Here is a 115,343-nt window from a genome sequence, read left to right on the forward strand (position 1 = left end):
CCCAGATTCCGACGGGATTTCTCGTGTCCCGCCGTACTCAGGATACTGCTAGGTACAGAGTCTATTTAAAATACGAGGCTCTTACTCTCTTTGGCTGACTTTCCCAAGTCATTCTTCTATAAACTCTGAGTCCATATTGCAGTCCTACAACCCCGAAGAGTAAACTCTTCGGTTTGCCCTCCTGCCTCTTCGCTCGCCGCTACTAAGGCAATCGCTTTTGCTTTCTCTTCCTGCAGCTACTTAGATGTTTCAGTTCACTGCGTCTTCCTCCTCATATCCTTAACAGATATGGGTAACAGGCATCAACCTGTTGGGTTCCCCCATTCGGACATCCACGGATCGTCGCTTACTTACAGCTCCCCGAGGCATTTCGTCGTTTGTCACGTCCTTCTTCGGCTCCTAGTGCCAAGGCATCCACCGTGCGCCCTTACTAACTTAACCTTATTCTTGACCTTTCAGTCTTAAACTCATTAATATTCACAGCGTTTCGGTTTATTTCTTGTTACTATTTGATATAGTTATTCAATTTTCAATGGACTAGTCTTGGAACTTCCGTTCCAATGGAGCCTAGCGGGATCGAACCGCTGACCTCCTGCGTGCAAAGCAGGCGCTCTCCCAGCTGAGCTAAGGCCCCACAAGATCTCTCAAAACTAAACAAGACTCAATGTGCATTCCGTTTTTCCTTAGAAAGGAGGTGATCCAGCCGCACCTTCCGATACGGCTACCTTGTTACGACTTCACCCCAATCATCTATCCCTTAGGCGGCTGGCTCCTAAAAGGTTACCTCACCGACTTCGGGTGTTACAAACTCTCGTGGTGTGACGGGCGGTGTGTACAAGGCCCGGGAACGTATTCACCGCGGCGTGCTGATCCGCGATTACTAGCGATTCCGACTTCATGTAGGCGAGTTGCAGCCTACAATCCGAACTGAGACTGGCTTTAAGAGATTAGCTTGTCGTCACCGACTTGCGACTCGTTGTACCAGCCATTGTAGCACGTGTGTAGCCCAGGTCATAAGGGGCATGATGATTTGACGTCATCCCCACCTTCCTCCGGTTTATTACCGGCAGTCTCGCTAGAGTGCCCAACTTAATGATGGCAACTAACAATAGGGGTTGCGCTCGTTGCGGGACTTAACCCAACATCTCACGACACGAGCTGACGACAACCATGCACCACCTGTCACCGATGTACCGAAGTAAAACTCTATCTCTAGAGCGGGCATCGGGATGTCAAGACCTGGTAAGGTTCTTCGCGTTGCTTCGAATTAAACCACATGCTCCACCGCTTGTGCGGGCCCCCGTCAATTCCTTTGAGTTTCAACCTTGCGGTCGTACTCCCCAGGCGGAGTGCTTAATGCGTTAGCTCCGGCACTAAGCCCCGGAAAGGGCCTAACACCTAGCACTCATCGTTTACGGCGTGGACTACCAGGGTATCTAATCCTGTTCGCTCCCCACGCTTTCGAGCCTCAGCGTCAGTTACAGACCAGAGAGCCGCTTTCGCCACCGGTGTTCCTCCATATATCTACGCATTTCACCGCTACACATGGAATTCCACTCTCCCCTTCTGCACTCAAGTTAAACAGTTTCCAAAGCGTACTATGGTTAAGCCACAGCCTTTAACTTCAGACTTATCTAACCGCCTGCGCTCGCTTTACGCCCAATAAATCCGGACAACGCTCGGGACCTACGTATTACCGCGGCTGCTGGCACGTAGTTAGCCGTCCCTTTCTGGTAAGATACCGTCACAGTGTGAACTTTCCACTCTCACACTCGTTCTTCTCTTACAACAGAGCTTTACGATCCGAAAACCTTCTTCACTCACGCGGCGTTGCTCGGTCAGGGTTGCCCCCATTGCCGAAGATTCCCTACTGCTGCCTCCCGTAGGAGTCTGGGCCGTGTCTCAGTCCCAGTGTGGCCGATCACCCTCTCAGGTCGGCTATGTATCGTCGCCTAGGTGAGCCGTTACCTCACCTACTAGCTAATACAACGCAGGTCCATCTGGTAGTGATGCAATTGCATCTTTTAATCAATTATCATGCGATTTTCAATCTTATGCGGTATTAGCTATCGTTTCCAATAGTTATCCCCCGCTACCAGGCAGGTTACCTACGCGTTACTCACCCGTTCGCAACTCTTCCAGAAGAGCAAGCTCCTCCTTCAGCGTTCTACTTGCATGTATTAGGCACGCCGCCAGCGTTCGTCCTGAGCCAGGATCAAACTCTCATTTAATGTTCGTTTGTCTTCTTGCTCATTCTGTCACTGACAGATTTATTGCTTTTTTATGTTTGACGGACTGTCTCTCTTGACAGTCGCCTGCACATTGGTTCGTCTTGTTCAGTTTTCAAAGGTCTTTACTGCCTCTGGCGAGACAACTATCTTAGTATATCATCTACTAACTAAACTGTCAACTACTTTTCTTATCTTTTATTTTTTATTTGATATAAAAAAATCCAAAATGATGTCAATCTTCTTGAAGTAGAACTTCATTTTAATATAATTTTTTGCAACATCAGAAAAATTAGAAGGATTTTAAAATAGAAATATTTAGTACAAGTTAAATCTTTGTATTAAGAACGTACTTTTAAAAAACATCTCAAAAGTGAAATCACTTGAAAGTTTGCGAACTCTTCTTAAATAATAGGCTTAAAGATATCAGTAAAGTTTGTAAAAAATTAGTCCAAATCATGTGGCGTATTTTTCTTTGTAAATAGGATTTACATGATAATCACAAACACTCAATTAAACATTTCTTTCTATTTATTACCTAGCATTAAAGTAAATGTTTTTGCACTGCTAATTTAGTTATAATGATCAAAAGCAGAGGTAAGTAAAAATATTCTAAGAAAGTATTAAGCAGTAAATCTATTGGATAACTTTTATAGATTATGTAGTTTGAATTTTAAGTTTAGGATTTTTTTGATATTTAAAATAATTTTAAAAGAGATTGATTTTTCTTTCAATCTCTTTCTTATCACTATTTAACTTCTAACAAGCCAATATCTCCGTCTTCACGGCGATAAATAACATTTGTTGTGCCATCTTCAACATCTGTATAAATGAAGAAGTCGTGACCCAATAAATCCATCTGAAGCAATGCTTCTTCTAAATCCATTGGTTTCAAATCAATATGTTTTGAGCGAACCACTTTGGCAGACACTTCATCATTTTCTTCTACAAGTACCTCTGTAAAGATCTGACTAGCTGAAACTTTACTACGATTTTTTCTTTCAATCTTCGTTTTATTTTTACGAATTTGACGTTCAATTTTATCTACAACTAAGTCAATGGAACCATACATGTCTTGTGAAATATCTTCCGCACGAAGCATAATGGATCCAAGAGGGATTGTTACTTCAACTTTAGCTGTTTTTTCACGATAAACTTTAAGATTAATACGCGCATCCAATTCTTGATCTGCTTGGAAGTACTTTTCAATCTTTTCTAGTTTAGAAACTACGTAATCACGGAGTGCTTCTGTTACTTCAAGGTTTTCACCACGGATACTATATTTAATCATATAAGTACCTTCTTTCTAAACATAAAGTTTTCTTTTTATATATTATAACGCTTTCATTTCTTTTTTGCAAATTTTTTTCTTACCTTGCGAGCGAAAATGTCATGATTTCTTTCACTCCATTTTCAATTAAGGTTTGTTTAGCATCTTGTAAAGTGCTACCTGTTGTATAAATATCATCTATCAATAATATTTTTTCAGGGATATTTTTTTCTTTTTGTATAGAAAAATTCCCTCTACTTTTCAGGCGTTCTTCTCTATTTTTACTTGATTGTGCTTCAGTTTCTTTTTTATTCAATAGAGTTCTGTATGAAATCCCAGCAGCTTCTAGCAATCCTTCTACTTGATTAAATCCTCTTTTTTGGATCTTTTTTTCACTTACTGGAATGGGAACAATTGCATAGTCTTTATATTTTTTAATTCTTTTCTTATAACCTTAGAAAATACTTTACGTAATAAATAATCCCCTTGAAATTTATAACGACTAAAGTATTCCTTCATAGCTTGATTGTAAATGAATAAACTTTTATGCTCTACTTCTTTTCCCTGATTTTGCCAATAGCGACAATCTAAACAATCTTTTGTTGCTTCTTTGTAGCACATTGGACAATGATTGTCCGATATTTTTTCAAACTTTTGGAAGCAGTCTTCGCAAACTTGGCTGTGAGTATTTTTCAATAGTAGAATGTCAATAAATCGATTACTTCCTTGAAATGTAGCAGAACACATCAAACATTGAATCATATACTTGCCTCTTTATTCATTTTTTTAATTTCTTTAATGGCTTTCTCCATTTGTAGGTTACTACCGTCATGAAAGAAAAATAAATCTCCTGTCGGACGTTCTAAACTTCGCCCAACTCGCCCACCAATCTGAACTAAAGCACTTCGTGTAAATAGTCTATGATTAGCTTCTATGACAAATACATCCACACATGGAAATGTCACCCCTCTTTCCAAAATAGTTGTTGTTACCAACATAGTAATTTTTTGCTCACGAAAATCTTGAACAACCTCCAAGCGATTTTCTGTTGTTGAAGCAACAAATCCTACTGTTTCTTCTGGAAAATACTGTTGTAGTATTTGACTAATTTTCTCTCCTTTCTTTATTTCTGATGCAAAAAGCAAAAGTGGAAAAGCTGTCTTTCTCTGATTTTGAATATATTTCACCAACTTGGCGGGGAGTTGTCCAACTTCTATTTTTTTATCCAAATCAGAAAGCCATACTTTTTGTGGGACGATTAAGGGATTTCCGTGAAAACGCCTTGGCAAACTTAAACGCTTTATAAGCCCTTTTTGAACTTTTTTATCTAGTTCATCTGTAGAGGTCGCTGTCAAAAATACAGTGGTTCCTTCAATTTTTACTGCTTGATTGACCGCATGATATAGGACGGGATTGTCTACATAAGGAAAAGCATCTACTTCATCTACAATTAATAAATCAAAAGCGTGATAAAATTTTAATAATTGATGAGTTGTCGCAATGACCAATGGGCTACGAAAATATGGATCCGATTCGCCGTGTAACAAGGAGATTGGACATAAGAAATCACTTTTTAATCGCCTATAGAGTTCCAAGCAAACGTCAATTCGGGGACTGGCAATACAAACTGCCCCACCTTTGTCTAGTATAGAAGCAACTACTTGATAGATCATCTCTGTTTTTCCGGCTCCTGTTACTGCATGGACAAGTGTATTTTGTCTCTTTTCTACTGCTTCTAGCAAGCCTTGAGATACTTTTTCCTGAAATGTTGTCAGTTTTCCTTCCCATCTCATACTTGAGCTAACGGGGAATGCTTCTTGAGGGAAATAATACAATTCCTCATCACTACGTACTCGTCCTAATAAAATACATTCACGGCAATAGTACGCACCTACAGGCAAAACTGAATGTTCCTTATCAATCAGATTATTACACCGAGAACATAGCAATTTCCCTTTTTCTTCTTTCATCCCGGGCAATGTGTGGGCGATCTGTCGCAATTCAACAGATAACTGTTCTTTTGTAAACATGCGGCCGAGGCAATCTTGTAATTCTAACATAACTTTTAATTCGCATTTTTTTGGAAAAATCCGTAGTTTTTTTGTAAAATAAATTTATGGAATTTAGAACAATTAAACAAGATGGCATAGTGGAAGATGAAATCAAGAAATCTCGTTTTATTTGTCATATAAAACGCGTCACAACCGAAGAGGAAGCCAGAGATTTTATTACTTCCATAAAAAAAGAACATCATAAAGCAACCCATAATTGCTCCGCTTTTATTATTGGTGAAAAAGGAGAAATCAAACGTACAAGTGATGATGGCGAACCCAGCGGTACTGCAGGTGTTCCGATGTTGGGTGTTTTAGAAAATCATCAACTCACTAATTTGTGTGCTGTTGTCACGCGTTACTTCGGCGGAATCAAATTAGGGGCAGGCGGATTAATTCGAGCTTATGCTGGTAGCGTTGCACTTGCTATCAAAGAAATTGGTGTTGTAGAAATAAAGGAACAAGTAGGCTTAAGATTACAATTATCTTATAGCCAATATCAAGAATATGGAAATTTTTTAAAAGCTGAAAATCTTACTGAGCTTGATAGTGAATTTACAGATACGGTATCTACCTCTATTTTTGTTGATAAAAATGATCAATCTAGGATTGAGAATGCATTGATTGAATTCTTTAATGGTAAAATCACGCTTACCAATCAAGGTGTTCGAAAAATAGAAGTGCCTATCTCGTAATGTTATAAAGAAAAGCTATGACTCTCATAGCTTTTTTATATTTTACAAATTCTAATTTTCATTTTATACTTTCTTTAATAAAATTTCGTGAGGTGACATTATGTCTAAATTATATAACAATATTACTGAATTAATCGGCAATACTCCCATTGTCAAATTAAATCATTTGGTTCCTGAAGATGCGGCTGATGTTTATGTAAAATTAGAGGCATTTAATCCCGGTTCTTCAGTTAAAGACAGGATTGCTTTAAGCATGATTGAAGCAGCCGAGCAAGATGGCACTTTAAAACCTGGAGGAACCATTGTAGAAGCGACAAGTGGAAACACTGGAATTGGTCTTTCATGGGTCGGCGCTGCTAAAGGATACAAGGTAGTTATCGTGATGCCTGAGACCATGAGTGTTGAGCGCCGCAAAATCATCCAGGCTTATGGAGCTGAACTGGTACTAACTCCTGGAAGTGAAGGGATGAAAGGAGCTATTGCCAAAGCACAAGAAATCGCACAAGAACGTAATGGTTGGTTGCCACTACAATTTAACAATCCAGCTAATCCAGAGGTTCATGAATGGTCAACAGGTGCCGAAATCATCGCTTCTTTTGGAGAAACTGGGTTAGACGCTTTTGTTGGGGGAGTTGGTACAGGTGGCACTATATCAGGTGTCTCACATGCACTCAAAAAAGCAAACTCTTCTATTAAAGTTTACGCTGTAGAGGCAGATGAGTCAGCCGTTCTTTCTGGAGAAAAACCTGGGCCTCATAAAATCCAAGGGTTGTCTGCTGGTTTTATTCCTGATACATTGGATACTTCGGCTTATGATGGTATCATTCGCGTATCATCAGAGCAAGCATTAAATCTCGGTCAAAAAATAGGTGGCTATGAAGGATTTCTTGTAGGAATTTCATCTGCAGCAGCTATTTTTGCGGCAATCGAAGTGGCTAAAAAACTAGGAAAAGGAAAGAAGGTGTTAGCCTTAGCTCCAGATAACGGTGAGCGATACTTGTCAACAGCATTGTATGAATTTGATGAATAACTTGTCAATATATAAAGAAAAATCATCCTATTTTTCAGGATGATTTTTTCATCTTTTTGTTGGGATAAAAACTGCAAGGCCTCTTCCGTCCAAATAGGGATGCTTTTAGCCAATGGGGCAAAACCAAATTTATGACGATCATTTGAAAAACGATGGCGTTTTGGGAAACGGTGTTTTTCTTCTTCCAATGTGCGCATTGAAAGACTAGCTTTTTTAGTAAACTCATCAAAATCTAAAACTTGTACTTCTACCGTATCTCCGACAGAAAGAAGATCATGAATATCATCTATGTAACCTGTCCTTATCTCAGAAATATGAATCAAGCCTGTAACACCAGATTCCAACTCCACAAAAGCACCATAAGGCTGAATTCCTGTAATTATTCCACTTAATTTATCACCAATTTTCATTCGTTCTCAACCTCAATCGTCTCGATAACAACATCTTCGACAGGTTTATCCATTGCTCCGGTTTCTACTTGAGCAATTTCATCTAAGACCTGATAGGACTGTTCATCTAGGAGTTGACCAAACACTGTATGGCGTCGGTCTAAATGTGGTGTTCCTCCTGTACGAGCATAAATTTCTGCGATTTCTTTCGGCCACCCTCCGCGACTAAGCTCTTTAGCGGAATATGGAAGTTTAGAATTTTGAACAATAAAAAATTGACTACCATTTGTATTAGGGCCTGCATTGGCCATAGATAAAGCCCCCCGAATATTATATAATTCTGGTGAAAATTCATCTTCAAAACTTTCACCATAGATGGATTCACCCCCCATTCCGGTTCCTGTCGGATCTCCACCTTGAATCATAAAATCTGGAATAATGCGATGGAAAATGACACCATCATAATAGCCATCTTTTGCAAGTGCGATAAAATTAGCAACTGTTTTAGGCGCTTGTTCTGGAAATAATACTAATTTCATATCACCATGATTCGTCTTAATTGTAGCAATAGGTCCCTTATTTTTTTCAACTTCTATTTGTGGGAAATGCAATTCTTTTTCTACCATTCCTAGCTTCTCCAAGGCATCAAAGATACCATCTTCTTCTACTGATTTTGTTATGTAATCTGCTTTTTCAAGTATTTGCGGATGTGATTTCTTCATCGCAATCCTCATCCCTGCATAATCAAACAATTCTAAATCATTCAATTCGTCTCCAAAAACCAAAAGGTTTTCTGGCTTCATGCCTAGTTTTTCTATGACTTTTTGAACACCGCTAGCTTTAGAACCCTTAGCTGACACGACATCTGAGGAATGAGGATGCCAGCGAACCATCCGTAAATCTTTTGATAAATCATCCGGCAACTGCAAATTGTCCCCTTGATCCTCAAAAGTCCACATTTGATAAACATTTTCTGATTGATAAAAATCAGGATTGACCGGCAAATGATCATAAACGATATCAATGGCATTATTAATCAAAGAACTACGCTTGGACAGAGCTGCACTGTGACTGCCAACAAGTCCATAATCAATTCCTACTTCTTTGGTCCAAGCAATATATTTTTCGACTAGTTCTTTTGCAATTGGTTGTTGATAAACAACGTTTCCTTTTTTATCTTCGACATATGCTCCATTGAGAGTTACGAAGAAATCCGGTTCTAGCTCACGAATCTCAGGCACGACACCAAAAATTCCACGTCCACTAGCAATCCCTGTTAAAATACCTTTTTCTTTTAGAGATCGAAAAACTTCACGAACACTGGCTGGCATATAGCCAGTGTCTTTTACTCTCAACGTATCATCAATATCAAAAAAGACAATTTTAATCTTTTTTGCTTTGTATCTTAATTTTGCGTCCATACATTCCTCTTCTTATGCGATGTTCTTATTATACCACAAAACTTTGAGGATGAATTCCCTATCCTATCAAAGTAAATTACTCGTATTGCGTAGCTTAAAAGTCTTCTTGGGGAACCAGATGGTGTTGAAAGGCGTATACAACTGCTTGTGTTCGATCTCCTACTTCTAATTTAGATAAAATGTTAGAAACATGTGTTTTTACAGTTTTTAGGGAAATAAAAAGTTCATCAGCAATGCGTTGATTTTCATAGCCTTTAGCTAATAATCCTAAAATATCCCGTTCACGCGCGGTTAAATCTTCATGTAATTCTATATGATTGCGATGGTACTGTACTTTTTTACTAACCTCTGTTTCAATCGCAATTTCTCCTTTTGCCACTTTTCGAATGGCTTGTAAGATTTCGTCTGCACTTGAAGTTTTTAGCATATATCCCTTTGCACCTGCATCTAGAACAGGATAGATCTTTTCATTATCTAAATAAGAGGTTAAAATTAAAATTTGAGCTTCTGGCCACTCTTTGAGGATAGCCAATGTTGCTTCTATACCATTCATTTCGGGCATGACGATATCCATCACGATAACATCAGGGCGAAGCTCTAAGGCCTTCTCTACCCCCGCACGTCCATCTGCACTTTCCGCTACAACATCTACATCTGCCTGTAAATCTAGGTAGCTTTTTAGACCTAGACGAACCATTTCATGATCATCTACCAATAAAATTTTCATATTATTTTTCACTTCCTTCTAGCAATGGCACTCGAATATCAATTGCGACACCTTGTTTTGGCGCTGTTAAAATTTGGATCTCACCAGCCATATCATATACTCGCTCTTCTATATTTTTCAATCCATAACTGACTTCATCTAGCTTCTCGCGATGAAAGCCAATGCCATTGTCAGACATTTTTAGTTGAACTTCATTCTTATTTTGATAAAGGTATACATCTAAACGACTGGCTTTTGCGTGACGTAAGGTATTACTGATAATCTCTTGGGCAATACGGAAAATATGCTCTTCGATTTTTTGGGGAATACGATCAACTTGATGTTCGAAATGCACTTCAATATCGCTCTTATCCGTCAATTCTTTTACAATAACTTCCAAACCTGCAACCAAACTTCTACCTTCTAACTCTATCGGTCGCAGATGAAGGAGTAATACTCGCAAATCTTTTTGAGCGGTATCCAAGATAGCTGTCACACTTTGTAATTGCTGTGCTACTTTATGTTTTTCTAACGAATCCAATCGACCAGCAATTCCAGATAGAATCATATTAGCAGCAAATAATTCCTGACTAACTGTATCATGTAAATCCCGAGCAATCCGTCGTCGTTCTTTTTCTATAATAACTTCTTCTTTTTGTAATACTTGATTCTCAGATTTTTGTAAATTTTCAGTTAAGAGAGTTAACTTAGTAGCAATTTTATGAAATCCACGATCAATATCCACCTGATGACTAGGCCGAATAGGTTGTCCGTCCAAAATATGGCGGATATTTTTTTTGATAGAAGATAATGTTGCCATTTGTACAAATTTCATAACTAATAACAATAAAATGGTTAAAGACATCGTTAAGAAAAAGAGTACAAAAATAAATTTTTGTAAAGTCTGGATATTTCCAAAAGCACTCTGCCATTGAAAGTTAAATAAACTGAATACATAATGAACAATAATGGCTGAGATAAGTAATGAGTAGAAGAGCAGTACAAAATAGTATGATTTTCTCATTTACGAACAACCTCTATATTTCCAACTAAATTAGCAATGACTACTTTTACACTCTTATTTGACCGCTTAAAATCTGAGGTGACAAGGGAAATGCTTTCATTTCTTAAATCACGAATAGGCTGTTCGAAAAAGATAAGCTGTCCATACATGCTATTTACTTTTAAGCTCACTGCAACGTCCACAGGAACAATAATTTTTGTATCTCCGAATCCTTTTCGTAGCACAATGACGTTATCATGATTCGTTAAGATAACTTCTTCTAAATGAATCGTATCTTTTCCTACCATTCGAAAAAGGTTAATATCATCGAACCGACAATCATCATGAGAAGCAAAATGGTGTAAATCACCTAACCATCGATTTTTTTCCCTCCTAACAACCGTATCCTCTTCAAATTCAAGATGCGTCGAACCATTATCTTTATACATATAAGGAAATGCGACGATTAATCCATAAACAACAGCAAATAAAACAGCTCCTATGACAAATGGATTTGCCATCATCATAAAGAATAAGAGGATGGAGGCTGTTACTAAGAAAAAGTTTCCTCTCTGCTTGCCAAGATAATAATACAATAACAGCAAAAACAAGACAGAGAAAAAATAAATCGGAAGAAATCATCTGCCACAATCGTGATAAAAGCCATTGTCAGCAAAACGGCTTCTATGAAGACAAAAAATTGGATTTTTTTCATATCGTCTGTCCTTTCTGTAATTCTATTGTAGCAAAATTTTGAATTTTTTTATCAGGCTAGAGTAGGAAATTCTATTTTCTTTTGTCAGTCAAAAGACACACTATAAACATAGAAAAGTAGCCCTTTCGGACTACTCTAGATTAATCATGATGTGATGAGCTCGAGCTAGATGCTGTATCATCTGAAGAACTAGATGATGAAGTTCGTCCATTTGATGACGAGCTAGAACTTGAGCTTTGCGTTGTCGCTTCAGTCACATACAAGGTCACCTTAACTTTCTTAGGATTAACCGGTCCAGTTGCGGGAGATTGTGAAGTCACCAGATCTGACTGGCTAGATACAACTGATCGATCCACTACCCGTTCAATATTACTGGAAGGAATCCCCAAAGAAATCAAATAGTTACGTGCATTCGCATATGTGTATTGAAGGCTACCGAAATTTGGCATATCAACCGTGGAAACGGATTTTGCTACTTTCAGGGTAATCTTTTTGCTAGATGTTACATCATAAGTTGCACCTGCAGCCGGACTTTGTTCAAAGATTGTCCCTTCTTCTACATCATTGGTCTCCACTTCTTCAACCTTGATATTGCTTTTTGAAACTTTATAGACATCTGTCAAACTCTCAATAGCTTGAGCTGACGTTTGTCCAATATAGTTCTCCATGATCAACGTCTTGGCTCCTTTAGAGACAATTAAATTAACTGCACTTCCTTCTTTGCGTTGCGTTCCTGCAGCAGGATCTGTTCGGATAACAGACCCAGATGGAACTTCATCGCTATTTTCTTCGATTTCTTTATCAACTTTTAAATTGACTTTTTCAATCGCCGCACGGGCCTCAGCAACTGTCTTGCCTGAGACATCTGGAATTTTTTTATTGGAAGGTGTCAGATAGAGTAACGTGAAGAAAGAAGCGATGACTAACAAAATAGCTGCAAACAAAACTTTATATCTAGTTCGCAAATGGCGTTTCTTCTTTGGTTTGATAGAGATTTCGTCTAATGTATTTTTTGGTGTTGCTTCTACTGCAGGTTCATTTTTTATCCTAGAAGCTACTGGAGGTACAACTTGTGGAATCTTTGGCAAAGTCTTAGTATCTGCTTTGCTTGTGTCATCAAAAACACGTTTTCTCTCATTGCGACGTTCAGGAGACAAGCAACTGGATAGATCGACATACATATCCGACACACTTTGATAGCGGTCTGTTAATTTTTTGGCTGTTGCTTTAATAACAACATTCTCGAGTGACTGAGGAACATTTGCATTCTCAGAAATGATTGATGGGAGTGGTTTTTGAAAATGCTGAAGAGCTATCGTTACAGCACTATCTCCATCATAAGGAATATGTCCTGTTAGCATTTCATAGAAAATAATTCCCATAGCATAGATGTCGCTCTGGAAAGTCGCTTTTGAACCACGCGCCTGCTCTGGTGACAAATAATGTACACTTCCAAGCATTGAATTTGTCTGTGTAAGACTAGTCTCTGCAAAAGCTACTGCGATACCAAAATCTGTTACTTTGGCATTGCCGTCTGGGGTTAAGAGGACATTTTGCGGTTTTAAATCACGATGGACAATTCCACGTGTATGAGCCAACCGCATCGCAAGAAGGATCTGCCCCATTATGCGAACTGCCTCTTCGTTTGACAGAGGAGCGTGCTCTTTAATATATCGTTTGAGGTCAAGTCCAGCAACATATTCCATGGTAAGATATTGCTGCCCATCTTCCTCACCGATATCAGTGATACGAACGATATGTGGATGATCTAAATCAGCCATAGCGCGTGCTTCTCTCTGAAAACGCGCAACAGCGATAGGATCAGTCTGGTAATTGGTTCTAAGTACCTTTACCGCCACTTCCTCACCATCCAAAATCAAATCTTTAGCGAGGTATACATCTGCCATTCCTCCGCGACCGATTTGTTTGATGATTTTATATCGTCCGGCAAAGATTTTGCCGATTTGAATCATGCTTCGTCCTCCTTGTCAAAATACACAAGAGCTACTGTAATATTATCTAGTCCTCCTGCATTATTGGCAAAGCGAATTAAAGTTTGAGCTTTTTCAGTCAGAGATAAATCACTCATTAAAATATCGTAAATTTCGCTACCAGATACCATATTGGACAAACCATCACTGTTCATCACAATATAGTCTCCTTCTTCCAGACTAATGATTCCAAAGTCTGGTTGAATTTCATCTTTTTGTCCAATGGATTGAGTTATGATATTTCTTTGAGGATGACGCTCAGCTTCTTCGGCTGTAATTTGACCAGCTTTTAAAAGAGCATTTACTAAAGAATGGTCGCTTGTTAGCTGTTTATAGTTTTCCCCACGCACGAGACCAATCCGTGAATCCCCTACATGAGCATAAATCGCTTGATTTCCAATAAGAGCAAGCGCTTCAAGCGTCGTTCCCATTCCTTTATATTCATCCGACTGACCTATTTCGTGAATCTTTCTGTTCTCAGCTTCTAAATATTCTGCGAACCATTCTCTCACACCATTAATAGAATCAATCTGGGTATCCACCCAAGCAGCTCCTAAATCAGTCACCGTCATCTCACTGGCAATATTACCAGCACGGTGTCCTCCCATACCATCTGCCAAAACGATCAAAGGCATTCCAGCACGATTGACAAAATGATTGGCGAAGTCTTGATTATTTGTCCGTTTTTGACCAACATCTGTTAATAATGCTATTTCCATTCTGTCAGTGTCCTCCTCAATTAAGATATTCTCCTAAATTGGCTGATAAAAAATCCATCACTTCCATACAACTCAGGCGTAATTAAGATACATCCATCTTTTAGAATATCTTTTCTGTCATGTTCTAATATCACTTGCTCAAAATTTGGATGATTTTCTAAAAACATAGAAACCACCTGACTATTTTCTTGTGAAAATATCGTGCAAGTACTATAGGTTATTATACCACCTTTTCTCAAACTTTGACAAACGCTATCCAATATCTCTAGCTGAATTTTTTGCAAAGAGAGAAAATCTGCATTTTCTTTGTTATATTTGATGTCGGGTTTTCGTCGTAAGAGCCCCATACCTGAGCAGGGAGCATCTACCAAAATTTTATCGAAAGCATCTTTCCCAAATTCTTCATAGACCTTTCTGGCATCTAGTTTTTTGTTTCTATTTTATCTGCCAATCCCAAGCGTTTTGCAGCATCTTCTATTAACTGTAGCTTGTGGTCATATAAATCTAAAGCCATCACGTGTCCACTCGACAAATATGAAGCTATATGTAAGGTCTTTCCACCAGGTGCGCTACAGGCATCTAAAACTTCTTCGTCTCCCTGAATGTCCAGAGTCGGCGCTACCAACTGACTAGACTCATCTTGAATTGTAATGCTACCATCTGCAAAAAGCTCATGACTAGCAAAGTGCCCCTGCTTTTTGACTAGTGCCGAAGGAGCCAACAATGAGTCCTCTGCTTCTAAAATCTCTTTTAATTCTTTTTTTTGCGCTAAATCTGTCACACGAATGCTAGCTTTATTGCGATCAAATAAACTATTTAAAATTAATAAGGAGCGTTCTTCTCCATACTCTTCTATCAGAGCCTTCACTAACCAGACAGGTGTTGAATATTGGATAGAATAGCGTTTGTTTTTTCGCTTAATGAGGTCAATATCAGCCACACCCTCACGCTCAATTCTGCGTAAAATAGCATTCGTAAATTTTTCTGCACCTTTCTTACGTTTCTTAGCAATTTCTACCGCCTCATGAATCACAGCATGAACAGGGATTTTATCTAAGTAAATCATCTGATAAAGGCTTAATAACAAAAGTACATAAAGCCAAGAATCCAGCTTATCTCTATCCTCGATAACGTGAGATAGGTACCATTCTAACGTCAGTTTGCGCGCCACAGTTCCATAAACAATCTCTGTCACTAAGGCTTTGTCCTTATGGGAGAGTTGATTGCTATTTAGTGCCTTGTTCAGGGCAATATTTGAAAAAGCTCCTCTATCAAAAACATCTTCTAAGACCATTAAAGCAGTTTGACGCGCACTTTTTGTTTTAGATTCCAAATTTATCTCCTACTGCTAAGTTTCGGCCTGCTCCATTTAAAAAATCAGCAATACTCATTTTGGGCTTACCCGCTGGCTGAACCGTCTGAAGCGAAATTGCCCCCTCACCAGCCGCAACAACTAAGTGTTTCTTTCCGACTTCTAAAATCTCACCTGGTTTACCTGTGCCATCAGCAAGAGTAGCTTCATAGATTTTAAATCGTTCTCCTTGCCACAAAGTGTGAGCAACTGGCCATGGATACATACCTCGAATATGATTGAATATCTGACGATTCGTTTTCTGCCAATCAATTCGCTCTTCTTCTGGTGTGATATTTGGTGAAAAAGTAACTTGACGAACATCCTGTGCAATAGGCTTGAGTTCGCCTGCAATATATGCTGGCAAGCACTCTAATAAAAGGTCTCTGCCGATAACAGCGAGCTTTTCAAAAAGAGTCCCCACATTGTCACTATCTTCAATCGTAGTGGATCGACTAGCCACCATATCACCAGCATCCATTTCCTTAACCATTTCCATAATGGTGACGCCAGCTTCTTTCTCACCATTGATAATAGCATAATGGATCGGCGCTCCACCACGATATTTGGGCAACAGTGAGGCATGGACATTGACAGCAAAAGCCACACTATCTAATAGTCGACTTGGTAAAAATTGCCCAAATGCAGCGGTTATAATTCCGTCTGCTCCGAGTGTCATCAATTCATCTAACTCAGGACTATTCGACAATTTCTCTGGTTGGTAAATTGGCAAATCGTAGGACAGCACAAGCTCTTTCACTGGTGTCATGCGAATTTCCTTTTTTCGACCAACTGCACGATCAGGCTGCGTCACAACCGCCACAATTTCATACTGCTTGCTTTCCAACAATCCTTTTAAAACAGTTGCTGAAAAATCTGGTGTTCCCATAAAAATGATTTTTGTCATATGTTTTTCCTTTTACATAAAATTTTGAGGCTCATTATCAATACTAACACGCAAGTCTTTATTCTCCCTATCTTGAGTCCACTCTAACATACGGTCCAAGGTTTCTTGTAAATGATCCTCGAAACGATATTTCAGTAAAATTTGATAATGGTAGAGATTATGCGTGCGAGCGATAGGTTTTGGCGTAGGCCCGAGAATTTTAACCTGATCAGACAAACCTGACCGTAAAATATCCAGTGCTTGGTACGATTTTTTGACTAAAAATTCCTCGTCTTTGTGAGACAGGGTCAATCCAACAGTAAAATAATAAGGTGGATAACCTAATTGCCTACGAAGGTTCATTTCATGGTTGAAAAAACCTTCGTAATCTTGCCTTCTTGCAAATTCGATCGCATAGTGATGAGGATTATAAGACTGAATCAACACCTGACCTTCTTTGTCGGCTCGGCCTGCTCGACCAGCCACCTGAGTCAGCAGTTGAAAAGTCCGCTCAGAAGAGCGAAAATCTGGCAAATTCAGGGCAGTGTCTGCATTTAACACCCCTACTAATGTGACATCAGGAAAATCCAGTCCCTTAGCGATCATCTGAGTCCCCAGTAAAATATCAGCTTCCTTTCGACCAAATGCTTCTAATATTTGCTCATGACTACCTTTTTTGCGAGTAGTATCTACATCCATTCTCAAAATTTGGGCATGAGGAAAAGCCTTTTCCAATTCATCATAAGCCTTTTGAGTCCCCGTTCCATAATAACGCATACTTCTACTAGAGCAGTTTGGACAGGCATGCGGTATGTCCTTTGTAAAGCCACAATAGTGGCAGTTCATTGTCTTAGTATCCATATGCAAAGTCAGGGAAATATCACAGTTTGGACAAGTATCCACTGCCCCACACTCTCTACACATCACAAAGCTAGAGTAACCACGCCGATTGAGCATAAGAACAACTTGTTCGCATCGTTCCAAACGTTCTTTGATAGCCTCCAAAAGAAGAGGTGTAAAGTTGCTTGCTTCATTTTGACCGATATAATCACGAAAATCAATCACTTGAACTTGAGGCATCTTAGCTAATGGATTCGCCCTTCGTGTCAATCGTAAAAATTGATAGCGTCCCTTGCCTGCTCTCGCTCTTGTTTCTAAGCTTGGAGTCGCAGAGCCTAAAACGAGAGCTGCTTGATTATACTGCGCTCTTAATACTGCAACCTCACGAGCATGGTAGCGGGGATTTGCATCCTGCTTATAGGAAGACTCATGCTCCTCATCCATGATAATGACGCCGATATTTTTCAATGGAGCAAAAATAGCTGACCGCGCTCCTACAACAACCTTGGCATCTCCTCTTTCGACTTTTCGCCACTCATCATACTTCTCCCCATTAGATAGGCCAGAGTGCAAAATTGCCACTTGATCTCCAAAGCGAGCAATGAAACGATCTGTCACTTGCGGTGTCAGAGAAATTTCTGGCACCAGCATAATAGCCGTTTTATTTTTTGCAAAGCTTGTTCAATGACTGTCAGATATACCTCAGTCTTGCCACTCCCCGTGATCCCTTCTAGTAAAATCGGACGTGATTTTTTCCCTATATTTTTTGTGATTTCTGTAACAGCAAATTGCTGTTCCTCATTTAACACAAGCTTTTTATCCTGGCGTTCTCTATCAAAATATTCAGCTGTACGACTCACTTCTTTTTCTTCAATCTCAATCAAGTCTTGGTCAATAAAATATTGCACCAACTCCCTAGAAAAGTCTTTTCTTAGGTCTGATAATATGCTTTCCTGCTCTTGTGCTAGCAAATAATCTTTCAACTCAAGTTTTCTTTTCGCACGCCCCGAAATAACAGCCGATGTCAATGCCTCTTTATTTGCACGATACCATTTTTCGGTCTTTACTTGCTTGTTATCTGTAGCTTGGTATTCTAAACGAAGCTTTCCTAACTGACAAAGACGCATGAATCTTGCCTGGCGTTTCTTATCTAAATCAGAAAAATGGAGGCAAGATTGGTCACCAAATACATCAAGCTTTTCCTCATATGATAATTTTTCTGTTGGATAAAGAATCTTATCATAGGACGAATTTAAAAAATTAGGCAGCATGGCTTTTAAAAGTGATATTTTATAAGAAAAGACAGTCTTACGTAATTGATCAGCCAGCCAAAGTTGCTCATCATTCAAAACAGGACTAAAATCCAAGACTTCTACAAGCTCTTTTAGCTCTGTTTCTTCTTCCTCCTGAATATCAAGCACTATCCCTTGAATCAATCGGTTAGCCTTTCCAAATGGAACATGAACTCGCATCCCTATTTGCAAAGCCTGAGAGAATTCCAGAGGAACTGCATAACTATACGGCTTATCTGTCTGCATTAACGGGACATCTACAATAACTTTCGCAACTAACATTTCCTCTCCTCTCCTTCACATTTTTAAATACGTAGAAACTATTTTCTAAGAAATATACTTCTTTTATTATACCGAAAAAGTAATCGTAATAGAAAAAATAAGATTGAGTTCCCCCAATCTTAGATTTTTTCACCTTCTTCTTTTTCTTTGGCGATTTGCTCTTTAATTTTGCGCTCTTCTTCTTCTCTTCGTAAACGCTCTTCTTCCGCACGGCGACGAACAGCTTCACGTTTTCCTTCTGGATCCGGATGAATCGTTACATTACCTGATTCAATTTCTTCTAATGCACGAAGCGTTGACTTTACAGATTTAAATTCTTGCGTTGCTGCTGCGCCTGCTTCTAATTCATGCGCACGTTTCGCTTCAAGAATAACCAATGAATACTTAGATGGTACCTTATCCAACAAGGTATCAATAGACGGTTTTAACATCATAATTTTTTACCTAATTTCTAATCTTTATCTTACGACTGCCGAATGCTTGATCATATCTTGGTAGTGTCCAATGACGCGATCAACTCGGAAGTGCTCTGCTTCGATCACACGCTTTACACGTTCAGCAGCTAAACTAACCTCATCATTAACAATGGCATAATCATACTCACGCATTAAAGCAATCTCTTCTTTCGCTTTTTCGATTCGTTTAGCAATCACGTCGACGCTATCTGTCCCACGACCAACCAAACGATCCTGTAACTCCTCTAAGTCAGGTGGCGTCAAGAAAATGAAGACCGCATCTGGAACTTTTTTCTTGACTTGGAGTGCTCCTTGCACTTCTATTTCAAGAAAGACATCAATTCCTTTGTCTAATGTTTCATTTACATAGGTCAATGGCGTACCGTAATAATTTCCAACGTATTCAGCATATTCCAACATCTGCCCTTGGCGAATTAACTCTTCAAATTCTTCTCGAGTTCTAAAAAAGTAATCCACACCATCCACTTCGCCTGGTCGTTGTGGGCGTGTTGTCATGGATACAGAGTATTGAAATTGATTTTCTGAACTTTCAAAAATCTCACGTCTAACCGTCCCTTTTCCGACACCTGATGGACCAGAAAAGACGATTAACAAGCCACGTTCCGTCATTTGTTCTCCTTCACAGTCTTTTACTTAGTGTACCAAAAAATAGTATATTTTTCAACTGCTTTTTATGACTAATCTATCGCATAAGAAAAACAGCCCGTAAGCTGTTTTCTCTATTTAGCATAATCAACGGCACGCAATTCACGGATAACAGTAACCTTGATATTTCCTGGATATTCTAGATTGTTTTCAATCTTCTCACGAACATCGTGGGCTAAGATCGTCACCTTATCATCCTTAATCTGCTCAGGATGAACCATAATCCGAATTTCACGCCCAGCTTGTAAAGCAAAGCTAGTTTTAACACCATCAAAGCCATTTGCGATTTCTTCTAAATCATGCAATCGCTTAATGTAGCTTTCTAAGGACTCGCTACGAGCACCTGGACGAGCCGCACTCAAAGCATCCGCTGCAGCAACAATCACTGCAATAACGCTCTCAGGCTCCACATCTCCATGGTGACTGGCAATGGTATTGACAACAACTGGATGTTCTTTGTACTTACGAGCGAGCTCAGTACCAATTTCAACGTGGCTTCCTTCCACTTCTCGGTCAATCGCCTTACCAATGTCATGCAGGAAACCTGCTCGGCGAGCCAATGTTGCATTTTCACCGAGTTCACCAGCAATAACTCCTGCTAGCTTCGCAACTTCAATCGAATGGCGCAACACATTTTGACCATAAGAAGTTCGGAATTGCAAACGTCCCATAATCTTCATCAAATCAGGATGGAGATTTGGAGCACCGATCTCATATGCCGCAGCTTCACCGTATTCTCGAATTCGATTATCAATTTCTAAGCGGTTCTTTTCCACCAACTCCTCGATACGAGCTGGATGGATTCGACCATCCTTTAGAAGAGCCTCCATTGTCATACGGGCAATTTCGCGGCGAACAGGATCAAAGCCAGACAAGGTCACAACATCTGGAGTATCATCGATAATCACATCAATTCCCGTCAGGCTTTCAAAGGTCCGGATATTTCGACCTTCTCGACCGATAATTCGACCTTTCATAGCATCGTCAGGCAAGTGAACTGTCGAGTTCGTTTGCTCAGCCACATAATCGCCAGCAATACGTTGCATAGCTTGTACTAGGATGTCCTTTGCCATCTTATCTGAGCGTTCTTTGACCTCTTGTTCCGCTTCACGGATACGCACTGCAATTTCTTTGGTTAGCTTTTCTTCTGTTTGAGAAAGAATCAAGTCACGCGCTTCGTTTTGCGAAAGGGAAGCAACCCTTTCTAGTTCGGCTTCTTTTTGTTTTTCAAGCTCCGCTAGTTGCTCTTCCCGCTCATCAATGTATTTAGTTTTATCTGAAAGACTTTGTTCTTTCTGCTCGAGTAATTGTTCTTTGTTGGTCAGATTATCATCTTTGCGATCAAGACTAGCTGAACGCTCCGTCAAGCGGCTTTCCATTTGTTTCAGCTCTTGGCGTTCAGATTTAAACTCTGCTTCAACTTCTTCTCGATATTTTCTGGCTTCTTCTTTTGCCTCCAAAAGTGCTTCTTTTTTAAGCGAATTCGTCTCACGTTCTGCATCCTTTCGGATCATATCTGCTTCTCGTTCGGCTTGTCCGCGTAAATTCGTTGCTTCTTGTTCAGCATTCAAAAGAGTAAGTTCTGCAGCTTCTTTTGATGATTTCATTCGAGCCGAGATACTTACATATCCAATGACTAAACCAATGATGACGGCAAAAACAAGAACTAGAATATTTACCATGTTTTTACCTCATTAATTTATTTTAAGTTGAATTAGTAAATTCCTATTTATTTTATCATAAATTTAGCAAATAAACAAACTGATTTTATCAAAAAAGAGAGCGATTTCTTATATTATTTTATTTAATTTCAAACAAATCCTTATTCTATATGGTATTTAGAAAAAATTATTTTTTCGTAAAAATATTTGCTATAATCAAACTATAAAAATAGATTACAAAGGAGATTTTTTATGCCTAAAAAAGTCATTGTTGAAAGTTTTGAGTTAGACCACACCATCGTTAAAGCACCGTATGTGCGTCTTATTGGAGAAGAGAGTGGACCTAAAGGTGATGTCATTTCAAACTTTGATATCCGACTCGTCCAACCAAATGAAGACTCTATCCCAACAGCTGGTCTACATACAATCGAACATCTACTAGCCATGCTTATCCGTCAGCGTATCGACGGTCTAATTGACTGCTCACCTTTTGGATGCCGAACAGGATTTCATATGATTATGTGGGGGCAACACACTACAACAGAAATTGCTATAGTTATCAAATCCTGCCTCGAAGAAATCGCTGAAGCAACTACTTGGGAAGATGTCCCTGGCACTACTATTGAATCCTGCGGAAACTATAAAGATCATAGTCTTTTTTCAGCTAAGGAGTGGGCTAAATTAATTCTAAAACAAGGAATATCAGATGATCCTTTTAAACGCCATATTGTCTGATAGAAACAGAAAAGAGAGTGGGACAGAAATCGGTAATCCGTTAGAATTCGATTTCGCCGTCCCACCTCCGCACAGTTGAGTAGGGCTGTAAAAGCTGATGAAATCAGCGTAATAGAGCCCACTCAACCACTGCGTCTTGCTCGACAATCCAAAGACAATTGAGAGGCTAGGACTTTTGTCCCAGCCTCTTTTATTAATAGTCTAAAGCATCTGCATAACCTGAACCATTTCCAACGAAATATCCCGTTTTACAATTGATACTAAATAGATAGGTACCATCTGGTTTAAAGAGATTATAATAGCCATTTCCATTTATAATATTTACTTTCTCAATAATGTACTGATTTCCAGTGATATACCCACGTTCACGTGAGACCTGTAAAATATTTTCTAAAATTCCAGGATTAAAGCTCCACGCAGCATTAGCAGCATCATTAATAAGAGCTTGATTATAAGGAACACGACTTAAATTTCGTTGAAGGGCAACACCCGTACTTGTCTGTCCAATGCCAGCATTCGTATTTGCTGATTGATCCGCACTAGCTACAGGAGCTTCCTGAGAAGCACTAGAAGGTGAATCAGCTGAAGACGCACCTTGACTACCTTGCGACGCCAATGTCTGCTGACCTTTTCCCTGACTAATAGCAGAGCTAAGAAGTTTGTCTAGATTGTCATTTCCTGTCTTTGTTACTGTAAAAGTAGCACCACTCTTGACTTTAGCATTTGTATCTAACACACCGTCTTTGATAACTGGTGTTTCAAATTGAGCATTGACTGCTTGGATAGCAGAGACTTGTTTGACCAAGTTTTCATACTTCGCTTTTGCTACTGTATACTCCTTACTATTTTTCAACGATTCTAACTTGGTTTTTAATTGCTCTAAATTCGCAAAACTACTATTTTTAATTGCCAGTTTATTCTTATCTGTGAAGAAAGAATCATACAAGCTATTAAAGACTTTCAAAGCTTTGTTTTCAGAGCTCGAACTATTAGAACTTGTTTTTTGACTTGTCTGACTACTAGAATCACTTGCCATTCTACTCGCTTGATTCCTATTGATTGTAAAATAAGCAGTTGCAGCAATCCCTGCCACAGCAAATATACTTACAAGTCCAATAAGGACTTTTTTATTAGACTTTGGCTTTTCTTCCGATTCAGAAGCGTTTTCCTCAGTGACTTCAGCAACTTCAGTTAGTTCATCTTCTAACCTTGAATCAGATACTACTTCGTCCGAAAATGCTTGACTGACTTCTGCATCTAAGTCTTGAATTTCAGAATCAGGAACGTCTGTTTCATCGCTTATTGGCATTTCTGTGTCAAGAACTTCTTCTAAATCTTCTTTTTCCTCAATCTCAATATTTTCTTCTGTCAACTGAGTTGTTGCAGCAAACTTGCCGGCTTCGATTTCTTGGCGATGTTGTTTGATATATTTATCTAAAACATTGTCATCTTCATGGACGCCCGCTTCTAATTCTTCGCTTTTTCTGACTGCTTGTCCAATCGTCATTTCCTTTGCTACTTCAAAATCTAGAATCGATTCTTGTTCTTGATTCATCGGCGCTTTCTTTTTCTTGCTCATATTCGTCCTTTCTACTCTCTCAATTGACGCTTGACTCTTTGACCAAAATATTGATACAAATCAACCTTCAATGTTCCATTGTAGAGCTTTCTTTTCTTATCAGCGGAACTACCATATTTGCTTTCAAATGCTTCGTCGCTAGTCAAAATAAATTTGCTCCAGGTTTGTAAAGGAGCAAAAGTTTCTCCCATCTCTTGATAAAGCTTTGTAACTGCTGAATCATCCAAAAGACGTTCCCCGTAAGGAGGATTTGAAATAATGACACCGTTTATCTTATCTGTATGTAAATCTTGCAAGCGCATTTGCTTAAATAAAATCGAATCCGCCACTCCAGCTTCTTCGGCGTTATTTCTAGCAATTTCAATCATCCGAGCATCCAAATCTGAACCAGAAATATCCAGTTGTACATCCTGCTTCATCTGAGCACGTGCTTCTGCCCTAGCTTTCTGAACCTGATCTTTCTCCACCCAAGTCCAGTCTTCAAAAGCAAATGAACGATAGAGTCCTGGTGCAATGTTTTTACCAATCAAAGCGGCTTCAATACAAAACGTTCCTGAGCCACAAGTCGGATCAATCAACGGTTTGTCAGGATACCAGTTCGACAACAATAAAATCGCCGCCGCCATATTTTCCTTAATCGGTGCTCCACCTTTATCTATCCTGTATCCTCTCTTAAATAAGCTAGAACCAGTCGTATCAATCATGATAGTCACCATATCTTTTAGAATAGAAACTTCAATCTTAAATTCAGGTCCATTTTCCATAAGCGGAACACCTTCTGGACGAGCATAATATCTTTGGAGTTTCTTCACAATGGCTTTTTTAGAAATAGCTTGAACGCTTGGTTCATTATGAAGCTTGGATTTGACGCATTTTGCTTTAGAAATTGGAAACTTAGCACCCAAGGGCAGATAATTTTCCCAATCCAGAGCAAAGACCCCTTGAAAGAGTTCTTCAAATGTTTTAGCTGGGAACATCCCGACGATGATTTTAATTCGATCCGCCGAGCGTAGCCAAAGATTCGTCTGAATAATACTTTCTATATCTCCCTCAAAACGAACTCTGCCGTTTTCGACTTGACATTCAATACCAAGTTCCCTAATTTCTCGACCAACTACCGCTTCAAGACCTGCAGCCGCAGTCGCTATTAACTGAAATGTTTTTTTCATATTTTCCTCAAAATAAATAGATATCCCTATTTAGTCCTATCAGCATTTTGTATCAATAAACATACTATTTTCCTAACATACTCTAAATATGGAAATCTTATTACAATTAGAGGCTAAGAACCACGCCCTAGCCTCTACCTATATGCAATTTTCTATAAGCCATGTTTTGTTCCAGAAATGACTAGGTACCATTTCCTTCGATAATCATCTGTCTACTGTTTCCAGTCAGAATGCTATGTTCGTTTCCACGCACTCCGTGCCCCGACCAAAGTTTGGGTTGCTAGCTTGAGGGGTTTACCGCGTTCCACTTTTTGCGTTTCCGCAAAAACTACGTCACTGTGGCACTTTCAGGCATACTCCAGCATATCAAAAGACTTAGCTGTTTTAGCCGCCGTAACGGAAAAATCCGTCCCTAGGCTTATTGTTTCGCCTAGCACAAACACTACCGGCATCACAGCCAGTGCTAGCATGGACTTTCCTCATGAAGAAATCTCCCCATGCGATTATCCAAAAATTGCACGTCCTATTTTTTACAACTGATTCAGTTCACTTTCTTGAATCTGTTTTCCAAATACTTCTTTTTCTAGGCGACTTAGACGTTTCAAAATATCAAAATTAGTGATTGTTGCTTGTCCTGTATCACCAAAAGATTGGTGTACTTGTGAAGCTGTAGAGGTTGGTGCTTCCTGCATACGCTTAGAAAGTTCTTGTTTCAAACGAGTGTTTTCCTCACGTAATTCTTTGACCATGGTAGCATATGTCTCATAGTCCTTGATTACTTCATCTAAGAACTCATCGACTTCTTGCTTACTATAGCCACGAACGCTTGTCTTAAAATCTTGATCAAAAATATTTTTCGGGGTAAAAATAATACGGGCCATTTCTCTCTCCATTCTAATTCATTACTATCATTATATACGAAACTAAAGAGAAAAATCAAGGTCTAAACTTTAAATTTCAGAAAAATTTTCTGCTATTTCATTTAAGTCATCAAATGTTAATTTTTTGATATCATATTGTTTTTGTTCTTTCATCTTTTGGTAAAGATATTTCAACTTCGTTTCGTTTTCTTCATCATAAAAAAGATAAGCGCCATCTGTATTTTCTAGTAAAAATTGGTTGTATTCTCGAAATTGACTAGGATTTTCATATTTTGGATAAGCATATTTGACAAAATCGACTTTTTTGAAGCTGTCTAGTTTTTCTTGATTTGCTTCGTTCCAATTTTCACCTTGATTTTCAAACAGAAAAATCGTCGCTAGCTGTAAATCGTATTCTTTTTGTAACTCTTTAGCTACATCTAACACCCAGTTTTCAAACCCTAAATTACCTGTAAAAACAAGCCATTTCATACCATTCTCTAATAGATAGATCAGGTCTCTACGAATGGCTGTTTTGATCATTTTCAGACGCAAATCTTTCTCATCAAATATTCCTAATTCAAAAGCTTTATAGCCCACAACTAGTACACTAACCATTTTTTATCCCTTTACAATTGATTTATGTTATAATAGAGTGATGTTATTGTACCAATAAGGAGTTTTATGGTCAACTATCCACATAAGGTTATCCCTAAAAATAATATAAAAAAAGTGAAAAAAGGAACAATTGATTTTGCTAATCGAGGGATGTCTTTTGAAAAAATGATCAATGATACTAATGACTACTATCTTAGTCGTGGTATGGCTGTCATTCACAAAAAACTACACCGATCCAGATTGTAAAAGTGGATTATCCAAGACGAAGCCGTGCAAAAATTGTAGAAGCATATTTTCGTCAGGCTTCTACCACTGACTATTCTGGAGTGTATCAAGGTCATTATATTGACTTTGAGGCTAAAGAAACACGGCAAAAACAGTCAATGCCTATGAAAAACTTTCATTCTCATCAAATTGAGCATATGGATCAAGTTATTCAACAAGGTGGTATTTGCTTTGTTCTTCTTCACTTTTCGAGCCTTAAGGAGACCTATCTCCTTCCAGCTCCTTACTTAATTGAGTTTTACAAGATCGACAAAGGAAGTAAGTCAATGCCTTTGACCTACATACAAGAGCATGGCTATCTCGTTAATCAGAGTATCCTTCCGAGTATTCCTTATCTTGATATTGTCTCAAAAAAATTATTAGGTGGTCAATCAAATGAATAAACAAACTATCATGACGGCTCTCAAATGGATTGCAAGCGGGCTTATCTCCCTCTTCATCCTTGGAGTATTGGCCGGAAGTGGTCTATTCCTCTACTATGTAAGTAATTCTCCAGAGCTTTCTGAAAATAAGCTCGTTGCCACTACTTCCAGCAAGATTTACGATAATAAAAATAACTTAATTGCAGATTTGGGCTCTGAGAAACGTGTCAATGTTACGACTGATCAAATTCCTACTGACTTGGTGAATGCGATTGTTGCTATCGAAGACCATCGATTCTTTAATCACCGCGGAATTGATTCCATTCGGATTGTCGGATCAACCATTAATAACCTCCTTCATCGTTCAAGTGGACTTCAAGGTGGATCCACTTTGACCCAACAGTTGATTAAACTCACTTACTTTTCTACCTCAAAAGCAGACCAAACAATTGCACGTAAAGCCCAAGAAGCCTGGCTTGCCTTCCAGTTAGAGAGAACAGCCACTAAACAACAAATTCTGACATACTATGTAAATAAAGTCTATATGTCAAACGGCAACTACGGAATGCAAACAGCCGCTCAAAGTTTTTATGGTAAAGATTTAAAAGATTTATCTTTACCGCAACTTGCTCTGTTAGCCGGTATGCCTCAAGCACCAAATCAATACGATCCCTACTCTCAGCCTGAAGCTGCCCAAAAACGCAGGAATATTGTTCTCTCAGAAATGTATAAACTAAAATATATTACTGCTGAACAATATGAACAAGCTATAAACACTCCTGTCACAGATGGCCTTCAAAGCCTAAAGAGCACTGCATCTTATCCAGCTTACATGGACAACTATCTCAAACAAGTTATTGAGCAAGTCGAAAAAGAAACTGGATATAACTTATTGACAACTGGTATGGATGTCTATACCAACGTCGATACTGAAGCACAAAAACGACTTTGGGAAATTTATAATTCTGATACCTACGTCAACTATCCAGATGATGAATTACAAGTAGCATCTACTGTTATGGATGTATCAAATGGGAAAGTCATCGCCCAACTAGGTGCACGCAATCAAGCTACTAATGTTTCGTTTGGTACCAACCAAGCTGTAGAAACTAACCGTGACTGGGGGTCAACGATGAAACCAATTACGGATTATGCTCCTGCCATTGAAGACGGGATCTACAGCGCAACATCTGCCACTATCACAGATAGTCCATACAACTACCCTGGCACCAATACCCCGGTCTATAACTGGGATATGCGCTACTATGGAACGATTACTATGCAGTATGCTATTCAAGAATCACGAAACGTTCCAGCCGTTAAAAGTTTAGAAGCTGTTGGGCTAAAGCAGGCTCTTAAATTCCTAAATAAAATTGGAATCAATTATCCTGAGCTCCACTATTCAAATGCTATTTCCAGCAATACCACAAAATCAGGAAATGACTATGGAGCAAGTAGCGAAAAAATGGCTGCCGCTTACGCAGCATTTGCTAATGGCGGGACTTACCATAAACCACAATATATCAATAAAATAGTCTTTAGCGATGGAACTGAAAAAAACTTCTCTAATGAAGGTACCAAAGCTATGAAAGAAACAACTGCCTACATGATGACAGACATGATGAAGACTGTATTGACTTCTGGGACAGGTGTAAATGCTGCTATTCCAGGAATCCATCAGGCTGGTAAAACAGGAACATCTAACTACACCGAAGATGACTTAAGCAAACTCACAAAAGAACATCAGGGTTCAAGCATTGTCACCCCAGATGAACTTTTTGTCGGCTATACTCCACAGTATTCGATGGCTGTTTGGACAGGATATAGCAATCGTCTTACTCCTGTTCTAGATGATGGCATCAAGGTCGCTACTGAAGTCTATCGCGCTATGATGACTTACTTAACCCCAGAAAGTAATGAAGACTGGGTACAACCAAACGGTGTCTATCGTGTCGGTTATTACCTTTATCTAAACGGAACGAATCCAAATCGTTACCTTCCTCAGTCTACTACTTCAGAGTCATCAACAAGTAGTAGTGAAAGTTCTTCCACATCTAGTTCCTCTACATCTTCCAGCTCAACAGAATCTAGTCTTTCGTCTGATTCCCAACAGAGCAATATACAAAACACTAATCCATAATAATAGAAAAAGAGGCTGGGACAAAAGTCCTAGCCTCTCAATTGTCTTTGGATTGTCGAGCAAGACGCAGTAGTTGAGTGGGCTCTACTACGCTGATTTCATCAGCTTTTACAGCCCTACTCAACTGTGCGGAGGTGGGACGACGAAATCGAATTCTAACGAATTACCGATTTCTGTCCCACTCTCTTTAATGTTTATTTCGCTAAAGCTCCCATCGGATCCCACGGTGCTAAGACAATTGGTTCAGCTTCATAAGCAACTAATTCTTCAGCTGATAGAAATTCTTTTCGGACAACTATTTGATAAGTATATTGATCCATCCAAGCATCACTTGCCACAAAATACCCTTTATTGCCTACCTTGTCTCCCCAAGAATTTTCTACTTTCCATTTTTTAGATCTTCCATCTTCATCTAGATCAACTCCTGTCAGAACCATTGCGTGAGTCATAAGGCTTTCACTATAGTCCAGTCGACCCGCCTTATCCTGCGTCAGATGAAGATCCATGCTGGAAGTGAAATCATAGATACCTTTGTCCATAATTCCAGCTTTACGATTACTAGACTGGCCAACATCTGAGCCAAACCATACAGTCTCTCCAGCTTGCATCTGTGCAATAGCTAACTCTTTCAGGCGGTCCATCTCGACATTCAGGTATCGAACCGGCTTACTACCAACCACATTGCCCAACATCTCAACTGTGTAAGATCGACCGTAAGGTTTATCAGCTGTTGGAGCATTGATAATAGAAACATAGTCATCCAGATGAAGATCAACATACTTACGATAAAATTCCTGTGGAGTCAAGTTGTTTTCGCTGTGGAAGTGATTCTCCTTATCCCGATAAGAAAAATCAAACCGGCGTGGTGGCAAACCAAGATTCATAGCTAAGAAGTTGAAAATTTCTTGTAGCAGCTCTTCTTTTTTTACTTGAAGAGTAGATGGATCAACACCATCCTTAACTAATTCTCGCAAGATCTGTGCATCTTGACGTAGAAGTTTATTTAACATTTGATTGAGCTCCCGGCTATTGCTGGAAGAGACAGACTCAGGATAGATCGCTTTAGGAACAACACCGTATTTTTCAAACAGAGAGACAACCATATCCCACTGGCCTCCATCCTGCTGAGGAGTATCTAAAAGAAACTTGACTTTGCGACTAGTCAACTCCAGATCGACAGTAGCCAATATTTGCTCCAAAAACCAATTAGATTTTTCATATTTATCCCAAAAGAAAGTATGAGCCTGAGATAACTCAAAGTCTTCCAACTGAAAGTCCGAAATCATTTTATGGCGAAATGTATTTAAGGCTGCAAACATCCAGCAACGACCAGACGCCTTTTGATTACTAACCTTATCTTTTGTAAGATCTATTGAAAAAACAGGTGTATTATCCACAGCACTACTGCGTTTTTCCAACGAAACTAAAAGTCCGTTATGACTAATAGCATTTTCCAGTGCTGCATACTTGGGATTTGCCTCATAAGCGGCATACAACTTATCTGTGAAATTTTGCTCTAGCGAATGCATAAAGTCCTCCTTATTTAATCTGTATTCAAAATGATTATTTTATCTGATTAAGCCTTATTCTAACATCACCAGATAAGGGTATATTTCAAAATCCTTTTGCACCAAACAATGAACAAATAAGCCTTAAAGTAATCAATTGTATCATACAGAAAAACTCTTATTTTACTTCTATTATAGAACTTTACAAAATCAGTGCAAGTAAAAAGAGAGTGGGACAGAAATCGGTAATTCGTTAGAATTCGATTTCGTCGTCCCACCTCCGCACAGTTGAGTAGGGCTGTAAAAGCTGATGGAATCAGCGTAGTAGAGTCCACTCAACCACTGCGTCTTGCTCGACAATCCAAAGACAATTGAGAGGCTAGGACTTTTGTCCCACTCTCTTCTTTATAAATCTGATTGTAGAATGCTATAGATCGAATAATCTTTGACTTGACCTTTATGGAATTTTGCTTGACGTAAGGTCCCCTCATAGCTCATACCAGCCTTTTCCATTACGCGACCAGAAGCTGGATTAACAGTGACAAACTCCGCTGACACTCGATTGAAACCTGCCTCTTGTAAAAGGAAAGCTAATACTGCCTTTAGTGCCTCTGTCATCAGACCTTGACCCCAATAATCTTCACCCAAAATATAACCAACTTCGCAGGAATTAATCTTCTCATCCTTATTTACCACACTAATATCGCCAATCGCATACTCAGGAGTTTCCTTGAGGCAGATTGCCCACTTATAAAAACCTAAATCTTGATAACAATCAACCCAACGAGCAATAGATTGCCTTGTCGTATCAGGATTTGGATGTGCATCCCACGTTACGTGAAGAAGGTTATTCGGACGTGAAGCCCAATTGTCGTACATAGCCTGATAATCTGATTTTATAAAAGGCCTGAGCAAGAGACGTTTCGTTTCAATAGACTGTGTACCTATCTTTTTCATAGCTTCCTCATTTCTTGGTTCAGACTAAAATGTTTCGATAGAGTTGTTTACTTCCAAAATTCGTCAAAAATCGTAATCGGCAAATGGCGTTTGTGCTGACCTTTAAGCCACCAAGATTCGATAGTTCCCTGGGCTTGGGCTGAAACGGACTTGCCTTCGAGGTAGTCGTCAATTTCATTATAGGTCACTCCCAGAGCAACTTCATCTGCAATCCCAGGCTTTTCTTCTTCCAAATCAGCCGTCGGCACCTTTTCATAGAGGGCCGGATCAGCTCCTAAGGCTATGAGCAACTGCTTACCTTGTCGTTTATTGAGGCGATAAAGTGGCAGAATATCCGCTCCACCATCTCCAAATTTAGTGAAGAAGGCTGTGACATTCTCAGCTGCATGGTCCGTTCCAATTACCGCACCGCTATGAGCACCGGCCAAAGCATACTGAGCTATCATGCGACAGCGGGCCTTGATATTGCCTTTGTTAAAATCAGAAACTTTGGCACCTGTTGCCTCTACAGCCCTTGTCATGGCATCGGCAGATTCTTTGATATTGACTGTCAGACTGACATCAGGCTGGATAAAAGCCAGGGCTTTCTGAGCATCAGCTTCATCCGCTTGAACTCCATAAGGAAGACGGACTGCGATAAAGCGATAACTATCATCTCCTGTTTCCTTCCGCATCTCTTCGACAGCTAACTGGGCTAGACGGCCAGCCAGTGTAGAGTCCTGACCACCAGAAATCCCCAAAACATAGCTTTTCAAAAAAGGATGCTTTCTCAGATAGGACTTGAGGAAATCCACCGATTTGCGAATTTCTTCCTCCGGGTCAATGATTGGTTCGACACCCAGCTGGGCGATGATTTCTTCTTGTAGGCTCATTCTGCTACTCCTGTCTGATTGGCCTTTTTTCGCATCTGATCAATCAAGTCCATCTTATCCTGCCAAATATCTCTAGCCAAATCAACCGGATAATCTTGCGGATTGAGAACTCGCTTGTACTCATCCCAAAGCTTCTCAAATTCCTTGCGCGCATAAGCTTGTATCCCAGTCAAGTTTGGTTGCTTATAAACCAACTTCCCTTCATTGAAAATATCCTTCAATAATGGCACGGCATCAAAATCTTTGACTATTTTATTAATATAGGTATAGGTCGGATGGAACATTTCTAGCTCCTGCAAAGCTTGAACATCTGTTCCATCATAGGTAATGTAGTCTCCTTCAGACTTCCCTTTTGCTCGACTGGTAATCCGCCAGACTTGCTTCTTACCTGGAGTAGAAACTTTTTCAGCATTATTAGAAAGTTTGATCGTATTGCGGAGTTGACCTTCCTCATCTTCGATGGCAACGATTTTGTATACCGCCCCTAAAGCTGGCTGATCATAGGCTGTAATGAGTTTGGTACCTACTCCCCAGACATCAATCTTGGCCTTCTGCATCTTTAGGTTGAGAATCGTATTTTCGTCCAAGTCATTGGAAGCGTAGATCTTAGCATCAGGGAAGCCAGCTTCATCCAATTGTTGCCGAACTTTCTTGGAAATATAAGCCAAATCTCCTGAATCAATACGCACACCCAAAAAATTAATCTTATCCCCCAGCTCACGAGCTACTCGAATCGCCGCTGGAACACCTAGGCGCAAAGTGTCATAAGTATCTACTAAGAAAACACAGTCATGATGAGTCTTGGCATAAGCCATGAAAGCATCATAGTCATTGCCATAAACCTGCACTAGAGAGTGAGCATGAGTACCTAATACTGGAATGTTGAACAACTTACCAGCTCGAACATTACTGGTACCATTTGCACCACCAATCACTGCTGCCCGCGTCCCCCAAATCGCCGCATCCACCTCCTGGGCACGACGAGTACCAAACTCCATCAATGGTTCATCTTCGATAACCGAGCGGATACGAGCTGCCTTAGTCGCAATTAAGGTCTGGAAATTTACAATATTAAGTAGTGCAGTCTCAACAAGCTGGCATTGAGCTAGAGGTCCTTCCACCTGTACTAGTGGTTCATTAGCAAAAACCAAATCACCTTCCTGAACAGAACGAACTGTCAGACTCATCTTAAAATTTCGTAAATAATCTAGAAACTCACCTTGGTACCCTAAAGTTTCCAAATACTCTAAATCACTCTGGCTAAAGGTCAAATGATTGAGATAAGAGATGATTCGCTCCAATCCTGCAAAAACTGCATAGCCATTGTTAAAGGGATTCTTGCGAAAATAAATTTCAAAGACTGCGCGTCTATTGTGCATATTTTGGTTAAAATAAACTTGCATCATGTTGATTTGGTACAAATCAGTGTGCAAGGTCAAACTATCATCTGGAAACATGTTTCCCCCTTTATAAAACTGCATAGATTGTTTTTATTATATCATAAATTAGGTAAGAAGCGCTTTTTGGAAAACGGAAAATAATCTAGCTGAAGCCATTTGCTTTTGTACAATTTATCAGTAAAAATCCTTAATTGCTTTTTATAAATGAGCTTACATTTTAAAACACAAACACACCTTTGTCAGGATAATCCCAACAAAAGTGTGTTTTACAACTTATGAATGTTCTGTCACATATTTATAGACTTCCTGACCGGCTATCGCTCCATCACCCACAGCTGTTGTAATTTGGCGTAGATCTTTCTGTCTAACATCTCCTACAGCGTAAATACCAGCTATAGCAGTCTTCATATGGTCGTCTGTCACAATCCAGCCTAATTCATCTGTAATCCCTAAACCTGCTGTAAAATCACTGACTGGATCTAGACCGACATAGATAAAGATTCCACCAAAATCAACCTGTCTTTCCTCTCCTGTCTTGATATTTTTAAGGGTCACCCCATTCACTTTGCGATCGTCACCGTGAATAGCCTCCACAACTGAATCCCAAATAAAATGAATCTTCTCATTTGCAAAGGCACGATCCTGTAAGACTTTCTGCGCTCTTAACTCATCACGACGGTGAACAATGGTCACACTTTTGGCAAACTGTGTCAAAAAAATGGCTTCCTCAACTGCTGAGTCGCCTCCTCCGACAACTAGCAAATCCTCATCACGGAAAAATGCTCCGTCACATACCGCACAGTAAGAAACACCACGGCTATTGTACTCAGATTCCCCTGGGACATCAAGATGACGGTGAAACGCACCGGTAGCGATAATAACTGTCTTCGTATCAAGTTCTTCATCTTCAATGATAACAGTTTTAAAATCACCCTTGTCTTCGATTTTTTCTACCCGACCAAAAAGGTGCTCTACGCCAAGATTTTCTAAGGGTTCAAACATTTTTTCAGCCAATTCTGGTCCACTGATCAAAGCATACCCAGGATAATTTTCTACATCAACTGTATTATTCATTTGTCCGCCAGGAATACCTGCTTCTAACAAAGCGACTTTGAGATTGCTTCGGGCAGCATATAATGCGGCTGTCATTCCGGCAGGACCTGCCCCAATAATAACTGTATCGTACATACTTCTACCTTCTTCTGTTGTAATAATCATTATTCTAACGCCCTTGAAATATTTTTGCAAATATTATGCTTTTAAAACTAGCAGAATCCCCATCACAGCAAATGATAATATGGGAATCGTCATGACATCAATCATCAGCACATCAAATAAATGAGCTTGGCGCTCTGCTACTGTTTTATCTTTTCGACTAGCTATTCTCAGTAAAATCCAAACTCCTGACAAACCACCGATAAAAGCAGTCGTCAAAAATAAACTCTGTAAATAAAGGGAAAAAATTCGCTGTAACATCCTAACTCCTACATTTCTGCCTTTGTTTTACTTCTCTAACGACCTCATTTAGCCGAAAACAAACTCAGCTGGCAAGACCAACCGAGTTCTCCTTTTTCTATTATATCAAATATATGTTCGTTTGTAACTAGCAAAAAATTCTTTCGTACGCTCTTCTTTTGGATGGTGGATAATTTCATCTGGGCTACCCACTTCAATAATATGTCCCTTGTCTAAAAAGAGCACCTTATCTGCCACTTGAGCTACAAAAGACATATCATGGCTCACTAAAATCATTGTTTGACCTGATTTAGCTGCATCTGCTATAGACTTCTCTACTTCACCGACTAATTCTGGATCCAAAGCAGAAGTCGGCTCGTCTAAAAGAAGGACATCTGGCTTCATTGCTAAAGCTCGCGCCAAGGCCACCCGTTGCTTTTGTCCACCGGATAAATGACGGGGATAATGATTTTCACGATCTGATAGGCCAACTTTAGCTAACTCTTCTTTAGCAAGTTTTGTCGCTTCCTCATCAGACATTCTTTTTACGACTACTAAGCCTTCTTTCACGTTTTCTAAAGCTGTACGTCTCTCAAACAAGTTGAATTGCTGAAAAACCATTGCTAATTTTCTACGTAATGTCAAAATCTCTTCTTGGCTAATCTGAGCAAAGTCCACCTTGAAACCATCAATAGAAATAGTACCGCTATCTGGTGTTTCTAAATAATTAAGACTACGCAAAAATGTTGATTTCCCAGCGCCTGATGATCCAATCAGAGCTATTACTTCACCCTTTTGAATATCGAGACTTAGATTGTCTAACACTGTTTGACCTGAAAAGGATTTACTGAGATTGGAAATGTGAATCATTAACGAATATCTCCTTTCACTTGGCTGGTTGAAGCAAGTGCTTCCGGAGCTTCAATGGCCATTCTTCTTTCGATAAAACGCCCAATTTGCTCAATGATAATATTGACAGCCCAATAAACGAGTGCAACCGATATAAAGCGCTCAAAATAACGATAATCTGCACCACCTAAAATCTGCGCTTGAGCAAACACTTCTACTACCCCTGCACTAAAAGCCAGAGAGGTTCCTTTTGTCAATCCAATCAAAGAATTAATCAAGGTCGGTGTCGCTACGACAGCTGCATTTGGAATAATGACACGACGATAGACCTGAGCATTTGTCATCCCTAAACTTCTAGCTGCTTCAATCTCACCGGCACTGACAGATAAGATCGCCGCTCGAATGGTTTCACTAGCATAGGCCGCTTCGTTAAAAGAAAAAGCTACAATTGCAAATGCAGATGCTGGGATAGCATTAATATTAAAACCTGTACCAAAGCGCATATTGACGGCTTTCAGTACTAAAGGAATTCCGTAATAGGTCAGCATAAGCTGAACTAAGACAGGAGTCCCCCTCAAAAAGCTGACAAAAAGTGCTTGAATAGGATAAAGAATTTTGACTCGGTTGATTTTAACAATAGCAAAAATCAAGGCTAGAACTAACCCAAAGAGTGCTCCACCTAGAGTGAGCAATAAGGTTGTCGGTAATTTTTCAATGATTTTTGGCAAAGCATCAAAAACAGACCGCCAGCTAAAAAGCTGGCCATCCGGAATCAAACCGACCAATTCTTGGTACCAATTCGAAGCTAAAACAACTAATGTTACATTCATATCTAATCCTTTCACATCGACTATCAGTGTTGAATTATTCTATCATAATTAGTTTGTCAAACCAAATATTTGCTACGCTTTACAAATAAAAATAGATAGACCAGTATATCTAGTCTACCATATAATTTTTATACAAAACAGTATAATTTTTTTATCATAGACATAGAATTTTCTTATGTCTAGAAAGTCTGTCGTTTAGCCTTACGTTCAGCTCGTCCTCTAGCACGATTTTCCGCACGTTTTGTTTTACGACGTTTTTCATTAACAGCCCATTGGATTTTCTTTTTGTAGCCCGGTTTGATCTTTTTCTTTTTCTTTTTAACCAAACCAATCATTTCAGTATCTAACTTTTCGTAAGATTTTTCACGATTTGCACGCCGATCTCGATCGTAAGTATCCTGGAACTCGCCATCTTTCATCATTTTAGGAATGAACTTGATTCCTAACTTCTCTAATTCGCGAATATCGGAATCATCACTCGGCTGATAAAGGGTGATGGCTGTCCCTGGCAAACCATTTCGACCTGTCCTCCCGACCCGGTGAACAAAGAAAGATAGATCTTGAGGAATGGCATCATTAATAACATGGCTAACCCCTTCAATATCAATTCCACGAGCAGCCAAATCCGTTGCTACAATATATTCAAAATCAAGATTTTTTACTTGATTCATGATTCTCTTTCGTTCACGTGGAGCAATATCGCCATGAATCTTGGCCACCTTCAACCCTTGAGCAACAAGATAACCATGCAACTCATCTGCTCTTGTCTTCGTGTTCACAAAAACCATAGCTAGATAAGGTTGTAAGATTTGACTAATTTCATAAATCTGCGCATTCTTATCACGACCTTTAGTTGATACTAGCCAATTTTCAATAGTATCTGAAATCACCGTTTTCGTCCTGATTTGCTCCATCACAGGATTTGACAAATACTTCTTCAAAAACGGCTGTAACTTTTGTGGAATCGTCGCAGAAAAGACCATAAATTGCAGATCCTTTGGCAGGCTTCCTGCAATCTTATCTACCGTCTCTAAAAATCCCATGTCCAAAGTCATGTCCGCTTCATCTACTACAAATGTCTTGGCTTTATGAATAGCCAAGTCACCTGATTTAACCAAATCATAAATCCGGCCAGGCGTCCCAATAACAATATGAGGTTGGCTGGTCTCTAATTTATCAATCTGACGTGCTTTATCAGTCCCACCGACATAATTTGCTACACGGATCTCTGTGTCTGAAAATGAAGCAATCTGACGTGTTGCCTGATAAATTTGAGTAGCTAACTCTCGACTAGGTGCTGTAATCACAACCTGCACATGATCAGCTTCTTCATTCAATTTTTGAAAAATTGGGAGTAAGAAAGTATGGGTCTTACCAGAACCAGTCTTTGACTCTCCTACTAAGTCACGACCTGACAATACTACAGGAATTAGCTTTTCCTGTACTTCAGTAGCTTCCACAAACTTCAAATCCTGTAAAGCTTTTTGAATATAGTCTTTAAACTCGAATTCTATAAATTTCATCTTTTCCTCTTATTCTTAGTAGTCTTATCTATTATACCAGAAAATATAGTTTTATACGAAAACAAGGAGAACAATGTTCTCCTTCGTTTACAAATATAATATTGCTAATGTAATCAAGCTTGCAAATAGCCCTACTCCCCAAAAAAGGAGATCTACTTTCCACTCACTCCACTCTTTTCCATGACCTGAAAACCCTCCAAGCTCAAAGTGATGGTGTAGAGGTGTCATTCGAAAAATTCTCTTACCGCCTGTCAGTTTAAAGTATGAAACTTGCAACATGACTGAAGCTGTCTCGCAAACATAGACAATTCCAATCAGAAGGAGTGTCCATTCTTGGTGCAACGCGATGGATAAGGCTGCAAGCATGCCTCCCAAAGCCAGACTTCCTACATCTCCCATAAAAATTTTAGCAGGTTTATGATTGAAACCGAAAAAGCCAAGTAGTCCGCCAATCATACTAAAAATGACGATTAGCAAATCAAATCGCTTCTGTTCCATAGCAATCACCGCATAAGCTACTAAGCTTATCACAACTGAGATACTCGCCAAGCCATCAATCCCATCTGTTAAATTGACCGCATTAGAAAAACCGACTAGCCAAAAAAGAACAAAGAAAATATAAAGAAAGCCTAATTGCAAAGGAAAACCAAAGAAGTTAAGCATATCTCCGCCACCGTGACGGTCAAATAAGAAATAGAAAACCACACCGCCAACTAGCTGTAGAAAAAGCTTTTGCTTCGGATTCAATCCTTCATTTATTCGGCGAAAAACCTTTAAAAAGTCATCTAAAAAGCCAACTAATCCATATAAAAACAAGATAAATAGCAAGCTCAAAGCACCACTAGTCAGCTGTCCTGTAACGAATCCAATGACAAAACTAGATAGGATTGAAGCCACTAAGAAGACCGTCCCACCCATGGTTGGTGTCCCTGCCTTCGCTTGGTGTTGTTTAACATCTTCGTGCATTTGTTGCCCAGAAATACGGGCTTTCTGATAAAAACGAATAAAGGCAGGAATTCCAAAAATAGTGAATAACAGAGTCATGATTCCTGCAATTATAGCTGTAAACATTTTAATCTCCTAATGTAATCGTGATTTCTTTGAGATCTTTCAAAGAGGTGTTAACCTTGACACTTTGGCCGACAACTTTCGAACCTTCACCTTTGAATGTTACTTCTAATTTAAGCCATTTGGCAAAAGTTGTTACATTGTTTTTAGTCCAACCATACATATCAGGCATTCGCTCTAATTCATCCGTTAACAATAGCACTTGCTGATTAGCTTTGACATTTTTACCTGGTTCGATTGACATTTTGCTAATGACGCTTCCTGTTCCCAAAACAATCGGTTGAACTAAGTTACGATGTAGCTCCTCAGAAAATGCTCCTGGTGATTTGTCTTTCCCTTTTTCTTTTGTTTCTGGCATCGTATACTTGGTTTCGGTGATAATATTATCCAAGACAGGAGTCGGTGTCGTTAAATGTAGCGTGTCTTTCATGGCAACAGCTTCTTCTAAGATCGGATTGACAACATTTTCCCACAAGCCTGGATAGAATTTCTCTTCTGGTTGCTGTACAGCTACATACATGATAAAATCAGGGTCTTCAGCTGGTGTCATAGCAACTACAGAATTGATATATTGCCCATCTAAATAGCCTCCACCGTCTTTTGCTTCTGCTGCAATTTGTGCCGTTCCTGATTTAACGGCTACATTTTGACCTGGCACCTTGATAATTGGTACCCCATCTACTTGGAGCGTACCAAAGTTAGGGTCTGTTCCAACTGTTACCATATATTTTCGAGTTTCTTGGGCTGCCGTCTTTGAAACAGGATTACCAACAACTTCATTAGTACTCTTACGAGCAGTATTGCCTGCCTGATCGTGTATAGCGCTGATAATTTTCGGTTCTAACATTACCCCGTCATTTGCAATGGCAGAAAAACCTCGTAACATTTGAACTTGTGTTACATTAATCCCTTGTCCAAAGGAGCTCATAGCTGTCGTGACAACATTATTGTCTGGTAGATTGCCAACATCTTCACCAATCATACCAAAGCGTGTACGAACTCCAAATTTGAATTTATTGAGGTAGTCACGCCATTTGGCATCACCCATCTTCTTTTCCAAACGGGCCATTCCAATATTACTAGAGAGAGCAAAACCTTGGGCATAGGTCAGCGTCTGACCGTTGGAGAGCCCCATATTGACAAGCCAGTCTTTGATAGTGGTGTCCTCAATGTGAAATTCATCATTTACATAAATCTCATTAGCCGGAAAAGTGTTATTATCAATGGCCGCTGCTAAGGTAAAGACCTTCATAGTCGAACCAGGCTCAAACGGGCTTTGGTAGAGGAGGGTTGACCAGTTGAAATCTTTTGTCATCCCTTCCTTGGTATCTGCATTGAAAGTCGGGCGCTGAGTAGTAGCCAGGATTTCACCTGTTTTGGCACTCATCAGCACAGCACTAACAAATTTTCCTTTCACTTTTTCTTGAAGCAAATCCATTTTAGTTTCTAAATAGCTTTGTAAATGACTGGAAATCGTAGTATATACGTCTTTCCCATTTTCTGTAGCAATAGAAACCTGATCTGATCCAGGAACGATATTTCCATTTTTATCCCGCTCATACGTTACAAGACCGTCTTGACCAGCCAGAATTTTATTAAAAGAATATTCTAATCCCGTCGAACCACGTAAACTCTGCGAACCATCTTTATTTTCTTCTAATTGGGCAATACCAACTAGCTGTGAAGAAAATGTTTCATTTGGATAGCTTCGGCTTGGACTAGTGTCAAAGTTAATCCCTTTAATATGAGCTTTTTCCATAGCTTCTTTAATCGCTGTCATAGTTGCATAAGGGATATTTTTACCCTTCGCACCAAAATACACCTGTTTGAGCTTATCTTTTGAAAGTTGACTCTTTGTATAGTCTGTCTCAATCTCCAGCTTTTCCTGCAAAATTTGAGCAACTGTTTCATACTGCGAAGGTTCGACATAAAGAATCTCCCCTGCAGCAGACTTATATTTCTTGTCAATAATGGCATAAAGATTATAGGTTGTAGAATCTTCAGCGATCACATTACCATTACGGTCATATATCGTGCCACGTTTTGCTTGAACTGTCTTTTGAATTTGATAAACTTTTTTTGCCTCGGCAACTAAGTCCACATCAAATTTACGACCTGTCCCAATCAAGATAGCAAAATTAATCAAAAAAACAAAAAAAGAAAAACTGTTAGAATACTTAAATTTTTCCCTACTTGCTTTCGATTTAGGGGTGCTGTTTTTCGATTTTTCAAAGCATATCGTAATATTCTATCTTTCATGCTTTATTCCGCCGTTTTTACAATTGCATTTTGCAAGGTCATATCCTGTGAACTAGCTAAGCCTGATAAGCGCTCCTTACGAGTCAGATCGTTGATTTCTTGCTTAGCATTATTTAGCTCAACTTGCTTTGTACTGACTTGCACATTGAGATCCGTCAAATCATGCTGAACTTGTAACAGCTTCGTTTGCATAAAAACTACGCTCACAGCGATAATAATAGCTGTTAAAATAATCGAAGCATAAAATGCTTTCTCAATACGCGTAAACTTTTTTATTCGTGATTGTAGCTGATTTCCTCTCGTTTCTCTATTATCTGGCATTCTTTTCCTCACTTATGTACTTTTCTTGCCACACGTAGCTTAGCTGAATGTGCTCTATTATTTTGTTTTAACTCTTCTACACTCGGCAAAATTGGTTTTCGATGAACCAGCTCAAGCTTGGGCTTCAAATCATCTGGAATAAAAGGAAGTCCTTTTGGTACCTCCACAGTTGAAGCTTCTTTAAACAATTGCTTGGTCAAACGATCCTCCAAAGAATGAAAGGTGATAACTGAAATCCGTCCATCAACAGCTAATAAATCAATAGCTTGTTGAATCGATTCATCAGCAGCACCAAGTTCATCATTGACCTCAATTCGGATAGCCTGAAAAATTTGCTTGGCTGGATGACCTTTTTTCTTTAACTCTTTTGCAGGTTTAGCTGACTTAATAATATCAGCCAACTCCGTCGTCGTCTCAATTGGCTTGACCTGTCTAGCTTGCTCAATTTTACGAGCGATTTGTTTTGAAAATTTGTCTTCTCCGTATTTGAAAAAAATACGGACTAAATCATGATAATCATAGTCATTCACCACTTGATAGGCGCTTAAACTCGCATGTCGATTCATCCGCATGTCTAAAGGAGCATCTTGCTTGTAGGAAAAACCACGTTCTCGCTCATCGAGCTGAGGACTTGAAACCCCCAAGTCATAACAAATACCATCGATTTCTTCTACCCCAAGCTCTTCTAATCTCAGTTTGAGATAACGAAAATTATCCTGTATAAAGGTCACCATTCCCTTCTCAACATAAGATGCCAAGCGCTTTTTAGCATGTTCAATAGCAGTTGCATCTTGATCAAAAGCATAGAGATGCCCCTTGGAACTTAACTTACTAAGCAAGTATTCACTATGGCCTGCACCACCTAAGGTTGCATCCACATAGATTCCATCTGGTTTTACGTCCAGATAATCAATCGTTTCATGAAGAAGAACTGTTACATGATGAAATTCATTTGTCATATCTTTTCTATTATACCATAATCAAAAACAAAAAGAAGTTTGAAAACGTTGAAACTTTTTTGTCAAATATAGTTGACATCTTTTACATAAAGGATTAGAATAATCTCATAGAAGTCAAATATATCTGACACAATAATGCTTGATGAATGAAATATGCTCTAAACACCATATAAAATATGTCAGCTATTATTTTGTTCGACAATGGTTACTCTTCTCTATAGCTAAGCATACCATTACGTCAATTGTCCTTGCAGAGGGCTTGGTTTTGCTAGGATGCCTTGTTGAAACTCAAGCTTTACCGTCTTTTTGACCTTATTTTTACGGACTTCGCATCTTGTGAAAGGAGAAAAAATGAATCGAGTTAGAGATTTTCGTATCAAAAAAGGGTTGTCGCAACTTGATTTGGCCAGAGCCATCGGTGTCGCACGACAAACGATTAATATGATTGAAAACGACAAATACAATCCTACTCTAGAGCTATGTATCAATCTTGCTAAGGCACTGGAAACAGACCTTAATAGCCTTTTTTGGGACAGCAGCCCTTAGATTATCTGCTAATATCAGCTTATTTATCTAAACTGGAGGTTTATTTATGAAAAAAGAATCTAAAACAGATAAACTTATTAAACGGTATTTTGGCATTTCAGGGCCACTTGATGAATTTCGTAGAAGTGAGATTGGAAAAGCTTGTACGTCTAGCCTTGTTTGGACACAGTTAATCTTATCACTTGCTTGCCTCGTAGCTTTTTTAGTAGCAGAATATTCCCCAGAAATAGTCGGACATTATTTCCCATTTGTAGTCTTATTTATCATGCTAATTGGCGGTCAAAATGCGTATCATAAGACAGTAGACAAAGGTGTGCAAAATAACGACCAAGAAGAAAGGGATCCTCTAAACGTTACCAAAAAACAGTTGCGAAACCGTGCTATTACATTAGCTATTTCACTCCCTTGCATACTCTTTGCATATACAATTTTCACAAAAAGTCTACGCCAACATCAGGCTTTTTGGACCACCTTCCTAAAAGCCTTAAGCAATCCTAAGGTCCTGGTTCTATTTTTTATCCTTTTCTTTTTTATTGGCGTGATTTTTGCTTGTATTTATTATTATTTACAAGTAGATGATGTACGAAAGGACTAAAACACATGATCAAAGAAACATTTACAGACACACTTGTCAAACACTTCTATGGTATAACAGCCCCTTTTGACGAACAAAAACGTCAAGAAGCGAATAAACTTGGCAATCTTGCTTTCATTTTGATAAGTTGGTTCTTACTTCTTGGCAATGCTCTTGCGCTTATTTTTGCTGACAAACATCCCAAAATCGTAGCTTGGGCATACCCTATCATTACACAGATCGTTTTACTAGCACTGTTTTTCTATATCACCTGGAAATCGCACCGCAACCATTTGACAGACATCGAAACTGATCTTCAAAGCCCAAAAGAACAAATAAAAATGCCGCGCATTGCATTGAAAATATTTAGCTATTCTGCAATTATTTTCTATGTGCTCATGTTTATTTTCAATTACTTCACAAATGGAGCAAGTACTATTTTTACCCCTCATCACCAATTACAGTTGTTCACAAGCAGTATCATCTACGCACTTTTAATCACTATCTCTAGTCTCTTGATCATCCAATCCCGTATTAAACATGCTACAAAGGAGGAAAAATGAATATACAAGCTTACAAAAATATTATTTTAATCATACTAGTATGCATTTTTCTAGTCTGCCTCTTCTTTCTGAGGACTACAACCGATCCAGTTCTCTTTTGGATTCTAACCTTCACTTGTGTAGCCATTCTCTACATCAGCACCAAACTCTTAAAAAAGAAGAAAAAATAAAATGAGGCTGGGACAAAAGTCCTAGCCTCTCAATTGTCTTTGGATTGTCGAGCATGACGCAGTGGTTGAGTGGGCTCTACTACGCTGATTTCATCAGCTTTTACAGCCCTACTCAACTGTGCGGAGGTGGGACGACGAAATCGAATTCTAATGAATTACCGACTTCTGTCCCACTCTCATTTTTTTATGAATTTGGATCATCTAGGCTACGACCATGAAGACCTTTCTCGCGCTGAACTTGACGCAACTTCTCAGGCGTCACATCATTGCCATCTTCATCGACAATCTTGATACCTTCGATGTGATGGCGAACAGAACGACGGTAGCCTTCGATGTACTCTTCACGAAGCTTGGCTTGTTCCACTTTTTCCTCAGCAGTTAGGCCTTCCGTTTTTTCTTTTTAGCTAGTTCATTGATACGTTCAATTTTTTTAGGATCCATGATTCTACCTCTCTCTTACCTTTTATTTGGTATTAATCTGATTAAACTGGGCAAGCTGTCCAGCCTTTGCTGTCAGAGATGCGAGGAGAGCTAGACGGTTGTTACGCACAACCTCGTCTTCCGCCATGACCATGGTATGGTCAAAGAAAGCATCGATAACTGGACTGAGGGCGAAGAGTTGGTCCAAATTGGCAGCTAAGTCTGATGTCAGCTCCACTGTTTCAATGGCCGCAGCCAAGTCTTTTTCCTCTTGATTTTCAAAGAGTGCTGGATTGACAACGGTCTGCCCTTGGGCTTTCTCAGCAAGATTAAAGACCCGAGACAGGCTTTCGACTGCCGACTTGAAGTTATCTTCCTGAGCTTTTTCTGCTAGAAGCGCTGCTGTTTCTACCAAATCACGTACGACAAAGTGAGTGCTTTGAAGAACAGCCGTCACGATGTCTTTTGGAATACTACGATCCATCATCTTCTCAACGCGGGCACGGAAGAAGTTCAGCACCGCCTCTTGATTGTCATAACTTAGACTATCAAACTTCAGTTCGTAAAGTCGACCAAGAAATTGAGCCAAGTCAATGTTCCAGCCAAACTTGTCCAAGATACGCACAACACCCTGAGTCGCACGACGCAGTGCATAAGGGTCGTTGGAACCGCTCGGAATCAAGCCAACTGAGAAGAAGGACAGAATGGTATCCAGCTTATCAGCCAGAGCCAAGACTGCTCCGACCTTGGTGTCAGGTAATTCGCCATCGGCTGATGTCGGCATATAGTGCTCCCGAATGGCAGCTGCAACTGCAGCATTCTCACCAGCCAGAAGAGCATACTTTTCACCCATAATACCTTGCAGCTCATCAAATTCCCCAACCATGCCAGTCAGCAGGTCAAACTTATAAATTGCTGCTGCACGAGCCAAGTCAGCTGTCTCATCAGCATCCAATCCTGCTTCTTGCGCCAAGAGAGCCGCAATCTTGCCAGTCCGCTCCATGTGCTCTGCTAGAGAGCCAATCTTTTCGTGGAAGGTCACATTGCTCAGCTTTTCAACCAAGTCGGAAATAGCCAACTTTTGGTCTTCCCGCCAGAAGAATTCCCCATCTTCCAGACGAGCCACCAAGACTTTCTCATTTCCCTTGATGACATTTTCTAGATGCTCTGCATTTCCGTTGCGAACAGAGATGAAGTGTGGTAAAAGCTTGCCTTCAGCATTGCGCACAACAAAGTAACGCTGGTGCTCTTTCATAGAAGTTACCAAGACTTCCTCAGGAACCTCTAAGTATTTGGCATCAAAATTACCCAAGAAAGCAGTTGGATATTCTATCAGATTCAACACTTCATTAAGCAAGTCTTCGTCAATCTCGATTGAAACACCGTGCTCCTCTTCCAGCGCCCGAATCTGCTCGACAATCATATTTCCCCGCTCAAGAGGATTGGCAATCACAAACTGAGCTCGCAGGTCATTTTCATAAGAATTTGCAGAAGCAATCTGCGTTTCTTGACCCAAGAAGCGATGTCCTCGGCTAGTACGGCCGCTCTTGATGTCCAAAAAATCCAAGTCAAAAGCCTGCTCATCTAGAAGCACAGTCAAAGTATGAACTGGACGGATGTATTCAAAGGTGTTGTTAGCCCAGTGCATGCTGACAGGGAAGGTCAGAGCTTGCAGCACTTCCATCACTGCTGGGATGATTTCCTCTACAGGGCGACCGATCTCTTCCTTTGTCACATAGACGTATTCTTCCCCCTTGATTTCACGGAAAGTAATGTCCTCAACCGTCAATCCTTTTCCACGGACAAATCCTTCTGCAGCTTTGGTAAAGTTGCCATCAGCATCCAGAGCAATTTTCTTAGAAGGGCCTTTGAAATCTTCGGTCAGATCAGACTGCTTATCCGCCAAGCCAACCACACGTACCGCCAAACGACGAGGTGTGGAGAACATTTCAATTTTCTCAAAGGTCAGACGATGGTCTGTCAGGAAGGCTCCCATCTTGTCACGCAACTGCTTCATGCTCGGTGTCACGACATAAGCTGGCATTTCCTCCAAACCTAACTCGACTAATAAATTTTTTACCATGATTATTCTCCCTCCTCTGCCAAGAGTTTCTCACGAGTCTCAGCATCCAAAAGCGGATAGCCCAGACGCTTGCGCTCAGCCACAAAGGTCTTGGCCACGACACGCGCCAGATTACGAATACGAGCGATATAACCAGCCCGCTCTGTCACAGATACGGCTCCACGCGCATCCAAGAGGTTAAAGGTATGTGAGCATTTGAGAACATAGTCATAGGCTGGGTGCACCAGATGCTCGTCCAGACACCTCTTAGCTTCCGCTTCAAACCTCTCAAAATTCCCCAAGAGCAAGTCTTGGTCGCTGACCTCAAAGCTGTACTTGGAATGTTCATACTCAGGATGAGTGAATATTTCGCCGTACTTAACGCCATCAGCCCACTCAATGTCGTAGACAGAGTCCACTTCTTGGATATAAGAAGCCAGGCGCTCCAGACCATAAGTCACCTCAGCAGTCACAGGCTGAGTTGGCAGACCTCCGACCTGCTGGAAGTAAGTGAACTGAGTGATTTCCATACCATCCAGCCAGACTTCCCAGCCCAGACCAGCCGAGCCAGTTGAAGGGTTTTCCCAGTTATCCTCGACAAAGCGGATGTCGTGCTCCAGCGGATTGATGCCCAAGAGCTCCAAAGACTGCAAGTAAAGTTCTTGGATATTGCTCGGAGATGGCTTCATGACCACCTGAAATTGGTGGTGCTGGTAAAGACGATTCGGATTTTCCCCATAGCGACCATCTGCTGGTCGGCGAGACGGCTCTACATAGGCCGCATTCCAAGGCTCTGGCCCAATAGCTCGCAGGAAGGTATAGGGACTCATGGTTCCCGCACCCTTCTCATTATCATAAGCCTGCATAAGCATACAGCCCTGATCATTCCAGAACTGCTGTAAAGTCAAAATAATTTCTTGAAACGTTAACTTCTTAGACATTTGCTACTCCTTTATTTTTTCCTTTTAGCTCTGGGACTATCTTTTGCTCTATTTGAACAAACAAAAGAACCACATTCGACAGTCCTAGGCTATTACGACCTAGGGGCGTCAAAAACGCGGTTCCACCCTAATTTATTACTTCATTCTGTTTACAAAATATAACCAAAAGCGCCATCTGCTCTGCTTCCTTATCTGGCTCACACTATCCCAGACTCGCTAAAAAGTAGACAAAGAGACTTCTTTCTAAAAAAGATTATAGCAGAAATCCTAACTATTGTAAAATACTTATACGTCCATAATAAAAGAACTACCTCAGTTTTTTATTGATTCTTTTACGGTATAGAGTTCTTAAGGTTTTATTGTGGAAAGATCTCACTATTTATGGTTTATTCCCTGTTTATGAAATAGCGAGCAATAAGCTCTTTTTCATCACTTTATAACTGAAAATACATCACAACACTAATACATCAGACCTAGGAAAGAAGAGTTTTGCATCACAAAGCATTCGGGTCATTACTATAGCTCTATCCCCTTCTCACGGAGATTATCTAAACATTCCTCACAGTAGCGGGCATCATGCTCGCTGTAGATGGGATTGCCTACCTTCTCCTCAGGTAAATCTTCATAAGCAGGACAGGTCTTACCACGGTAGTTCTTATCCAGCCACTCTGGGCTGACCCGATAGCCACGACTAGCCATCTCCTCCATGATCAAGCGATGATAGGCATAGAGACGATAGGGCGAGTAGGTAAAGACATAATCCACCGTCGCATGCCTTCTGCCCCAGCCATTACCACGTAGGGCGCAACATTCCCGATGTTGTCCCAAAAGCTGAGGTCGGGGAAGTTGTGAAATCAATGCCTCATGCCAAAGTCTCATAGTAGTCTCCTTTCAGTAAAGTTAATTTTTGCAAGCAAGCATTTAGATAAGGGGCAAGCAAATCTCGAGTATTAGCAGGCAAAAATTCTTTGCACACCTCCCCCTGTGTCCTGGGATTTGGTAGGCACGGTCAAAATAATCGGCCATGTGCTCTGAAATAAAGCGATAGAAAAGGATACCTAGGATATATTGTTTAAAATCCCAACCATCTACAGCTCCACGAACATCGTCCGCAATTGCCCAGATTTTACGATGAAGCTCCTTGCGTTCTGCATTTTCTTTACTTGCCATTTTTACTTCCCTTATTTAATGTATTATCTTTTCTATTTTATCATATTTCAAGAAAAACCACTCAAACTAGGAAAGGTGATCTGCATTCTAAAAGTTAGATATAAAAACTCCCCAGCTCATTTCAAACTGGGGATACCTTTATATTTTTAATTCATACACTTCCTGACAGCCGGCTAGTCCTAATATGCGCTGGGGCTGTTTGCTAAAACCGGTCTCTTGGTAGAGATAGGAAGCGACTTGATTTCGCTCATTGACACCTAGGATGATACTTTTATACATGGGCAAATGCTCTCTTATGAAATCAGGCAAGAGCTTAAGCGTCTGACGACCGTAGCCTCGCATCTGAAAGCTTTCATCCGTTGAAAAGCTACGAAGGAGCAGGCTATCTGGCTGACCGCCATAAGTATACTTCTTTTCTCCAGCATCCAAGATTAGAAAGGTTACGATTTGATGTTCTTCAAGACCCAAGATAGCATAGCGATTTTCTAAGTCTGCGACAGCCTCCTTAGGATGACTGGTAAATTTTAAATCCGTTAATTGGTAAGACTGCAAGGTCTCTCTATCCGAATGGCGTAGAATCAGATTTTCATCTAAAAATCCATTGCATCAGGATTTGGGGCTCCACCAGCTAGACCACTAATATTTTTGAGGACTTCTAAGTCTGCTGTATCTAGCTCAATGTCAAAGCACTCTAGATTGCTGGCAATCCGGCTCGGAGTGACCGACTTAGGCAGAGGCAGGAAGCCTTCCTGCAAGCTCCAAGCTAGCGCGACTTGGGCAATGGTCTTGCCATACTTGTCCGCCACGGCTTGTACGTCAGGATTTTGGAAGAGCTCACCTTGGCCAAATGGTCCCCAAGCTTCCAGTAAAATATCATGTTCCCGGCAAAAATCCACAGCCTCTGCCTGATAGACTCCTGGAGCCAGACGGATTTGATTGACAGCTGGAGTCATGCGTGCTGTCTCAAGTAAGGCTTCTAAGTGGTGAGGCAGAAAATTGCTGACGCCAATCGCTCGAATCTTACCAGCATTATAGAGGTCTTCCATAGCACGCCAGACTTCGGCATTGCGCTTTTTCCAAGCATCGTTTTCCCTCAGGGACTTGGGATTTGGCCAATGAATGAGGTAGAGGTCTAGATAGTCCAAACCCAAACGCTTCATTGAGGCAGCAAAGGCCTCTTGAGCCTCTTCATAAGTATGAATGTCGTTCCAAAGCTTGGTCGTGATGAAGAGTTCCTCCCGCGGAATACCACTGTCCTTGATTGCCCGTCCGACACTTTCTTCATTCTTATAGATAGCTGCCGTATCGATGTGCCGATAGCCTGCCTTGAGAGCGGCTAATGTTGCCTGATAGGCTTCTTCGCCATCCTTAGCCTTCCAAGTACCAAAGCCCAGCACCGGAATGCCAACACCATTGTTCAACAAGTATTCTTTCATTACAATTCTCCTAGCTATCATTTTTAGTTCGTTATAAATTCTCTAGCGTTTCACTTATTTCTTCTCTTTTTTCTTCCTCGTTAATGGCTCAGGCTTAAAAATGTTTTTCTTAGTTGGTGCCATACTTTTGCTGAAAAAACTATAGATAATAAACGCCGCACCTACAACAATCATCAAAACCCTACTCATGGCTAAGCCAAAAATAAGAAAAATGACACCCATCATAGTAAATTTATAGTCGATTTTTTTCATATCCTTCTCCTGAATCTTAATCTACCCTCATTATATCACGCCCAAAATAGCAATTCAAATCTTTTAAACACCTCTTACAATATCAATAAAAAGAGAGTGGGACAGAAATCGGTAATTCGTTAGAATTCGATTTCGTCGTCTCACCTCCGCACAGTTGAGTAGGGCTGTAAAAACTGATGAAATCAGCGTAGTAGAGCCCACTCAACCACTGCGTCTTACTCGACAATCCAAAGACAATTGAGAGGCTAGGACTTTTGTCCCAGCCTCTTTTGAAATATCAGGAGACAATCTCATCATTCAGCTTCAAATCTCTTTTCACCATCCAAGAAAGTAGCAACGAGATCCAAGTCTTTATTTAAAACAATAAAGTCTGCATCATAACCTTCTTTGATCTGACCACAAACACCATCAATATGTACAGACTTAGCTGGAATCAAGCTAGCCATCATGACAGCTTGATGTGGATTGGCAATGCCCCATTTAACGACATTTTTCAGGCCATCTTTTAGTTTGAGAATAGACCCTGCCAAGTTACCTGTTGATTTAAGTCGAGCTGTTCCATTTGCTACAACCACTGGAAACTCTCCTAGCATATAATCTCCATCCTCTAGACCACCAGCTGTCATACAGTCAGTAATGAGAGCGATATTTTCATGGCCCTTTTGCTTGATCAGAATATCGCAAGCCTTAGGATCCACATGATGTCCATCACAAATCAATTCTGCATAGGTATGGGGTAATTCGTACATAGCTCCAACCATTCCTAATTCTCTGTGTGTCAATCCACGCATACCGTTATAGGCATGTACCCACACACTAGCCCCTGCCTCTACTGCTGCTTTTGCTTGATCAAAAGTTGCATCAGAGTGGCCTAACGCTACTGTCACGCCTTCGTCTGTAATTGTGCGAACAAACTCTTCGACACCATTCCGTTCAGGTGCTAGAGCGATCTTATTCAATAAACCGTTTGATGCCTTTTGCCAAGCGCGAAATTCATCCATGCGAGGATCCTTCATGTAAGAAGGATTTTGGGCTCCCTTGTATTTCTCTGTGAAGTAAGGTCCTTCAAAATAAAGGCCACGAATCTTGGCACCAGTAGCCTCTTTGTAGCGGGCACCAATATTTTCTGTCACAGCTAGCAAAAGCTCATAAGATGAAGTCAATGTGGTCGGCAAAAAACTAGTAACTCCTGTCGTCAAAAGTCCTTCACTCATCGTGTGTAGAGTACCTTCGATGTTATTATCCATAACATCTACGCCACCAAAACCATGAATATGAGTATCTACTAGACCAGGTGCAATAGAATAGCCAGTGTAATCAATCACTTCTGCATCAGCTGGCACTTCGTTGACTAGTTTTCCAAATTTTCCGTCTTTAATCTCAAGATAGCCACCTTGACGGATTCCTTGTGGATAAAAGAATTGATCAGCTTTAATATATTTAGGCATAATATAACCTCCTCGTATTAGCCAAATTGGTTCTACTTAATTTGGCACTCATTGATTATGTCATCTTTATTATAAACCTTTCCCATTTATTTGTAAATGGTATAGACCTATTTTTGAAAAATTATTATATTAAAAAGACAGGAAATTTTCCTGCCTAAATTTGCCCAGCTTGAACCTTCTCTGCCAAATTCATGGCATGGTCAGCAACTCTTGTATAATGAGAAATAATATCGATAAAGTTAACACCCGCCTGGGGAGTACATTCTCCACGATTTAATCGGGAAATATGAGTCTTGCGGAGCTTACGCTCTAACAGATCGATATTTTTATGCTTTTCTTCCAAGCTATCAGCAAGTTGTATATCGTTTTCCTCTACTGACTGCAAAGCTTCTTTGATAAAATTTAAAGTCATTTGGTAAATCTCACGAAGCTCTTCCAAAGCAGACTCTGAAAATATGACCTTTTTCTTGATTAGGTAGTCTGTCAAGTGTAACAATGCCTCTCCGTGATCACCAATTCTTTCTAAATCACGCGATGAATCAAGAATATTAGTTAATACTTCACTTTCTTTTTGATTGAGTTGCTCGCCTGAGAGAGAAATCAAATAGCGTGTCAATTCTTCATCAATGGCATTGATGGCTTCCTCTGTCTTATGTCCCTTATCCGCCACTTTTTCCTCATGTGAAATAAGGTAATCATAAGACTGCCTGAACGATTTAACTGCATAGTCTCCCAAATGAAGCAACTCTTTTTTTGCATTCCCTAAAGCCAAAGAAGGGGCTTGTTTGATCAAAATCTTATCCAAATAAAGTGGTTCATACTTAACAATCTCATCCTCTCCAGGAATTAGCTTCGTAACCGCATAAGCAAGAAAGCCAATCAAAGGAAACTGTAGAATTGTATTCGTAATATTAAATGCTCCATGTGAGAAAGCAATCGTCATCTCCGGTGACAAATGAAGGCTTTCCTGGAACCATTGGACCATACTGGTAAATGGTCCTAATAAGAGCAAGCAAACAATGGTTCCTAATACATTAAAAAGAACATGAGAAGCTGCCACACGCTTGGCTGCAATATTAGCCCCCAAAGAGGCAATAATAGCCGTAATGGTTGTCCCAATATTGTCACCAAATAAAACAGGCAAAGCTCCTTGAAGACTAATCAAGTCACTAGCATATAAATTCTGCAAAATCCCGATAGTCGCTGAAGAAGCCTGAATCAATAAAGTTAGACCTGTTCCAACAAAAACACCTAGAATAGGATTGTGACTTAGCTGGATCATATAATCACGAAAAGCTTGCAAATCTTTAAGCGGCTCCATTGCCCCACTCATTAAGTTAAGGGCAAAGAAAATGCCACCCACACCAAAAAGTATCCGACCAATATTATTCACCGAACGCTTCTTAGTGAAAAAGATACAAACTGCTCCGATAAATAAAATAGGTAGAGCATATTCACCTAGCTTAAATCCGATAATAAAAGAGGTTACTGTCGTCCCAATATTGGCTCCCATGACGATTCCGATCGCCTGTCGCAATGTCAACAAACCTGCACTGACCATCCCAACCGTGATAACTGTCACACCTGAACTTGATTGGATCAGTGCTGTCATGACGATACCAACTAGGATACCTAAGATGGGATTGCTTGTATACTTATCAATAAAATAACGTAGTCTATCACCTGCAGCTTGTTGTAAGCCATCTCCCATCATTTTTATACTATAGAGAAAAAGTCCCAATCCACCTAAAAAGTGAAAAACAACTTCCTGCCAATTTATAGACATCTTTCTCCTCCTGGATCTTGTCTGAAATATTCCCTTCTATATTTTATAGGATATTTATAAAAGTAACAAGCCTTTTTTAAATTTTTTGAAAAAAGAGGCTGGGACAAAGGTCCTAGCCTCTCAATTGTCTTTGAATTATCGAGCAAGACGCAGTGGTTGAGTAGGGCTCTATTACGCTGATTTCATCAGCTTTTACAGCCCTACTCAACTGTGCAGAGGTGGGACGACGAAATCGAATTCTAACGAATTACCGATTTCTGTCCCACCCTCAAGTAATGACTTTTCATCAATTCACCATCGCCCACGAAAAGTTCTTGTCTATTCTTTATCTAAATTTCGCAACATTTGGTCAATTTTATTCCCATATTCGATCGATTCATCTTTGACAAAGGTCAAATCTGGGATTTTGTACATCTTTAAATGACGGCCTAATTCACGCTTTATCGTTCCAGTTACTTTTTCAAGGCCAAGCTGGGTCTTTTGATTATCCGAAGCAAGGTTACTCATGATAGTATAGTAAACCTTCGCCATCGATAAATCTCCTAGCATTTGAACATCTGTGATCGTTACACCTTGAACTCGAGGGTCACGGACCTTCTTTTGTAAAATCTCATTAACTTCACGTTTGATTTCCATTCCCACTCGATCTGTTCGAAAATGATTTGCCATAAGAATTCCTTTCTATTTTTTTCTGTAACATAAGCTAGGCTTTGCCTAGCTTATGTTTTTTATTTTCTATTGATCTGTATTTTTATTATAGACGCTCTTCAGTCTATCAAACCTCTGCGAAACTTCATACATAGTACAGATTCTAGCAAGTTTTATTTTTTGATTTCTTCCATGATGTAAGCTTCAATAGTGTCATCCACTTGAATATCATTGTAACCCTCAATCATGAGACCTCCTTCACGACCATTGGTTACTTCTTTAACATCATCTTTAAAATGCTTCAAGCTAGCTAGTTGGCCATCATAGATCACGACACCGTCACGGATGACACGAACTTTCGAATCGCGTGTAACTTTACCACTGACAACCATAAATCCTCCAATTGTTCCAACTTTTGAAACTTTGAAGGTTTCACGAATAAGCGCTTCACCAATAATTTTTTCTTGGTATTCAGGATCCAACATCCCTTTCATAGCATCTTCTACTTCTTCGATCACTTTATAGATAATACTGTGAAGGCGAATCTCTACACTATCAGACTCTGCTTGCTGACGAGCTTGCGGAGTAGGACGCACATTGAATCCAATAATAACAGCATTTGAGGCTTCTGCCAAGGTAATATCTGATTCATTAATAGCACCAACTGCTGAGTGGACAATCGTTACTTTTACGCCTTCAACCTCGATTTTTTGTAGGGATGCTGCCAAGGCTTCAACAGATCCTTGTACATCCGCTTTGATAATAACATTTACCGACTTAACCTCGCCAGCTTTAAGAGTATCAAAGAGGTTTTCAAGGCTTACACGATGAGTTGCTTGGCGTTGTTTAAGAAGGGCACGTTTAGCACGTTCCTCACCAGCCGCACGCGCAGCTTTTTCATCCTCATAAACAGCAAAGTGATCTCCTGCCATCGGAGTTTCATTCAGACCTGTGATAGAAACTGGAGTAGACGGACCAGCTACTTTGACACGACGTCCAAGATCATTCGTCATTGCTCGAACACGACCAAAGGTATTTCCGACAACGATAGGGTCTTGAACGTTCAAAGTACCTTGTTGAACAAGAAGCGTTGCAACCGCACCCTTTCCTTTATCCAAACGTGCCTCGATAACCGTACCTATCGCACGAACATTTGGATCTGCCTTTAACTCTTGGATTTCTGCCACAAGAAGAACTGTTTCAAGTAGTTCTTCAATATTTTGATTAAACTTGGCTGAAATCTCAACAAATTCGGAGTCTCCTCCCCAAGCAGTAGACATGACACCATGCTCAGCCAATTCACCAATAACTCGCTCTGGGTTTGCACCTGGCTTATCGATTTTATTAATCGCTACGATAATTGGTACATTTGCCGCTTTTGAGTGGTTAATCGCCTCAATCGTTTGTGGCATTACACCATCGTCAGCAGCAACGACTAAGATCGTAATATCCGTCACTGAAGCACCACGTGCACGCATAGAAGTAAAGGCCGCGTGACCTGGTGTATCTAGGAAGGTGATTTTCTTTCCATTTTCCTCGATTTGATAAGCACCAATATGCTGAGTAATTCCTCCAGCCTCTCCTGTTGCAACACGTGAATTACGCAGAGTATCTAGGAGCGTTGTTTTACCATGGTCAACGTGTCCCATGATTGTTACAACCGGCGGGCGCTCTTCTAGCGCATCCTCATTAATGTAACCTTCTTCGACAAAGAAACGCTCAATATCTGCAGTATCTACTTCTACTTTCTTCTTAGCTTCGATACCATAATCCACCATAAGAAGTTCAATGGTATCTCCGTCGAGTGATTGGTTTTGAGTCGCCATCACACCCATCATAAAGAGTTTTTTAACAATCTCAGCTGGCTCACGTTTAATCCGTTTAGCGATTTCCGCAACGGTCATACCATCTGTATATTCAAATTCTGTTGGCAATTCATGGAACTTACGTTCTGTGACAGGTTTTGGAGTCACATTATTCGTTCGATTATTCTTGCCTTTTTTATTTTTCTTATTGTTATTCCAATTACTATTTTTTTGATTTCTCACTTGATTCTGACTGTTTCGATTCTTTTGTTGTTTTCTTGGACCATCTTCTTCGTGATCAAAATCATCACGTTGCTTGTCTGGTCGAGCTTGTTTTTTACGACGTGTATCTACGACTGGCTCTTGCACAGGCGTTACTGGTTTTGCCGGAGCTACAGAAGTTTGAGTTTCTACCTCAACGAACAAATCTTCTAATTTTGCTTGTTCTTTGCGTTTGTTTTGTTCGCGCAAAGCTTCTTGATTGGCCTTAGCTTGTTTGAAGCGCTCCTCACTCGAACGAGCGTACTCAGCGTTTTGTTCTGCCTTTAAGGCTGCTGCTCTTGCTTTGAAGTCAACCTTAGGACCTTGATTGGAAACCGGACGTTGTTGGCCATATTGTTGTTGACCTTGATTGCGGCGTTCGTTGCGGTTTTTACCATTACGATCCTCTTGATCGTTACGGCGTTCCTTACGTTCTTTATTATCACGCACAGGACGTTGTTGCCCTTGTTGCTTACGACGCTCTGCCTGCTCTTTTGCTCTTGCTTCTCTTTCAGCTTTGAAGTTTCGACTTTGTGGACGTGCCACTTTAGTAGGAGCAGAAGCTTGTTGAATTTCTGGCTGATTAGCCAACTTAGAGTCTGGAGTTGTTACAGGATGGTTTCTTGTAGTTTCTCCTTCAACAGCGGTTTTAGACGGCTTTTTTTGGTCAGCTGATTCTTTTAAAACAGTTGTTGTAGCCTTTTTCACTGCAGAAAAACTCGCCACAATTTTTTCTGCTTCTGCTGTTTCTACGCTTGAAGAGTGACTTTTGACATCCAACCCTAATTCCTTTGCTCGCTCAACAACTTCTTTACTTTCTTTTCCCAGTTCTTTTGCGATTTCGTACAATCTTTTTTTAGACAAATCCTTGTCCTCCTGTTCTATTGCATAATAGACCTCATTTTCTTTGTAAAACCAGCATCTGTGATGGCTAAGACTTTTCTTGCTTTGCCAATCGCAGAGCTCAATTCCAGTGTTGAAAACACGGTTACTACTTCTACTTGGTAATAGTTACTTTTATCTTTTATTTTTTGTTCAAATTTGGGGCAGCATCACCTGCCAGAAAAACCATTTTAGCTTTTCCTTCCTGAATAGCCTTAACGACTAATTCTTCCCCAGAAATGATTCGTCCAGCCCTCTGAGCCAGTCCAAGTAGGTTTGCGACTTGTTGTTTATTCAAGACCTAATTCTCTTCTTTTCACTTTATGATCAACATAGGCAATCAATTCATCATAGAAAGCCTCATCTACTTCCATGTTAAAACTACGGTTAAATACGTGTTTTTTCTTTGCTTGGATAGCTTCATCATTATCTAGTTTGATATAAGCTCCACGGCCATTGGCTTTTCCTGTCGGATCAATAAAGACTTGACCTTCCTTATTTTTGACAATTCGTAACAAATCACGTTTATCAATCACTTCATTTGAAACAACTGATTTTCTCAAAGGGATTTTTCGTGTTTTTGCCATATTTGCCCCCTTAGTCTAGCTCTGTAACATCGCTTTCTTCAAGGTCTGCTGTTAGAGCCGCTTCTGCCATTCCTTCAATTGCTTGGTCGGTATATGTTTGATTTGTATCTTCATACACATTTTCTTCTACTTCAGCACCAAAGCCGCCTAACTCCCCAGCTGCTTCCATAGCTTCAAAATCACTCGCTGATTTGATATCGATGCGATAGCCAGTTAAATGAGCTGCTAAACGGACATTTTGTCCACGACGGCCGATAGCAAGAGATAACTTATTATCTGGCACGACAACCAATGCACGTTTATTGTCTTCTGAGTGGAAGATAACTTGATCTACCTCAGCTGGTGCAATCGCGTTGTAGATAAATTCAGCAGGATCTGCCACCCATTCGATCACATCAATGTTTTCTTCAACAGGAACCATGCGATCGCTCTTGGCATCGTATTTTGCTGGGTGGAATTTGCTAGTAATTTTCTTGATATTAGCTCCACCACGACCAACGATTGTACCAATTGCATCAACATTTGGATTATGACTACGCACAGCAACCTTAGTCCGGTCGCCCGCTTCACGAGCCACACTCATAATTTCCACAGTCCCATCATAAACTTCTGGGATTTCCTGTTCCATCAGACGCTTAATCATTTCAGGATGACTACGGCTTACAAAGACATTTACTCCACGTGGATTGTCTTCAACTTTGTATACAAAAACTTCGATGCGGTCATGAGAAGCAAAAATTTCTCCAGGAATCTGATCTTGTTTAGAAAGTTGCGCCTCAATGCTACCCAGATTTACATAGATAAAGCGATTGTCAAAGCGTTCTACTGTACCTGACATGATTTCATTTTCATGTTCCTTATAAGTGTTATAAGTAATGGTACGAGTTTGCTTGCGCATCTTTTCCATGATAGTTTGCTTAGCAGACTGAGCTGCAACACGACCAAACTCAGCAGGGGCTTCTTCAAATTTAATCTTGTCACCCAACTCGTAAGCAGAGCTAATCGCAAGTGCATCCTTCAAGCTGATTTCTAAACGGCTATCAAAGACTTCATCAACGACTTCACGAACTGTATAAACATGGAAGTCTCCTTTTTTCTCATCGAAATCAATCAAAGCACTATCTGCTTGACCATAACGGCGACGATAAGCAGATCGAAGTGATTCCTTTACTGCGTCAATAATGTCTTCTTTTTTGATACCTTTATCTTCTTCTAAGATGCGGAAAGCATCTAGCATTTCTTTACTCATTTTCTCTTAGCTTTTGCTAGGCAAAAGCAATCCTTTCTTTTATTTTTAAAACTTTACAGCAAGCCTTGCCTTGGAAACAAGGTTGTAAGGAATAGCAATTTCTTTCTTACGGGTTTTGTCCATATACTCTAGTGTCAAGACATCCTCTTTAAATTGGAGTAAGGTTCCTTCAAAAACCTTTTGCTTATCCAAAGTCTTGTACAATCCGACATGGATATACTGGCCAACTGCCGCTTCTACTTGTTCTTTAGTCTTAAGCGGCCTCTCCAAACCTGGACTGGTTACTTCAAGAAAGTACTGTTCAGGGAAAGGATCTGGCTTAATTGTATCCAGTAAAGGACTGATGATATCCGTCAAATCTGCCGTATCATTGACCGTAATCCCTCCTGGCTTATCAACAAAGACACTTAGAACAAAATCACTCCCTATCTTGCCATACTCCACATCAACAAGCTCAAAAGGGGCCATGATAGCAGGCTCGATAACTGCTGTCACTAACTCTACAATTGTTGCGATAAGACTACACCTCCTCACAGATAAGAGGCGAAGAATCTTCTCCGCCTCGTTTTTTCATATCACTAGTTGTAGTATAACACTTTTCACTCAACATTGCAAGAAATATGTATCCGACAAAGTCATTTAGCAAAATTCTGCTTCAACCCGATAAATAACCTGTCCCTTGCTAGAAAATTTTTGCTCGTACTCCGTCATGACATTTCCTTCAAAGTCACTAGCATGCAAGTCTAACCAAACACCATTAAGCTTCATACCATATTGCGAGAAACTCACCAGACTATACTCAAACAAGCCACGATTATCTGTCTTAAAGTGAATCTCTCCATTTTCTGGTAGTATTTGCTTAAAAGTGTCTAAAAAGGATTTATATGTCAAGCGTCGTTTTTCATGGCGTTTTTTAGGCCACGGATCTGAAAAATTTAAATAAAGGCGATCTATCTCACCATCAGAAAAATAATTAGTCAGATCAGAACCGTCCACCCAGAGTAATTTAATATTCGGCACATCAGCGACCAGTACTTTGTCCAAAGCATAGCTCAACACAGACTTTTGAATGTCAATCCCAATGTAATTTATATTTGGGTTTGCCTTGGCCATACCAGTGATAAAAGCCCCCTTTCCACTTCCAACTTCTATATGGATGGGATGGGTATTCCCAAAAATCTCTTGCCACTTTCCTTTAGCGTCAGCTGGGTTAAGTACGACATATTGGGGATTTGCTTCAAGAAGCTCCGTGGCTCCTTTACGATTTCTTACTCTCATGATTCCTTTCTATATCTCGACCGAAAATTACGCAAAGCATAAATTTCTCGGTTTACATTTTCTAAATCATTATTTTCATAATATCTTGCAATTTGGCAGAGATAAGTATACTGGCTATACCAATATAATTTTTCCAATACCTTTTCATTATACTTGTAACCATAGTATGTCAACCATTCTTCCCAATGCGCTTCTGGAATATAGTGACTAAGCAAATGGGCCACATCGAACATGCGATCCGTCAAACGAACAGAATCCCAATCGACGAGATAAATCAAACCACTCTGTGTCTCTACCCAGTTGCTATGGCGAACATCACCATGCACAATAGTTGCATAATCCTCTCGAAAAGCTGGTAAATTGCGGCGTAAGTCATCAATGATGGATTGTAGATATTGATTATTTTGTAAAGCGAAAGATGCTTTCTCAAGCCAATTATCTAGCAGATCATTAGGCGTTTCTAAGGCATAACCTAGCTTGGTCAACTGAGTCATGAGAGGGCGTGAACGATGCAAGCGAATCAAAATATCAAAAATCTGCTTTCGCTCTAGTCCATCTGGACCCAAAATATCACCAGACAGCCATTCTTGAGCAGTCAATACATTACCATCTGGCAGACGACGACTCCATAATAATTGCGGTGCGATCTGTTCTTTTGCAAGTCCTGCTAAAATTGGAGTCGTATTCATTTTGATAAAAACACGTTCTCCATCAGGATAACTACCCATGTAAGCCTTACCACTCTTACCATTTATCGGCGTCAGGGTTAGTTCATTATCAATCAAGTCCATTCGTACCCTCCATCAAAGTTTCCTATCTATTTTACTAGTTTTAGCACCTTTAGTCAACCAAGCGATTCAGCTTATAAGGCAGATAAAACGCATAAAGTAGAGCATATATCCCAACAATAACTAAGATCATTATTTTTTCGTTAAAAAATAGCAATGCTGCTACTAATTCCAACAAAAAGGTGATTGTACCAACCGCTGTGATAACCCTTCTTGCCCCACCTAGCTTATCAGCTTCCTCAAGAGGAAATAGGTTTGTTAGATACTGATAATCATATGCCTCATATATCCCCAAAAGTTGAAAGAGCAATAGATATTGAAATAAACTGACAAATACCGCCGCAATCATACTTTGGGGGAGAAAAACAATCACCAATACAGAAAGAAGCAATAAGCGCAATGTAAGTGCAAAAAAATCACCATTTCGTAAATAAGAACGTAAGAACAGATGATCCCAAGTCCTATTCTGTCGCTTAGGTAGATAGCGAACCAGCATATCTAAATAAGCACGACGCTTCACACTACTTGAGATTCCCTTGACATTTGCAAACAGGGCATAAAATTGCAAAATGCGTTGTTTTCGTCTTTCTTCATAAGCAATAATGGATCTCCAATCCAATCCTTCTTGACTAAAAAACTTCTGGCTTTTTTGTTGAAATACGACCCCTTTTACTCCAAGCAAAAGCAAAGCATATAAAATAAAACCCCAAATAGACCATCCTAAAGCCATAAAAATAGGCACCAGTAATGATAGCAAAAAAGTTTGAACAAATCCCCATAAAAGGAATGATTTTTTTATTTGATCTTTTATATAATCACGTAGCTCTTCTTCCTTAGCCAGTAGAAAAAGATTATCTGGCTTTTCAAAATAAGTCGCAATCCGTCCCATAAGTACAAGCACGATAGATAAAAGAAATAAAGCAATCCAAATCGGCAAATGCTCTTGAGGAAAATGTCGAAGCAGTTGACTATACTGAACAGCCACAAAGCCCAAGAAAACCATTAAAAACAAGATGAAATGATCGTTTAAAACATAACGTAAATATTTAATACACTGTGCTCGAAAATCCTGTTTACGCTTAAAAAACATTGCTCTCATAAGGCAGCCTCTTCCGTCAAAGCTAAATAAATTTCATTCAAACTAGCATCCGGCATTGAAAATTCATTTCGTAACTGCTCTAAATTGCCTTTTGCACGCACTTGCCCTTTATGTAAAATAACAAACGAATCACACATTCTCTCAGCTGAATCCAGTACATGAGTACTCATCAAGATTGACTTTCCCTTGGACTTTTCAATCGAAAGCAACTCAATCAAGTCCGCAATAGCAACTGGATCCAAACCTAGAAAAGGCTCATCCACAATAAACAAACTCGGATCAATCACAAAAGCACAGATGATCATCACTTTTTGTTTCATTCCTTTTGAAAAATGAACTGGAAACCAGTCCAGCTTATCTTTCAAGCGGAATGTATCTAGTAAATGCTCCACTCTATCTAAGGCTACTTGAGGCTCAATATCGTAAGCCATAGCTACCATCTCGATGTGTTCTTTCAATGTTAATTCTTCATAAAGACTTGGAGTTTCCGGGATAAAACCAATTTTCTTTCGGTAGGCTGTACGATTGGCTTGCAAACTCAGTCCATCAATCAAAATCTCTCCTTGATAAGGAGTCAACAATCCAATAATTTCATTGATAGTCGTGGACTTTCCAGCGCCATTCAAACCAATCAGACCAACCAACTGACCATCTCCAACTTCAAAACTGACATCCTTTAAAACAGGAATATTGACATAGCCTCCTGTAAGCCCTTTTATTTCTAACATTTTTTCTCCAAATTCTGGTATAATATGTTTAATTGTAAGTTGTTGCTCTGTATACCTGTTTACGGCAATACCGTTCAGCATTTACATTCTTCTATATTATATCAAAATCTAGCCAAAGAGGTATATTTTATGACAGATTGTATTTTTTGTAACATTATTGCAGGTGAAATCCCTGCCGCTAAAGTTTATGAAGATGAAGGCGTCCTTGCTTTTCTTGATATTTCACAAGTTACACCTGGCCACACCCTTGTTGTTCCTAAGAAACATTTTCGTAACTTGCTAGAGATGGATAGTGTTAACTCTAGCCTGCTCTTTGAACAAGTTCCACAAATTGCCCGTAAAATTATGAAAGCGACCGGTGCGACTGGTATGAATATCATTAATAACAACGAAGAAGTCGCTGGCCAAACAGTGTTTCATACCCACATACACTTAGCTCCGCGCTTCAGTGAAAAGGATGATCTAAAAGTAACATTCGTCGCTCACGAACCAAACTTTGAAGAATTGGGAAAACTGGCAGAGAAAATTGCTCAAACTAAGGAATAAGGAACATTTATGAAACTAACAAATCTACTTTTATTTGCAGGTGCTGCCGCAGCTAGCTACCACTTGGTGAAAAATCGAGAAGACATTACGGAAGAAGTTAGCGAAACCAGTCAACTCCTGAAAAAAGCACAACTTAGCTTAGTCAATATCCAAGCTAACTTGGACTATTTAAAAAACCAGAAAGAAACACTGGAGGATATTAGCAAGGACCTTCAATATAAGGTGAAAGTATTCAATCAAGAAGCCCATGCTCGTTTAACTGAAATCCAACAAATCTGGGAAAATCCTTCCAACAACAAATAAAAAGAGTCTAGTATCATTTGAATCGCGCCAAAAATTAGATTTTATATCTAACTTTTTGGGTCAGTGCATTTTGATACTAGACTTTTCTTGTAAACATTAATTAGTTGTCTGCGCATCGCTTGATGCTTCAGGGACTGTAGTAGTTGTTGCAGATGATGGTGTCTGTCCCACAGTAGTCGAAGGACTGATGTTGCTTGTTGAGTTATTTGGAGTCGGATTTGAATAGCTATTCGTAGAGTATGCTGTTCCAGTGTCTGCCATATCTGTTACTGTTGGCAAATAGTCACTAGATAAACCTGAGATATTTTGTCCTTCTCCATTCAAATCCTCATACAAGACAGCATTTGTCTCTAACTTTGTTAAGATTTCTAATCCTAGTGACTTGCGCAAAATATTTTGCATTTCAAGTAAATGGTTTTTTGTTACAATTTGATAGCTTCCGCCGTCTGCCAACGTAGCATCTTCACCACGTAGCTGCTGGCTTTCAATATTTTTAAAAGCATCACGATACCCCAAGAGTTGAGGAATACTACCTGATGTCAGCTCAATATTGGTCTGCATATTGCTACTAACCGCCTTCAAGATTGCTTGATAGTGGCTAATACTGTTCAAACTCAATACCTTCTCAACAACCTTTTTAATGACTTCTCGCTGACGTTTTTGGCGTCCGTAATCTCCCTCAGGATCTTGGTAGCGCATGCGAGCATAGACCAAAGCCTGATCACCATTAACAGATTGAACACCTGGCTCAACTTTAGCTGTGTATTCTGGCTCATTTTCTTCGATAGAAATAGGGAAGTCAAAAGTATTATTTACTGTAATACCGCCAACCGCATCTACTAAGTCTACAAGTCCCTTCATGTTGATGAGGATATAACGATCCACATGAATGTTCATCATATCTTGAATCGTTGAAATAGCTAGCTTCGCACCTCCGGTGGCATAAGCGGCATTTAACTTCGCCTCTACTGTTTCTCCATCGCCATTCTTAATCTTCGTTAAAATATCGCGTTCCAAGCTCATCATAACCGTTTTTTTCGTCGTCGGATTAACAGATAAAAGAATCATTGTATCGCTATTTCCTGCCCAAGCATCTGAACGTGAACCACTTCCCGTATCCACTCCCATTAAAAGAATAGTCATAGGCTTCGTCGCAGAAATAACATCTGTCTCGTCTCCAAAACTCTTATAAGTCTTTGATAACTCTCCTGTTGACTGATTATAGATAGTCCAAGCATAGGCTCCAACCCCTAGCACAGTAACTGCTAACAAACTTAAAAACATTAATACAATTTTTTTAAACATATTTTTTAGTCTATCAGTTTTCCCATTAGGTAAACGTCTAGAAATTTCCCTTCTTCTAAGTAAGCGCCTCGCTTCTGCAGGCCTTCAATTTCAAAACCCAAACTCTTATAAAGATGAATTGCCCGTTTGTTTCTCACCTGTACACTTAAAGCCAGTTTACGAATAATATCTGACTCAGTAGCCCAGTCAATGACTTCTTCCATCAAAATTCGACCAAGACCTTGATTCCAAAAAGCCTTTTTTACAGCAACAAAGACATCTCCAATATGCGCAACACGCTTATATCTATCCGCAGTAATACTAACCAATCCTGCTAGTTCTTCATTAAAAAAAGCTACAATCGAAATTCGATTAGGCAAAGAAGCCTGTTGCTCTAAGAATGCTGCCACTTGCTCTGGATTCATTAACATACCAGTCTCATCTAAAGTGGTATAATCAGACTCCTGACCAATTTGATTTAAAAAGTCTATCAAAATAAATGCATCACTAGCCTCTGCTTCTCTTAAAAGTAAGTCATATTCTACTGACACTAGAGCACCCCGTTTTCAATTTGTTGCAATAAGCTTTGAGAACGTTCCCCTGTCGATTCAAATACTAGTCGTCTTCCATTGTTTTCTTTTAAAATCTTGATTTTCAAATAATCCTGAGGTAAACTTGCTGACAACAATTCTCCCCATTCGATGACGGTTACCCCTTCACCAAACAGAAAATCATCCAAATCAATCGAATCTGGATCCTCACCAATCCGATAAACATCCAGATGATAAAGAGGCAAGCGTCCGTCGTATTCTCGAACAATTGTATACGTTGGACTTTTAATCATCTGTTTAATATCCAAACCTTGAGCAATGCCTTTTGTCAAAGTCGTCTTACCAGTTCCTAAATCACCTGATAAAACAACAATATCTTGCGCTACTAAGAGGTTTCCTAGCCTTCGTCCAAAAGACATTAATTCATCTTCATTTTGACTAAACATAAGTCTTATTATACCAGAAAAAATTTTTTCATGCTTAAAAATTAAGAATATATTCAAAAAAAGAGAGTGGGACAGAAATCAGTAATTCGTTAGTATTCGATTTCGTCGTCCCACCTCCGCACAGTTGAGTAGGGATGTAAAAGCTGATGAAATCAGCGTAGTAGAGCCCACTCAACCACTGCGTCTTGCTCGACAATCTAAAGACAATTGAGAGGCTAGGACTTTTGTCCCAGCCTCTTTTGTCAAATCGAAAGATTACAAGAATGCTAGAATGATAAAATTCAAAATGAATAGTGCAGTTGAGCCCCATAGAATCGGATGAATCTCTTTGCTTTTTCCAGTTGTCACTTTCACCAAACAATAAAAGATAAATGCTGCTGCAATCCCGTATGAAATGGAGTAACAAAGTGCCATGAAAAAGGCTGCAAAGAAAGCTGGCAAAGCATCATTAAAGTCACTCCAAACCACATCAAGGAAAGAAGAAACCATCATCACACCAACAATAATTAAAGCCGGAGCTGTAGCCGCTGCTGGAACGATCCCCACTACAGGCAAAATCAGAACTGACAATAGAAAGACAACGGCAGTTGAGACAGCTGTCAGACCCGTACGTCCTCCTTCAGCAATTCCTGCTGCAGATTCAACATAGGTTGTCGTGTTGGAAGTACCAAATAAAGAGCCGATGAAAGTACCAATCGCATCTGCAAATAGAGCTCTGTCCATTTTAGAAGAGAAGCCAGAAGAATTTTCAAGAGCTGCTTCATCCTCTGCTGAAAAAATACCAGTCTTCCGTCCTGTACCAATAAAGGTACCAATCGTATCAAATGTATCTGACAAACTAAATGCAAAAATGGTCATCAAAACAAGCGGAAGACGTCCTACATTGGAGAAGAGTGATCCAAGACCTCCAAATGCTGCAAGAAAGGTTGTTCCCAACTCATTTATCGCTGAGCCAATATGATTCTCTGCGAAGTTTACTGCTGATAGGTTCACCACACCCATTGGGATTCCGATGAGGGTCGTAGTAATAATTCCAATCAAAATTGCTCCACGAATATTTTTGATAACTAAAATAGCCGTAATAATCAAGCCAATAACAGCCAACAAAACACTTGGATCTGTAAAGGTTGAAATAGCTGGTACCACTCCACCATTTCCGACAACAGAAGTGACACCATTAGCAAAAGTTTCTGCTGTCGCCTTCGCTGGCGCCACACCATTTACTGTCATGATATTACTTGCTGATGTTGAAAAAGTAATTATATTTGCATTTTTAAAACCAAGATAAGCTACAAATACGCCAATTCCCCCTCCAATTGCATGCTGCAAACTAACAGGAATGGATTTAATGATGCTTTTGCGTATCTTGGTTACGGTTATAAGGATATTAAAAATTCCACATAGCATAACCATAGCCAGAGCTTCTTGCCATGAGAATCCAAGGCCAAATACAACCGTATAAGTGAAAAAAGCGTTCAATCCCATTCCTGGAGCCAAAGCGTAGGGAACATTAGCAAAGAGCCCCATCACTAAAGTAGAGACAGCTGCTGAGATAATCGTCGCCAAAAATACAGCTTGAGTTGGCATTCCTGCTGCACCCAAAATTGTCGGATTGACAAACAAAATATAACTCATCGCAAAGAATGTCGTTAAACCAGCAATCAATTCTGTCCGAACTGTGGTTCCATTCTCTTTTAGTTTAAAAAACTTGTCCATTTTTCATATCTCCTATCTAATATACGATCTAAATATCGTATTTTACGAACAATAAAATAATTATATTAAAAAAACATTCATCTTTTCAAGATAAATGTTTCCGTTTTTAAGATTTTTTATTGTTTTGAGAAAGAAAAACCAAACTCATGAACTGAATAAAGGTAAATCCAAGGATAAATAGCAGTCGTTCTCTCTGAAATGTTTCTAGTAGTTTTTGAACCACTTGTCCAGGATTACTTACTAAATCCCAAGTATTTAAACGATCATAACGACCGATATAGATTGCCATACTCGAAATTACTGACAAAACCAATGTCGCTAGTAATTCGGTACACCAAGAAAATTTAAAGCGCTCCAGTAAAATCAACCAGCTTTCAATCCCGCAATAAATACCAAACAAGATGCTCGGCACAAATACCATAAATAGGTGCAAACTTGCTCTATTCCACAAAGTATCGCCGACCCAGTGCATATGTACAATATCAGTAATCATGTAAAATGTATTTGGATAAAAAACGAGCCAGAGTATAAATAGAATTGGGAACAACCAAGCTTGCTTAAAATAACGAGTCAAAACTGCAAAATCATAGGCAATCAAAGCCAGCATCATGTTCCATATTAAATCTGGACCTGTTTTAGCAATCCCTTCCATATAGACCAAAAAAGAGAGTGCTAGAAAAAACAAATGAACTGTAATAACCTTGCGCATACAAACAAAACTCCTTAACTAGAAATAAAAGTCTGACGAAATTTACTACATAATCTTAAATGATCACTTCAAACTTTGAACATTTATTATATCATAAATGACTAGCTTTCAGCTTAAAATCTGCTATAATAGAGATTATCCTATTTGAAAAGAGAATGTCATGTCACATAAAATCATTGCCGTAGATTTAGACGGTACCTTACTCAATTCTCAAAGTCAATTATCAGACTTTACGAAAGAAACAATCAAAAAAGTATCTCAAAAAGGTCACAAAGTCATCATCGCAACAGGTCGCCCTTATCGCATGGCCTATCATTATTACAAAGAGTTAGAGTTAGATACACCTATGATTAATTTCAACGGGTCGCTCACTCACTTGCCAGGAAAAAAATGGGAATTTGAACGTTCTTTAACAGTGGACAAATCCTTTCTCATTGACATGGTCGCACGAGAAGAAGAAATCGAAGCAGATTTCATAGCAGGAGAATTTCGAAATAAATTCTATATTACTAATCCAGACGAAAAGGTAGCCAGCCCGCAACTATTTGGCGTATCGTCTTTCATTCCCGAAAATCAACTAAACTCTCAGTTAATTACAAAAGATCCAAGCGCTATCCTTTTACAAACACGAGCTAAAGATAAATATGCCTTAGCGGATCAGATGAAATCCTTCTACAACCATGAACTCTCAATCAACACTTGGGGCGGTCCACTTAATATCCTTGAATGTACACCTAAAGGCGTCAACAAAGCCTTTTCTTTGAACTATTTACTAAACGTTCTAAATGCTGACCGCACCGATCTTATTGCTTTTGGTGATGAGCACAATGATACTGAAATGTTGGAATTTGCAGGCACCGGCTATGCTATGAAAAACGCGAGTGACACCCTTCTTCCTTTCGCTGACAAACAACTCGATTTAACGAATGAGCAAGATGGTGTAGCACACGAGTTAACGAGATTATTCTTATAAAAAATAGAGCAGAAAATATCCAAACTCCCTAAATATTTTCTGTTCTTTTTTTTGAAAAAATTTTTATAAAACTACTTGAAAAGGATTTTTTATTGTGATAAAATTAACTTAAAATATAATATATTAATATGAATGTTTTTATATCATTCTTTAAAAAGGACAGGTATTTCCTCCACCAATCCTTTTTATGTGATAAAAAAGTGGTTCGAGCTCCTACTCGACCACTTTTTCTATTTAATCATTCCGCCCAAACAAGCGAAGAAGACTGAGGAATAAATTGATAAAATCAAGGTAAAGATTTAAAGCCATTGATATAGCCCAGCCATTCTCAACTTGACCATTGGTTTGCTCGTAAACATAACGGATTTTTTGATTATCCCAAGCAATCAAACCTGAGAAGATGATAACACCCGCAATACTAATCAAGAAATCAAAGCTTCCACTTCCTAAGAAAATATTTACCACGCTTGCAATAATTAAACCAAATAATGCAGCTCTCAACGCGCGACCCATTCCTGAAAGATCTTTCTTTGTAACTTTACCAACAAAAGCCATAGCAAAGAACATAGCAGAAGCAGTGACAAAAGCGGATAGCACTGATGATTGAGTATAAAGTGCCAAAACCACACTCAAGGTAAAGCCGTTTAACGCAGAATATACCAGAAATAGTGGTAAAGCCATCGGGCTATTCTTCAAAGCCATTCCTGAAGCAGCAAATACCAATACTAACTCAGCAGCGATAGCCAAGTAATAAATCCATGAAGCCCCCATTATTACTGAAACAATCACAGATTGAAACATGGTCAACATCAAAGCTGACACAACAGCAGAAATACCTAACCCTACTCCAACTAGTGAATAGATTTTAGCATAAAAAGCATTGATACCAGCAGTATCTTGGATAACTGTATGATTATTCATCAAGTTTATCTCCTTTTATTTTAATTAACTTCTTAACATCTTACGATGAAATAGTTTTCGATTACGAATTTTTTTGCGCCAGGGAGAGGTTACCTCTTTGATGGCCCAATATTTATCAACAAAGGTCACGATAAAAGCTTCTTTATATCGTGGTGGCGCTAAAGTTAAGCCCCACATATGCTTTATGATGATGTCCTCTTCTATTTTATTTAACTTCGTCAACTTACGAGCGTTTCGAACCGCCAATCGAGGATGAACCCAGGCATGACTTTTCTTAAATTTAGTCACTCGCCAATCGTAGTAAAACAAATCATGAAGAAGAGCACCACGCGCTGTACTGCGTCTATTCCAACCCAATTTCTTCGCAATCTTATAACTAGTATAACTTACATTGATAGAATGTTCAAGCCGATTGGAATGCAAATGGTGAGAAATTCCTTTCAAACGCTGTACTTGGGGTTTTGCAAGCAAATGTCCCACATGAGCCATAAATTCTTGGTCACTTTTATAAGGCATAGAATCACCTCCATTTGCCTTTATTATAAGCTAATTTCTAAACTTTAGCTTAAATAAAAGATGAGAATTCCAGCTGCTACTGCAACATTTAGGCTTTCAGCACGTCCTTTCATGGGAATATGGACTAATTGATCCGCGGCTTCTGACACCACTGAACTGATACCTTGTCCTTCATTTCCCATAACCAACACAAAGTCACTACTTCCTTTCAGTGTTTGATAGTCTACAGAGTGCTCAGATAAGGTTGAAGCAAATACTGGAATTTTAGATTCTCGAGCCAATTGAAGCAACTTCATCGTCTCTAAACGATAGATCGGCAAGTGGAAATGACTCCCCTGCATAGAGCGCAATGTCTTTAAATTATACAAATCTGCCGAACGATTCGATATAAAAACACCACTCAATCCTGCTGCATCCGCCGTACGAATAATCGTCCCCAAATTTCCTGGATCCTGCACATCTTCCAGGAAAAGATATTTACCAGATAAAATGGTTGGAGGATCTTCTTCTCGAAGACGTACTTCTGCCACAATTCCCTGTGGCGTTTTACTGTCGGCTAAATCCTTGAGTAATTCCGGACTGACCCAATGGACACCTGTAAAATCTCGTAATCGATCAGCATATTCTGGCAAAGCAAAGATGGAAACAATTTCTGCTCCACTCGAAAATGCTTCTTCAAACAAGTGCCATCCTTCAATTAAGTAAGATTCTGTTCGGTATTTTTTTGATGCAATTTTTTTGCGTTTTTCACCACATTATTCGCTTTTGAGGTTATAATATTCATAAGAATAGTATAGCATAATTTTTTCAAAGAACACTCAGACTAAAGTAGGATATAACAAAGGAGTTTCTGATGCAAAAAGTAAAAATGGTCGCCCAAGGACGTGTACAAGGAGTTGGATTTCGCTGGGGAGTATATTCTCTTGCTCTAGAAATCGGTGGTATTACAGGTCGGGTTTGGAATAATGATGATGGTACAGTTGGTATTCTTGCTCAAGCAGAGAATTCTAATTTAATGGCAAAATTCATTCAAGAGATTCGTAAAGGCCCCACACCTTTTTCAAAAGTGACTTATTTAGATGTTACCATGGCTAACTTCGATTCTTTTACAGACTTTAAAATTTCAAATTAAGTCTTAGGAACTATTGTATATTTTTTAAAAAAACAGTAGAATAGATAGGTAATACTATAAAAAGGAAAAAATATCGTGAAAACTTTTAAACGTTTCTTATTTTCAGGAATGGGGCTAACTCTTCTCCTGATCCTTTCTGGCTGCGTCCAGACGAATAAACAGGGACTTCCAACTGGCGAAGGCTTTGTATATCAATACCTAGTTGCTCCTATGAGCCAAGTTATCAAATACTTTGCCAACGATTTAGGACTAGGATTTGGTCTAGCTATTATTCTCGTGACGGTTATCGTCCGCCTCATCATCCTGCCACTTGGTCTTTATCAATCTTGGAATGCTACTTACCAATCTGAAAAGAGAAACTATCTGAGTCCTATTTTCACTCCAATTCATGAGCGAATGAAGAGTGCAGAAACTCAAGAAGAGAAATTAGAAGCACAACAAGCACTTATGCAAGCTCAAAAAGAGAATGGCCTTAGTATGTTAGGCGGCGTTGGTTGCTTACCTCTTCTAATTCAAATGCCATTCTTCTCAGCCCTCTTCTTTGCTGCTCGCTATACTGAAGGTGTGACTCAAAGTAATTTCTTGGGTATCAATCTAGGCCAACAAAGTCTGATTCTTACTATTTTCGTTGGAATACTCTACTACATCCAATCCTTACTCTCACTTGTCGGGCTAGATGAAGAACAAAAAGACCAGATGAAAAAAATGCTTTATATGAGCCCGCTCATGATTGTCATTTTCTCTTTTACATCACCAGCTGGTGTAACACTCTACTGGGTAGTTGGTGGTTTTGTTCAGATCTTACAACAGTTCATTATCAACTTCTTTATCCGCCCTTACATGAAAAAACGCGTGGAAGAAGAATACGAAAAAAATCCGCCAAAAACATTGTCAGCGAACTCTTATATAAAAAATATCACACCTAAAGCAAATGCGGTGGTTGATAATCGTCCAAAAAACAAGAAAAAAATCGTAATGCTGGTAAACAGCGTTCAAGATAAACCAGATCCTTTCCTTTAACTGAACAACTCCTTGTCAAGTGAACAATGAATAAAGCACATTATCAACTGTATTAGGTTGATAAAAAGTTACAACCTGGAGAGGACTAATTGTGTTCTCTCCGTTTTGATGTTCAAAGCAATGAGAATTCTGGTTTTAAAGTTTTCAAAGATTCGGAAGTCAAAAGCATTTCGCTTAATGACCTTGATGATGTTGCTTAGTGACTTCAAACTTTGCATTTGAGTAAGAAAGTTCCAGTGCGTTAATGATTTTATCTTTTAGGTTTTAAAGATGGTCTGAAACAGAGGGACACATTGAGTTTGTTTTCAATAAGTCCAAAGCAATGATTGGCCTGTTTCTCTTGAAAATGAAAAAGTAAGAGTTGGTAGTGGGCTACACCCTAAAAGTTAGATAGAAAAACCTAACTTTTGGAGTGCTGTTAAATTCTACTTAGAATCTTTTATTTTTTTGCGATAAATTTGAAATACCCGCCAAGCCAGATAGCCTCCCAAAGTATTGGTCCAGAGATCATCAATCTCAAAGACTCGATTGGCGTTGATGAGAAGATCCAGCAGAATTTGCGTCACTTCGATGGATAAACTTATAGCAAAACTGAGACAGATAATTTTCTTGCTACTGCGTAGCTTGGGAAAGAGCCACAGTAACTGAAAAATCAAGGGCGACAGCAAGAAGATATTGGCTAGATTTTGGATAAAAACCTTGAGTAGCTGAAGCAAAGAAGTAATCTCTCCGATATTGATAAAAGAATTAAACGGAACAAGTAAGACCACAATCCGACCAAAATACTGAATACCAGGAGTTTGCATGCCTGGGTCTGGAACTTGAGGAATAAAGCACATCATACAAAGTAGCAAGAAATAGAGCCAGCTTCCTCCCACCAGCAATCTCCGCCCCTTAGCTGTCAGCTCACCATCTGAAGTCAGATAATTCTTAAGGCTGAACATTTTCTACCAATGCTTTCTCGCGATCACGCTTCATAGTATTGGAACGCAGCTGGCCACAGGCTGCATCAATATCCGTACCATGTTCCTGACGAACTACGCAGTTAATCCCATTTTTCTTGAGGGTATCATAGAAGGCCATCACACGTTCTTTAGGGCTACGGCTATATTGGTCGTGTTCGCTAACTGGATTATAAGGAATAAGATTGACATATGATAGCTTTTTGATATTTTTAAGCAATTCAGCCAGCTCTTTAGCCTGCTCTACCCCGTCATTGACCTCATTGAGCATGATGTACTCAAAGGTCACTCGACGATTCGTGGTCTTGATATAGTATTCAATAGCTTCAAACAGCTTTTCGATAGGAAAAGATCGGTTAATCCGCATAATACTGGTCCGCAAATCATTATTCGGGGCATGGAGGGATACTGCTAGATTGACTTGCACACCTTCGTCGGCAAAGTCGCGAATCTTATGAGCCAGGCCTGAAGTCGATACTGTGATATGACGAGCACCGATAGCCAAACCTTTGTCATCATTGACTGTCCGGACAAACTTGAGTACGTTGTCATAGTTATCAAAAGGTTCACCTATTCCCATTACCACGATATGGCTGACCCGCTCATCCTGACCACGCTCATCAAAATACTTCTGAACCAGCATAATCTGAGCTACAATTTCACCGTTATTGAGGTCGCGTTGTTTTTTAATCAAGCCAGAAGCACAGAAAGTGCAGCCAATGTTGCAACCAACTTGGGTGGTTACACAGACAGAAAGTCCGTAGTGCTGACGCATGAGTACCGTCTCAATCAGCATACCGTCTGGTAGCTCAAAAAGATATTTGACCGTACCATCAGCAGACTCTTGTACAATACGCTGCTTCAGAGGATTGACAACAAATTGATCGTCTAGCTTAGCAATCAAGTCCTTGGAAAGATTGGTCATTTCTTCAAAAGATTGGACACGCTTGCGATAGAGCCACTCCCAAATCTGGGTGGCACGGAACTTCTTTTCTCCTTGAGCTTCTATCCATTCAATCATTTCCTGACGCGTTAAGCTATAAATAGATGGTTTCATGTTTCTCCTTTATTTCTGTCGAATGACAAAATGACGTTGTACCTCTTTTGTCGACTTTGGTTTTTGATGATGTGGACGTTTTTCTGAACCTTGATCTGCGCGACGTCCAGAACGTTTTGAACGACGTTTCGAACTTAAATCTTGATCTACTTTGTTATGGTGTTTTTTATCAAAAGAAGCTCGCTTCGGCTGCCTATTTTCTAATACAAAATAGGCGCAACCATAATTACAATACTCAAGTAGATAATCTTCTAATCGGCTAATCTTAACATCGCTCTCCTTAGCTTTTTCATCTTGATAAAATCCTCTCAGGCGTAGTTGATCATTGCCCCAATCACCAACAATGAAATCGAACTTTGTCAAAATCTCTGAAAATCGCTGGTTAAAGGCTGTAAGATCAAAAGCATCCCGATAATTCTCTACCAATTCAAACTGGATTTCATCTGTTAATACTTGTGAACCAACCTGTCTAAATTCAGGGCCAGGAAATTTATTGTAATTATAAAGCTCTGGAGCAATTTCTTTACGCATATATTTTCTCACTTCTATCTAGATAACTTCTCTATTATACTATAAAAGAAGACAGATTTTAAGCGTTTGCTCTTAAAAAGTCATTTCTGAGAAAAGTCAGATAATTTCAAAATTTTGACACATTCTATTAGAATAAATAAAAAACTGAAACAATCATGTCTCAGCTTTATTTCTTGTGATTTTTCAGATAGTCAATAGCTTCCTGCAAAGTCTTAACAGGAACAATCTTCATGTCTGTTCTAATTTTTTTGCTGCTTCTAGTGCAGTCTCATAGTTTGTTTTAGCTTTAGGATTTGCTTTTTTCATCTCCTCTGTCACAGGATTATTTGGCGCAAAGAAGATGCTAGCTCCGCTTTTAGCAGCAGAAACAACTTTCTTATCAATGCCACCAATATCGCCAACTTGGCCCTCACGATTGATGCTTCCGGTCCCTGCTACTATACGGCCATCCCGCAAGGTCGGATCTGCAAGTTGCGTATAAATAGCTAAACTAAACATAAGACCAGCACTAGGGCCACCGATTCCTTCTGTTGCAAATTCAATCGGAATATCACTACTTACTTCAGTTCGATCTATCAGGCCGATACCAATCCCGTTTTTCCCATTATCAAGCTTGATGATCTTTCCTGTAGCAGATTTTTCTTGTCCATCCTCTTCATAGGTCACTTTAACCTTATCTCCTAATTTTTGCGAATTAACGTATTTTATTAATTCTTCAGAGCTGTCAAATGTCTTATCATTAACAGCCGTAACTGTATCAGCAATGTTCAAGATTCCCTTAAAAGTCGAATCCTTCGATACTTGCAAGACATAGACTCCTAGGTACTTCATCGTAATGTCTTTTCCGGCTGTTTTTAAACCTTGATATTTGGCCATATTCTGTGATGTTGCCATGTAAAATTGATTAATTCTAATATATTCCTGATCGGATGAACCACCCGTCAATTCCTCAGCTGAATAAATATCTGTAAAATCTGTCAACCAAGCATAGACTAAATGCGCAAAAGTTGCACGCTGAACACCAACCGTCACAAATTCATAAGCACCACGTTCCTTATCATCTTGATGGTTAACCTTCAAAACATGGCGAATATCTTCTGCTCCACCAGGTACCTCAATATAATATGGTAAAGGAACTGTTAAAGAAACGACTAATAAAATTAGCGTTGTAAAAATAATAATCGGCCATTTATAAATCTTAATCTTCTTCATATAACTCTCTTTCTATTTCTCTGACAACACTTTGAGGTACGTATGGTGTTATGTTCTGCTTAAAAGCAATCAGCTCACGAATGCGCGAAGAACTGATATATTGATAAGCTGGCTTACTCAACAAGAAAATCGTCTCCAGCTCACTATCTAATTCTTGGTTGAAAAAATTCATACTCGTTTCATAATCTAGATCTTGGTTGTTACGTAGACCACGTACAAAGGTCTTAGCTCCAATTCTGCTAGCTACTGTCACCGCCAGCTCATTCTGCGAAGTGATGACTTCCACATTATCCAAATGCTGTAGCGCTTCTTTGACCATCCGTTCTCGAGCTTCAATCCTGAAAAATCCAGACTTTTCCCGATTATAGAAAATTCCTACATAGAGTTTATCAAAGAGCCTACTGGCCCGCTCGATCAGATCTACATGCCCCTTAGTGATTGGGTCAAAAGATCCTGTAAATAATCCTATCCTATCTGACATACACCGTCACCTTTGAAATCCCATATATTTTCTGTTTCCAAATGCCCAATCCTGCAATTTCCTCTGGCAATTCAACTTCCTTATCCGTCTCACAGACTACTAAGACATCTTGGCTCAAGAGCTGGCGCTCCTCCAACTTTTCAATGTCCTCCACAATCTGTTCTTTAGCATAAGGTGGATCCAAGAGGACTAGATCAAAAATCCCCGTCACAATATTTAATGCACGACTCGATTCCATCTTGAGCAATTCAAAACGCGTCGCTTCTTTGGTCATCTGGATATTTTCAGAAATGATAGCCTGAGCTCTGCGATCTTTCTCTACTAAAACAGCTGTATCCATACCTCGAGAAAGAGCTTCAATGGCTAAACTTCCGCTCCCAGCATAAAGATCCAGCACCCGACCACCCTCAAAATAAGGACCAATCATATTAAAAATCGCCCCCTTGACCTTATCGGTCGTCGGTCTAGTCGTCTTACCATCCAAAGTCTTGAGGGGGCGCCCTCCGTATTTACCTGCAACAACTCTCATAAAAAGTATTATAACATAAGGCAAATGTTTTAAAAAGCGAAGCAGATAAAAAACAGAAGCGACCACAAGTTAGAGGCTTCTGTTTTCTTTTAGTTTCAGTAAAAATTCAATTAATTCAGGCTGGCAATCAGCCTTATCCAAGATCAAGCCCATTGATCGGCCAACCATGATATAAAAGGTTTCTGGCTTGTCTATGATTGCCACAATATCTTGGTAGTCAAATCTGGAATTATTATTCCGATTAACGACACGAAAGTCTGTCTCATAGAAGCTAAACTCCTGCTCCAAATCATGCCAGAGAGGGTTATCCTTATAGAGCTTGAGGAATTGTTGGTTAAAAGAACGATAGAGTAAAAATGGCATAATAGGCATGAAAATAAAAATACCAATAGCCGGCAAGGGCTCATTCAAAGATAGGCTGAAGATCCCCACTGCAAGCAAAGCTACCTCACCAATGACCAGAGGGATGATTCTTGTCTTTTTATGCCAAAAGTTGATCCAAGCGAAACGGCGGTACGCTTCTTCTGTCATGATTATCTTTGCTGTCATTGGAAACATCTATCTACGATTTACTTCCTTTACTATTGCTAGAAATAACAATACTCAAGAAAGAACTTGCTTTTCTCAAATTCATCTGCTATACTATACGTAACCTTCAAAACGTTACATAGGAGATGTGATATGTTTTCGCATGAAAAATTAAAAAACGACGCTTAGAGCTTAATTTGACTCAGTCTTCCATTTACCAAGAGTTAAGCATTTCTCGAAAGACTTACTCTGCTTGGGAAAATGGTCTGGCAGAACCTCACGCTAAAAATCTCAGAAAGTTAGCTACCTATCTCAAGGTCCAAGAGAACTACTTTGTAGATGAGACCAGCGCGCTCTACACCTATCCTTTACTAACTCTACCCCATAAAAAAGAAGTCGACCAGCTCGCTAGTCGGCTCCTAGAGAGACAGAGCAATGTTAGCTCTCTCACAGCCTATAAGGTTCTATCCGTTGAGCTGGCTGCGGGTCTCGGGCACAGTTACTATGACAATGAGACAGATTACGAAACAGTCTACTTTGATCAAGATATCCAGCATGACTTTGCATCCTGGGTCTCTGGGGATTCTATGGAGCCTAAATATCCCAACGGCTCTGTTGTCCTCATGAAACAGACAGAATTTGATTACGATGGAGCCGTCTATGCTCTCATGTGGAATGGCAAGACCTATATCAAAAAAGTCTACCGCGAAGCTGAAGGCCTGCGCCTAGAGTCTATCAATCCTGACTACGAGGATCTCTTTGCTCCTTATGAAGACCAGCCTAGCATTGTTGGTATCGTAGTCGGACATTTTCTGCCGATTGAGGTGTAAGTGATGGTCCTATTTGATTATTCACGCGAGCCCCATTCAGACATCGCTTTTGTGGATATGAAAAGTTTTTATGCCTCTTTGCTTAAAGGATCGGCCTTAACTATCGCTCGAAGCAAGCTAACTGGAGGCCATTCTGCTGGAGGTTTGGAGGGCTTATCATGACCGACCGCTCTTATCTTCCCCATCAGTCAGCACGTGACTTTCAGGATCGGGGTATGGCTAAGTGGGCTGGGGGGTCTTTCTGAACACAGCACTGCTCTAGCCAAAAAAGAAGTAGATATAACCCCGTTAACTCAGCTTGACATACAGGAGAAATGCCACTTGCTCAGCCAAGCCTACAGTCTGCAAGTTCCCATCCGAATCACCTTTCTAAACCAGGACAAGCTGACCGACATTACTGCTACAGTCTTTCATCTAGATAGTAAACAGATCCTCCTGCAGGAAGGCGACCATTACAAATGCCTTACTATTTATTCATCAGATTTTTTCAATACAAGCTCCAGGAGGCACAGATGACCACTCAGAATATACATGAGGAACTTCAATTTGATTATTTTTCCCAGAATTACTATCAATTTCAAGAAGATTTTTATCAATTCTCCAATCTTCCTCAGCCTCTGATGGCCATGGAAGATGATATCCTCCGTCACATGGCTAACCGCCAGGTCACTTATTTCAAACTCTCCAAGACCAAAAGTTTAGATCAGAAAGATCATTACTTCCACTTTACCGTCAGTCGTCCAGACCAAGCAAAACGACTCTGTGTTTACTACTATCAAGGCCACACAGAAGATATAAAACACTAAGCTCCCAGACTGAGTCTGGGAGCTTAGTATATAGAAATGAATTGAAAGACTAAAAGGTATGATATAAAGAATCTTACCTTACTAAAATTCAATTTTAATCTTCTCTTTTAAAGTTATAAAACTCCAGATATTTCGCTAAATAATATAGAGTAATATTTCCATATTAATTTCCTCTAATCATATCTATTATATCATGTTAAGCGCCCCAGCCAAAAAGGCTGGGTACATACATATCAAATATTATACTCCTAGACCAACTTTCTCATCTCATCAATACGTGCGACGGTCGCATCGTATTTAGCCTGATAGTCGGCTTGTTTGTCGCGTTCTTTTTGGACGACTTCTGGTTTGGCATTGGCTACGAAGCGTTCGTTAGAGAGCTTCTTACCTACCATATCTAGTTCTCTTTGCCATTTAGCGAGTTCCTTGTCGAGACGAGCCAGTTCTTCTTCGACATTGAGGAGATCAGCTAGTGGCAAGTAGATTTCTGCTCCTGTGATGACGCTTGACATAGCAAGTTCAGGTGCAGGGATGTTTGATGCGATTTCCAAGTGTTCTGGATTTGTGAAGCGTTTGATGTAGTTGACATTGCTGTTAAAAAAGGCTTCCAAATCACTATCACTTGTCTTAACAAGGATGGTGATAGGCTTGCTTGGTGCTACATTTACTTCAGCACGCGCATTACGAACAGCACGGATCAAGTCTTTGAGACTTTCCACACCTGTGTGGGCAGCAAGGTCTTCAAAGACTGGGCTAACAGTTGGGTAAGCAGCTGTAACGATAGAGCCTTCTGAGATTTGTCCAAAGATTTCCTCTGTCACAAATGGCATGATTGGGTGAAGCAAGCGAAGGATCTTGTCCAAAGTATAAAGGAGAACAGAACGTGTGATGACTTTCTCTTCTTCGTTGTCGCTATAAAGGACTTCCTTGGTCAACTCAACGTACCAGTCCGCAAATTCGTCCCAGATGAAGTTATAGAGGATGTGTCCAGCCACACCAAATTCAAACTTGTCAAAGTTTTCAGTGACCTTGCTGATAGTTTCATTGAGGTTGTGGAGAATCCAGCGGTCTGTGACATTTCCAGCTTCCTTATTGACAACTTTTTCTACATTGACAGTTGCTTGCTCAAGAGTCAAGTTTTCATTGTTCATGAGAATATAGCGAGAGATGTTCCAGATTTTGTTAATAAAGTTCCATGAAGCATCCATTTTCTCGTAAGAGAAGCGCACATCTTGACCTGGTGCAGAACCATTTGAAAGGAACCAACGAAGGGCATCTGCACCGTATTTCTCAATGACATCCATTGGGTCAATCCCGTTTCCGAGAGATTTCGACATCTTGCGTCCTTGCTCATCTCGAATGAGACCGTGGATAAGAACGTTTTGGAATGGCTGACGTCCAGTGAATTCCAAGGATTGGAAGATCATGCGAGACACCCAGAAGAAGATGATGTCGTAACCTGTTACCAAGGTTGAAGTTGGGAAGTAGCGCTTGAAGTCTTCTGAGTCAACATCAGGCCAACCCATGGTTGAGAATGGCCAAAGGGCAGAACTGAACCAAGTATCCAAGACGTCTTCGTCCTGAGTCCAACCATCGCCTTCCGGTGCTTCTTCGCCCACATAGATTTCGCCGTCAGCATTGTACCAGGCTGGGATTTGGTGACCCCACCATAGCTGACGAGAGATTACCCAGTCGTGGACATTTCCCATCCATTGGAGGAAGGTATCGTTGAAGCGAGGTGGGTAGAATTCTACCTTGTCTTCTGTGTCTTGGTTGGCAATGGCATTTTTAGCCAATTGGTCCATCTTCACGAACCATTGCGTAGACAAACGCGGCTCAACCACTACACCCGTACGTTCTGAGTGACCAACACTGTGGACACGCTTTTCAATTTTGACGAGGGCACCGATTTCTTCCAACTTAGCAACGACTGCCTTACGAGCTTCAAAACGATCCATGCCTGCAAATTCGAAGGCCAAGTCATTCATGGTTCCGTCGTCGTTCATGACATTGACTTGTGGCAAGTTATGACGTTGACCAACCAAGAAGTCATTTGGATCGTGGGCAGGTGTGATTTTCACGACACCTGTACCAAACTCAGGGTCTGCGTGCTCGTCCGCAACGATTGGGATGAGTTTGTTAGCAATTGGAAGAATAACATTTTTACCAATCAAGTCCTTGTAGCGTGGGTCTTCTGGATTGACCGCAACCGCAACGTCTCCAAACATGGTCTCAGGACGAGTTGTCGCAACTTCAAGAGCGCGTGAGCCGTCTTCTAGCATATAGTTCATGTGGTAGAAGGCACCTTCCACGTCCTTGTGAATCACCTCAATATCAGAAAGGGCTGTGCGAGCAGCTGGGTCCCAGTTGATGATAAACTCACCACGGTAGATCCAACCTTTCTTGTAAAGGTCCACAAAGACCTTGCGAACCGCTTTTGACAGACCTTCGTCAAGTGTAAAACGTTCACGAGAGTAGTCTACAGAGAGCCCCATCTTGCCCCACTGCTCCTTGATGGTCGTCGCATATTCGTCTTTCCATTCCCAGACTTTATCGAGGAATTTCTCACGACCGAGGTCATAACGGCTAATGCCCTCGCCACGCAAGCGCTCCTCGACCTTAGCCTGAGTCGCAATCCCCGCGTGATCCATCCCTGGCAGCCAAAGCGTATCAAAACCTTGCATCCGTTTTTGACGGATGATGATATCCTGAAGAGTCGTATCCCAAGCGTGACCAAGGTGGAGCTTACCAGTTACGTTTGGTGGTGGAATAACGATTGAGTAAGGCTTAGCCTTTTGATCTCCTGAAGGCTTGAAAACATCCGCATCAAGCCATTTTTGGTAACGACCAGCCTCAACCTCGGCTGGATTGTATTTAGGTGAAAGTTCTTTAGACATGTGTTTGTCCTTTCTCTATTGTATTCATTTTATCTTGAATCTGCTTAGCAACTTCTTCTGCAGACAGATTCGTATTATTTATTTTAAAGTAGTGGTGCAACTCATTCGGTTGAGTTTGAGAATTTAATTGAAGTGTTTCATTAGTCTCTAAAATTTCTCTTTCAGATACCTCAACATGTCGTTTTAAGGGTTTGTGCTCTAACCGGTTCTCCGTTCGATTTCGATTTAAACGCTCTTCAAGACTTGTTTCCAACTCCACAAAAAGAATCTCTTGATGATAGTCATCCAACAAATCCTGAATTTCCTTCAAATATAGGAGCTGGTACTGATTTGAAAAATCAATTACGTCTGTTAAAATCATCGACCTATGATTCCGAGCGCTTGTTTCAAGAAAAGAAAAGGTAATCCCTCGAACAAACTCCCACATTTCCTCTGTAAAGTCCTGATAGATTTCTAGTGCAAAATCTATGGCTTGATGGTTATAAAAGAGGGTAGCATCTGTCAGTCGAGATAACTCTTGACCAATCGTCATTTTGCCAGAAGCCGGAGCCCCAATGATGAAAAGATGCATTAAATCACCTCCCACTCACTCCTAAGCAGCCCATACCTCAAATCATCACAGCGGTTGCCTTGGGCATCTTTGCGGTCTCTTATGCGAGCTTCAAGGGTAAAACCTAATTTTTCAGCGACTCATTGACTTTGGATATTGTAGCCAAAGCAAGACAATTCTATCTTGTGAAGTCCCACTTCTTTAAAAGTCAGATCAATCAAAGCTCGCGCTGCTTCTGGCACATAACCACGTCCCCAATAGTCTGGATGCAAGATATAGCCGATTTCCAGCACATCATCTTCATGCCGATGGTTGAAATCGACAGAGCCAACGATTTTGTCAGTCCCTTTGACGACAATCCCGTAGCCTGCTGGGAGATTTTCCTTTTGATTGCGCTCAGGGAGAATATGCTCCAGATAATAAATCTCGTCTTCCAAGGTCTTGACGGGCGGAAATCCTGCTGGGTAGGAGACTTCTGGTCTACTAGCATAGGCATGGATATCCTTAGCATCAGCCACTGTTCGGACTCGTAAAATGAGACGTTCTGTTTCGATTCTTTCTGGTAACTCTACTCTTGTCATCCTTCTCCCTCGCTTTCTATAAAAAATCGTCCCTGTCATAACCATGACAGGGACGAATGTGTTAATCCGCGGTACCACCCAATTTCGGGCAGACGCCCGCAACTCTTGTCTTCTTGTTTATATTTTATGACATCGTTAGATCACTTCGGCATACGATAGTATAGCCTACAGCTCCTTGCCAAGTCCTAAAAATAAACAAAAAGTCTTTTATTATTTCATTTTATCATCTCATCAGTAACCAGCTTTGACACATCTGTGGACTTCTCAGCACCGCCACTTTCTGTAAAATGTCTGACTCAAAACACCTCTGATGGATTTATTGTAACAAGTTTCTCTTTAAAAAGCAATAATCAAGGAAATTACTTGAAACGAACACCATTTTCTTTCAATTTCTTAATTGTAGCTGGCCCAATTCCTTTTAATGTAAGAAGTTCTTTTTCTGTCCAATTTTTAAAATCAGCAACAGATTTAATCCCTTCATCATAAAAGGTCTTTGCACGCTCAAGTGAAAGCCCTCCAAGACTCTCAGCAAAATCTTCTACAGAGCCCGTAGTCTTTTGTACTTTTTCTTTTGTAGTTTTCACCACTTGCTCTACCTTTTGAGAAACAGCTTTACCTACTTCCTGAGCAGCTTTCTCAGTGTGTTTAATCACTTTCGTAGTATCTTCCAATACCTTTGTTACAGAACTTGAAAAAGCCCCTGAACGACGAAGGATATTACGTAATTGTTTTTTTCGATTAACTTTCTTTGCCATGATAAAATCCTTTCACTAAAAAATCCCCGTTGTAACAAGGACCTATAGAAGTATTTTATCAATATTTCCACAAAAAATCCAGATAATAGAGCAAAATATAATTAAAAATTTCTTTAAAAGTGTCTCGCACCGCTTACTTCTTCACATTTTTTGATGCGATAACAATCTATATACAAATTTGATTCACATTAAAACTTAAAGAAGAAAATTCAATGAATTCTAAAAGCTAGTGTAACAGCGAGCTCTTCAGCTGTATTGACCATTCAATTATAGCTACACTTACAGTTATCTTGGCTATCGATCTTGCGACTTTATGAGCCACTTGCTCTCTGCAAAATTGGAAAATCAAACACACTATAATTGATGGGCGTAGCCTCTATTTTGGCGATACAGCTACACAATTATTTGGCAATTATATCAAATAATTCTTGCCCGCTATTTTTACATTCGCTATTTATTCATTCTGGTTAAATATTAAAATAGGGCAATAGATCGCAAAAACACATTCCTCAGGCATCATTAAAAGGGACCATATACATATCTCTACCAAGCCCCTTTTATTTTGATTCACTAATAATTTCTCTCTCCCAAAAGTCCGTCTGGCAGGTCGTGGAAACCTTTGCCTTCCTGATAATTGGCGAATTTCCCTAAAAGAAACTGGTAGGCATCGAGACGGCTTTCATAGCGAATGGCTGCTTCCTTGGCCCGCTCGTCCTGGTCCGCCTCGTAGACCGCCTGGCTCTCCTTGAGGGCCATCTCGTTAATCATGACCTGGGTCTTGACCCAAGCTTCAAAGTCTTGTAAAAATTCCTGTTCGTAGCTCATTTTTCTCACTTTCTAACTGCAAATACCTAGTCCAAATCTCGGTAAAAATCACTGTCAATATCACGGAAGGGCTGAATATCCTGCACATACTCCAGCACCCCCTGAAATTCACCGGCCTCATCCCGCACCGCTGCATAGGTCACATGGACAAACTTGCTCCGCGATTCCGAATTGAACCACATCTCAAACTTGTCCCGCTCTCCCTCACGCAGAGCCTTGAAAATCCGCCGCACCTTGTTCAAAAACTTGGGCGGGTGACAGAGCTCGACATTGCGTCCTATCTGGGAAGGCGTCCGCTTGAAAATCATCTCATCTGCCGGCACACTGTCATTATAATACTGGAAAATATCGTCCTTATTGACAAAGGTAATCTCCATGGGCAGATGGTCCAAAATCAGATTGGCCTCCGCCACCGACAGATAGCCATGGCCAAAAGGCTGCTGGGAGTCCCGATTAAAGGCTTGCTCCTTCTTTTCCTTAGGCTTAAAGGAAATGGTGACCTGACCATCTGGTGTATCAATGACCTGCTGAAACCTGCCATCACTAGTCTGCTCTGTGCTGGCTGACGCTTCGCTTCCCTCATTAGCAGCATTCCTAGCTTTCTCCTCCGAGAATGAATGTCGCGCAGGAATCCATTTCTCCGTTGGCTTGATGATGGCATAGCCATAAGCATCGCTCTCCTCAGCAATCTTGAGCCAATCATCCTGATGAAAGGACTCGAGGAGAATCATGAGAAGGATAGACTCTTCCTTGAAAATCATAGCTTCAAACTCAGCAGCAAAGGTCTCAAACTTGTCCTTGACTTCTTGAATCGAAGTATCCGGTAGCTGCTCTGCAGTAATCTTAGCCTCTTGGAAAAGGTCACGAATCTGGTCATCTACCCCCCACATGACCTTGGGTGGCGAATCATGACCATAGCTCTCCATGATAGGAAACATGAGCTCTTCCTTGCGCTGATAGTGGACATCAAACTGCCCTACCAAACCCAGCTGGCGCTGGAGTCCCTTGCAGATTTCAGGAAGAAGCTCCTCATCTTCTGTGCTTTCATAGGTGGATAGGAGTCTGCGAACCCGCATGAGGGCCGCCCGCAAGGCTAGATTTTCCTGCTTGAAGACCTGTACCGGATGGCCTGGATGGTCGGTATCAGCCACCTCCACATTCTGAATAGCACCTTTAAAGAGGTTGGCATGGACATTGCAGAGGGACATGACATCTTCGAAGGTCACTCCCGTATCTGAGTTCATTAGCTCATGCTCCATCAGGCTGATTTCGATAGCGGACACACCAGCAAAGTGTTCATTGAAAAGGTCCTGCACAGACTCTGCAGAAGCTCCATTATGTAAATCCAGCAAGATAGACTTGAGGACCTCAATGCGTTCAGTAGCCATTTCTAAATCCCCACCACTTCATAGCCGTTTAATTCCAAAGTTTGCTTGATTTTATTAAGTTCAATGCCATTCATACCAGCACCTTTTTTGATAGAAACCACGCGTCCGACTGTATTGCGCATGACTGGATTAGCCAGAGGTGTAAAGCCTAATTCTACCAAGACATCCAAAACCTCAGGATGTTTCTCAATTACTTCTGCCACTGGGATAGACAAATCAATCATGTTATCCATATAAACCACCTCATATCTTTTTTACAATTATATCATAAAAAAGATACCAAACTCGAGGTAAAATAAAAAGCAGGAAAGAATTTTATCACTCCTGCTTTACTACTCATCTCATTTTATTTTCTTGTAGATAAAAGGCACATCATATACATATGACTGTCAGACTGAAGAAAAAGTCCATTTTGGACGATTTTCTTCAGTCTTTTTTTAAAAGTAGAGAAAGTGAAAAACTCTTACGAATAGCGCTACATCAGCATTGCTAGGAGTTTTCACTATATGGTATCCGACCTACAAAATGGCAATATTTCTATTGCTGGTAGGGTTTGTCTACATTCTGACATCATATACATATGACTGTTTCTTTGATTCCTTCAAGCTTTTTTCCTAAAATATTAACACTTATCTTTCTTAACCAATTTCACCACTGCCTCGGTCCGAGCAGTATGCGGAAACATATCAACCGACTGGATATAGTGGACATCGTAGACCTGACAGAGCTTGACCAAATCCCGAGCCAGAGTCGAGACATTGCAGGAAACGTAGACCATCTTCTCAGGTGCATAGCGGACAATTGTCTCTACTAGCTTATCATCCAGACCTGTTCGCGGCGGATCGACAATCAAGGCATTCGCCCGATAGCCATCAGCATACCAGCGAGGAATAATCTCCTCTGCCGTTCCAGCCTCGTAGAGTGTATTGTCAAAGCCCATTCTTTTTGCATTGCGCTTAGCGTCTTCAATAGCCTCAGGGATGATGTCCATACCCCTCAGAGACTTGACCCGTCTAGCAAAGGCAAAGCCGATGGTCCCCACTCCGCAATAGGCATCAATCAAATGGTCTTCTTCCGTTACATCCAGCGCCTTAACCGCCTCCCCGTAGAGCACCTCTGTCTGCTCAGGGTTGAGCTGATAAAAAGCCCGAGGCGACAGGGAGAACCCATAGTCCAGTACTCCTTCTTGGATAGCCTCCTTGCCCCAGATAATCTCTGTCTTATCCCCGTAAACCTCACTGGACTTGCTTGTATGATAATTGACTGCCACTGTCTCCAGCTCTGGAAATTCAGCCACCAGATCTCGAACGACTGGAGAAAAGTCCAGCTTACGCCCCGTCACAAAAATCATCTGCACCTGACCTGTCTTTCTGGCCCTGCGAATCATGACCGTGCGTACTCCAGCAGTCTTTCTCTCATCATAGATGGGCAGCCTGTACTTGCCTAAAAGTCGAGCCACCTTATTTATGATCTGTTGCGTCACCTTGTCCTGAACCAGACAGTTTTTCAGCGAGACCAGATAGTGAGAATTCTGGGCATAAAGCCCCGCCTTGACCTCATCCTTGAACTTCCGAGTCTGAAACTGCAACTTGGCCCGATAATAGAGTGGCTCCTGCATACCAATGGTCGGACGAATCACATAGTTTTCGTAGCCAGCTGGCGCAAACTTTTTCAAGGCCTGACGCAGCAAATCTTCCTTAAACTCCAACTGCTTGTCATAGTGGAGGTGCATGATTTGACAGCCCCCGCAGCTATCATAAATCTCACAAGGCGCTTCCACCCGAAATTTAGACCGCTTGTTGATGGTCAAGAGCTTGGCCTCGATGAAATTACGCTGAACTCTAGTCACCTGACAGTAGACTTCCTCACCTTTCAAAGCCCCTGGCACAAAAACCAGCGTTTTCTTATAAAATCCAATCCCTTCACCATTAATCCCCATTTTCTTAATTTTCAAAGGGATTCTTTGCTTCACTTTCACATTCATGCTTCTATTATACCATGCTGCCTCGTATTAGTTGAGAATATGTTACAATAAAAGTATGAATACAGAAAAAATATCCCTTCCACTAGCACATTTCCCTGACCAAATACGAACATATCTAGAGGGAGCTAATTTTTACGACAGCTCCTCACATTCTGCTGCCAGTGTTTTCTATGCCGATACGGGCTATTATTTGAAAATCGATCAAAAAGGCCAGTTAGCCCAAGAAGCCACACTTGCCAAATGGTTTGAAAAGCAAGGACTCGGTGTACCTGTCATTCACTACCTGACAGCAGATAAAGACTACCTACTAACAAAAGAAGCTGAGGGCAAGGACGCCCTAGCCTTTCTCCAACAGCCCGAAGAACTTTGCCAAACGATGGCTGTCGCGCTCAGAAAACTTCACAGCCTCCAACCCCAGCATTTTCCAATCCAGCATCACCTTCAGCACTATAAAAAGCTAGCAGAGGAAAATTACCATAAAGGTTGTTTTTATCAAAAAGCTTTACTGCCTCAATTTCATATCCAAAGCCGTGAGGAAGCCTACCAGCTTATCCAAGAGCAGGGACAGCTACTGACGGCGGACGCCTTGATCCACGGAGATGCCTGCTTGCCTAATTTCATTCTGAAAGACGCTTCAACCTTCTCCTGCTTTATAGATGTTGGTCTCGCTGGCCTTAGCGATCGCCACATTGATCTTTACTGGGCCATCTGGTCTCTTACTTATAATTTATCTGACCCCCAATACGCAGAGCTCTTTCTTGACTACTATGGCCGGAAAGATGTTGATACAGACAAACTGCGCTTGATAGCTGCCTTTGAAGTATTTGGCTAAAAGAAAGGATTCTACCAAAATCACCTATGAAAATCACAAAAATCGAAAAGAAAAAAGACTCTACCTCTTGGAGCTGGACGACAGTGAAAAACTCTATATCACAGAAGACACCATCGTCCGCTTCATGCTGTCCAAAGGAATGGAAATCACAGAGCAGGAGCTATCAGAAATTCAAGACTACGCACAATTTTCCTACGGAAAAAATCTAGCCCTCTATCATCTCTCCTTCAAGCAAAGAACTGCCAAGGAAGTTAAAGACTACTTAACGCAGCACGACATCCAACCAGAAATCATCAGCCAGGTCTTGGATAATCTGAAAAAGGATAATTGGATTAACGACAGAAAATATACGAACTATTTTATCCAATCCAATCTTCTCACTGGTGACAAAGGCGCTTTTGTTCTCAAGCAAAAGCTCACGCAAAAAGGAATTTCTAGCGCTATTATAGAAGAAGAATTAAGCCAGTTTGATTTTACTGAATTAACAGATAAAGTAGCAGAAAAGTTGCTCAAAAAATACCAGGGAAAACTGCCTAGAAAGGCGTTACAAGATAAAATACTCCAAGCTCTTATAAACAAAGGATTCTCTCATAACCAATCAAAAATAGCTTTCCAGCATCTAGAGTTCGAAGAAGACGAAGAAATACAGCAGGAATTACTCTATAAAGAAATAGACAAGCAATATCGAAAGTATTCAAAAAAGTACGAAGGTTATGACTTAAAGCAACGATTAACCCAAGCTTTAGCCCGTAAAGGGTTTGATTATTCAGACATTAGCAGCGCCTTGAGAGAATATCTCTAAAAAGATTTAAAGAAAACTGAGAATTTTTTTAAAATTATGGTATAATAGAAGATGAGAAACTTTAAAAATTGTAGAAAGTTGGTATAAAATGAGACTTCCAAAAGAAGGCGACTTTATTACAATTCAAAGTTATAAGCATGATGGTAGTTTGCACCGTACTTGGCGCGATACCATGGTACTAAAAACAACAGAGAATGCGATTATTGGTGTTAATGACCATACACTTGTCACCGAAAGTGATGGAAGACGCTGGGTAACACGCGAGCCAGCCATCGTATATTTTCACAGAAAATATTGGTTTAACATCATTGCAATGATCCGAGAAAATGGAACATCATACTACTGCAATCTAGCGAGCCCATACTACCTAGATAGCGAAGCATTGAAATACATTGACTACGATCTTGATGTGAAAGTTTTTGCTGACGGAGAGAAACGACTCCTTGATGTCGATGAATACGAGCGTCATAAGCGCAAGATGAATTATTCCGATGATTTAGACTATATTCTTAAAGAAAATGTCAAAATCCTTGTTGACTGGATCAATCAAGAACGAGGACCATTTTCGCAAGCATATGTTAATATTTGGTACAAACGCTATTTAGAACTAAAGAATCGCTAAAGTTGTCAAAAGAGCTCCTGCTCTTTTTCTTTTACAAAAATAACATTTCATTTTCTTGCAATCTTGTCATTTTTCAAGTATCATATAAAAAACAAGCAAATGAAAGGAGAAAGTAAAAATGGCCTTTACAAATACTCGTGGTCGTTATGCAAGCTTTGGAATCGTAACCAGCTTACCTGATGAAATCATTGATACCTTTTGGTATATTATAGATAATTTTCTAAAAGATACATTTCCACTAGATAATCTTATTCAGTTTGAACTACTAAACAATAATGGAAAAATCACCTATCGATTTTCCGAAGCGAAACTCAAGACACAAATTTCCTTTGATTTCACACATCACTTCAACCCTTTCTATCCCAGAACAATTTATATAACAGATAATAATGGAAAAGAAACAATAATGTTAGCTGACGAATATTCAATAATATAAGGAAATTACCGTCGATAAAAAAGATTATATAAGTTCTCTCATAGAGTTCTATAATATCTATAGTGAATAAAGTCACTGTAGAAATTATAGAGCCTATTTTAATGTGAAAAAGCCATAATACAAACAATGAAACATTCATAAAAAAACAATTTAAAATAAATAAATAAATTTTATAGCTAAGCAACTCAGAATTAAAGAGTAAATCCTTATTATATTGAATGCTAGAATACAAAAAATAATTAGTAACTAAGGTTATTTATTATCAAAGTGTCACAACAATCATGTAAATAGAGAGCTTAATGACCGCAAGTCTTTAAAGCTTCTCGTCACCGATTTAGCTTACATTCTAGTTTGGTGAGCGCTGGGCCCATGTTTGTTTCATTATCAATCTCTATAATCGCGAAATCATAGGGCTACCACGAGACAGCTGACTTAGTCAAAGAAGCCTTCCAAAGCATTCCATACGCTTTGATTAAGGTCCATCTCTTTCATTTTGATAGAGGAGAAAATTTTGACAACACTTTGATTGACGAGATGCTTCAAGCTTTCAATATCACTTGTTCACTGAGCTAACCTGGTTGTTCATATGACAATGCCGTAGCTGAAAGTACTGATCGTGCTCTAAAGAGTGAATTCATTCACCAAGAAAGTTCTCAGTTTTTGGAAGAATTAGCCTTGAAACCAAAAGATCATGTCCACTGGTAGAATGCCGTCTGCATCTATAGCAGGCTCGAGTATCAAATATCTATAACGAGAAGAAGAATTACTTAAATAAAAATAGAACTTATAAATTTTGTACAGTAAAACCTTTTCACATCATTAGAAAGAAACTCATGGAATGGTCATATTTTATCCAAAAACTGCTAGGCATCAAAGACTCTAAGATCATGATTATGGACGTCATCAATATGGATCCCCATAAGAAAATCTTCACTAAACTGGATTATTCAGTTCCATCTGGTCCTGTTTGCGGAAATCAAATGAAGAGATATGATTTTCAAAAACCGTCTAAAACTCCTTACCTTGAAACATCTAGCATGCCTACCAGAATTCTCCTTAAAAAGCGTCGTTTAATTTAAGTGCTATCTGCCGTCATTACTCAAAAATGGCAGTTACTGAGACTTCTCCGGTACATAAAAATTATCAAATCCTTCATATTATCAACCAAAAGATTATTCAAAAACTAGTTGAAAAAATTTCTATGACCGATATTGCTCATCAACTGTTGTTTTCTACTTCAATCGTCATTCGAAAGCGCAATGGCGTTCATTTTAAGCATGACTTTCTCCGTCTTTCTGAGATTATGTCTTAGGAAGAGTACGACTTTACTAAGGGAAAAATGAGTTTTATTAAGGCCCTCAATATCATGACTATCCTTAAAGGCAGAAGACAAGTGATTATTCGAAATCATTTTCTTCGATATAAGAGAGCTCTGCCAGATGTCGGGTGAAAGTCATTACAATGGACCTTATCTAGCCCTTACTAAGACTTGGCAAAGCAGCTTTTCCAGAATGTAAAAATTGCACTTGATCACATTCATATTGTCCAACGTCTTAGCCGTGCGATGAGTTGTGTTTGGGTACAAATAATAAATCAATTTAACCGAAATTCTCATGAATAAAGGGCCACCATGCACTACTCTCAACAGGATAGCCGAAAATTAAGCGATAAACGCTTTTATCGTCCTACTTTCCGCATACACTTGACCAATAGAGAAATCTTAGACAAACTCTTGATTTATCCAAAAGACTTAAAAGATCACTAAAAGATAACAAAAAATCGCTTGAAATTGTCATACCAATCCCAACAACCAACATACTTCCCCACTTCTTAATCAAGTCAATAGGTAAATAATATAAAGAGAATAGGCAAATACTTTCTTGTGCTCCCCCTTTTGGAATCAACCACATTTGGCGTCTATCGTTGAGATTTTCTTTTCCTTATCCTCAATTTCTTTTGCAAGCTTTAAGAACTTTTTCCCATGTTTTCTCTAATCTAAATCAATCTCAACTTTCAATTGATCACTCATAAATTTTGCTTGTTGCTCAACGATTTCCTTACGATACTTGTGGCTATTAGCTACCACTTTGTTATGGGCACCATCCACAAATAGTTCTGAAAGATCAATTAAATCAGCACATAAAGCTTGATGGAGTACTTGTGAAAATATCCCAGTAATCAGTTCTCTATCTTGAAAGCGACGACTGTAATTCTTTCCATATGTGGTAAAATGAGGCACCTTGTCATCCAAGCTTAGTCCAAGAAACCAACGATAGGCTACATTGACTTCAATGTCTTTAATGGTTTGGCGCATAGAGCGAATACCATAAAAACATTGAATCAAAGGGATTTTAACTAACATGACCGGATCTAGACTAGGACGGCCCTGATCGGGGCTATAAGTTTCTTCAACTAAGTCATAGATAAAATCAGAATCAATCTTCGAATCTACATAATCTTTTGGGACCAATTTATCTAGCGTGTAAAAGCCATATTGGCGACGAGTGGCGCTTATAATCAATTTTTTCTTTGTAAAGGCTAAGGAACAACCCTCAACTCTTCTTAACTCTATTATATGATTTTACATCAAGAAAAGCCCTTAAAATCTTGTTTTCTAAGGACTTTATCTTCAATCTGATAACGCAAATAAAATATTTGCGTTGTTTTTTAGTAACAGCAATTATTTAACCTTTAAGATAAATAGTTAGAACACACTGTCTTCTTTGTTTTAAAAAAATTAAATGAACAAAGAAAGGTCTATTTAATATTTCTTCCTTTTATCACTCTCGTCTTACTAGTAAAAGAAACCTTAAGCTTATTAGCCAACTGATCCTTCCATTTCATAGCTGATCAAGCGATTTAGTTCGACTGCGTATTCCATAGGCAACTCTTTTGTGAAAGGTTCGACAAAGCCCATAACAATCATTTCAGTCGCTTCAGACTCTGACAGTCCCCTACTCATAAGATAGTAAAGTTGCTCCTCAGAAATTTTAGAAACCTTTGCTTCATGCTCTAAGGCCACTTGAGAATTATGAATCTCATTAAATGGGATTGTATCAGAGCTAGAAAGATCGTCCATGATAATTGTATCACATTCGATATGGCTGACAGATTTTTTGGAATTTTTAGCAAAAGTTACCTGTCCCCGATAGTCTACTTTTCCTCCGCCTTTAGCAATTGATTTGGAAACAATCGAAGAACTTGTGTGAGGTGCATTATGAATCATCTTAGCACCAGTATCTTGATGTTGTCCTGCATTCGCAAAAGCAATAGACAGCATTGTTCCTCGCGCACCTTCACCATCTAAGTAAACAGAAGGATATTTCATCGTAGTTTTGGCACCAAGATTGCCGTCAATCCATTCAACTGTCGCATCTTTTTGCGCCTTAGCACGCTTGGTTACCAGATTATAGACATTATCCGACCAGTTTTGAATAGTGGTATAGCGCATATAAGCACCATCAAGGGCAAAGATTTCAACAATCGCAGCATGTAGACTATTGCTAGAGTATGTCGGAGCTGTACATCCTTCCACATAATGGACACTAGCACCCTCATCCACAATAATCAAAGTTCGCTCAAACTGACCTGTATTTTCATTGTTAATTCGGAAATAGGTCTGCAAAGGAATATCGACTTTCACACCTTTTGGTACATAAATAAATGTACCACCTGACCAAACCGCAGAGTTCAGTGCAGCTAATTTATTGTCCGTAGGAGGAACCAACTTTGCAAAATATTGTTTAAAAAGCTCGGGATATTCTTTAAGGGCTGAGTCTGTATCCGTAAAGATAATTCCTAACTTTTCGAATTCATCCTTCATATTATGATAGACTACTTCTGACTCATACTGAGCAGAAGCTCCGGCCAAATAGGCACGCTCTGCTTCCGGAATCCCAATCTTTTCAAAGGTTTCCTTGATTTTTTCAGGAACATCATCCCATGAACGAGCCGGTTTATCTGACGGTTTTTGATAGTAAATAATATCATCAAAATTAATATCAGACAAGTCAGCTCCCCATGTCTGCATCGGCATCTTTTTGAATGTTTCATAGGATTTCAAACGAAACTCCAACATCCACTCTGGTTCGTTTTTAGCAGCAGACAACTCACGAATAACTGCTTCATTCAAACCTTTTCCTGTCGATAGAATTGGATCCACATCATCGTGAAAACCAAACTTATACTCACCTAGATCAATCGGTTTTGGTTCTACTCTTTCTTCTGACATCATTTCCCTTTCATTCTTATTTCTCATCTTCTTCAATCGCTCGCTTGAGGGCATTCCAACCCAAAGTCGAGCACTTTATCCGCTGAGGAAATTTGGCAACACCAGCTAAAAATGCTGCATCTCCTAATTCTTTCTGGCGACTATCTTCCTGGCCTTGAACCATCTGCGAGAAGACTTCTGCTAATTCTAGCGCCTGCTCCTTTGTTTTTCCCAGCACTGCATCCGTCATCATGCTGGCCGAAGCCGTCGAGATAGTACAACCGGAATTCACAAAGGCAATATCCTCAATCTGGTTTTCAGCATTAAACTTCACAGACAGGCTGATGACATCACCACAGGTCGGATTGTTGAGAACCACTTGCTCGACATCTTCTAGCTTCCCATGATGATGAGGGTGAGCCGAGTGGTCGGTCACAACTGCCTTGTAAAGACTGTCTAACTTAGAAAGCGCCATTGAAAAACTCCTTTGTCTTTTCTAAAGCATCTATTAGCTTGTCGCAATCCGCATAGGTATTGTAGATATAAAAGCTAGCCCGCACAGTCGCTGGTACCTGTAGATGGGTGAGCAAAGGCTGGGCACAATGGTGACCTGCCCGAACAGCCACTCCCTCATAGTCCAGAGCCGTCGCGACATCATGCGGATGGAGACCAGCCAGATTAAAGGCAATCACTCCTGAGCGTTGAGCCAAATCCTGAGAGCCATAAATGGTCAAACCTTCTACCGCCTGTAGCTTAGGAAATACGTAGGCAATCAGATCCTGCTCATGCTGGGCAATGGCATCCATGCCCAAGTCTTCTAAATAATCAATGGCTGCCGCAAGACCGATTGCACCTGCCATATTTGGCGTTCCAGCCTCAAACTTCCAAGGAAGTTCCTTCCAGGTCGCCTCCTGCTCATAGACGAAATCAATCATCTCGCCGCCGAACTCGACTGGCGACAACTGCTCTAGCAATTCTTCCTTACCGTAGAGAACTCCGATACCGGTCGGACCAGCCATTTTGTGTCCCGAAAAGGCGAAGAAGTCCACATCCAAATCCTGCACATCAATCTTCATGTGTGGAATAGATTGAGCCCCATCCACCACCAAAAGTGCTCCTTGCTGATGAACTAGCTGGGCAATCTCTTTGATGGGATTGATAATACCGAGGACATTAGAAGCATGAGCTAGAGAGACAAACTTGGTTCGTTCGTTAAGCTTGGCGCGGAAATCTTCCATATCCAGAGCACCGTCCTTGAGATAGACATAGACTAACTTGGCTCCGGTCTTCCTACAAACTTCCTGCCAGGGAATGACATTGGAATGGTGCTCCATGATAGAAATCATCACTTCATCACCAGCCTGCAGCCTTTCAGCCGCAAACTGAGCCACCCAATTAAGACTCGTCGTGGTTCCTCGTGTAAAGAGGACTTCTCTGCTTGAAGCTGCATTGATAAAAGAACGAACTCTTTCTCTAGCCGCTTCATAGGCCGCTGTTGCCCGCTCGGCTAGAGTATGCACACCGCGATGGACGTTGGCATTGTCTCTAAGATAGTAGTCTTCGATAGCTGCCAGCACCTGCTTGGGTTTCTGGGTTGTCGCCGCATTGTCCAAATAAACCAAAGGCTCATCATTGACAATTTGGTCCAAAATGGGAAAATCTTGCTTGATTGCTTCTGCGTTAAATCCAGACATGAAGACTCCTATCTAACTTTTACGGGACAAGGCCCAGCTTTTTATCTCTTTGCGAGAATAATATCGATGTTTTCAATCATTTCATCACGGACTTCTTTAACAGGTATTTCTACAATCACTGAGCCTAAGAAGCCGCGCACGACCAAACGCTCTGCCGTTGCCTTATCAAGACCTCGGCTCATGAGGTAATACATATCCTCTGGATCCACCTGGCCGATAGAAGCAGCGTGACCAGCTGTCACATCGTTCTCATCAATCAAGAGAATTGGATTTGCATCTGAGCGCGCTTGGTCAGACAGCATGAGAACCCGGCTTTCCTGCTGGGCATCTGCTCCCTTAGCGCCTTTGATAATATGGCCAATACCGTTGAAGGTCAAAGTCCCTTTTTCCAGGATAACCCCGTGTTGAAGAATATTTCCAATAGAATTGCAGCCATAGTTAGTCACTCGGGTGTCAATCCCCTGAACTTGCTTACCGCTTGAGAGAGCCACCACCTTCATATCCGCATGGCTACCCTTGCCATAGAGGTCACTATCAAAGTCCGCTACGACATTACCTTCGTTCATAACGCCGATAGCCCAGTCAATCATGGTATCATTGTCCAGCTTACCGCGACGGCTGATATAAGCTGTGACGTTTTCGCCCAAGCGATCAATAGCTGCAAACTTAATCTGAGCACCAGCCTGAGCAATAACTTCAACAGTGATATTAGCTGTTGCAGGAACGGATCCTTCACCATAAGTTTCCAAGCGTTCCAAGTAGCTAACCTTAGAATGCTTGCCTGCGATAATCAAAATATGCTTGTTAAAAGGAACATCGCTTTCACTATCCTGATAAAAAATTCCTTCAATTGGCTGATCAATTTCAACATTGTCTGGCACATAAAGAACCGCACCGCTGTTGAAATAGGCAGTGTGGTAAGCTGCTAATTTGTCATCGTCATACTTGACCGCAGACATAAAATGCTTCTCCACCAACTCTGGGATCTCTTCTAAAGCAGAGTGAAAATCTGTGAAGACCACTCCTTGTGCTGCAAGGTCAGCTGGAAGCTGCTCTAGAACTGTCTGAGTACCCATTTGGATAAACTTAATGTTATCTCCAAGAGCAGTGAAATCTGGTACACTTGTCAGTGGATCACTCTCTGAAATCCGTCCGTCTCCCAGATTCCAGCGGTGAAATTTAACCCGCTCAATAACTGGCAAATCTAGCTGATCAATCTTGTCAAAAGCCTTTTGACGAAGATCAGCCAACCATTCTGGTTCTGCGTGTAATTGTGAAAAATCTTGAATTAATTCTTTTGTCATATCATTCTCCTATCTTTTAGTAAAGTCAAAAGAATGCTTGACTAGACTTCTTCAGTGTAGTTGAAGCCTAATTCCTCAGCCAACTTGGCATATCCTTCCTTCTCCAAGCGGACTGCTAATTCTGGCCCACCAGAGAGAACTACCTTGCCTTCCATCATCACGTGAACCTTATCTGGTGTGATGTAATTAAGCAGACGTTGGTAGTGAGTAATAATCATAGCGCCAAATCCTTCACCACGCATAGCATTAACACCTTTAGACACAACCTTGAGGGCGTCAATATCAAGACCAGAGTCAATCTCATCTAAAAGTGCAAAAGTAGGCTCGAGCATAAGTAGCTGCAAGATCTCATTGCGTTTCTTTTCACCACCTGAGAAACCTTCATTGAGGTAGCGTTCAGCCATTTCTTCTTTCATGTTAAGCAACTCCATCTTTTCATCTAGCTTCATGATAAAGTCACGGACGGAGATTTTTTCCTCATCTTCTTTACCAGCATTCATAGCTGCACGTAAAAACTCAGCATTTGTAATACCAGGAATTTCACTAGGATACTGCATAGCAAGAAAAAGTCCCATACGAGCACGCTCATCTACTTCTAATTCTAAAATGTTCACACCATCAAAGAGGATTTCTCCTTGAGTGACTTCATAATTTGGATTTCCCATGATAGCGGCAGAAAGAGTGGATTTACCAGTACCATTTGGTCCCATGATGGCTGCAACCTCTCCTGTTCTTAGGGTAAGGTTAACCCCCTTGAGAATTTCTTTTCCTTCAATTGCGACATGAAGGTCTTTGATTTCTAATACAGACATGCTTTTTTCCTTTCTTTGATTGATTTTTGCTCTCTCTAGTATAGCAAAAAAAAGCCAAAATGGCTTTTATTTTGATTAGAATTGTTCTTATTTATGTTTTTTATTTTTCCAACGCTGGCGCACTTCTTCACGATAAGATGAATTTCCGATAAAGCGAAGGAGATTCAGTAATGGTGTACGATTAGGGCCTAAAACTTCGATAAGCTCCGCTAATAACTCTACACCAAAAAGCAATCCTATTACTAACAGTACTCCACCCACTCTACTCGAAATATTAAGCAAAAGTGAAATTGTCGCAAAAATAAGCGAAATGCCATAAATCACAAGAACCGTTCCTCTATGGGTCAACCCTAAAGAAAGCAAACGGTGATGCAAATGCCCTCGATCTGGCTGATAGATTTTTTTCCCGGACAGCTTACGACGAACAATCGCAAGAAAGGTATCAGCAATTGGCACCCCAAGAATAATCATAGGGGTTACAACTGCAACTGCTGTCGCATTTTTCAAGCCTTGTAAAGATAATACTGAAATCATAAAACCAATAAAAAGCGCCCCCGTATCACCGCCATAAATAATAGCGGGATGATAATTGTAAGGGAAGAATCCTGCAATGGCAGCAACCAAAACAAAAATCGTCAAGGTCAAAAATAAATTATGATCAGGCAAGAAGAAATAAGAGACGATCCCCATTGTTAACAGTGAAATAATCGATACACCACTCACTAAGCCATCTAATCCATCCATTAAATTCACTGCATTTGTAATAGAGACTATCCAAATAATCGTTAAGATAAAAGACAACCACGGCGGAAAGAAAAGATGAGGCCCACCAAACGGGAATTTAAAATCACTCAGGTGAAAATCTGTCAAGAACCAAATCAGGCTTGCAGCAATAATCATTCCTATCAATTTAGGGAGAGGAGCTAACTCTTTCACATCATCAATTAATCCCGTTAATGCGATTGCACCCCCACCAACCACGACTGGCCATACATATTCAAAATAAGTCTTGCCATGTAAAGAAACCTGGACAATCATGGGCATAAATATCAAAGTCGCAATCGAAAAAGCACTAACGACTGCCAAACCACCTGCACTAGGCATGGGCTTTTTATTGATACGGCGGGCGTTGGGATAATCTACTGCATCAATTTTAAAAGCTAAAAGACGGACTAATGGTGTCAAAAATATACCAATAAAAAAGGTAGCAAGTAAAACGATAATAAATTTTAAAGGGAATGTAACCATATCAGCATTGTACCTTTTGGAGATGTTTGACTGCATCTGTTATAATCAACAAATGCCCATGTTCTTGAAGCAACGCTCGTGTAGTATCTGTGTCTTCTGCATGCTCGCGCATTGCTGCTAACAACCAAGCAGGATAAAGTGTCGGTTTATTTTCTATATCCACCAGGATTGTCAAGTAATAATGATTCTCCATTTTATATAATTCAGAAGTATCCGCTGGGTAGTCAATTGTTTTTGTAAAAGCTATAACATGTTTTAAGTCAGCGAAGCGCAAAATATAGTAGATGTACCGTTCTATTTCCCCTTCTTCCTCAGTAGCGTCCATCTCGTTTGCTTCTGTTTTTTCTAGCAACTTAACAGCTTCTATGTCTTCCTGACTCTTTTCAAAAATATTTTTTTCTAAAGTCTTCAAAAATTCGTCCGGAGACATCTGAGACAGTTCCTCCATATCCGGCAAGTCAGCCAAATCTTCAAAGTTCAGATTTTTATCCACTTTTGACTTCGTTACAAAAACATCCAACTTATCTGGCTTTGGTGTCACTCGAAAACTCAACATGCCACTGTCTAAAAAGCTCTCTGGCATCTCTAACTCATCTAAAATCGTATAAAAAAATTCTTCTGTTTTTTCCTGAGGCACCAGAAAATCTGCCATTTCCATCCCATGCTCTTCTAAATCTTCTAACTGAATCGTGATCTTAATCGTCGATTCACTTATTTGTTTCATTTCCATTGATATACCTCGCACATTACTGGTCTTTCTATTATACTAAAATCCAGGCTGTTTTTCAAAAATAAAAGTTAAGTCCATAATGAATGACAAAACAAAGAGAGTCGCATCCAACTCTCTTCTCAACTATGCAAATAGGGACTTGAAAATCCAATAGACCAATAGCAATGCACCAAGACCGATTCGGTATTTTCCAAAAATAGTGAAATCATGCTTTTTAACGTAGTCAGTCAAGAAACGAATCACATACATGCTTACACCAAAGGCAACTACCATTGCTACCAATAGTAAAGCGAATTGCGCTAGATCAAGACTGTTACCTTTTAGGATAAATTTGAGTACCTTGATCCCACTAGCTCCAAACATAACTGGAATTCCCAGGAAAAAGGTAAATTCTGTTACAACGGAACGACTAGTGCCATTTAAAAGGCCTCCGACAATTGTTGCTCCTGAGCGACTCGTTCCAGGAAAAAGAGAAAGCACTTGGAAAAAACCAATATACAAAGCCGTTTTATACGGTAATTTTTCTAAATCAGTCACCACAGGCTTCACACCTTGATTGCGTCGCTCCAAAAGAATAAAAACAACACCATAAATAATAAGCATGACAGCCACTGATACAAAATTATGAAAATGAGCTTCAAACCAATTATCTAAGGGGATACCAATGACAACGGCAGGTAGAGAGGCGATCACGACTTTTGCCCATAGTTGCCATGTTTTTTGAATTTGTCGAGGTGTTTTACCTGGTTTAAAAGGATTCAGCTTATCGAAATACAACACAACAACCGCCAAAATGGCACCTAATTGAATCACAACGTTAAACATTTCCATAAACGCATCATTTGGTTTTTGATAATGAATGAATTCCTGAACTAAAATCAAATGTCCCGTACTAGAAATGGGTAACCACTCTGTAATCCCTTCAATAATTCCAAATACAATGGACTTTATCATCTCAATGAGAAACATATTTGCTCCTAAACTTACTATATTACTTTTTTAAAAATTATAAAAAACATCACAAAAAATTTCAATAAAAAACTGTGGAGGCAGGAAATTCTTAGAAGGAACCTCCCCCTCCTCCGCCTCCCCCTCCAGAGAAGCCACCGCCATCAAATCCGCCAGAGCTACCGCCACTAGAAATCGAGAAATTGCTCGCTGTATCTGCAGTCTGCATATAGCCATTTAATAAGGTGACGCCACTTGCAAAGGAAAGACTTTGATTGGTAAGAACGAAATCTTCGAGTCCTTGATTTTCCAGATGAATAGCGCGAATTTTCATCACAGCACTAACCCTCTTGGCATAACCAAACAATGTCGCATATACCAGAAGACGATTCCATAGGACAAGTCCCTCAACCTCTGTCTTGTCAAGCTTTGCAATATCACGCAACATATTCGCAAAACTTCGCCACGCAACGATTTCATCCATAAAATCTTCGCTCAATAAGTCCTTACTACGCTTGGTCACCAAAGACCCCAATGGAATCCCAATCATAAAAGCTAGTAAAATCCACAAAAAATAATTCCAAAAGAACTCTCCAAAAAGAAGGCCAAAACCAATCATCGAAATAAACAGGAGCACAAAAGCTAATAAATAACTGATACATCCACGGTTCATCATTTTCTCTTCTTCTTTATTTAGACTTCTAAAATGCGGATGCAACTTCAGTTTTTCCTCTTCTTCTTTTACCTCACTAGCCAATTTATGCAAATCCTTTATAAAAAGATCTCGTTTTTGATTACCTTCTTTGCGAACCTTTGTTTCTTCGGCTTGCGTGTGAACTCCTTTTAATATCTTTTTATCAATCTGATATGTCGCAAACATGGTTGCAGGTTCAACCGAATCACTTTCACCAAACACCATCTCTACAAAAGTCAACTCAAAGTCTGCCATTCCTTCATAGTGCACAATTTCCAGCTGATGTGTTTTGCCACTTGATACATATCGTATATTACCTCTATCTATCAAATCAAGCAAGGTTGCCTGTACCAAGTTTGAAAAAGATAGACGCCCTTTTTTTCGTTGTACAGGTCCTACCGCCTCAACGTCTACATCATAGAGATTGAGGGCCACTACCATTGGCGGGAGTTCTTGCGGAATCTCATAAAGCCTAGCTTTATTTTCAAACTGCGCTTTTTGATATGTTTTCTTAAAGAAGCAAATCAAATAATAAATCGCTACAACAAATCCCACTAAAATTAGCACAGGCACCAGCGTATAAACAAGTAAATGATAGAGCTGTGTTTTTTCAATTATTTCTTTTTCTTGTTTCTCAAAAGTCGCTCGTCGATTCGTTACATTGCTATCATTGGCTAAGGTCTGGCTAAAAAGAGATCTGCTCCAAATACCATGTAACTCAAAGTGATGTCCTTTGCCAAGAGAGTCAAGCGCTACCTCAAACCCTTTTTTAGTTTGAAGTACACTTGGATCTTTTTTAAAAAAGCCAGTATGCGCAACCAAACGAGCACTTGGATCTGGCTGAGCTGTCACAATAAATGAAACACGATCCATCTCAACTTCCCAATCCGAAATCGGAATCCAGTTTAATTCAGCCACATCTGGATATAGAAAGAGAAGATTTTTTAATTTCCAGGTAATAGTGAGTTTAACACGATCACCTTTGTTGCCCTTATTATAAATCTTGAGTTTCTTCCCATCTTCTATCGGAATATCCTCAACACTTTGAGGCTCCTTAGCAAGTCCATTTGTTTCGATCTTTACATCCGGGTTTGATTCGATCTGAAAGCCTTTTGGGACCTTCCCGGCTTGGCCTAAGGTGATATATTGTCCATTGTAAGGATCATCATAAACAAAAGTCACTTCCTCTATAAATGTCGCCGTATTATCATGATGAAGCTCTAATTTCCCATCATATCGCTCAATTCGGCTATCAATCTCATCTGCCCAAGCATGAAAAGAAAAAAATAAACTCCCTAAAAATAAGAGCGACACCATCATAAATGTCCCTTTTTTCACCTTCACTCCTCCTCAATCACATTTGGTCTTGCATGCCATTTGATTTTTACCAATTTTTCATTTTATTATATCATTTTTTTCAAGTAAAGGCTTTCTACGATTGAAAAGCTCAGCTTTTTCTTGTACAATAAATAGAACTACTTTTTAATACAGATGGGAGAACTTATGAAAAAAATATTTTTTAGTATTTTATCTTTCATCTTGCTAACAGTTGGCGTCCACCAAACTGTTCAAGCAGATGATTATCTACGAATAGGCATGGAAGCTGCCTATGCCCCTTTCAACTGGACACAAGATGATGACTCTAATGGTGCTGTCAAAATCGAAGGAACCAACCAATATGCCAACGGTTATGACGTGCAAATTGCAAAAAAAATCGCCAAAGAACTTGGAAAAGAACCCCTAATTGTTAAAACAGCATGGAATGGGCTTATCCCAGCTTTGACATCTGGAAAAATTGACATGATTATCGCCGGCATGAGTCCAACAGCAGAAAGAAAGCAGGAAATAGCATTTTCAAACAGCTATTATACAAGCGAACCTGTTGTACTCGTTCGAAAGGATGGCGCTTATGCCAAAGCTAAGAGCCTAGACGATTTCAAAGATGCTAAAATTACTTCTCAACAAGGTGTGTATCTATACAATCTAATCTCTCAACTAACTGGAGCCAAACAAGAAACTGCCATGGGAGACTTTGCTCAAATGCGACAAGCTCTAGAATCTGGAGTAATAGATGGTTATGTTTCAGAGCGACCTGAAGCTTTGACAGCCGAAGCAGCAAATACAGCCTTCAAAATGATTCAATTCAAAAAAGGATTTGAAGTAGGAGAAGAAGATTCCTCAATCGCTATTGGTATGCGAAAAGATGATAGTCGCATTGCGCAAGTCAATGCAGCAATCAGTAAAATCAGCTCTACAGATCAAGTGAAACTGATGGATGAGATGATTAAAAACCAACCTGTTGAAGCAGCGACCGATGAAGAAAAACAAAATTTCTTTAGCCAAGTTGCTAAAATCTGGAAAGAAAACTGGCCACAATTTGTTCGTGGTGCTGGTTTAACGCTACTCATATCTATCACAGGAACTATTGCAGGTCTAGTGATTGGTCTACTCATCGGAGTATTCCGTACAGCTCCGACATCCAAAAACAAAGCACTTGCTATATTGCAGAAACTATTCGGATGGTTCCTCAATGTCTATATCGAAATCTTCCGTGGCACACCTATGATTGTTCAGTCTATGGTCATCTATTACGGAACTGCACAAGCTTTTGGCATTTCTATTGACCGGACCATCGCAGCTATTTTCATAGTTTCGATTAATACCGGTGCTTATATGAGCGAGATTGTTCGCGGAGGTATTTTTGCAGTCGATAAGGGACAATTTGAAGCAGCAACTGCTCTTGGAATGACTCATGGACAAACCATGCGTAAAATCGTCTTACCGCAAGTCATTCGAAATATCTTGCCTGCAACAGGGAACGAATTTGTCATTAATATCAAGGACACATCTGTATTGAACGTTATTTCTGTGGTTGAACTCTATTTCTCTGGAAATACCATCGCCACTCAAACCTACCAATACTTCCAAACATTCACTATCATCGCAGTTATCTACTTTGTTTTGACCTTTACAGTGACTCGAATTTTACGCTTTATCGAGCGCCGTTTTGATACTGACAGCTACACTACTGGAGCCAATCAAATGCAGACGGGAGAATTGAAATCATGACAGAAACGATCTTAGAAATCAAACATCTTAAAAAATCATATGGTGAGAACCAAGTCTTGAAAGATATTTCCCTCACCATCCATCAGGGAGAAGTCATCTCCATCATTGGTAGTTCAGGTAGCGGAAAATCAACATTTCTTCGTTCAATCAATCTGCTAGAAAAGCCAAGCGGAGGTGAAATTCTCTACCGCGGACAAAATGTTTTAAAAGATGGTTATGACTTGACCCATTATCGCGAAAAATTAGGAATGGTATTTCAATCGTTTAATCTCTTTGAAAACCTAAACGTTCTCGAAAATACTATCGTAGCCCAAACAACAGTTCTCAAGCGCGAACGTACAGAAGCAGAAAAGATCGCTAAAGAAAACTTAGAAAAAGTTGGTATGGGACAACAATATTGGCAAGCAAAACCCAAACAACTATCTGGTGGACAAAAGCAACGCGTTGCGATTGCTCGCGCTTTATCCATGAATCCTGATGCCATTCTCTTTGACGAACCGACCTCTGCTCTTGACCCTGAAATGGTTGGAGAAGTTTTAAAAATCATGAAGGAACTTGCACAAGAAGGTTTGACCATGATTGTTGTAACTCACGAAATGGAATTTGCACGAGATGTGTCACATCGAGTCATCTTTATGGATAAAGGCCTCATTGCAGAAGAAGGCAAACCTGAAGATATCTTCACTCACCCCAAAGAAGAACGCACTAAGGAATTCCTTCAACGCTATCTAAAATAAGCAAAAACACACGTTCTCTACTTCTAGATGAACGTGTATTTTTTATCCTCTAAAATTAAAATATTCTGTATTTTTAAACAACTATTTAGTGAAAATTACTAGTGTCGTAGTTTCTATTTTTACTCTTTCTCAGAAGAATTATTTCTTTATCAATTCAAAGCAAAATGAACATTTTATATAAAATTTTTTGAACCAAAAATGTTCTTTTTGTTCAAAACAAACAAAAAGTAGGTCGAAGCCTACCCCTTATTTATCTTCATATTTATCGCGATTTTTATCATAGAAGTCAATCAAACTCAAAGCAGTTTCAAATGAAATATTTTTCACTTGCGCACGCCCTTGAGCCAAAGCAATAATGGACATTTCACGAGCTGTTGTCTCTTTACTGATACGATAGCCTGTTAATTTCTTCTCGCGAACCCATCCAACGACTGCTTCTACTTTTTCAAAATTCGTTTTTGCCATTTCGTTCTCCTATCTTATTAGTATTGATAATTTATTTTAAAGGTTTTTATTTTGTTTGTCAATAAAAACAACATAGGAAGCGGAAATTAAATATTTCAGAATTTTCTAAAAAATCTTATTTTGCTTTTAAGGCAGATAAAATCTGAGTTCGAATGCTCTCAACACCATCAGGATTTGCTGGAAGAAAAATTGTATTATTTCCCTGTTTGTCTGCAAAATTATTCAGCGTATCTAGGTATTGATTTGTCAAAAGAATAGACATAATTTGCTCTTCTGTAAGCTCTACATTTGCACCTTTTAATTCCTTGATTGAGTCAGCTAAACCATCCACAATAGCCTTACGTTGTTCAGCAATACCAACCCCATGAAGACGATCTTTTTCTGCCTCAGCTTCAGCAGCCGTAACGATTTTGATCTTGTCTGCTTCCGCCAATTCTTGAGCAGCAACACGCTTCCTTTGGGCAGCATTGATTTCATTCATTGACTGTTTCACTTCTGCATCAGGCTCAACCTTCGTAATCAAAGTTTTGACAATAATGTATCCATAAGTAGACATTTCTTCAGCCACTTGCTTTTGGACTTCAAGTGCGATTTCGTCTTTCTTTTCAAATAGTTCATCAAGAGTTAATTTGGGAACAGAAGAACGAAGAGCGTCTTCAATATATGACTTGATTTGAGCCTCTGGGCGCATGAGTTTGTAATAAGCATCTGTAACATTATTTTCATTTACCCGATACTGTGTTGCAACATTCATCGTAACAAAGACGTTATCTTGCGTTTTTGTTTCAACAATGATCTCACTTTGTAATAAACGTAATTGAACGCGAGCTGCAATTTTGTCAATTCCAAAAGGCAAACGGAAGTTCATACCACTTGAACTTGTCTTTTGATAGCGACCAAACCGTTCAATAATTGCAACTGATTGTTGTCTCACGACATAGATAGAGCTCAATGCCGATAAAACAAGTGCAAAAACAACTACTATAAAAATAATGATTCCCATCATCGTTCTCCTTTTTCTGATACCCATATGTAAGAAGCCTAAATCCCTTGATTTTTGCACTCTTAGATAGGTTCAATATTTATAAATTGTATTATAGCACAAGCCTTAAACGAGAGCAAAGAAAAATTAATAAAATTTGAAAAACTTCCTTATATAAACATTTGCACAGAAAAAGTGGCCTATTTCTATCCATAGACCACAATTCAAACTCAGGAGAAAGCATTCTCCTTGCCACATAAATCCATAAACTAGTCAGCAAATCAAGATAAGTTGCCTTGTATTAGATATTTGAAATGACGCCATTTTTCACTTTATACCCGACTTCACAGTAAACAGCATCCGTTGAACTTTTGTGATCACTCTGCAAAACCTCTAATAATACAACGGATTGTTTTGATGAAAGCTTCGTTTATTCTATCCACAACCTCTAACAATCCCCCGGATTGTTAGAGCCATCCACTTTCTTGTCCGATTCGGACAGCTTCTGTTCGATTTTCTGCATCAAGCTTAGTCAAAATAGCAGACATATAGTTACGAACTGTTCCATTTGATAGGAAGAGTTTTTCAGCGATTTCTTTATTAGATAGACCATCCGCCGCAGCTTGTAGGATTAGCCTCTCCTGTTGGGATAGAGGATTTTTACTGGTCATCAATACCTCCATCAGTTCTGGCGAATATTCTTTTTGCCCAGCTAAAACAGTCCGAATGGTCTTCATCAAATCCGCAATGCTGCGTTCTTTGAGTACATAAGCATCTACATCCGCCTTAACAGCTCTCTCAAAGTAGCCCGGCCGCTTGAAGGTTGTAACGATGATGACCTTGACGTCTGGTCGATTTACCTTGATCCATTCGAGGACGTCTAGGCCAGTCTGGTTGGGCATTTCCACATCCAAAATCGCTACATCAGCAGTTTCTGATTTGAGGCAGTCAATAGCCTTCTGCCCATCCGCAGCTTGATAGACTTCTTCAACATCTGGCTGTAGCTGTAAAAGCTGAGCTAGAGCATCTCTCAGCATACTTTGATCTTCTGCTAATAAAAGTTTCATGCATCCTTCCCTCCATACGGCAATTCAATCCGAATCCACGTTGGATCTTGACTGCTAAGAATCTCAACTCTTCCTGATAAGGCAGACAGTCGCTCCCGAATACTGTGCAACTCCCGACCCGTCAATTGTCTAAAACCACAACCATCATCTTGAATGTCCAAAACAAGTTTTTCATCTTTCTGCATCAAATAAAAATGACTCTTTTTAGCCTTGGCATGCTTGATAATATTGGTCGCTGCCTCCAGCAAGATCATACTGATTGTTGACTGCTGACTCGGTGGGATACTAGCAACATTGAGTTGGTTATCTATCTCGACCTGAACGCCGCTCATCTCCAGCATGGCTCGAATGGTCACTAGTTCCTCGTCCAGAGTCCGATTCTTTAAATCATTAATAATCCGCCGAACATCAGCCATTGATTTCTTACTAATTTCTTGCACTTCCTGCAGTTCTTTTGCTGCCTTGTCATAGGCTTCCATCTGCAAAAACTGCTGAGCCAGCTCCGCCTTAACACTGAGCATAGCAAAGGTGTGTCCTAGACTATCATGTAAGTCTCGACCAATCCGATTGCGCTCATTTTCCGCCAGGAAAAGATTCAGCTGGGCATTTTGCTTGACCTTTTCTTCCTTGATTCGCTCGGTCGTTTGAATCCGATGGAGACCAAAAGTCAAACCATCCGAAAAAAGAAAAGTTACAATAAAGAAAAGCAACTCCGCTGGACCAACATGACCCAACAAGTAATTTGTTATCACAATAGCAGGCTGCAAGGCGACAAAGGTCAAAAAACGCCAGGATTTAAAAGAAATATCATCTAGTTCGTAAATCAGCAGATTAGATAGATAAAAAATATACCAGGTAAATCCTGTATTTAGCCAGACAGAACCATAATATATGTAAGCAATCAAGAGCCACCAAGAAAAAACTGGATAAGGCGATGGTTACTCAACAAGACCGCATAGTAAGCCGCAACAAAAATAGCTGTCCACAGCAAGAGGAAAAGCGGGTATTCCCCGCTAATCGCTCCCGCCACTGGAAAGATGATAAAAACCAGCGCAATATGAAACATATAGTGGACTCGTTTAAGTTTTTCCCACATGGTTTTATTTTACCTCAATTCGCTTTTTAAGTTGTAGCACAAGAATGCTGACTAAAACCGTATAAATCAGAACAATCAAAGCTGCCTTGCCATTGAACTGATGGTGTTCTAGATAAGAAGACACGACTTGCATCAGTTGATAACTTGGCGTCAACTTACCGATTGGCTGGAGCCATTTTGGAAACATAGTCAGAGGGAACCATAGACCACCCAGAACAGCTAGTGCCATATAGACGATATTGCCCACTACAGACATGAGCTGAGCGCTTGGCAAGAGACTGACCAATACACCCATGGCAATAAAGACCACACTTCCTACCAGAAGGATCACGGCAATAAGAAGCCAGTCTACCATTGGCAGATTAACCCCGCGAACAAAATGCCCAATTGAGAAGACTACGATAATAGAAAGCATAAAAGTCAACAAGGTACTGCAAAGCTTTGATATATAGTATTTTACCATAGAAATCGGCGAGTGCTGAATCATTTTTTGCCAGTTATTATTTTTATCAGACTGCAAAGTGCTTGGTATGCTAAAGAAGGCACTAGACATGATACTAAAAAGAGTCATAGAAAAGAGGTAGCCTTGAAGCACAAGTTCAGATGTATCACTTGCAGACATCATTCCTGAAAAAATCAGGTAAAAGACGCTGGGCAGACCAATGGACAAGAGATAATATGCCGCCTGCCGCTTCATTAAAATCAACTCAACCTTCATAAGACTTGTCATATTGTTCATAATTACTCTCCTATTCTTGTGTCGTTTCAAAAATACTATCCAAAAGGGTGCGATTCCGCACTTCAATCTCTTCGATTGTACATCCGTGTTCCTGAAGAACCTGCCAGACCTGTCCAGCATCCCTAGTAGCAAAAGATAAAACCTTTTGCTTGATTTCTAAATCAGTCACATTATCCAGCTTTTCCAGCACAGACTGATAAGTCAGTGGCAAGGTAAAGTGTTTTTCCTGCTCCTCACTGCGCATCGCATAAGGAGTCGTATCCCGAATCAACTCACCCTTGTGGAGAACCAAAATCCGATCTGCCGTATGCTCAACTTCTTCGATATAATGAGAGGAATAAACAATGGTCACTCCCTGCTGCTTGAGCTGATCAACAATTTCCCAGAAATGCTGACGAGTGGAGGTGTCCATAGCTGAAGTCGGTTCGTCCAAGAAGAGAATCTTAGGGCGGCCAATCAGACTCAGAACAAAAGAGAAGAGACGTTTTTGTCCACCAGACAGCTTACTGGCCAACTGATTCTTTTGCTTGTCTGTAAATTGCAGCAAGTCATCAATTTCTTGATTGGACAGACTATTTGGATAAATAGCTTGGAAGAAAGTCAAGAGTTCCTTGACCTTCAAATCTTCCACCACTGTATTTTCCTGTGGTAAAATCGCTACCGACTGCTTGAGATGAGTGTCAGTTGGCTTGAGTCCTTGAATTCTTGCTTCACCTGCTGTCAGAAACTTATCACCCAGCAAACAATCCATGAGAGTTGTTTTCCCTGCTCCGTTAGGACCAATCAAGGCTACACAGTCACCTTGGGAGATTTCAAAGGAAATATCCTTTAAAATCTCCTTACCGCGAATGCTTTTTGAAAGCTTCTTTACTTCAATCAGTTCCATTTTACTCCTCCTCTGATTTGATAGCCTGCATGTGCATCTTTCCTTAATTTTTCCTAAGTTAGCAGAAAAAACTAAATGATTTTTAATTCTTACAGCAGGCTTTTATCATTTTGTTAACCTTATTATAAGGTAAAGAAAATTCTCTCACTAGTTAATTTTGTCATCACTTGATATGACAAATGTCATAACAAAAAAGACCGGAAATTTCCGATCTTTACTAATTAAATACATAATAGATTATTCCACACTGAAAAGATATGGATAAACAGGTTGATTCCCTTGGTGGATTTCAACTTCTACATCTTCATATTTTTCCATCAAATCTTGAGCAATGTTATTTGCCAAGCCTTCATCACCTTCTTCACCAATGTAGATTGTGACAATTTCACTGTCCTCATCTAGCATCTTTTCAAAGGTTTGAGTCAAGGTCGCAAACATATCTGGATTTGATACGACAATTTTTCCATCAACCATGCCGAGGTTATCATTTTCATGAATCTCGAGTCCATCAATCGTAGTATCACGGACAGCAGTCGTCACGCTACCACTAACAACATCTGACAGGGAAGCTGTCATCCGATCATGGTTTTCCTCAATAGTCTTATTTTCATCAAAAGCAAGTAAACTTGTCAAACCTTGTGGAATTGTTCTAGTTTCAATCACAGCTACTGGTTGTTCTAAAACTTCTGCTGCGGATTGAGCGGCCATAAAGATATTCTTATTGTTTGGCAAGATGATGATGTTGCGAGCATTCACTTGCTCAGCAGCCTTGATAAAATCTTCTGTTGACGGGTTCATGGTTTGACCACCAGAAATGATGTAGTCAACTCCTTGTGCTTTGAAGATCTCTGCCAAGCCTTCTCCTGCTACTACAGCAATAACAGCGTACTCTTTTTCTTGAGCAGGTTTTATGGCTTTTTCTTCTTTTTCGACCTGCGCTTCATGTTGATTACGCATATTATCTACTTTGACTTTGACTAAACTACCATACTTCAATCCTTCTTGCATAACAAGGCCTGGGTCTTCTGTATGAACGTGAACTTTTACGATTTCATCGTCGTTCACTACTAAGAGAGAGTCTCCCAAATCATTAAGATAGTTACGAAACTCATCATAGTCAAAATCTTTGACATAAGTAGGCCCTTGTTTCAAAGATACCATGATCTCTGTACAGTAGCCAAACTTAATATCTTCAGTTGCTACATGTCCCGCAACAGACATGTGGTGTTCAGCGTTTATCATCTCGCTCATAGTGGCAGGGGTTGCCTGGAAGTCTTCAGAAGCAATATACTCACCTGTCAATGCAGATAAGAAGCCTTCGTAAATAAAGACCAACCCTTGACCACCAGAGTCTACGACTCCAACTTCTTTTAACACGGGTAGCATATCTGGAGTTTTAGCCAAAGCTGTCTTAGCTCCTTCAAGCGCTGCTTTCATCACTTCAACAGCATCATCCGTTTCTTCAGCTTTTTTCTTGGCTCCGATCGCTGCCCCACGAGAAACGGTCAAAATCGTTCCTTCAACTGGCTTCATAACAGCCTTATACGCCACTTCAACACCTGACTGAAAAGCATGTGCTAAATCATGTCCGTCTAATTCTGTTTTATCTTTCACACTTTGTGAAAAACCACGGAAAAGCTGAGAAGTAATGACACCAGAGTTTCCACGCGCGCCCATTAAAAGACCTTTAGCAAAAATATTCGCTACTTCACCAACTGTAGAAGCTGATTTATTAGAAACTTCCTTAGCTCCATTTTCGATAGTCATTCCCATATTGGTTCCAGTATCACCATCAGGTACAGGAAAGACATTTAAAGAATTCACATATTCTGCTTGTTTATTCA

At 39.9% G+C, this 115,343-nt stretch carries 99 protein-coding genes, 1 tRNA gene, 2 rRNA genes, 1 other RNA gene and 23 pseudogenes (2 of these 126 only partly in view); 26 read left to right on the top strand and 100 right to left on the bottom strand.

All coding sequences use genetic code 11. The features are described 5' to 3' along the window. From HMPREF9182_RS03715 to HMPREF9182_RS03740, 6 genes and pseudogenes are all read right to left on the bottom strand, one after another. Positions 1-441 (bottom strand): 23S ribosomal RNA (locus HMPREF9182_RS03715); it reaches 2,470 nt to the left of the window's first position. A 120-nt stretch (positions 442-561) separates the two neighbouring features. Continuing rightward, a tRNA-Ala gene (locus tag HMPREF9182_RS03720) sits at positions 562-634 on the bottom strand. 53 nt (positions 635-687) lie between these two features. Beyond that, a 16S ribosomal RNA gene (locus tag HMPREF9182_RS03725) occupies positions 688-2,231 on the bottom strand. Together the 16S and 23S rRNA genes with 1 tRNA gene alongside form the textbook arrangement of a ribosomal RNA operon. Positions 2,232-2,976: 745 nt before the next feature. Next, positions 2,977-3,519, bottom strand: coding sequence for a ribosome hibernation-promoting factor, HPF/YfiA family (gene hpf / locus HMPREF9182_RS03730; protein ID WP_009443288.1), 543 nt, complete (start codon positions 3,517-3,519; stop codon positions 2,977-2,979). 79 nt (positions 3,520-3,598) lie between these two features. Next, positions 3,599-4,260 (bottom strand): annotated as a pseudogene (locus tag HMPREF9182_RS11130) (ComF family protein). Next, complete coding sequence (locus HMPREF9182_RS03740; protein ID WP_009754976.1) at positions 4,257-5,558, bottom strand: DEAD/DEAH box helicase; 1,302 nt, start codon at positions 5,556-5,558, stop codon at positions 4,257-4,259. Before HMPREF9182_RS03740 ends, HMPREF9182_RS11130 begins: the two are co-directional and overlap by 4 nt. 56 nt (positions 5,559-5,614) lie before the next feature. On the opposite strand from HMPREF9182_RS03740, the gene HMPREF9182_RS03745 reads away from it, so the two are divergent. Next, complete coding sequence (locus HMPREF9182_RS03745; RefSeq protein WP_009443620.1) at positions 5,615-6,244, top strand: YigZ family protein; 630 nt, start codon at positions 5,615-5,617, stop codon at positions 6,242-6,244. Positions 6,245-6,344: 100 nt separating this feature from the next. Continuing rightward, positions 6,345-7,274, top strand: coding sequence for a cysteine synthase A (gene cysK, locus HMPREF9182_RS03750; RefSeq protein WP_009443079.1), 930 nt, complete (start codon positions 6,345-6,347; stop codon positions 7,272-7,274). A gap of 47 nt (positions 7,275-7,321) precedes the next feature. Here cysK and HMPREF9182_RS09900 read toward each other — a convergent pair. The 14 genes and pseudogenes from HMPREF9182_RS09900 to HMPREF9182_RS03810 all read right to left on the bottom strand — a co-directional run. After that, positions 7,322-7,684, bottom strand: a pseudogene (locus HMPREF9182_RS09900) (S1 RNA-binding domain-containing protein); the annotation flags it as partial. After that, positions 7,681-9,084 (bottom strand): bifunctional Cof-type HAD-IIB family hydrolase/peptidylprolyl isomerase, encoded by a 1,404-nt coding sequence (locus HMPREF9182_RS03755; RefSeq protein WP_009443852.1) that lies wholly within the window; start codon positions 9,082-9,084, stop codon positions 7,681-7,683. The pseudogene HMPREF9182_RS09900 and the gene HMPREF9182_RS03755, both read right to left, overlap by 4 nt. Positions 9,085-9,178: 94 nt before the next feature. Continuing rightward, positions 9,179-9,811 carry a response regulator transcription factor gene (locus HMPREF9182_RS03760; RefSeq protein ID WP_009443407.1) on the bottom strand — a complete coding sequence of 211 codons (633 nt, stop codon included), beginning with the start codon at positions 9,809-9,811 and terminating at the stop codon, positions 9,179-9,181. 1 nt (position 9,812) lies between these two features. Next, entirely contained in the window at positions 9,813-10,814 is a 1,002-nt protein-coding gene (locus HMPREF9182_RS03765; RefSeq protein WP_009754490.1) for a sensor histidine kinase, read from the bottom strand. Then, positions 10,811-11,320: a cell wall-active antibiotics response protein LiaF gene (gene liaF, locus HMPREF9182_RS03770; RefSeq protein ID WP_441347889.1), complete on the bottom strand. Its 510-nt coding sequence runs from the start codon at positions 11,318-11,320 to the stop codon at positions 10,811-10,813. Before liaF ends, HMPREF9182_RS03765 begins: the two co-directional genes overlap by 4 nt. Next, positions 11,318-11,508, bottom strand: a pseudogene (locus tag HMPREF9182_RS11135) (DUF7649 domain-containing protein); the annotation flags it as partial. The pseudogene HMPREF9182_RS11135 and the gene liaF, both read right to left, overlap by 3 nt. A gap of 140 nt (positions 11,509-11,648) precedes the next feature. Beyond that, positions 11,649-13,481, bottom strand: coding sequence for a Stk1 family PASTA domain-containing Ser/Thr kinase (pknB, locus tag HMPREF9182_RS03775; RefSeq protein ID WP_009754757.1), 1,833 nt, complete (start codon positions 13,479-13,481; stop codon positions 11,649-11,651). Continuing rightward, a complete protein-coding gene (locus HMPREF9182_RS03780) occupies positions 13,478-14,218 on the bottom strand; it encodes a Stp1/IreP family PP2C-type Ser/Thr phosphatase (protein ID WP_009443748.1) in 741 nt (246 codons plus the stop codon). The genes pknB and HMPREF9182_RS03780 overlap by 4 nt, the downstream gene beginning before the upstream one ends. 20 nt (positions 14,219-14,238) lie before the next feature. Next, positions 14,239-15,512 (bottom strand): annotated as a pseudogene (rsmB, locus tag HMPREF9182_RS03785) (16S rRNA (cytosine(967)-C(5))-methyltransferase RsmB). 28 nt (positions 15,513-15,540) lie between these two features. After that, entirely contained in the window at positions 15,541-16,476 is a 936-nt protein-coding gene (gene fmt / locus HMPREF9182_RS03790; RefSeq protein WP_009443856.1) for a methionyl-tRNA formyltransferase, read from the bottom strand. A gap of 12 nt (positions 16,477-16,488) precedes the next feature. Further along, positions 16,489-18,869 (bottom strand): annotated as a pseudogene (locus HMPREF9182_RS03795) (primosomal protein N'). 119 nt (positions 18,870-18,988) lie between these two features. Beyond that, the gene (rpoZ, locus tag HMPREF9182_RS03800) at positions 18,989-19,303 is read right to left on the bottom strand and encodes a DNA-directed RNA polymerase subunit omega (protein WP_037602667.1); all 315 of its coding nucleotides are present in this window, start codon (positions 19,301-19,303) and stop codon (positions 18,989-18,991) included. A gap of 24 nt (positions 19,304-19,327) precedes the next feature. Continuing rightward, positions 19,328-19,954, bottom strand: coding sequence for a guanylate kinase (gmk, locus tag HMPREF9182_RS03805; RefSeq protein ID WP_009755079.1), 627 nt, complete (start codon positions 19,952-19,954; stop codon positions 19,328-19,330). Positions 19,955-20,064: 110 nt separating this feature from the next. Further along, positions 20,065-21,672: a ribonuclease Y gene (locus HMPREF9182_RS03810; RefSeq protein ID WP_009754663.1), complete on the bottom strand. Its 1,608-nt coding sequence runs from the start codon at positions 21,670-21,672 to the stop codon at positions 20,065-20,067. A 231-nt stretch (positions 21,673-21,903) separates the two neighbouring features. Here HMPREF9182_RS03810 and HMPREF9182_RS03815 point away from each other — a divergent pair, with 231 nt between their 5' ends. Beyond that, positions 21,904-22,386 (top strand): S-ribosylhomocysteine lyase, encoded by a 483-nt coding sequence (locus HMPREF9182_RS03815; RefSeq protein WP_009754741.1) that lies wholly within the window; start codon positions 21,904-21,906, stop codon positions 22,384-22,386. A gap of 193 nt (positions 22,387-22,579) precedes the next feature. On the opposite strand, the gene HMPREF9182_RS03820 is transcribed toward HMPREF9182_RS03815, so the two are convergent. The 5 genes from HMPREF9182_RS03820 to HMPREF9182_RS03835 form a co-directional block, all read right to left on the bottom strand. Beyond that, complete coding sequence (locus tag HMPREF9182_RS03820; RefSeq protein WP_009443234.1) at positions 22,580-23,965, bottom strand: cell division site-positioning protein MapZ family protein; 1,386 nt, start codon at positions 23,963-23,965, stop codon at positions 22,580-22,582. 11 nt (positions 23,966-23,976) lie between these two features. Next, entirely contained in the window at positions 23,977-25,134 is a 1,158-nt protein-coding gene (locus HMPREF9182_RS03825; RefSeq protein WP_009754255.1) for a THUMP domain-containing class I SAM-dependent RNA methyltransferase, read from the bottom strand. A gap of 150 nt (positions 25,135-25,284) precedes the next feature. Continuing rightward, an RNA gene (gene rnpB, locus HMPREF9182_RS09905) (RNase P RNA component class B) lies at positions 25,285-25,649 on the bottom strand. Between the two features lie 15 nt (positions 25,650-25,664). Next, positions 25,665-26,015 carry a cell division regulator GpsB gene (gene gpsB, locus HMPREF9182_RS03830; protein ID WP_009755085.1) on the bottom strand — a complete coding sequence of 117 codons (351 nt, stop codon included), beginning with the start codon at positions 26,013-26,015 and terminating at the stop codon, positions 25,665-25,667. A 69-nt stretch (positions 26,016-26,084) separates the two neighbouring features. Next, positions 26,085-26,612, bottom strand: coding sequence for a DUF1273 domain-containing protein (locus tag HMPREF9182_RS03835; RefSeq protein WP_009443831.1), 528 nt, complete (start codon positions 26,610-26,612; stop codon positions 26,085-26,087). Between the two features lie 66 nt (positions 26,613-26,678). On the opposite strand from HMPREF9182_RS03835, the pseudogene recU reads away from it, so the two are divergent. Together recU and pbp1a are read left to right on the top strand one after the other, a co-directional pair. Then, positions 26,679-27,280: pseudogene (gene recU, locus HMPREF9182_RS03840) on the top strand (Holliday junction resolvase RecU). After that, entirely contained in the window at positions 27,273-29,399 is a 2,127-nt protein-coding gene (pbp1a, locus tag HMPREF9182_RS03845; protein WP_009443997.1) for a penicillin-binding protein PBP1A, read from the top strand. The pseudogene recU and the gene pbp1a overlap by 8 nt, the downstream one beginning before the upstream one ends. A 194-nt stretch (positions 29,400-29,593) precedes the next feature. Here the strand turns inward: pbp1a and pepC are convergent, their stop codons facing one another. From pepC to rsmH, 13 genes and pseudogenes are all read right to left on the bottom strand, one after another. Continuing rightward, positions 29,594-30,928: an aminopeptidase C gene (gene pepC / locus HMPREF9182_RS03850; protein ID WP_009443115.1), complete on the bottom strand. Its 1,335-nt coding sequence runs from the start codon at positions 30,926-30,928 to the stop codon at positions 29,594-29,596. A 384-nt stretch (positions 30,929-31,312) separates the two neighbouring features. After that, entirely contained in the window at positions 31,313-31,864 is a 552-nt protein-coding gene (locus tag HMPREF9182_RS03855) for a GNAT family N-acetyltransferase (protein WP_009754348.1), read from the bottom strand. A gap of 47 nt (positions 31,865-31,911) precedes the next feature. Beyond that, on the bottom strand, positions 31,912-32,736 hold the full coding sequence (gene nadE / locus HMPREF9182_RS03860) for an ammonia-dependent NAD(+) synthetase (protein ID WP_009443177.1): 825 nt from the start codon (positions 32,734-32,736) through the stop codon (positions 31,912-31,914). Next, entirely contained in the window at positions 32,733-34,193 is a 1,461-nt protein-coding gene (locus tag HMPREF9182_RS03865; RefSeq protein ID WP_009754884.1) for a nicotinate phosphoribosyltransferase, read from the bottom strand. Before HMPREF9182_RS03865 ends, nadE begins: the two co-directional genes overlap by 4 nt. Before the next feature lie 216 nt (positions 34,194-34,409). Beyond that, a complete protein-coding gene (gene trxB, locus HMPREF9182_RS03870; protein WP_037602670.1) occupies positions 34,410-35,324 on the bottom strand; it encodes a thioredoxin-disulfide reductase in 915 nt (304 codons plus the stop codon). A gap of 63 nt (positions 35,325-35,387) precedes the next feature. Then, positions 35,388-35,612: a DUF4059 family protein gene (locus tag HMPREF9182_RS03875; RefSeq protein ID WP_009443463.1), complete on the bottom strand. Its 225-nt coding sequence runs from the start codon at positions 35,610-35,612 to the stop codon at positions 35,388-35,390. 105 nt (positions 35,613-35,717) lie between these two features. After that, positions 35,718-36,461, bottom strand: a complete 744-nt coding sequence (locus HMPREF9182_RS03880) for an amino acid ABC transporter ATP-binding protein (protein WP_009754678.1) — start codon at positions 36,459-36,461, stop codon at positions 35,718-35,720. After that, positions 36,461-37,270 (bottom strand): amino acid ABC transporter permease, encoded by an 810-nt coding sequence (locus tag HMPREF9182_RS03885; RefSeq protein WP_009443130.1) that lies wholly within the window; start codon positions 37,268-37,270, stop codon positions 36,461-36,463. Before HMPREF9182_RS03885 ends, HMPREF9182_RS03880 begins: the two co-directional genes overlap by 1 nt. A gap of 179 nt (positions 37,271-37,449) precedes the next feature. Next, entirely contained in the window at positions 37,450-38,793 is a 1,344-nt protein-coding gene (locus tag HMPREF9182_RS03890) for a DEAD/DEAH box helicase (RefSeq protein ID WP_009443794.1), read from the bottom strand. A gap of 87 nt (positions 38,794-38,880) precedes the next feature. Continuing rightward, a complete protein-coding gene (gene mraY, locus HMPREF9182_RS03895; protein ID WP_009754804.1) occupies positions 38,881-39,864 on the bottom strand; it encodes a phospho-N-acetylmuramoyl-pentapeptide-transferase in 984 nt (327 codons plus the stop codon). Position 39,865: 1 nt separating this feature from the next. Continuing rightward, positions 39,866-42,120 (bottom strand): annotated as a pseudogene (pbp2x, locus tag HMPREF9182_RS03900) (penicillin-binding protein PBP2X). 3 nt (positions 42,121-42,123) lie between these two features. Further along, the gene (ftsL, locus tag HMPREF9182_RS03905; RefSeq protein ID WP_009443410.1) at positions 42,124-42,441 is read right to left on the bottom strand and encodes a cell division protein FtsL; all 318 of its coding nucleotides are present in this window, start codon (positions 42,439-42,441) and stop codon (positions 42,124-42,126) included. 8 nt (positions 42,442-42,449) lie between these two features. Continuing rightward, a complete protein-coding gene (gene rsmH / locus HMPREF9182_RS03910; RefSeq protein WP_009754453.1) occupies positions 42,450-43,400 on the bottom strand; it encodes a 16S rRNA (cytosine(1402)-N(4))-methyltransferase RsmH in 951 nt (316 codons plus the stop codon). A gap of 351 nt (positions 43,401-43,751) precedes the next feature. Between rsmH and HMPREF9182_RS03915 the strand changes: the two genes are divergently transcribed. Genes HMPREF9182_RS03915 through HMPREF9182_RS03925 form a run of 3 tightly spaced genes read left to right on the top strand, consistent with a single transcriptional unit; the run spans position 43,752 to position 45,083 of the window. Beyond that, positions 43,752-43,946, top strand: a complete 195-nt coding sequence (locus HMPREF9182_RS03915) for a helix-turn-helix transcriptional regulator (RefSeq protein WP_009443977.1) — start codon at positions 43,752-43,754, stop codon at positions 43,944-43,946. A 46-nt stretch (positions 43,947-43,992) separates the two neighbouring features. Then, positions 43,993-44,541, top strand: a complete 549-nt coding sequence (locus HMPREF9182_RS09585; protein ID WP_009754677.1) for a DUF3278 domain-containing protein — start codon at positions 43,993-43,995, stop codon at positions 44,539-44,541. 5 nt (positions 44,542-44,546) lie between these two features. Then, positions 44,547-45,083 (top strand): DUF3278 domain-containing protein, encoded by a 537-nt coding sequence (locus HMPREF9182_RS03925; protein WP_009443905.1) that lies wholly within the window; start codon positions 44,547-44,549, stop codon positions 45,081-45,083. Between the two features lie 354 nt (positions 45,084-45,437). Here the strand turns inward: HMPREF9182_RS03925 and HMPREF9182_RS03935 are convergent. From HMPREF9182_RS03935 to HMPREF9182_RS04030, 20 genes and pseudogenes are all read right to left on the bottom strand, one after another. Then, positions 45,438-45,694, bottom strand: a pseudogene (locus HMPREF9182_RS03935) (DUF896 family protein). A 22-nt stretch (positions 45,695-45,716) separates the two neighbouring features. Next, positions 45,717-47,756: a glycine--tRNA ligase subunit beta gene (gene glyS / locus HMPREF9182_RS03940; RefSeq protein WP_009754478.1), complete on the bottom strand. Its 2,040-nt coding sequence runs from the start codon at positions 47,754-47,756 to the stop codon at positions 45,717-45,719. A 2-nt stretch (positions 47,757-47,758) separates the two neighbouring features. Further along, positions 47,759-48,676 carry a glycine--tRNA ligase subunit alpha gene (glyQ, locus tag HMPREF9182_RS03945; RefSeq protein ID WP_002911276.1) on the bottom strand — a complete coding sequence of 306 codons (918 nt, stop codon included), beginning with the start codon at positions 48,674-48,676 and terminating at the stop codon, positions 47,759-47,761. Between the two features lie 516 nt (positions 48,677-49,192). Beyond that, a complete protein-coding gene (locus HMPREF9182_RS03950; protein ID WP_009443249.1) occupies positions 49,193-49,555 on the bottom strand; it encodes a TIGR02328 family protein in 363 nt (120 codons plus the stop codon). 123 nt (positions 49,556-49,678) lie between these two features. Next, positions 49,679-49,846 (bottom strand): annotated as a pseudogene (locus HMPREF9182_RS03955) (type I restriction-modification system subunit M N-terminal domain-containing protein); the annotation flags it as partial. 138 nt (positions 49,847-49,984) lie between these two features. Next, positions 49,985-50,428, bottom strand: a complete 444-nt coding sequence (locus HMPREF9182_RS03960) for a GNAT family N-acetyltransferase (protein ID WP_037602672.1) — start codon at positions 50,426-50,428, stop codon at positions 49,985-49,987. Between the two features lie 8 nt (positions 50,429-50,436). Then, a complete protein-coding gene (locus HMPREF9182_RS03965; protein ID WP_009754332.1) occupies positions 50,437-51,282 on the bottom strand; it encodes an aldo/keto reductase in 846 nt (281 codons plus the stop codon). 54 nt (positions 51,283-51,336) lie between these two features. Next, positions 51,337-51,534 (bottom strand): hypothetical protein, encoded by a 198-nt coding sequence (locus tag HMPREF9182_RS03970; RefSeq protein ID WP_009754200.1) that lies wholly within the window; start codon positions 51,532-51,534, stop codon positions 51,337-51,339. 293 nt (positions 51,535-51,827) lie between these two features. Next, entirely contained in the window at positions 51,828-52,982 is a 1,155-nt protein-coding gene (nagA, locus tag HMPREF9182_RS03975) for an N-acetylglucosamine-6-phosphate deacetylase (RefSeq protein WP_009754560.1), read from the bottom strand. 154 nt (positions 52,983-53,136) lie between these two features. Next, positions 53,137-54,768 (bottom strand): Na/Pi cotransporter family protein, encoded by a 1,632-nt coding sequence (locus tag HMPREF9182_RS03980; protein ID WP_009443047.1) that lies wholly within the window; start codon positions 54,766-54,768, stop codon positions 53,137-53,139. A gap of 318 nt (positions 54,769-55,086) precedes the next feature. Continuing rightward, positions 55,087-55,437 carry a 30S ribosome-binding factor RbfA gene (gene rbfA / locus HMPREF9182_RS03985; protein ID WP_009754768.1) on the bottom strand — a complete coding sequence of 117 codons (351 nt, stop codon included), beginning with the start codon at positions 55,435-55,437 and terminating at the stop codon, positions 55,087-55,089. A 152-nt stretch (positions 55,438-55,589) separates the two neighbouring features. Continuing rightward, entirely contained in the window at positions 55,590-58,346 is a 2,757-nt protein-coding gene (infB, locus tag HMPREF9182_RS03990; RefSeq protein ID WP_009443321.1) for a translation initiation factor IF-2, read from the bottom strand. Between the two features lie 17 nt (positions 58,347-58,363). Beyond that, positions 58,364-58,662, bottom strand: a pseudogene (locus HMPREF9182_RS10425) (YlxQ-related RNA-binding protein). After that, positions 58,655-58,951 carry an RNase P modulator RnpM gene (rnpM, locus tag HMPREF9182_RS04000; RefSeq protein ID WP_009443777.1) on the bottom strand — a complete coding sequence of 99 codons (297 nt, stop codon included), beginning with the start codon at positions 58,949-58,951 and terminating at the stop codon, positions 58,655-58,657. Before rnpM ends, HMPREF9182_RS10425 begins: the two are co-directional and overlap by 8 nt. A 10-nt stretch (positions 58,952-58,961) precedes the next feature. Continuing rightward, a complete protein-coding gene (gene nusA, locus HMPREF9182_RS04005; protein WP_009444005.1) occupies positions 58,962-60,200 on the bottom strand; it encodes a transcription termination factor NusA in 1,239 nt (412 codons plus the stop codon). A 45-nt stretch (positions 60,201-60,245) separates the two neighbouring features. Beyond that, a complete protein-coding gene (gene rimP / locus HMPREF9182_RS04010) occupies positions 60,246-60,668 on the bottom strand; it encodes a ribosome maturation factor RimP (RefSeq protein ID WP_255263273.1) in 423 nt (140 codons plus the stop codon). Positions 60,669-60,839: 171 nt separating this feature from the next. After that, positions 60,840-61,478 (bottom strand): tRNA (guanosine(46)-N7)-methyltransferase TrmB, encoded by a 639-nt coding sequence (gene trmB / locus HMPREF9182_RS04015; protein ID WP_009754528.1) that lies wholly within the window; start codon positions 61,476-61,478, stop codon positions 60,840-60,842. Next, complete coding sequence (gene ccrZ, locus HMPREF9182_RS04020) at positions 61,475-62,269, bottom strand: cell cycle regulator CcrZ (protein ID WP_009754747.1); 795 nt, start codon at positions 62,267-62,269, stop codon at positions 61,475-61,477. The genes trmB and ccrZ overlap by 4 nt, the downstream gene beginning before the upstream one ends. Before the next feature lie 49 nt (positions 62,270-62,318). Beyond that, a complete protein-coding gene (locus HMPREF9182_RS04025; RefSeq protein WP_009443745.1) occupies positions 62,319-63,365 on the bottom strand; it encodes an ABC transporter permease in 1,047 nt (348 codons plus the stop codon). Next, on the bottom strand, positions 63,362-64,093 hold the full coding sequence (locus HMPREF9182_RS04030; RefSeq protein WP_009754253.1) for an ABC transporter ATP-binding protein: 732 nt from the start codon (positions 64,091-64,093) through the stop codon (positions 63,362-63,364). The genes HMPREF9182_RS04025 and HMPREF9182_RS04030 overlap by 4 nt, the downstream gene beginning before the upstream one ends. A gap of 129 nt (positions 64,094-64,222) precedes the next feature. Between HMPREF9182_RS04030 and HMPREF9182_RS04035 the strand changes: the two genes are divergently transcribed. Together HMPREF9182_RS04035 and HMPREF9182_RS04040 are read left to right on the top strand one after the other, a co-directional pair. Beyond that, positions 64,223-64,639, top strand: coding sequence for an HIT family protein (locus HMPREF9182_RS04035; protein WP_009443231.1), 417 nt, complete (start codon positions 64,223-64,225; stop codon positions 64,637-64,639). 9 nt (positions 64,640-64,648) lie between these two features. Next, the gene (locus HMPREF9182_RS04040) at positions 64,649-64,942 is read left to right on the top strand and encodes a hypothetical protein (RefSeq protein ID WP_009443823.1); all 294 of its coding nucleotides are present in this window, start codon (positions 64,649-64,651) and stop codon (positions 64,940-64,942) included. Between the two features lie 96 nt (positions 64,943-65,038). Here the strand turns inward: HMPREF9182_RS04040 and lytR are convergent, their stop codons facing one another. The 5 genes from lytR to HMPREF9182_RS04065 all read right to left on the bottom strand — a co-directional run bounded on the left by lytR (position 65,039) and on the right by HMPREF9182_RS04065 (position 69,648). Continuing rightward, positions 65,039-66,247 carry a glycopolymer--peptidoglycan transferase LytR gene (gene lytR, locus HMPREF9182_RS04045; RefSeq protein WP_009755080.1) on the bottom strand — a complete coding sequence of 403 codons (1,209 nt, stop codon included), beginning with the start codon at positions 66,245-66,247 and terminating at the stop codon, positions 65,039-65,041. Between the two features lie 5 nt (positions 66,248-66,252). Further along, positions 66,253-66,777 (bottom strand): GNAT family N-acetyltransferase, encoded by a 525-nt coding sequence (locus HMPREF9182_RS04050; RefSeq protein WP_009443380.1) that lies wholly within the window; start codon positions 66,775-66,777, stop codon positions 66,253-66,255. Then, on the bottom strand, positions 66,777-67,223 hold the full coding sequence (tsaE, locus tag HMPREF9182_RS04055) for a tRNA (adenosine(37)-N6)-threonylcarbamoyltransferase complex ATPase subunit type 1 TsaE (RefSeq protein ID WP_009754373.1): 447 nt from the start codon (positions 67,221-67,223) through the stop codon (positions 66,777-66,779). Before tsaE ends, HMPREF9182_RS04050 begins: the two co-directional genes overlap by 1 nt. A 255-nt stretch (positions 67,224-67,478) precedes the next feature. Beyond that, a complete protein-coding gene (locus tag HMPREF9182_RS04060; RefSeq protein WP_009754461.1) occupies positions 67,479-68,939 on the bottom strand; it encodes an NCS2 family permease in 1,461 nt (486 codons plus the stop codon). A gap of 106 nt (positions 68,940-69,045) precedes the next feature. Continuing rightward, positions 69,046-69,648 (bottom strand): DUF1361 domain-containing protein, encoded by a 603-nt coding sequence (locus tag HMPREF9182_RS04065; RefSeq protein WP_009443451.1) that lies wholly within the window; start codon positions 69,646-69,648, stop codon positions 69,046-69,048. Positions 69,649-69,808: 160 nt separating this feature from the next. Here HMPREF9182_RS04065 and HMPREF9182_RS04070 point away from each other — a divergent pair, with 160 nt between their 5' ends. Continuing rightward, positions 69,809-70,621, top strand: a complete 813-nt coding sequence (locus HMPREF9182_RS04070) for a Cof-type HAD-IIB family hydrolase (RefSeq protein WP_009443725.1) — start codon at positions 69,809-69,811, stop codon at positions 70,619-70,621. 234 nt (positions 70,622-70,855) lie between these two features. On the opposite strand, the gene HMPREF9182_RS04075 is transcribed toward HMPREF9182_RS04070, so the two are convergent. From HMPREF9182_RS04075 to HMPREF9182_RS04085, 3 genes and pseudogenes are all read right to left on the bottom strand, one after another. Next, on the bottom strand, positions 70,856-71,542 hold the full coding sequence (locus HMPREF9182_RS04075) for a Bax inhibitor-1/YccA family protein (RefSeq protein WP_009754974.1): 687 nt from the start codon (positions 71,540-71,542) through the stop codon (positions 70,856-70,858). 24 nt (positions 71,543-71,566) lie between these two features. After that, positions 71,567-72,058, bottom strand: coding sequence for an HDIG domain-containing metalloprotein (locus HMPREF9182_RS04080; RefSeq protein ID WP_009755024.1), 492 nt, complete (start codon positions 72,056-72,058; stop codon positions 71,567-71,569). Positions 72,059-72,102: 44 nt separating this feature from the next. Further along, positions 72,103-72,842: pseudogene (locus HMPREF9182_RS04085) on the bottom strand (TrmH family RNA methyltransferase). Between the two features lie 69 nt (positions 72,843-72,911). Between HMPREF9182_RS04085 and HMPREF9182_RS04090 the strand changes: the two are divergent. Both HMPREF9182_RS04090 and yidC read left to right on the top strand, forming a co-directional pair. After that, complete coding sequence (locus HMPREF9182_RS04090; protein ID WP_009754257.1) at positions 72,912-73,190, top strand: acylphosphatase; 279 nt, start codon at positions 72,912-72,914, stop codon at positions 73,188-73,190. Positions 73,191-73,265: 75 nt separating this feature from the next. Then, positions 73,266-74,191 (top strand): annotated as a pseudogene (gene yidC, locus HMPREF9182_RS04095) (membrane protein insertase YidC). 87 nt (positions 74,192-74,278) lie between these two features. On the opposite strand, the pseudogene HMPREF9182_RS09915 reads toward yidC, so the two are convergent. The 8 genes and pseudogenes from HMPREF9182_RS09915 to HMPREF9182_RS04130 all read right to left on the bottom strand — a co-directional run. Further along, positions 74,279-74,577 (bottom strand): annotated as a pseudogene (locus HMPREF9182_RS09915) (transposase); the annotation flags it as partial. 58 nt (positions 74,578-74,635) lie between these two features. Continuing rightward, complete coding sequence (locus tag HMPREF9182_RS04100) at positions 74,636-75,154, bottom strand: VanZ family protein (protein ID WP_009754675.1); 519 nt, start codon at positions 75,152-75,154, stop codon at positions 74,636-74,638. Next, positions 75,141-76,229: a 23S rRNA (adenine(2503)-C(2))-methyltransferase RlmN gene (gene rlmN, locus HMPREF9182_RS04105; RefSeq protein WP_009443675.1), complete on the bottom strand. Its 1,089-nt coding sequence runs from the start codon at positions 76,227-76,229 to the stop codon at positions 75,141-75,143. Before rlmN ends, HMPREF9182_RS04100 begins: the two co-directional genes overlap by 14 nt. A 9-nt stretch (positions 76,230-76,238) precedes the next feature. Next, positions 76,239-76,760, bottom strand: a complete 522-nt coding sequence (locus HMPREF9182_RS04110) for a YutD family protein (RefSeq protein ID WP_009754914.1) — start codon at positions 76,758-76,760, stop codon at positions 76,239-76,241. 166 nt (positions 76,761-76,926) lie between these two features. After that, positions 76,927-77,972 (bottom strand): annotated as a pseudogene (locus HMPREF9182_RS04115) (SepM family pheromone-processing serine protease). After that, positions 77,959-78,453: a pantetheine-phosphate adenylyltransferase gene (coaD, locus tag HMPREF9182_RS04120; protein WP_009754759.1), complete on the bottom strand. Its 495-nt coding sequence runs from the start codon at positions 78,451-78,453 to the stop codon at positions 77,959-77,961. Before coaD ends, HMPREF9182_RS04115 begins: the two are co-directional and overlap by 14 nt. Next, on the bottom strand, positions 78,443-78,991 hold the full coding sequence (rsmD, locus tag HMPREF9182_RS04125; protein ID WP_176605757.1) for a 16S rRNA (guanine(966)-N(2))-methyltransferase RsmD: 549 nt from the start codon (positions 78,989-78,991) through the stop codon (positions 78,443-78,445). The genes coaD and rsmD overlap by 11 nt, the downstream gene beginning before the upstream one ends. 60 nt (positions 78,992-79,051) lie before the next feature. After that, the gene (locus tag HMPREF9182_RS04130) at positions 79,052-79,540 is read right to left on the bottom strand and encodes a YcxB family protein (protein ID WP_009754363.1); all 489 of its coding nucleotides are present in this window, start codon (positions 79,538-79,540) and stop codon (positions 79,052-79,054) included. Positions 79,541-79,707: 167 nt separating this feature from the next. Here HMPREF9182_RS04130 and HMPREF9182_RS04135 point away from each other — a divergent pair, with 167 nt between their 5' ends. The 4 genes and pseudogenes from HMPREF9182_RS04135 to HMPREF9182_RS04145 all read left to right on the top strand — a co-directional run bounded on the left by HMPREF9182_RS04135 (position 79,708) and on the right by HMPREF9182_RS04145 (position 81,146). Further along, a complete protein-coding gene (locus HMPREF9182_RS04135; protein ID WP_009443341.1) occupies positions 79,708-80,340 on the top strand; it encodes a helix-turn-helix domain-containing protein in 633 nt (210 codons plus the stop codon). A gap of 3 nt (positions 80,341-80,343) precedes the next feature. After that, positions 80,344-80,502 carry a hypothetical protein gene (locus tag HMPREF9182_RS10745; RefSeq protein ID WP_009444010.1) on the top strand — a complete coding sequence of 53 codons (159 nt, stop codon included), beginning with the start codon at positions 80,344-80,346 and terminating at the stop codon, positions 80,500-80,502. Next, positions 80,499-80,875: pseudogene (locus HMPREF9182_RS10905) on the top strand (hypothetical protein). Before HMPREF9182_RS10745 ends, HMPREF9182_RS10905 begins: the two are co-directional and overlap by 4 nt. After that, positions 80,853-81,146: a DUF5960 family protein gene (locus HMPREF9182_RS04145; RefSeq protein WP_009443147.1), complete on the top strand. Its 294-nt coding sequence runs from the start codon at positions 80,853-80,855 to the stop codon at positions 81,144-81,146. The pseudogene HMPREF9182_RS10905 and the gene HMPREF9182_RS04145 overlap by 23 nt, the downstream one beginning before the upstream one ends. 248 nt (positions 81,147-81,394) lie before the next feature. On the opposite strand, the gene HMPREF9182_RS04150 is transcribed toward HMPREF9182_RS04145, so the two are convergent. The 4 genes and pseudogenes from HMPREF9182_RS04150 to HMPREF9182_RS04165 form a co-directional block, all read right to left on the bottom strand. After that, positions 81,395-84,043 carry a valine--tRNA ligase gene (locus tag HMPREF9182_RS04150; protein WP_009443768.1) on the bottom strand — a complete coding sequence of 883 codons (2,649 nt, stop codon included), beginning with the start codon at positions 84,041-84,043 and terminating at the stop codon, positions 81,395-81,397. Next, complete coding sequence (locus HMPREF9182_RS04155; RefSeq protein ID WP_009754997.1) at positions 84,036-84,614, bottom strand: AAA family ATPase; 579 nt, start codon at positions 84,612-84,614, stop codon at positions 84,036-84,038. Before HMPREF9182_RS04155 ends, HMPREF9182_RS04150 begins: the two co-directional genes overlap by 8 nt. Continuing rightward, a pseudogene (locus tag HMPREF9182_RS04160) lies at positions 84,614-85,174 on the bottom strand (GNAT family N-acetyltransferase). The gene HMPREF9182_RS04155 and the pseudogene HMPREF9182_RS04160 overlap by 1 nt, the downstream one beginning before the upstream one ends. Positions 85,175-85,533: 359 nt before the next feature. Then, positions 85,534-85,929, bottom strand: coding sequence for a helix-hairpin-helix domain-containing protein (locus HMPREF9182_RS04165; RefSeq protein WP_009754667.1), 396 nt, complete (start codon positions 85,927-85,929; stop codon positions 85,534-85,536). A 266-nt stretch (positions 85,930-86,195) separates the two neighbouring features. Between HMPREF9182_RS04165 and HMPREF9182_RS11140 the strand changes: the two are divergent. Next, positions 86,196-86,420, top strand: a pseudogene (locus HMPREF9182_RS11140) (hypothetical protein). A 79-nt stretch (positions 86,421-86,499) separates the two neighbouring features. Here the strand turns inward: HMPREF9182_RS11140 and HMPREF9182_RS04170 are convergent. The 4 genes from HMPREF9182_RS04170 to rlmD form a co-directional block, all read right to left on the bottom strand. Next, the gene (locus tag HMPREF9182_RS04170) at positions 86,500-86,754 is read right to left on the bottom strand and encodes a DUF1912 family protein (protein ID WP_009443863.1); all 255 of its coding nucleotides are present in this window, start codon (positions 86,752-86,754) and stop codon (positions 86,500-86,502) included. Positions 86,755-86,780: 26 nt separating this feature from the next. Next, the gene (locus tag HMPREF9182_RS04175) at positions 86,781-88,142 is read right to left on the bottom strand and encodes a DUF438 domain-containing protein (protein ID WP_009754903.1); all 1,362 of its coding nucleotides are present in this window, start codon (positions 88,140-88,142) and stop codon (positions 86,781-86,783) included. Between the two features lie 2 nt (positions 88,143-88,144). Next, positions 88,145-88,375 carry a DUF1858 domain-containing protein gene (locus HMPREF9182_RS04180; RefSeq protein ID WP_009754935.1) on the bottom strand — a complete coding sequence of 77 codons (231 nt, stop codon included), beginning with the start codon at positions 88,373-88,375 and terminating at the stop codon, positions 88,145-88,147. Positions 88,376-88,764: 389 nt separating this feature from the next. After that, the gene (gene rlmD / locus HMPREF9182_RS04185; RefSeq protein WP_009443925.1) at positions 88,765-90,126 is read right to left on the bottom strand and encodes a 23S rRNA (uracil(1939)-C(5))-methyltransferase RlmD; all 1,362 of its coding nucleotides are present in this window, start codon (positions 90,124-90,126) and stop codon (positions 88,765-88,767) included. A gap of 55 nt (positions 90,127-90,181) precedes the next feature. On the opposite strand from rlmD, the gene HMPREF9182_RS04190 reads away from it, so the two are divergent. The 6 genes and pseudogenes from HMPREF9182_RS04190 to HMPREF9182_RS09925 form a co-directional block, all read left to right on the top strand. Continuing rightward, positions 90,182-90,958 (top strand): aminoglycoside 3'-phosphotransferase, encoded by a 777-nt coding sequence (locus HMPREF9182_RS04190; RefSeq protein WP_009754352.1) that lies wholly within the window; start codon positions 90,182-90,184, stop codon positions 90,956-90,958. A gap of 26 nt (positions 90,959-90,984) precedes the next feature. Beyond that, a pseudogene (gene recX / locus HMPREF9182_RS04195) lies at positions 90,985-91,760 on the top strand (recombination regulator RecX). 88 nt (positions 91,761-91,848) lie between these two features. Continuing rightward, entirely contained in the window at positions 91,849-92,382 is a 534-nt protein-coding gene (gene ntdP / locus HMPREF9182_RS04200) for a nucleoside tri-diphosphate phosphatase (RefSeq protein ID WP_009443069.1), read from the top strand. Positions 92,383-92,500: 118 nt separating this feature from the next. After that, complete coding sequence (locus tag HMPREF9182_RS04205) at positions 92,501-92,818, top strand: DUF960 domain-containing protein (protein ID WP_009754414.1); 318 nt, start codon at positions 92,501-92,503, stop codon at positions 92,816-92,818. A 277-nt stretch (positions 92,819-93,095) separates the two neighbouring features. Beyond that, positions 93,096-93,589 (top strand): annotated as a pseudogene (locus tag HMPREF9182_RS10915) (IS3 family transposase); the annotation flags it as partial. Positions 93,590-93,651: 62 nt separating this feature from the next. Beyond that, a pseudogene (locus tag HMPREF9182_RS09925) lies at positions 93,652-94,580 on the top strand (transposase); the annotation flags it as partial. Here the strand turns inward: HMPREF9182_RS09925 and HMPREF9182_RS11145 are convergent. The 11 genes and pseudogenes from HMPREF9182_RS11145 to HMPREF9182_RS04265 all read right to left on the bottom strand — a co-directional run. After that, positions 94,570-94,691: pseudogene (locus tag HMPREF9182_RS11145) on the bottom strand (EamA family transporter); the annotation flags it as partial. The pseudogenes HMPREF9182_RS09925 and HMPREF9182_RS11145 sit on opposite strands and share 11 nt — an antisense overlap. Before the next feature lie 30 nt (positions 94,692-94,721). After that, a pseudogene (locus HMPREF9182_RS04220) lies at positions 94,722-95,339 on the bottom strand (transposase); the annotation flags it as partial. A 297-nt stretch (positions 95,340-95,636) separates the two neighbouring features. Further along, positions 95,637-97,049: a Fe-S cluster assembly protein SufB gene (gene sufB, locus HMPREF9182_RS04225; protein ID WP_037602996.1), complete on the bottom strand. Its 1,413-nt coding sequence runs from the start codon at positions 97,047-97,049 to the stop codon at positions 95,637-95,639. 16 nt (positions 97,050-97,065) lie between these two features. After that, on the bottom strand, positions 97,066-97,503 hold the full coding sequence (gene sufU, locus HMPREF9182_RS04230; RefSeq protein WP_009754977.1) for a Fe-S cluster assembly sulfur transfer protein SufU: 438 nt from the start codon (positions 97,501-97,503) through the stop codon (positions 97,066-97,068). After that, positions 97,490-98,722, bottom strand: coding sequence for a cysteine desulfurase (locus tag HMPREF9182_RS04235; protein ID WP_009444027.1), 1,233 nt, complete (start codon positions 98,720-98,722; stop codon positions 97,490-97,492). The genes sufU and HMPREF9182_RS04235 overlap by 14 nt, the downstream gene beginning before the upstream one ends. A 41-nt stretch (positions 98,723-98,763) precedes the next feature. Beyond that, positions 98,764-100,026 (bottom strand): Fe-S cluster assembly protein SufD, encoded by a 1,263-nt coding sequence (sufD, locus tag HMPREF9182_RS04240; protein WP_009443479.1) that lies wholly within the window; start codon positions 100,024-100,026, stop codon positions 98,764-98,766. Between the two features lie 41 nt (positions 100,027-100,067). Further along, positions 100,068-100,838 carry a Fe-S cluster assembly ATPase SufC gene (gene sufC / locus HMPREF9182_RS04245; RefSeq protein ID WP_009443898.1) on the bottom strand — a complete coding sequence of 257 codons (771 nt, stop codon included), beginning with the start codon at positions 100,836-100,838 and terminating at the stop codon, positions 100,068-100,070. Positions 100,839-100,925: 87 nt separating this feature from the next. Next, entirely contained in the window at positions 100,926-102,086 is a 1,161-nt protein-coding gene (locus HMPREF9182_RS04250; protein ID WP_009754438.1) for a glycosyltransferase family 4 protein, read from the bottom strand. A gap of 1 nt (position 102,087) precedes the next feature. Next, positions 102,088-102,816: an adaptor protein MecA gene (gene mecA, locus HMPREF9182_RS04255; protein ID WP_009443434.1), complete on the bottom strand. Its 729-nt coding sequence runs from the start codon at positions 102,814-102,816 to the stop codon at positions 102,088-102,090. Between the two features lie 123 nt (positions 102,817-102,939). After that, positions 102,940-103,785 (bottom strand): undecaprenyl-diphosphate phosphatase, encoded by an 846-nt coding sequence (locus HMPREF9182_RS04260; protein WP_009443635.1) that lies wholly within the window; start codon positions 103,783-103,785, stop codon positions 102,940-102,942. Positions 103,786-103,876: 91 nt separating this feature from the next. Next, the gene (locus HMPREF9182_RS04265) at positions 103,877-105,796 is read right to left on the bottom strand and encodes a DUF2207 domain-containing protein (RefSeq protein WP_009754827.1); all 1,920 of its coding nucleotides are present in this window, start codon (positions 105,794-105,796) and stop codon (positions 103,877-103,879) included. A gap of 165 nt (positions 105,797-105,961) precedes the next feature. Here HMPREF9182_RS04265 and HMPREF9182_RS04270 point away from each other — a divergent pair, with 165 nt between their 5' ends. Further along, positions 105,962-107,527 carry an ABC transporter substrate-binding protein/permease gene (locus HMPREF9182_RS04270; protein WP_009443608.1) on the top strand — a complete coding sequence of 522 codons (1,566 nt, stop codon included), beginning with the start codon at positions 105,962-105,964 and terminating at the stop codon, positions 107,525-107,527. Continuing rightward, positions 107,524-108,264 carry an amino acid ABC transporter ATP-binding protein gene (locus tag HMPREF9182_RS04275; protein WP_009754950.1) on the top strand — a complete coding sequence of 247 codons (741 nt, stop codon included), beginning with the start codon at positions 107,524-107,526 and terminating at the stop codon, positions 108,262-108,264. Before HMPREF9182_RS04270 ends, HMPREF9182_RS04275 begins: the two co-directional genes overlap by 4 nt. Positions 108,265-108,510: 246 nt before the next feature. On the opposite strand, the gene HMPREF9182_RS04280 is transcribed toward HMPREF9182_RS04275, so the two are convergent. The 7 genes and pseudogenes from HMPREF9182_RS04280 to HMPREF9182_RS04310 all read right to left on the bottom strand — a co-directional run. Beyond that, positions 108,511-108,729 carry a capsule biosynthesis transcriptional regulator gene (locus HMPREF9182_RS04280; protein WP_009443919.1) on the bottom strand — a complete coding sequence of 73 codons (219 nt, stop codon included), beginning with the start codon at positions 108,727-108,729 and terminating at the stop codon, positions 108,511-108,513. Positions 108,730-108,844: 115 nt separating this feature from the next. Next, positions 108,845-109,732 (bottom strand): SPFH domain-containing protein, encoded by an 888-nt coding sequence (locus tag HMPREF9182_RS04285; protein WP_009754940.1) that lies wholly within the window; start codon positions 109,730-109,732, stop codon positions 108,845-108,847. Between the two features lie 446 nt (positions 109,733-110,178). Next, a complete protein-coding gene (locus tag HMPREF9182_RS04290; RefSeq protein WP_009443226.1) occupies positions 110,179-110,778 on the bottom strand; it encodes a response regulator transcription factor in 600 nt (199 codons plus the stop codon). Beyond that, positions 110,775-111,874, bottom strand: a pseudogene (locus tag HMPREF9182_RS04295) (sensor histidine kinase). Before HMPREF9182_RS04295 ends, HMPREF9182_RS04290 begins: the two are co-directional and overlap by 4 nt. Before the next feature lie 4 nt (positions 111,875-111,878). Further along, positions 111,879-112,613, bottom strand: coding sequence for an ABC transporter permease (locus HMPREF9182_RS04300; RefSeq protein ID WP_009754761.1), 735 nt, complete (start codon positions 112,611-112,613; stop codon positions 111,879-111,881). A 10-nt stretch (positions 112,614-112,623) separates the two neighbouring features. Beyond that, positions 112,624-113,499 carry an ABC transporter ATP-binding protein gene (locus HMPREF9182_RS04305; RefSeq protein ID WP_009443121.1) on the bottom strand — a complete coding sequence of 292 codons (876 nt, stop codon included), beginning with the start codon at positions 113,497-113,499 and terminating at the stop codon, positions 112,624-112,626. A 237-nt stretch (positions 113,500-113,736) separates the two neighbouring features. Further along, positions 113,737-115,343, bottom strand: the 3' portion of a protein-coding gene (locus tag HMPREF9182_RS04310; protein WP_009754338.1) for a DAK2 domain-containing protein. 58 nt of this gene lie beyond the right edge of the window; the window shows 1,607 of its 1,665 coding nt (coding positions 59-1,665); its start codon lies off the right edge, out of view — the gene reads right to left on this strand; it ends in the stop codon at positions 113,737-113,739.

Source organism: Streptococcus sp. oral taxon 056 str. F0418 (assembly GCF_000220065.1).
Lineage (GTDB): Bacteria > Bacillota > Bacilli > Lactobacillales > Streptococcaceae > Streptococcus.

Bases quoted from the DNA above. Each gene is read 5' to 3' on its own strand.
- ntdP (WP_009443069.1), top strand. From the start codon at position 91,849: ATGAGACTTCCAAAAGAAGGCGACTTTATTACAATTCAAAGTTATAAG.
- HMPREF9182_RS04130 (WP_009754363.1), bottom strand. From the start codon at position 79,540: ATGTTTCCAATGACAGCAAAGATAATCATGACAGAAGAAGCGTACCGC.
- HMPREF9182_RS04300 (WP_009754761.1), bottom strand. From the start codon at position 112,613: ATGAACAATATGACAAGTCTTATGAAGGTTGAGTTGATTTTAATGAAG.
- HMPREF9182_RS04205 (WP_009754414.1), top strand. From the start codon at position 92,501: ATGGCCTTTACAAATACTCGTGGTCGTTATGCAAGCTTTGGAATCGTA.
- HMPREF9182_RS03950 (WP_009443249.1), bottom strand. From the start codon at position 49,555: ATGAGACTTTGGCATGAGGCATTGATTTCACAACTTCCCCGACCTCAG.
- HMPREF9182_RS03745 (WP_009443620.1), top strand. From the start codon at position 5,615: ATGGAATTTAGAACAATTAAACAAGATGGCATAGTGGAAGATGAAATC.
- hpf (WP_009443288.1), bottom strand. From the start codon at position 3,519: ATGATTAAATATAGTATCCGTGGTGAAAACCTTGAAGTAACAGAAGCA.
- HMPREF9182_RS03890 (WP_009443794.1), bottom strand. From the start codon at position 38,793: ATGAAATTTATAGAATTCGAGTTTAAAGACTATATTCAAAAAGCTTTA.
- HMPREF9182_RS10745 (WP_009444010.1), top strand. From the start codon at position 80,344: ATGGTCCTATTTGATTATTCACGCGAGCCCCATTCAGACATCGCTTTT.
- coaD (WP_009754759.1), bottom strand. From the start codon at position 78,453: ATGTCAGATAGGATAGGATTATTTACAGGATCTTTTGACCCAATCACT.
- sufC (WP_009443898.1), bottom strand. From the start codon at position 100,838: ATGTCTGTATTAGAAATCAAAGACCTTCATGTCGCAATTGAAGGAAAA.
- HMPREF9182_RS04275 (WP_009754950.1), top strand. From the start codon at position 107,524: ATGACAGAAACGATCTTAGAAATCAAACATCTTAAAAAATCATATGGT.
- HMPREF9182_RS04175 (WP_009754903.1), bottom strand. From the start codon at position 88,142: ATGGCTACTGAACGCATTGAGGTCCTCAAGTCTATCTTGCTGGATTTA.
- HMPREF9182_RS04165 (WP_009754667.1), bottom strand. From the start codon at position 85,929: ATGGCAAAGAAAGTTAATCGAAAAAAACAATTACGTAATATCCTTCGT.
- cysK (WP_009443079.1), top strand. From the start codon at position 6,345: ATGTCTAAATTATATAACAATATTACTGAATTAATCGGCAATACTCCC.
- HMPREF9182_RS04190 (WP_009754352.1), top strand. From the start codon at position 90,182: ATGAATACAGAAAAAATATCCCTTCCACTAGCACATTTCCCTGACCAA.
- HMPREF9182_RS04060 (WP_009754461.1), bottom strand. From the start codon at position 68,939: ATGGACAAGTTTTTTAAACTAAAAGAGAATGGAACCACAGTTCGGACA.
- glyQ (WP_002911276.1), bottom strand. From the start codon at position 48,676: ATGTCTAAGAAGTTAACGTTTCAAGAAATTATTTTGACTTTACAGCAG.
- HMPREF9182_RS03855 (WP_009754348.1), bottom strand. From the start codon at position 31,864: ATGAAAAAGATAGGTACACAGTCTATTGAAACGAAACGTCTCTTGCTC.
- mecA (WP_009443434.1), bottom strand. From the start codon at position 102,816: ATGGAAATGAAACAAATAAGTGAATCGACGATTAAGATCACGATTCAG.
- HMPREF9182_RS04025 (WP_009443745.1), bottom strand. From the start codon at position 63,365: ATGAGAGCAATGTTTTTTAAGCGTAAACAGGATTTTCGAGCACAGTGT.
- rbfA (WP_009754768.1), bottom strand. From the start codon at position 55,437: ATGGCAAATCATTTTCGAACAGATCGAGTGGGAATGGAAATCAAACGT.
- rsmH (WP_009754453.1), bottom strand. From the start codon at position 43,400: ATGACAAATGAATTTCATCATGTAACAGTTCTTCTTCATGAAACGATT.
- HMPREF9182_RS03765 (WP_009754490.1), bottom strand. From the start codon at position 10,814: ATGAGAAAATCATACTATTTTGTACTGCTCTTCTACTCATTACTTATC.
- HMPREF9182_RS04260 (WP_009443635.1), bottom strand. From the start codon at position 103,785: ATGTTTCTCATTGAGATGATAAAGTCCATTGTATTTGGAATTATTGAA.
- HMPREF9182_RS03825 (WP_009754255.1), bottom strand. From the start codon at position 25,134: ATGAAAAAAACATTTCAGTTAATAGCGACTGCGGCTGCAGGTCTTGAA.
- fmt (WP_009443856.1), bottom strand. From the start codon at position 16,476: ATGACAAAAATCATTTTTATGGGAACACCAGATTTTTCAGCAACTGTT.
- ccrZ (WP_009754747.1), bottom strand. From the start codon at position 62,269: ATGGACTTGATTGATAATGAACTAACCCTGACGCCGATAAATGGTAAG.
- nagA (WP_009754560.1), bottom strand. From the start codon at position 52,982: ATGCCTAAATATATTAAAGCTGATCAATTCTTTTATCCACAAGGAATC.
- HMPREF9182_RS04290 (WP_009443226.1), bottom strand. From the start codon at position 110,778: ATGAAACTTTTATTAGCAGAAGATCAAAGTATGCTGAGAGATGCTCTA.
- HMPREF9182_RS03780 (WP_009443748.1), bottom strand. From the start codon at position 14,218: ATGGAAATAGCATTATTAACAGATGTTGGTCAAAAACGGACAAATAAT.
- HMPREF9182_RS04090 (WP_009754257.1), top strand. From the start codon at position 72,912: ATGCAAAAAGTAAAAATGGTCGCCCAAGGACGTGTACAAGGAGTTGGA.
- HMPREF9182_RS03980 (WP_009443047.1), bottom strand. From the start codon at position 54,768: ATGTCTATAAATTGGCAGGAAGTTGTTTTTCACTTTTTAGGTGGATTG.
- mraY (WP_009754804.1), bottom strand. From the start codon at position 39,864: ATGTTTACAGCTATAATTGCAGGAATCATGACTCTGTTATTCACTATT.
- HMPREF9182_RS04075 (WP_009754974.1), bottom strand. From the start codon at position 71,542: ATGAATAATCATACAGTTATCCAAGATACTGCTGGTATCAATGCTTTT.
- HMPREF9182_RS04180 (WP_009754935.1), bottom strand. From the start codon at position 88,375: ATGGATAACATGATTGATTTGTCTATCCCAGTGGCAGAAGTAATTGAG.
- HMPREF9182_RS04145 (WP_009443147.1), top strand. From the start codon at position 80,853: ATGACCACTCAGAATATACATGAGGAACTTCAATTTGATTATTTTTCC.
- HMPREF9182_RS03815 (WP_009754741.1), top strand. From the start codon at position 21,904: ATGCCTAAAAAAGTCATTGTTGAAAGTTTTGAGTTAGACCACACCATC.
- nusA (WP_009444005.1), bottom strand. From the start codon at position 60,200: ATGAGTAAAGAAATGCTAGATGCTTTCCGCATCTTAGAAGAAGATAAA.
- HMPREF9182_RS03875 (WP_009443463.1), bottom strand. From the start codon at position 35,612: ATGTTACAGCGAATTTTTTCCCTTTATTTACAGAGTTTATTTTTGACG.
- rnpM (WP_009443777.1), bottom strand. From the start codon at position 58,951: ATGGCAAAAACACGAAAAATCCCTTTGAGAAAATCAGTTGTTTCAAAT.
- tsaE (WP_009754373.1), bottom strand. From the start codon at position 67,223: ATGTTTAGTCAAAATGAAGATGAATTAATGTCTTTTGGACGAAGGCTA.
- HMPREF9182_RS03885 (WP_009443130.1), bottom strand. From the start codon at position 37,270: ATGAATGTAACATTAGTTGTTTTAGCTTCGAATTGGTACCAAGAATTG.
- HMPREF9182_RS04100 (WP_009754675.1), bottom strand. From the start codon at position 75,154: ATGTTCAGCCTTAAGAATTATCTGACTTCAGATGGTGAGCTGACAGCT.
- lytR (WP_009755080.1), bottom strand. From the start codon at position 66,247: ATGTTTAAAAAAATTGTATTAATGTTTTTAAGTTTGTTAGCAGTTACT.
- HMPREF9182_RS04305 (WP_009443121.1), bottom strand. From the start codon at position 113,499: ATGGAACTGATTGAAGTAAAGAAGCTTTCAAAAAGCATTCGCGGTAAG.
- HMPREF9182_RS04070 (WP_009443725.1), top strand. From the start codon at position 69,809: ATGTCACATAAAATCATTGCCGTAGATTTAGACGGTACCTTACTCAAT.
- nadE (WP_009443177.1), bottom strand. From the start codon at position 32,736: ATGAGCCTACAAGAAGAAATCATCGCCCAGCTGGGTGTCGAACCAATC.
- HMPREF9182_RS03810 (WP_009754663.1), bottom strand. From the start codon at position 21,672: ATGGTAAATATTCTAGTTCTTGTTTTTGCCGTCATCATTGGTTTAGTC.
- HMPREF9182_RS04170 (WP_009443863.1), bottom strand. From the start codon at position 86,754: ATGAGCTACGAACAGGAATTTTTACAAGACTTTGAAGCTTGGGTCAAG.
- pepC (WP_009443115.1), bottom strand. From the start codon at position 30,928: ATGCATTCGCTAGAGCAAAATTTCACAGATAAGTTGTATGCCGCTTAT.
- HMPREF9182_RS04040 (WP_009443823.1), top strand. From the start codon at position 64,649: ATGAAACTAACAAATCTACTTTTATTTGCAGGTGCTGCCGCAGCTAGC.
- HMPREF9182_RS03760 (WP_009443407.1), bottom strand. From the start codon at position 9,811: ATGAAAATTTTATTGGTAGATGATCATGAAATGGTTCGTCTAGGTCTA.
- rimP (WP_255263273.1), bottom strand. From the start codon at position 60,668: ATGGCCCCTTTTGAGCTTGTTGATGTGGAGTATGGCAAGATAGGGAGT.
- HMPREF9182_RS03880 (WP_009754678.1), bottom strand. From the start codon at position 36,461: ATGATTCACATTTCCAATCTCAGTAAATCCTTTTCAGGTCAAACAGTG.
- gmk (WP_009755079.1), bottom strand. From the start codon at position 19,954: ATGACGGAACGTGGCTTGTTAATCGTCTTTTCTGGTCCATCAGGTGTC.
- HMPREF9182_RS04030 (WP_009754253.1), bottom strand. From the start codon at position 64,093: ATGTTAGAAATAAAAGGGCTTACAGGAGGCTATGTCAATATTCCTGTT.
- glyS (WP_009754478.1), bottom strand. From the start codon at position 47,756: ATGGTAAAAAATTTATTAGTCGAGTTAGGTTTGGAGGAAATGCCAGCT.
- HMPREF9182_RS03740 (WP_009754976.1), bottom strand. From the start codon at position 5,558: ATGTTAGAATTACAAGATTGCCTCGGCCGCATGTTTACAAAAGAACAG.
- HMPREF9182_RS04280 (WP_009443919.1), bottom strand. From the start codon at position 108,729: ATGGCAAAAACGAATTTTGAAAAAGTAGAAGCAGTCGTTGGATGGGTT.
- HMPREF9182_RS04270 (WP_009443608.1), top strand. From the start codon at position 105,962: ATGAAAAAAATATTTTTTAGTATTTTATCTTTCATCTTGCTAACAGTT.
- HMPREF9182_RS04110 (WP_009754914.1), bottom strand. From the start codon at position 76,760: ATGCGTAAAGAAATTGCTCCAGAGCTTTATAATTACAATAAATTTCCT.
- rlmD (WP_009443925.1), bottom strand. From the start codon at position 90,126: ATGAATGTGAAAGTGAAGCAAAGAATCCCTTTGAAAATTAAGAAAATG.
- HMPREF9182_RS03965 (WP_009754332.1), bottom strand. From the start codon at position 51,282: ATGAAAGAATACTTGTTGAACAATGGTGTTGGCATTCCGGTGCTGGGC.
- trmB (WP_009754528.1), bottom strand. From the start codon at position 61,478: ATGAGAGTAAGAAATCGTAAAGGAGCCACGGAGCTTCTTGAAGCAAAT.
- rpoZ (WP_037602667.1), bottom strand. From the start codon at position 19,303: ATGATGTTAAAACCGTCTATTGATACCTTGTTGGATAAGGTACCATCT.
- HMPREF9182_RS04150 (WP_009443768.1), bottom strand. From the start codon at position 84,043: ATGTCTAAAGAACTTTCACCTAAATACAATCCAGCCGAGGTTGAGGCT.
- HMPREF9182_RS03835 (WP_009443831.1), bottom strand. From the start codon at position 26,612: ATGGTTAGTGTACTAGTTGTGGGCTATAAAGCTTTTGAATTAGGAATA.
- sufD (WP_009443479.1), bottom strand. From the start codon at position 100,026: ATGACAAAAGAATTAATTCAAGATTTTTCACAATTACACGCAGAACCA.
- pknB (WP_009754757.1), bottom strand. From the start codon at position 13,481: ATGATTCAAATCGGCAAAATCTTTGCCGGACGATATAAAATCATCAAA.
- HMPREF9182_RS04035 (WP_009443231.1), top strand. From the start codon at position 64,223: ATGACAGATTGTATTTTTTGTAACATTATTGCAGGTGAAATCCCTGCC.
- HMPREF9182_RS04235 (WP_009444027.1), bottom strand. From the start codon at position 98,722: ATGTCTGGATTTAACGCAGAAGCAATCAAGCAAGATTTTCCCATTTTG.
- ftsL (WP_009443410.1), bottom strand. From the start codon at position 42,441: ATGCCAGATAATAGAGAAACGAGAGGAAATCAGCTACAATCACGAATA.
- HMPREF9182_RS04250 (WP_009754438.1), bottom strand. From the start codon at position 102,086: ATGGTTACATTCCCTTTAAAATTTATTATCGTTTTACTTGCTACCTTT.
- rlmN (WP_009443675.1), bottom strand. From the start codon at position 76,229: ATGAAACCATCTATTTATAGCTTAACGCGTCAGGAAATGATTGAATGG.
- HMPREF9182_RS04285 (WP_009754940.1), bottom strand. From the start codon at position 109,732: ATGGGAATCATTATTTTTATAGTAGTTGTTTTTGCACTTGTTTTATCG.
- pbp1a (WP_009443997.1), top strand. From the start codon at position 27,273: ATGAATAAACAAACTATCATGACGGCTCTCAAATGGATTGCAAGCGGG.
- HMPREF9182_RS04065 (WP_009443451.1), bottom strand. From the start codon at position 69,648: ATGCGCAAGGTTATTACAGTTCATTTGTTTTTTCTAGCACTCTCTTTT.
- HMPREF9182_RS03970 (WP_009754200.1), bottom strand. From the start codon at position 51,534: ATGAAAAAAATCGACTATAAATTTACTATGATGGGTGTCATTTTTCTT.
- HMPREF9182_RS03820 (WP_009443234.1), bottom strand. From the start codon at position 23,965: ATGAGCAAGAAAAAGAAAGCGCCGATGAATCAAGAACAAGAATCGATT.
- trxB (WP_037602670.1), bottom strand. From the start codon at position 35,324: ATGTACGATACAGTTATTATTGGGGCAGGTCCTGCCGGAATGACAGCC.
- gpsB (WP_009755085.1), bottom strand. From the start codon at position 26,015: ATGGCCCGTATTATTTTTACCCCGAAAAATATTTTTGATCAAGATTTT.
- liaF (WP_441347889.1), bottom strand. From the start codon at position 11,320: ATGATGATGGCAAATCCATTTGTCATAGGAGCTGTTTTATTTGCTGTT.
- sufB (WP_037602996.1), bottom strand. From the start codon at position 97,049: ATGTCAGAAGAAAGAGTAGAACCAAAACCGATTGATCTAGGTGAGTAT.
- sufU (WP_009754977.1), bottom strand. From the start codon at position 97,503: ATGGCGCTTTCTAAGTTAGACAGTCTTTACAAGGCAGTTGTGACCGAC.
- HMPREF9182_RS04155 (WP_009754997.1), bottom strand. From the start codon at position 84,614: ATGCATCTTTTCATCATTGGGGCTCCGGCTTCTGGCAAAATGACGATT.
- HMPREF9182_RS04080 (WP_009755024.1), bottom strand. From the start codon at position 72,058: ATGCCTTATAAAAGTGACCAAGAATTTATGGCTCATGTGGGACATTTG.
- HMPREF9182_RS03925 (WP_009443905.1), top strand. From the start codon at position 44,547: ATGATCAAAGAAACATTTACAGACACACTTGTCAAACACTTCTATGGT.
- HMPREF9182_RS09585 (WP_009754677.1), top strand. From the start codon at position 43,993: ATGAAAAAAGAATCTAAAACAGATAAACTTATTAAACGGTATTTTGGC.
- HMPREF9182_RS03755 (WP_009443852.1), bottom strand. From the start codon at position 9,084: ATGGACGCAAAATTAAGATACAAAGCAAAAAAGATTAAAATTGTCTTT.
- HMPREF9182_RS03865 (WP_009754884.1), bottom strand. From the start codon at position 34,193: ATGTTTCCAGATGATAGTTTGACCTTGCACACTGATTTGTACCAAATC.
- HMPREF9182_RS03915 (WP_009443977.1), top strand. From the start codon at position 43,752: ATGAATCGAGTTAGAGATTTTCGTATCAAAAAAGGGTTGTCGCAACTT.